Raw genomic sequence first — 114,105 nt, 5'->3', positions numbered from 1 at the left:
AGCAGCTGCCCGGAGTCGAGGACCCCGGGCAGTTGCAGGGTGAGGTCGTCCGGGGCGGTGACGACGGACATCAGGCGGCGTCGAGCGGCTTGCGCACGTACACGACGACGCTCTTGCCGATGACCGGGTTGAGCAGGCGCTCGGCCACCCGGGTCACCCTGGGGGCCTGGAACATGTCCCAGACGAGCAGCTCGTGGTAGGCCTTGGCGAGCGGGTGGTCGTTGTTGTCGGTGCCGACCGCGCACTTGATCCACCAGTAGGGGGCGTGCAGGGCGTGCGCGTGGTGGTGCGGGCCGATCTGGAAGCCGGTGGCCTTGAGCTTGGCCTCGAGTTCGGCGCGGGTGTAGATGCGGATGTGGCCGCCCTCGTTGGTGTGGTACTCCTCCGAGAGGGCCCAGCAGATGCGCTCGGGCAGGAAGCTGGGCACGGTCACCGCGGCGATGCCGCCGGGCCGCAGGACCCGGTACAGCTCCTTCATGGCGGCGGTGTCGTGGGGGATGTGCTCGAAGATCTCCGCCGCGATGACGCGGTCGAAGGAGGCGTTCTCGAAGGGCATGTCGAGGGCGTCGCCCTTGACGGTCTCGGCGGTGGCCGAGGCGGGGGCCTCGCCCTCCTCCTTCATGGCGGCGAACATGGTCTCGACCGTGGCCAGGTCCTCGACGTTCTGGTCGAAGGCGACGGTGTCGGCGCCGCGGCGGTAGACCTCGAAGGCGTGGCGGCCGCCGCCGCAGCCCAGGTCGAGCACGCGGTCGCCCGGGCCGACGGGGAACAGGGTGAAGTCGACGGTGATCAGTGGAGGCTCCCTCGTGTTCTGCGAAAAAGGTGTTCAGGCGCCGTTGGCCCGGGCGGGGGCGGGGCTGCTGTCGCCGTCGGCGGGGCGCGGGCCCGTGACGGACGCGATGGTGGACGCGTAGCGTCGGGCGGTCAGTTCGGCCACCGCGCGCCAGGTGAAGCGCTCCTGGACGCGGCGCCAGGCTGCGGCGCCCATGCGCTCGCGTTCGGCGTCGTCGTCGAGGAGGCGGGCGAGTTCGGCGGCCAGCAGGGCGGGGTCGCCGGGGGTGATGAGGCGGCCGGCGTCGCCGTCGGTGCCGACGACCTCGGGCAGGGCCCCGGCGCGGCTGGCGATGAGCGGGGTGGCGCAGGCCATGGCCTCCACCGCGGGCAGGGAGAAGCCTTCGTAGAAGGACGGGACGACGGCGACCTGGGCGGTGGCGATGAGTCGGGCCAGCGCTTCGTCGTCGATGCCGCTGACGAACTCGATCCGGTCGCGCAGGCCGAGTTCGTCGACCAGCCGGTCCGTGGGTCCGCCGGGGCGGGGTCTGCTGACGATGGTGAGGGTGACGTCGCGTCGGGTGGCGAGTTCGGCGGCGGCGTGCAGCAGGGTGGCGACGCCCTTGAGGGGGCTGTCGGCGCTGGCGGTGCAGACGATGCGGCCGGGTACGCGCGCGGTTCCGGGACGCGGGTGGAAGTAGCGGGTGTCGACGCCCAGGGGGGTGACCTCCATGGCCTCGGGGGCGACGCCGAACTCGCGGGTGATGTCGTCGGCGGAGGACCGGGAGGGCACCAGGATGGGGTCGAGGCGGCGGGCGACCCTGGCCTGCATCCTGACGAACCCGTACCAGCGGCGCTTGGAGAGTTTCTGCCACCCCCGCGCCTCGTCGATCTCGATGCGGCGGTCGACGCTGATGGGGTGGTGGATGGTGGTGACCAGGGGGATTCCGGCGGATTTGATGCCGAGCAGGCCCCAGCCGAGGGTCTGGTTGTCGTGGACGACGTCGAACTCGCCCAGGCGGCGGCGGAGTTCGCGGTTGGCGCGCAGGGAGAAGGTGAGGGGTTCGGGGAATCCGGCGGTCCACATGGTGGCGACCTCCAGGGCGTCGATCCAGTCGCGCCACTCGCGCAGCGGCGGGGCGACGAAGGGGTCGGCGTCGTTGTAGAGGTCGAGGGAGGGGATCTTCTCCAGGGTGACGCCGTCGTCGAGGACGGGGTAGGGCTGGCCGGAGAAGACGGTGACGTGGTGGCCCAGTGCGGCCAGTTCCCGGGAGAGGTGGCGGACGTACACGCCCTGGCCGCCGACGTGCTGCTTGCTCCGGTAGGAGAGCAGGGCGACGCGCAGGGGGCGGTCGGGGTGCGGTCCCGTGCTTTTGCCCGACTGGGTCAAGAGTCCACCTCTTCGTTGGGTCGCGGGGCCCGGCCGCCGCGGTGGCGGGGTGGTCGCCGCCGGGCGTCGCGCGCGGGTCGGACCGGTGGCGGGTACGGGCGTCCCATATGTTACTCGTCAGTTGTGTTCGGGTCGGCCTCCCGGGCCGGTTGCCAGAGATCCTATGCCGGGGCGTTAGGGCCGGTGACGGAGGCCCAGCGGGGCCGTTCCGGGGTGCCGGCGCGGGTGGTCAGGCCGCGCCGCTCGGTCAGGCGCAGGTGCGCGGCGGTCTCGGCGGCGGCCATGTGGCGGGAGCGGACGCTCATGTCGGCCCAGGGCCGGCGCCAGGTGAGTCCGCTGGAGACCTCCCACAGGGTGGCGGGGCCGGTGGTGCGGAGCAGGCGGAGGATCTCGGCGAGGCGGTCCTCGTGGTGGTCCGTGATCTCCGCGGTGCGGGTGTCGAGTCCGGTGAACCGGCGTTCGTGTGAGGGAAGGCACACCAGGGTGTCGGCGCCGGGGAGGTCGCGGACGGTCCGCTGGGAGGCGAGGAAGTCGCCCAGGGGGTCGCCGTCGGCGGCGGTGAGGGGGAACTGGCCGATGTGCGGGGTGATGCGGGGCAGGACGTGGTCGCCGGTGAAGAGGCGTCCTCCGTCGGCCAGGTGCAGGCACAGGTGGCCGGGCGTGTGGCCTGGGGTCCACACGGCGCGCAGGTCGCGGCCGGGCAGGTCGACGCGTTCTCCGTGGGCCAGGGGCAGGTCGGGGACGACCGGGGGAGTGGAGTAGCGGGGGCCGGCCAGGAGTTCGGCGATGTCGTCCTCGGGGAATCCGGCGGCGCGCATCTGGTGGGCGGGTTCGTGCCGGCTGGTGTGGTCGTCGCGGGCGAGGAGGCGCTCGGTGAGGGCGATGTCGGCGGGGTGCATGGCCAGCCAGGCGTCGGAGGCTTCGCGCAGTCGCCCGGTGAGGCCGGTGTGGTCGGGGTGGAAGTGGGTGAGGACGGCGCCGCGGACGTCCTCGACGCTGTGTCCGATGCGGGCCAGGCCCTTGACCAGGGCCTCCCAGGAGTCGTCGTGGTCCCAGCCGGTGTCGATGAGGACGGGGCCTTCGGGGCCGGTCAGGGCGTAGACGTAGGTGAAGACGAGGGGGTTGCCGGGGATGGGCACCGGCAGGCTCCACACGCCGTCTCCGAGGTCCTCGACGGGGGGTGTCTCGGGCATGGGCGGCCTCTCACTGGAAACAGAATCGGATTCGATTCTAGGGCGGGGGAGGTCGCCGGGCGCGGTCGGGCGGGTGTCCGGCGGAGGGGGTGCACCCAGGGTGACCGCGAGAGGCGGGGCAGCGGTCCGGAGCGAAATAGAACATATTCTATAAATCTTGTACCAGCGTTCCCAAAAGCCCTGGGGTCTTTCCGCAAGGCCGCTACCACGCCGGTCAATGAGGCGTGAATCATGGGAGGGAACCGCTGCGCGAACCGGAGGCGGTTGGATAACGTGTTCTCATAAGGTCGGTGCTCCAGGCGGGCTTCGGCCACACCTGGTAGCCCTCTCGGTGTCGCGGCGAGCGGTCGGCGCACGCAACCGATGACGAATGGGAGAGATCCTGTGGCGGTGCAGGCGCCGATCGGAGCCATGTCGCGAAGTCAGACCCAGCGCCGTAAGCGCATCGTGCAGACGGCGGCGGCCCTGGCCGTGCGGGGCGGCGTGGAGGCGATGCAGATGCGCTCGGTCGCCGAGCGGGCGGGGGTCGCCCTGGGCACCCTCTACCGCTACTTCCCCTCCAAGATGGACCTCGTCGTGGCCGTGGTCACCGAGGAGCTGGACCTGCTGGAGGGCGGCATCGTCCGCCGTCCGCCCACCGCCGACACCCCGGCCGGCCGGGCCGTGGACGTGCTGCTGCGGGCCACCCGGGGGCTGATGCGCGAGCCGGAGCTGGCCGACGCGCTGGTGCGCTCGCTCATCATGGCCGAGGTCAAGATCGAGCTGGACACCCGCATCACCGACCTGGTCTGGCGGGTGGCCACCGGCGCGCTGGAGGCAGGGTCGGCCGGGGCCGCCGGGGAGGACGAGATCGACCGGTCGGGTGTCGGGTACGTGCTGGCCGGGTCGCTGACCAGCGTGTGGATCTTCGAGCTGGTGGAGGTCCTCAAGGGCCGCCGCGACGTGGACGAGGTCGAGCGGCGGCTGCACGTCACCGCCGAGCGCCTCCTCACCGACTGCTAGCCGTGCTCCCCTGAACCCCCGCCGGGGGCGCCCCGGCCCGCGGGCGTCAGCCGCCGCCCAGGAGCAGCCCCAGCAGACCGCTGAGCAGACCGCCTCCGCGCTCGGACCCGCCGTTGTCGGGGTCCCCGCCGGGGGCGTCGTCGTCTCCGGGGACGGGCGAGGGCGGCAGCGGCGACCCCCCCTCGGAGGGCCGCTCGCGGGGCGGGTCGCCGGGGTCGGCCGGGGCGGTGGGCGCGGTGCCCGGTTCCCGGGGTTCGTCGCTCGCGGGGGCCTCGTCGTGCGGCTCCTCCCCGGCCTGCGGCGAGGCGGGGGCGGTGGGGACCGGGGACGCCGGGACGGTGGGCCCGGCCTCGGGCCGGGTGTCGGCGGCGGTGGAGGCGGTCTCGACCCCGGTGAGCGCCGATCCCGGGTGGTCGGATGCGTCGGGGCCGGTACCGATGACGGTCGCGGGGTCCTCCGCGGTGCCCGCCCAGCCCCACAGGGCCGCGGCCAGGACGGCGGTGGCCAGCCCGGCGAGTACGGGCAGCGCCCGGCGCGGGCTCCGGGGCGCGGCGTCCTCCTCTTCTTCGCCGGTGGCGCCCCCGGGTGCGGGCAGCGGTGCCCGGTGCTCCTCCCGGACGGGGTGGTCGGCGGTGCTCAGCCGGTCGCCGGGCAGGACCCGGGCGGGGCGCGGCGCCTGCGCGTCCTGCTCCTCCCGGTCCGGGGCGTCGGGGTCGGCGGCGTCCTCGGCGGCGCGGGAGCGGTGCAGGGGGTAGCCCTCGGAGGTGAGCGGGTGCATCTCCCCGGCGATGCGGCGGCGCTCCTCGTCCAGGCCGGGGTCGGTGCAGGTGGCCGCGACCCGGTCCCGCAGGCCGGGGGGCGGTCCCGGCGGGCGCAGCAGGGCCAGGGCGGTGGAGACCTCCTCCACCTTGGCGCGCCAGGCGGCCGGGGAGGGCGGGCCCTCGTCGGCGGGGATGCGTGCGCGGGCGCGGGCGGCGTGCTCGGGGTCGCGGGCCTCGGCCAGGCAGTCGGCGGCGCGGCGTATCGCGGAGCGGGCCAGCTCGGTGCACAGGTCGGGGTCCAGGCCCAGGACGCGGGCGATCGCCGAGGCGGGCAGGGCGTGGCGCAGGTGGAGCTCGACCAGTTCGCGGTGGCTGGCCGGGAGCCGGGAGAACATGCGGGCGACCGGCTCCTCGGCGGGCACGGTGGCCAGCCGGGTGTAGGGGCACGCCTGGGCGAAGCCGCGGCGGCGGGCCGCGGCCCGGACCAGGGCGTACAGCCAGGGTGCGCGCTCGGCAGGGTCGGCCGGGCGCCCGGTCAGGGTGCGTGCGGCGACCAGGCCGTCGTGTACGGCGTCCTCCGTCCCCGGGCCCCCGCCCAACAGGGACCAGGCGTACCGGTACAGCGCCGGTGCGAAGGCGTCGTAGAGCGCCTCGACCGTCTCCTGAGTCGGTTCGTCTCTTTCGTTGCCTCTGGTCACGATTCTCCCCCCACACCGCAGACGGTAGTGGGGGGAGCCGTGCCGCGCCGGGGAATCCGGGGACTGTGGCGTGAAGGTGAGGTTTCTGTTACCTCACCCCGGGCCGGGGACGGTCACTCGCCTCCGCGCGAGGGCGAGCCGATGGCGATCATGCGCTCGACGGAGCGGCGGGCCCGGTCCGCGGTGGCGGTGTCCACGGTGATCTCCGTGGTGCCGAAGCGCAGCGAGTTCAGCAGCTTGTCGGCGTCGATCATCTTCATGTAGTGGCACTCGGCGCGCGAGTTGACCGCCTCGAACTCGGTCGCGGGGTTGGCGTTGCGCAGCTGGTGCAGCATGCCTGTCTCGGTCGCGATGAGGACCTTCTTGGCGGTGGTCTTCTCGGCGGCGGTGAGCATCCCGCCGGTGGACAGGACCTTGACGCGGTCCTGCGGGACGGCGCCGCTGCCGACGAGGTACAGGGCGGAGGTGGCGCAGCCGCACTCGGGGTGCACGTAGACCTCGGCGTCGGGCTCGGACTCGACCCTCTGGCGCAGGGTGTGGCCGTCGATGCCGGCGTGGACGTGGCACTCGCCCATCCAGATGTGGATGTTCTCGCGGCCGGTGACGCGCTTGACGTGGGCGCCCAGGAACTGGTCCGGCAGGAACAGGATCTCCCGGTCCTCGGGGATGGACCGGATGACGTCGGCGGCGTTGGAGGAGGTGCAGCAGATGTCGGTCTCGGCCTTGACCGCGGCGGTGGTGTTGACGTAGGCGACGACGACCGCGCCGGGGTGCTCGGCCTTCCACTCGCGCACCTGCTCGGCGGTGATGGTGTCCGCCAGGGAGCAGCCCGCCTCGGGATCGGGCAGCAGGATCGTCTTCTCCGGGGCCAGGATCTTGGCGGTCTCGGCCATGAAGTGGACGCCGCAGAACACGATGGTGCTCGCGTCGACGGTGGCGGCCAGGCGGGACAGGGCCAGGGAGTCGCCGGTGTGGTGGGCCACGTCCTGGATTTCCGGGCGCTGGTAGTTGTGCGCGAGGATGACCGCATCGCGCTCCTGCGCCAGGCGGCGGACCTCGGTGGCCCATTCCTGCCTGGTCATGGTGTCCGCCGAGGCGGTGACCGGTGCCATGTCCGTACTACTTCCTTGAGGCTGTGGGCGGGCGTGGACGCCGCGCCGTGGCTGGTCGGTGCGGGGAGACAGGTTTTTGTCTGTCAGGCACAAACCTGATGCAGCTTAACATGTCGGGGAACGGAAGGGACAGGGTGGACATCCCGGAAACAAACGGACAGGCAGGAGGTGCCGTGGTCGAGGACACGGGCCTCTCGGCGCACGAGGCGCTCGCCGTCGTTCTCCAGATCCGCTCCGGGGAGCTGTGCGTCCTGCTGTGGCGCCGCGCGCTGCCGCCCTGCGAGGGGGAGTGGGCGCTGCCCGGCGGCAGGCTGCGGGCCGACGAGAGCCTGGGCGCCTCCATCCGCCGCCAGCTCGCCCAGAAGGTCGACGTGCGCGACCTGACGCACCTGGAGCAGCTGGAGACGCGCAGCGACCCCGACCGCCACCCCCAGCGGCGCACCCTGGCCACCGCCTACCTGGGCCTGGTCCCGGCCGACATCGACCCGGTGGTGCCCGACGACACCCGCTGGCACCCAGCGGGCGACCTGCCGCCGATGGCCTTCGACCACGCCTCGATCGTGCGGTCCGGGCGCCGGCGGCTGCGCGCCAAGCTCAGCTACACCAACGTGGGGTTCGCACTGGCGCCGCCGGAGTTCACCATGTCGGAGCTGTCGGGCTACTACCGGGCCGCGCTGGGACACGACGTGGCCGCCACCAACCTGCGCCGGGTGCTGCTGCGCCGGGGGCAGATCGAGGAGACCGGCCGCTCGGTGCCCTCGGGCCGCTCGGGCGGGCGGCCCGCCGCGCTCTTCCGGTTCCGGGCGCTGAGCCTGCAGATCACCGACGCCTTCGCGGTCCTGCGGCCGCCCGGGCAGGGGGCGGACGACAAGTAGACTCCCTGGACGTGGCTATTCGTACTGCTATTCGCACCGTGGTGTTCGACGTCGGCGAGACGCTGGTCGACGAGACGCGGATCTTCGCGCGCTGGGCGGACCGCTTCGCGATCCCGCACATGGCGTTCTTCGGCACCATCGGCGGTGTCCTGGCCTCGGGCGGAACCCTCACCGACGGGTTCCGCCTGATGGTGCCCGGCTTCGACCTGGCGGCCGAGAGCGAGCGCTGGCGGGCCCAGGACCCCGACGGAGAGCGCGAGCACTTCGGCGAGAAGGACCTGTACCCGGACGTGCGGCCCGCCTTCGAGGCCATGCGGCGGGGCGGCCTGTCGCTGGTCGTCGCCGGCAACCAGCCGCCCGAGGCCGGGCCGGCGCTGGAGGCGATGGGGCTGGGCGTGGACGGGATCGGGATCTCCGACCTGTGGGGCGTGAAGAAGCCGCAGCCGGAGTTCTTCGACCGGGTGCTGGACCTGGCCTCCCTCACCCGTCCCGGGATCACCGCCGGGGAGATCCTCTACGTGGGCGACCGGGTCGACAACGACGTCCTGCCCGCGCGGGCGGCGGGTATGGCCACGGCCCTGCTGCGCCGGGGGATCTACGGGTACCGGCACGCCGCCTCGCCCGAGGCGGCGCAGGCCGACCTCCTCGCCGACGACCTGCACGCCGTCGCGGAGTGGGCCCTGGCGCGGGCGTGAGGGCCGGGCCGACCGGCCTTCCCGCACCCCGATATCCCCCTGATCCGGTCGGAGAAGTAGGTTGAAGTCGATCCGGTCACGGTGCGGGTCCCTGTCGTTTGGCGGACTCGAACAGGGGTACCGTGCGAACGGTCCGCCCCCGGGTCCCCCTTCCGCCAGGGGCCGCATCCGTACCATCAGCCCCGCCCCGGACTGGAGACTCCGATGATCACCTTCGAGGGCGCCGCCAAGCACTACCCGGACGGCACCGTCGCCGTCGCCGACCTCGACCTCACCGTCGAGACCGGGCAGACCACGGTCTTCGTCGGCCCCTCCGGCAGCGGTAAGACCACGTCCCTGCGGATGATCAACCGCATGGTCGAGCCCACCCGGGGGACGGTGCGCATCGACGGCGTCGACATCCGCGACCGCGACCCCGCCCTGCTGCGCCGCGGCATCGGCTACGTGATCCAGCAGGCCGGGCTCTTCCCGCACCGCACCGTCCTGGACAACATCGCGACCGTGCCGCTGCTGCTGGGCACCCCCAGGAGGGCCGCCCGCGCCCGCGCCGCCGAGCTCATGGAGCTCGTCGGCCTCGACCCCGCCACGGGCCGCCGCTGGCCCCACCAGCTCTCCGGCGGGCAGCAGCAGCGCGTCGGGGTCGCCCGCGCCCTGGCCGCCGACCCGCCCGTCCTGCTCATGGACGAGCCCTTCAGCGCGGTCGACCCCGTGGTGCGCACCGGCCTGCAGGACGAGCTGCTGCGGCTGCAGCAGGAGCTGCGCAAGACCGTGGTGTTCGTCACCCACGACATCGACGAGGCCGTGCGCCTGGGCGACCGCATCGCGGTGTTCCGCCCCGGCGGCGAACTCGCCCAGTACGACAGCCCCGAGCGGCTGCTCACCGCCCCCGCCGACGGGTTCGTCGAAGAGTTCGTCGGCCACGACCGGGGAGTGCGCCGCCTCTCGTTCTTCCCCGCCCGGACCCTGTCCCTGCGCGACGACGTGGTGTGCGAGGACGACCTCAAGGTCGAGGACGTGCGGCACATCGCCGCCGAGCAGCCCTGGCTGCTGGTGGTCGACGCCGACCGGGCCCCCGTGGGCTGGATCTCCGACCGCTCCCTGGCCGACGTCCCCTCCGGCATCCGCCTGGGCGAGCTGGACACCGTCCCCTACGGGCACACCTTCACGGTCGAGACCGATTCCCTGCGCGCCGCGCTCGACTCCGCCGTGCTCTCGCCCGCCGGACGCGCGGTCGGGGTGGACGGCGACGGCCGGGTCCTGGGCGTGGTCACCCAGGAAGAGCTCGGCACCGCCCTGTGGTCGGTGACCGAATGAGCGCCCCCGCCGAGGCCCTGGAGTGGGTCCGGGGCGTGTGGGACTGGGCGGCGGCCAACTGGCACCACCCCGGCGAGCCCGACCGGGGCATCCGGCCCCGGCTGGTGGAGCACGTCCGCCTGTCGTACGCGTCCATCGCCATCGGGCTGGCCCTGGCGGTGCCGCTGGGCCTGGCCTGCGCGCGCTGGAAGGCGCTGTACCCGCCGCTGCTGACCGGCGTGAACGTGCTCTACGCCGTGCCCTCCATCGCCCTGTTCTTCCTCATCCTTCCCTACACCGGGTTCAGCGACTGGACGGCGATCGTGCCGCTGGCCCTGTACACGCTGGTGATCCTGCTGCCCAACGTGGTCGACGGGCTGAACCAGGTGCCCGACCACGTGCGCCAGGCGGCGGTGGCGATGGGCTTCGGTCCGCTGCGCCGCCTGGTCCGGGTGGAGACGCCGGTGGCGCTGCCCGTCATCATCGCCGGGCTGCGGGTGGCGTCGGTGGCCACCATCAGCATGGTTAGCGTCGCCTCCCTGGTGGGGCTGGGCGGCCTGGGGCGGCTCATCCTCAGCGACGGGTTCCGGCGCCAGTTCGACGCGCCCATCGTCGTGGGCATCGTGCTCGTGGTGCTGCTGGCCCTCGCCACCGACGCCCTGCTGGTGCTGGCCCAGCGGCTGCTCACCCCGTGGGCGCGCCGCGACAGGCCGCGCACCGGGTCCGTGCGCCGCCGCCTGGCCGCCGCGGGGCCCGGAGGGGCGCAGGCCCTGGAGACGACGGCGGCCGCGCCGCCGGGGAAGGGGTGACCGTGGAGATCCTCGACGGCCTCATCGCCTGGTTCGCCGACCCCGCCCGCTGGAGCGGGCCCGCGGGCATCCCCGCCCGGCTCGGCGAGCACGTGTACTACTCGCTGCTGGCCCTGGTGCTGTCGGCGCTGGTCGCCGTGCCCGTGGGCCTGTTCACCGGTCACACGGGGGTGGGCGGGTTCCTGACTGCGAGCCTGGCCAACTTCGCCCGCGCGCTGCCCACCATCGGGGTGCTGTTCCTCATCGTGCTGGCCGCCGGGATCGGCTTGGTCCCGGTCATCGCCGCCCTGGTGGCCCTGGCCGTGCCGCCGATCCTGGTGAACACCCACGAGGGGGTGCGCTCGGTCGACCCCGGGCTGCGCGACGCCGCCACCGGCATGGGTATGCGCGGCCGCGAGGTGCTGCTGCGCCTGGAGCTGCCGGTGGCGCTGCCGCTCGTCCTCATCGGGCTGCGCACCGCGGCCGTGCAGGTCGTGGCGACGGCGACGATCGCGGCCTACGTCGGTGTCGGCGGCCTGGGCCGCTACATCGTCGACGGCCAGGCCCAGCAGAACCTGTCGATGATCCTGGGTGGATCCGTCCTGGTGGTGGCGCTGGCCGTGGCCACCACCCTTTTGTTCGCCGGGGCGCGGCGCCTGCTGGTCGCCCCCGGACTGCGCGCGCAGGCCGCGACCGCGCGGTGAGGGGCCCGCCGCAGGGGCGGGCCGAGAGAGAGAAGGTTTCCCAGATGAAGACACGGATCGCCCTCGCCGGGCTCCCCCTGGTGCTCCTGCTGAGCGCCTGCGGCGGCAGCGACCCCTTCGAGGAGGAGAACGGGGGAGGGGGTGCCGAGGGAGGCGGCTCCGGGGCCGTCGTGGTGGGATCGGCGGACTTCCCCGAGAGCGCCCTGCTCGCCGAGATCTACGGGCGCGCCCTGGCCGCCGAGGGGTACGAGGTGGAGTACCAGCTCAACATCGGCAGCCGGGAGGTGTACTACTCGCAGATCGAGTCCGGGCGCCTGTCGGTGTTCCCCGAGTACAACGGGGGCATCCTGGCCTACCTCGACAACCAGGCCCCGGTGGGCACGGCGGAGGAGACCAACGCCGCCATCACCGAGGCGCTGCCCGAGGGGCTGGAGATCCTGGAGTCGTCCGAGGCGGAGAACAAGGACTCCATCACGGTCACCCCGCAGACCGCCCAGGAGTACGACCTGGGGAGCATCGCCGACCTGGCGGGGGTCGCGGAGGACCTGGACCTGGGTGCCCCGCCGGAGTTCGAGACCCGCCCCCAGGGCGTGCCGGGCCTGGCCGACACCTACGGTGTGGAGTTCGGCGGGTTCCGGGCCCTGGACCCGGCGCTGATCCCGCAGGCGCTCCAGGACGGGGACGTGCAGGCCGCGAACCTGTTCACCACCGACCCGCAGATCGCGGCGCAGGGCTTCGTGGTCCTGGAGGACCCCGAGAACCTGTTCGGCGCCCAGAACATCACCCCGCTGATCAACTCCGAGCAGGTGGACGAGGACGCCCGCGCCGTGCTGAACGCGGTGTCGGCGGCGCTGACCACCGAGGAGCTGACGGCGCTCAACGAGCGCATCATCATCGCCAACGACGAGGCGGCCGACGTCGCCCAGGAGTGGCTCCAGGAGCAGGGGCTCGCCTAGGCCGTGTTCTTTCGGACCTCCGCTCCGCTGCGGTTCGCGTTCGGCGCCCCCGGAGGGCGGGAACCCTCGGCTCCACGGGAACGTCCCCGTTCCCCGGACACCCCTCCGGGCCTGCAGAACCCCGCCGGCGCCTCACACCCCCGCGGAGCAGGGAGGCACTCGAGAAACAGGCCCTGGGGCCCCGCGGGGCCGTGCCCGGACCGCGCGGTCCGGGCACGGCCCGGGCGGTCAGTCGACCGGCCGGTACCGCCCGGCCCGGCGCACGAGGGCCGCGCCCGCGCCCCGCACCCGGGGCAGGCCGACGACGTCGGCGAAGAACACGGTGTGGTCGCCCACCTCCACGCTCCGGCGCACCCGGCACTCGAACGCCGCGAGGGCCTCGTCCAGGACGATCGCCCCGGTGCGCTCCCCGCGGTGGTGGTCCTGCCCGGACACCAGCAGCCGGGCGCTGGGCCGCCCCTCGGCGGAGAAGCGGCCCGCCAGCACGGTCTGGCCGCCGCCGAGCACGCTGACCGCGAACGCGCCGGCCTCCCCGATCACCTCGGCCATGTAGCCCTCGGAGTCCACGCTCACCGAGACCACCGGCGGATCGGCGGACACCGACCCGAAGGCGCTCACCGTCGCCCCGACGTCGTCCCGGCCGTCGGCGACGGTCACCACCGTGACCCCGACCGGCAGCAGTCCCATCGCGTCCAGGTACGGGCCGGTCGCCACCAGGTCGCCCACCTCGTCATCCCCCCGCTCGCTCCTCGAAGCCGTCGCCCGATCATGCCGCACCCCGCCGTGTTCCGCGGCACGGGCGCCCGCGGGCGCGTTCCCGCGCCGTCCATCCCCGGAGCACACGGCCGCGCCGCCCGCCGTACCCGCTGCGGCGGCACCGCCGGCCCCGGGTCCCCGCGGCCTCCCGGCCCGGAGCGCCGCGTCCGTGCGTACCGGACCGGAGGGCCCGGCCGCGGAACACGGCCGGGTCCTCCGGTCAGCGGATGCGGCCGAGGTCGGGCATGGTGAGCGGACCCGCCTCCGGCAGGCCCAGGGCCGCCGCGACGCCGCGCAGCGGACCCCAGGCGTCCAGGGCGCTCTGCGGCTGGGAGGCGGCCGGGTCCTCGCTGGACTCGTGCGGGCGCAGCCGGTCCAGAGGGCTCTGGCGCGGGAACGGGCGCAGCGGCAGGGCACGGCCCCCCGCCTTCTCCCGGGCGATGCGCACCGCCGTCTCCAGCCCGCCCAGAGCGTCCACCAGGCCGCGCTCGTGTGCGTCGCGCCCGGTCCACACCCGGCCCCGGGCCACCTCGTGCACCTCTTCGCGGCTCATGCCGCGCGCGTCGGCGACCTTGCCGGTGAAGTCCTCGTAGACGCGGTCCAGCAGGGCGTTGACCCGCTCCCACTCGGAGTCGCTGAACGGCCGGTCGGTGTCGAACATCCCCGCGTGCTCGCCGACGGCCACCGCGTCGCTGGTGATCCCGTACCGCTCCAGCAGCGGTCCCAGCACCGGCTTGCCGACGATGACGCCGATGGACCCGGTCAGGGTGCCGGGCTGGGCCACGATGGCGTCCGAGCCCAGCGTCACGTAGTAGCCGCCCGACCCGGCGATGTCGCCCATCGTCGTCACCACCGGGATGCCCGCCTCGCGGGTCAGCTGCGACTCGCGGCGGATGGCGTCGGAGGCCGTGGGCGAGCCGCCCCGGCTGTCCACCCGGAACACCACCGCCTTGACGTGCGGATCCCGGCGGGCGGCCCGGAACGCGGCCGACACCGTGTCCGACCCCATGACCGTGCCGCCGCCCAGCGGGGAGCGGCGGGTGCGCCCCAGGCTGATCGTCCCGGTGGCGGTGATCAGCGCGATGTGGTCGGCGCCCCCGCCCATCCGCGGACGCGGCGCCGGGGTGCTGCGGCGGTGGTAGCGGGTGACGAAGCTCAGCCGCGGCTCGGCGCCGTCCCTCCCGCGCACCCGGGAGAGCAGGTCGGCGTAGATCTCGTCGCGGTAGGCCAGGCGGTCCACCAGGCCGCTGTCGACCGCCTCCGAGCCCACGAACGGCCCGCGGGAGACGAGGGCGCGCACCTCCTCGGCGGTCAGGGAGCGGGCCGCGGCCACGCCCTCGACCAGCTGGTCCCCCAGGGAGGCGGCGATCCGCTCGACGGCCTCGCGGTGGGCGTCGGTGAAGCCGGTCTCGGTGACCCCGTTGAGGGCGTTCTTGTACTCGTGCCGCCTGCCGACCTCGTAGCCCAGTCCCAGCTTGTCCAGGGCGCCCTTGACGAAGGTGCTCTTGATCTGCAGGCCGGTCAGTCCCAGCACCCCGGTGGGCGCCATGGCGATCTCGGAGAACGCGCAGGCCAGGTAGTAGGGGAGGTTGCCGTCGGCCGCCTCGCCGAAGGAGTCGGCCCAGGCCAGGGCGGGCTTGCCCGCCGCGCGGAAGTCGGCGACGCAGGCGCGCAGCTCCTGCACCTTGGCGAACCCCAGGGAGCGGGTGTCGACCCGGACCAGCAGCGCCGCCACCCCCGGGTCGCGGGCGCCGCGGCGGATCCCCTCCACCACGTCGAGGTAGTGCTGGCGCCGGCGGTTGACGAGCTGGCCGATCGGGTCTCCGGGGGCCTCGTCGGCGACCCCCTCCGTCAGGTCCAGCTCCAGCACCAGGGGCCCGTCGCGGCGGGGCCCGAACCGGTCGAGGGACAAGGGTTGCGTGATCTTCGCGAGGTCCACCATGGCCCCAGGGTAGTCGGCGGGGGACCGCCGGGCGGGGTCCCGCGGCGACCTGTGGACAAAGGGGGTGAAGGGCGACTCGTGCCCGTGCGGGCCGGGTTGTCGGGGGTGCCGCGACATGCCCTAAGGTCGACTGTGTTCTGACCAGCGGAACGCACGGCTTGAGAGGGACGAGGCGATGGCGGGCATCCACGGGCGAGGGGATCGGGCGCGTGTCGCGCGCGCCGCGGGGGCGGCGGCCGCCACCCTGCTGCTGCTGACGGCCTGTTCCGGGGGTTCCGGTGAGGAGGGCGGCGAGGACGCCGGCCTGGAGATGGGCGCCAGCGGCGTCGTCCCCGCCGTGGAGCCGCCCGGCCCCGAGGGGTTCTCCACGCAGACCATCGAGGGCATCCGGATCGACCTCCCCGAGGGCTGGCAGGTGCAGAACGAGGGCGGCAGCCTGTGCGCCAGCCCGCCCGGGCAGGCCGCCTGCGCCTACGGGTCGATCCGGCTCACCCCGCGGGCCGCGCAGAACAACCCCGACGACTGGCCCAAGAAGGGCGACGCCCATGCCAAGGACGACGGCTGGGCGGACGACACGAGCAGCTGCCGCAGCCTCAACACCGCGGCCTCCGGAGGCATCGGCGTCTCCGGGGCGGAGCTGAAGGTCTCCGACTTCACCACGCACGCCAACGACCTCAAGTCCCATCACTCCGTGTGGCAGGTGACCTGCGACAACGACGACACCTTCGAGGTGCGCATGTGGTTCCTGCCCATCAGCGACGTGCTGCTCTACGTGTGGTCGGCCGACTCCCAGTACAGCGCGGTCTACGACCAGGTCGCGGCGTCGATGAACACCGACGGTTACAGCAACTGATCCCGGGCCGGTACGCCGGTTCGGGTGTCCACCGGGTGTCCGGAGGCCGTAGGGTCGTAGTCGTCACCGCTTCGACGCGGTGACGGTGGTTTCAGGCGACGGCGTGAATCGGGGTGCATGCACTGGTGACCGGCATCGGAGCGGCGGGACAGTTGGTTCAGTACACGCTGGAGAACGGGATGCGTCTGGTGACCGCGCCCGCCTCCACGGGTCAGGTGGCCGCCGTGAACCTCTGGTACGGAGTCGGGTCCCGTCACGAGGTGCCCGGTCGCACCGGGTTCGCCCACCTCTTCGAGCACCTGATGTTCCAGGGCAGCGGCAACGTCGCCAAGGGCGAGCACTTCGAGGAGATCGAGCGCCTGGGCGGCGACATCAACGCCTCCACCTCGACCGACCGCACCAACTACTACGAGACGGTGCCCGCCCACGCCCTGGACCGCATCCTGTGGCTGGAGGCCGACCGGCTGGCCACCCTGCGCGACGGGATGACCCAGGAGGTGCTGGACAACCAGCGCGACGTGGTCAAGAACGAGCGCCGCCAGCGCTACGACAACCAGCCCTACGGGACCGCCCTGGAGCGCATCCTGCGCCTGGCCTACCCCGAGGGCCACCCGTACCACCACCCGACCATCGGCTCCATGGCCGACCTGGACGCGGCCGACCTGGACTACGTCAAGTCGTTCCACAAGGCCCACTACGGTCCGGACAACTGCGTCATCACCGTGGTCAGCGACCTGGACCCGGAGGACGTGCGGGCCCGGGTGGAGAAGTACTTCGGGGCCGTCCCGGCCCGGGAGGAGATCCCGGAGGCCCCCGACGCCGCGCTGACCGCCCCGCTCGGCGGCCCGCTCCGGGACGTGGTCGTGGAGACCGTCCCCGCCGCCGGGGTGTTCCTGTGCTACCGGGCGCCCTCCTACGGCGAGCGCGGGTTCGACGTCGCCCACCTGCTCTCGGCCGTGCTCGGCCAGGGCCAGGGCAGCCGCCTGTACCGGTCCCTGGTCGTGGACCGCCCCATCGCCGCCGACGACGGCGGTGCCGCCGCCGACGTCCTGCCGTTCCGCTACACCGACAGCCTGCTGCTGGTGAACATGCTCGCCCGCGAGAACGTGGACGGCGACACGCTGGAGGCGGAGATCCGCGCCGAGATCGCCAAGGCCGTGCAGGGCGTCTCCGAGGAGGAGCTGGACCGGGCGCGCGCCGTCCTGGAGCGCGACCACCTGCAGTCCATCTCCGGCCCGGCCGGGCTGGCCGACGCGATCAGCTCCTGCACCCAGCTGTTCGACGACCCCGAGCTGGCGCTGACCTGGCCGACCCGGTGGCAGGACATCACGGCCGAGGAGGTGCGGGCCGCCGCCGAGCGGCTGCTCGTCGACGAGAACATGCTCGTCGTCCGGTTCGACCCCGAGCCCGCGGCCGCCGCCGAGGCGCTGGAGGCCCAGGCGCAGGCCTCCGCCGCGGCCGCCGACGCCGCCGACGCCTGAGTCCCGCCGAGCCACCACAGAAAGAGTCGCTGAGCATGTCGCAGAACCGCCCGGACCTCGGTACTCCGGCGTCCTACACCTTTCCCCGGCCTGAGCGGATCACCGTCGGCGGCGGCACGGTCGTCGCGATCGACGTCCCCGGCCAGTACCTGGTCTCCGTACGCCTGGTGCACCCCTACGGCGGCGCGGTCGAGCCGCTCGACGCCATGGGCGTGGGGGCCCTGACCAGCGAGGTGCTGGAGGACGGTCCCGACGGGAACAGCTCGCTGGCGCCCGCCCTGGAGCGGCACGGCGCCGAGTGGGTGTCCCGTATCAACTGGGACGGGTTCATCACCGGCGTGGACGTCCCCGTGGGGCGCCTGGGCGAGGCCGTCCGGCTCTTCGCCGACGCGGTGCGCCGCCCCGCCCTGAACACCGACGACATCGTCCGCCGCCGCGAGCAGCTGCTGGAGCGCTTCTGGCTGGAGGCCGCCACCGCCAGCACCCTGGCCATGCGCAGCCTCGGCGGGCAGCTGTTCACCGGCCGCTACGCCACCCCGCTGGCCGGGGGGCCGGTCAGGCTCGCCGACATCGCCCCCGAGACCGTCGCGTCCTACCACGCCGACACCCTGGCCTCCGTCGCGGGCACCCTCGTGGTGGTCGGCGACCTGAGCGGGGTCGACCTGGTGGAACTGGGCAAGACCGTGTTCGGTGACACCGCGCCCGCGCCCGCGCGGGTGATCGACGCCCCCGCCCCGCCGCCCGGGGAGCTGCCCCGCGTGCTCATCGTGGACCGCCCCGGGTCGGTGCAGTCGGCCCTGGTCATCGCCCACCGGGCGCCCTCGCGCTCCCAGGTGGACCTGCCCCGCGCGGAGGGTATCGGCGAGGTGCTGGGCGGTATGTTCACCTCCCGGCTCAACCTGGAGCTGCGCGAGCGCCTGGGGTACACCTACGGGGCCGGGGCGCGGTTCGACCTGCGCCGCGACAGCGGGGTGTTCTTCATGTCCGCCCAGGTGGAGGCGGACACCACCGCGCACTCCATCACCTCCTCCCTGGAGCAGGTGGCGAAGCTGCGCGAGGGCGGGGTCACCGAGGAGGAGCTGGCCGCGGTGCGCGACTCCAACACGGTCGGCCTGCCGGTCACCTACTCCACCGCGCGCTCCATGGCCGGCGCCCTGGTGGACATGGTCGTCCACGACCTGCCCGACGACCACGTGGACACCGTCCGGGCCGGGTACGAGCGGCTCACCAAGAAGGACCTGGACTCGGCCGCGGTCGAGTACCTGCGCCCGGAGGAGGCCGTGGTGATCGTCGTCGGCGACGCCGAGCGGCTGCGCTCCCCGCTCGCCGACACCGGGGTCGGCCCGGTCGAGGTGCGCACCCCCGACGAACTCTGGGTGTGAAACCCGGGACGGATGTGAACCGATGCGCCGTCCGGCGCATCCCATCCGACGTGGGCCCCTCCTTCTCCGGAAACGGGTGAAGGGAGGGGCCCGGGGTGCATGTGTTCGCTTTCCCCGGACATAACGAAAGCGAACCTATGTGCCGGTGTTATGGCAACGCCCGGCAGGGCTCCCACGTCCTGCTGGTATAACGAGTGATCCGTGCACCTACGTGGTGACAGCGACCGCAATGCTCCGCAGGAGGCCACCATGGCCGGTGAATGGACCCGTGGATAACCGTGTCCTCCCTAGACGACCCCCACACGCAGCGCCCCGGGGCGGCGCCCGATTCCGTGCGCCCGGAGGAGGAGGCAGCCGTGGCCGCCTCCAAGCCTGAGGGACGCCTGCTGAAGGGCCGCTACCAACTGGTGTCGGAGATCGCCCGCGGGGGCGTGGGCACCGTCTGGCGCGCCGTGGACCTGGTGATCGACCGCGAGGTCGCGGTCAAGGAACTGCGCCTGCCCGAGTCCCTGAGCAGGGCCGAGCGCGAGTCGCTGCTCCTGCGCACCACCCGTGAGGCCCGTGTGGCCGGGCGGCTGAGCCACCCCAGCCTCATCACGGTGCTCGACGTGGTCGACGAGGACGGCCGCCCGTGGATCGTCATGGAGCTGCTGGAGGCCTCCACCCTGGAGGAGGTCATCGAGGTCGGCGGACCGCTGCCCTACCAGCGGGTGGCCGAGATCGGGCTGCAGCTCATCGACGCCCTGAAGGTCGCCCACAACGAGGGCATCGTGCACCGCGACGTCAAGCCCGGCAACGTGATGATCACCAGCGGCGGCCGCGTGGTGCTCACCGACTTCGGCCTGGCGGCGTGGAACGGCGAGTCGGCGCTCAGCGAGTCCGGCCGCATCGTGGGCTCCCCGGCGTACCTGTCGCCGGAGCGGGCCAAGGCGGGCCCGGTGGGACCGGAGTCGGACCTGTGGTCGCTGGGCGCCACCCTGTACGCGGCGGTGGAGGGGCACACGCCCTACGACCGCAAGGGCTACATCAAGATCCTGCGCCAGGAGCCGCTGGAGGAGCCCGCGACGGCGGAGCGGGCGGGCCCGCTGGCGCCGGCGCTGGCCGGGCTGCTCAAGGTGGAGCCGGGCGAGCGGCTGACCGCGGACAACGCCGCGAAGATGCTGCGCATCGCGGCGCTGGCGCCGTGGAGCGGCGAGGACGGCGGGAGCCGGGAGGCGCCCGGGGAGGCCGACGGGGCCCCGGCGGGCGAGGAGCCCGCGGAGGCCGCGGTCCCCGAGCCGCGCGAGTCCGCGCGCGAGCACTTCAAGGCGGGCGGCCGGGTGCTGGCCGAGAACATCAGCGACCGGCTGCGCAACAGCCCGGAGGCGATGGGCGCGTTCGTGGCCTCGCTGCGCGAGTCCACCGACACCCTGGGGCTCACCAACCCGGGGCGGCACGCCGGGAAGGCCGGGGCGGGTGCGCCCGCGCGGGTCGCCGCGGTCGCGCTGGGGGTGCTGGTGCTGCTGGCCATCGTGCTGTGGGCCCTGCTGGGCCGCTGACGGGCCGGGGTCGCGTGCCGGGACCGGGCGGTGCGGCCGCAGGCCCCGGGGCAGGGGAGCCCGGCGCGCGCGGCGAGGCGGGCGAGTAGGGCCGGCGGGACTCGAACCCGCACTGTACAGCACCTAAAGCTGGCGTCTCCTGCCAATTGGACTACGGCCCCCCGGGGTGTACCCGTGGGCACAACTGTACCGGGATCGGGAGGGGGACCGGCCGCCGGACCGCGGGGTCCCGCGTCCCGGCGGTCCGGCGGCCGGGACGCGGGTCACACGCCCAGTTCGCGCTTGATGCGGTCGACGTGGCCGGTGGCCTTCACGTTGTAGAAGGCCTTGACGACCCTGCCGTCGGTACCGACGATCACCGTGGACCGGATGACGCCCTGGACGACGCGGCCGTAGTTCTTCTTCTCCCCGAAGGCGCCGTAGGCCCGCAGGGTCTCCTTGCCGGGGTCGCCGACGAGGGTGAAGGTCAGGCCCTCCTTGTCGCGGAACCTCGCCAGCTTGTCGGTGGTGTCGGGGGACACGCCGATGACGGTGAAGCCCGCGGAGTCGAACTCGCGGAGGTTGTCGCGGAAGTCGCAGGCCTCGGTGGTGCAGCCCGGGGTCATCGCGGCCGGGTAGAAGTAGAGCACGACGCTCTTGTCGGTCCGGGCCAGGACCTCGCTCAGCGTCACGGGCTTGCCGTCGGCGTCCTCCAGGGTGAAGTCGGGCGCCTGGTCGCCGGGCTCCAGTCGGATCGGGTCGCTCACGTGGGATTCCTCTCTGCCGCCGGGCGCCGGTCGGCCCCGGCCGTTCTCGCCGTCCACACTAACGACCCGGTGGCGGCGGGGTGGAGGTGTCTCGTGGTTCGGTTGCGATTCCGGTTCGGTTCGTCCGCTCCGGGATCGGGCGGTGGTTCGATCACCTATTGTTGACGCACTTCACGATTGGTCGGTTGGGAGTCTCGGCACCGATGTCTGCATTCACGCTCGACGAGGTCAGGGACCGTACGCTCAAGGAGCGCGATTCCTGGTGGACGGTGTACCTCGTGGACCCGGTCGCGGTCCGCCTGGTGCGCCAGGTCGCCAACCGGACGTCGGTCACCCCCAACCAGCTGACGGTGCTGGCGCTCTTCCTGGGCCTGGGGGCGGCGGTGTGCTTCGCCCTGGGCTACCGGCAGTTCCTGCTGCTGGGCGCGGCGCTGTACTTCCTGTCGTTCCTGGTGGACTGCATGGACGGCAAGCTGGCCCGGCTGACCGGCACCGAGACGGTGTTCGGCGCCTGGGTGGACTACGTCTCCGACCGGTTCCGGGTGCTGGTGTGCGTGGTGGCCCTGATGGGCGGCCAGTACGTGGTGGCCGAGGAGGTCGACCCGGGCGCGGAACCGGTGTGGTTCGTGTGGCTGGCCCTGGCCGTGGTGTTCCTGGACATGCTGCGCTACCTCAACGCCCTGCAGGTGTACAAGGTGCGCCGGGAGATGCGCTCGCACCTGGCGGCGGCGCTGGAGCGGGCCAGGGCGACCCTGTCGATGCTGGGCCCGGAGGAGGACGACACCTCGGCGGCGACCGGGGCGGGCGGCCGCACCATGAGCGACGGCGGCGAGCAGGCGGTTCTCAGGCACGGGATCTCGGTGCTGGAGGGGATCCTGCGCACCCAGACCGAGCGGGAGAACCGCAACCGGCGCACGGCGGGCAAACAGCCCGACCTGACCCTGCCCAAGGTGGACCTGCACCAGGAGTTCCGCACGCGCTTCCCCTGGTACCAGCGGTTCTGGTCGGCGCTCAACGCGCGCCGGGTGCGCACCCACCTGGTGGGCGGCATCGAGTTCCAGATGGCGGTGTTCGTGGTCGCCCCGGTGGTGGCCGCGCTGGCGGGCGCCCCGTCCGCTATCGGCTGGATCACCGCGGTCGCGGGTGTTTTGCTCCTCGCGTTCGAGATCGCCATCATCTATAAACTGTGGTTGTCCACGCGGGACTTCTTCCGTGTGGTCGACGGAATCGACAGCGCGCTGAGATTCTCCGGTCCGTCCGACGGCGCGGAGGGCGGAGCCGGAGGGGGCCGGGATCCCGGCTCGGACTCGGGGTCCCGGACGACTCTGCGCTAATGAGAGAGGCGGCCCAGATGGCGGCAGGCGACACCGAACCGCGCCGGACCCCGGCCGAGATCGAGGCCGAGATCAACCGCGAACAGCGGCGACTCGCCGAGACCATCGACGAGTTGGTGGTCTCGGCCCGTCCCGCGAACATCGCGCGGCGCCAGGTCGCGAAGGCCAAGGAGACGGGCGGCCGGATCCTGGACGAGGCCCGCGCGCTCGTCGTCGGCGGCGGGGCGGTGCGGGTGGAGAGCCACCTGGTCGAGCCGGAGGAGGGGAGCATCCTCCTGAGGGGCGACGACGAGGTCGTGACGACGTACCAGTCGCGCGGGCAGCTGCCCCCCGAGGCCGTGATCCTCGCGGTGGGCGTCGGCGCGGTGATCGCGGTCGGCGTGGCGGCGCTGATCATGCGGCGCCGGCGCGGGTAGCGCGGAAAAGACGGCCCGAGGGGCCCGTGTCCGTCGGGACGCGGGCCCCTCGGCGTCGCCGCGGGTGCTACAGGAAGGTCCGCCCCTCGCCGCGGTAGGTGGGAACGGCGCGCACGTACTCACCGGTGTCGGAGTCGATGAGGTGCAGGGTGTCGAAGCGCTCGCACAGCTCACCGGCCTTGGTGTGGCGCATCCACACCCGGTCGCCGATCTCCAGGGTGTCGGCGGCGGCGCCCAGCAGCGGGGTCTGGACCTCGCCCGCGCCCTCGTTGGCGCTGTAGGACAGCCCGGCCGGCAGGTGGGGGACGGGCAGGCGCAGGGTGTCGGCGGGCCCGGACGCGAGGTAGCCGCCGCCCAGGGCGGTGACCGCGCCCCGGGCGGGGCGGCGTACGACGGGCAGCGCGAACAGGGCGGCCGGGCGGCCCCGGAAGGACCGGTAGTAGTCGAACAGGTGCGGGTGGTACAGGCCCGACCCGGCGCCCAGTTCGGTCACGGCCCTCTCCCGGCCGGTGGTGTGCAGGCTGCCGGTGCCGCCGCCGTTGACGAACCGGATCGGGGCGACCTCGCGGACGGCGCGGACGATGGCGGCGCGGCGCCTGGCGAGTTCGACGGCGGAGCGGTGCTGGACGGCGCGCAGGACGCGGCCGTAGAGGGGGCGGCCGGGCGGGGCGTCGCCGACTCCGGCGATCTGGGCCTCGTAGGCCATGATCCCGTCGAGGCGGAGCTCGGGGCGGCGCAGGACGGCGCGGGCCAGGGCCGCGGCCTGGGCGGGGGTGCGCACGGGGGAGCGGAGGCTGCCGATGCGGACCCGCGGGCCCAGCGGCTGCCAGCTGGTGTCGATGTCCAGGCAGACCCGGACGGGGGGAGCGTCGGCGGGCCGGGTGCCGTCGCGTTCGGCGGCGGCCACCGCCCGGGAGATGAGGTCCAGGTGGGCGGTGTCGTCGACCATGAGGGTGACGGCGCCCAGGGCCGCAGGGTCGGCGGCCAGGCGGCCCAGGGCCGCGGTGTCGGCGGTGGGGTAGGCGACCAGGATGTCGCGGCCGACGGGGCCGCCGGGGTCGCCCTGGGCGAGCCAGAGCGCTTCGGGCAGGGTGAACGCCATGACGCCCTCGTAGCCGGGGGTCTCCAGCACGGTGTGCAGCAGTGCGCGGCAGCGCACGGACTTGCTGGCGACCCGGATGGGCCTGCCGTGCGCGCGGCGGGTGAGGGCGGCCGCGTTGGCACGGAAGGCGGCCAGGTCGACCACGGCGAAGGGGGCCTGGAGTTCGCGCGTCGCGGCCTCGTACTTCTCACGCAGGCTTGTCATGCCTCCGAGGATGCCAGAACATGAATCCTTTTCATATTCCCTGGGCGCAAATCAGACGATCCGTCCGGACCGCTCGCCCGGACCGGACCGTCCTCCCGCGCGGCGCGTGTGAGCCGTGGCCCTCTTCGGCCGCCGCCCCCCGGCGGGGTCTCCCGGTGGATATCCTGGGACGTCACGGCCGTACGGCCGGTCCGACCCCAGAAACGGTTTTCTCCCATGAGCGAGCGCGAGTACATCCTGACGCTGTCGTGCCCCGACAGCCGCGGCATCGTCGCGGCGGTGGCCAATCTGCTGTCCGACCACGGCTGCAACATCACCGAGAGCCAGCAGTACGGCGACCACTACACCGGCCGGTTCTTCCTGCGGATGCAGTTCGTGGCCGAGGCCGGCGAGCACGGGGTCGTCGGCGAGGACGTGCTGCGCGGCGCCTTCGCGGCGCTGGCCGGGGACTTCGGCGGCGCCGGCGCCGCCTCCGTGGAGTGGACGCTCAGCCCGCGCGACGTGCGCCCCCGCATGATCGTGATGGTGTCCAAGTTCGGCCACTGCCTCAACGACCTGCTCTACCGGCACCGCAGCGGCCTGCTGGACATCGACATCGCCGCGGTCGTCTCCAACCACCCCGACCTGGAGTTCCTGGCCGACTCCTACGGGGTGGACTTCCACCACCTGCCGGTGACCCCGCAGACCAAGGGCGAGCAGGAGGCCAGGCTGCTGGAGCTGGTCGGCTCCTACGACGTGGACCTGGTGGTGCTGGCCCGGTACATGCAGGTGCTGTCCGAGAAGCTGTGCACCAAGATGTCGGGCCGGATCATCAACATCCACCACTCGTTCCTGCCGAGCTTCAAGGGCGCCCGGCCCTACCACCAGGCGCACGCGCGCGGGGTCAAGCTCATCGGCGCCACCGCCCACTACGTCACCGCGGACCTGGACGAGGGCCCGATCATCGAGCAGGAGGCGGCCCGGGTCGACCACACCCACAGCCCCGAGAAGCTCACCGAGATCGGCCGCGACCTGGAGTCGGTCGCGCTGGCCCGCGCCGTCAACTGGCACGCCCAGCGGCGGGTCCTCCTCAACGGGGACAAGACCGTCGTCTTCGGGTGAGCCGACCCGTACCTGTTTTCGGACGTTCCAGGGGCGCCTTCGGGCGCCCCTTCGTTTTCAGCCCGCGAGGGGGTTCCCGAACGGGTTTTGGGGCAGGGATGGGGATGCCGTTACCTGTTCTGTCCTGCAAAACCTTACTCCAAGTACCTTGTTGACTACGCACAGTGCGTATATGGTGTGATCCAGTTCGAAACCCGTTCGGTCCCTCGGGGGAAGCGGGTCGCGGGTTTCGGTCCGAAACCCCGGGGCGGGAGTCCCGGGCGAAGGGGCGTGAACACATGGGTAAGCACTTCGACGACCTGGGCGGCAAGGCCAAGGAGGCCTACGGCAAGGCCGCCGGCGACCGGTCCACGGAGGCCGAGGGCAAGGTCGACCAGGCCAAGGCGGGCGCCAAGGACGCCGCCGACAAGGCGAAGGACAAGGCCGGGAAGGCCGTCGAGAACGCCGGCGAGAAGATCAAGGGCGTCTTCAAGCGCTGACGCCGCCGTCCACACGACCGGAGCCCGAACGGGCTCGCCTGCACACTGCGTAGGGGGACCAGTGTCGGATACCAGGACCGAGGCCAAGGTGCCGGGCGCCCGGATGGCGAACGGCCCGGGGGACGCCGAGGGCGGCCACACCCACATCGCCGACGGCGTCGTCGCCAAGATCGCGGGCATGGCCGCCCGTGAGATCGGCGGCGTGTACGCCATGGGCGGCGGGGCCGCCCGGGCCATGGGGGCCGTCAGGGACGTCGTCACCGGCGGCGGGGACAAGGGATCGGTGGCGCGCGGCGTCGCGGTGGAGGTCGGGGAGCGGCAGGCCGCCGTCGACATCGACCTCGTCGTCGAGTACGGCGCCGCCATCCAGGACATCGCCACGGCCGTGCGCCGCAACGTCACCAACTCCATCGTGAAGATGACCGGCCTCGAGGTCACCGAGATCAACATCAGGGTGGACGACATCCACCTGCCCGATGAGGACGACGGTGACAGCGGTGACGGCGGGGACGCCCCGCCCAGGGTCCAGTAGCCGTGGCCGGCGTCGACGAGCCGGGGGAGACCGCCCGGCGGATGGCACGGGCGGCCCTGCGGTCCCCGCACGTGGTCGAACTGTCCGCTGGGGCCTTCGGGACGCTGTCCACCCCCGTGCCGGGCGGCCGCGTACGGGGGGTGGCGGTGCGTGCGGACACCGCCGAGGTCGGCGTCGTGGTCCACTTCGGGCGACCGCTGCCGGAGATCGCGGGCGAGCTCCGCAGGGAACTCGCCCCGCTCTCCGGCGGCCGCGCCGTCCACATCTGCGTGGAGGACGTGGTCGCCGGCGCGACGGGCACCCGGGCCCGGCCGTGAACGAGATCAGCGCTGGACAGAAGGGGGAGGCCATGTGGCCCATAGTCGGACTGTCCTACGGGACGGTACTGGGGTTGGCGGGAGCGTTCGGCGGCTTCGCGGCCTTCGCGCTCGTACTGGTCCTGGGCCTGGCCGGATTCGTCGCGGGCCGGGCCATGGAGGGCGACATCGACCTGAGCGAGATGTTCTCGCGGCGTTCGGCCTGAGGGGCGCGGCCGTGGCGGGAACGCGTACACACGAGGTCCCCCGGCAGCGGGGGGAGACCGCTGACCGGGGGCGGCACGTCCGCTCCGGGCAGCGGCCCGACCCCGGCGGGCGCACGGACATCGGGACCGGGGTCATCGAGAAGACCGCCGCCCGGGCCGCGGGCGAGGTCGCCGGGGCGCGGCCGGCGGCCCGGGGGCGGGCGGTCCGCGCCCGGGTCAGCGGGGACGTCGTCCTGCTGCGCCTGCGGGTCTGCGTGGACTACCCGGAGCCCCTGCGCCGGACCGCCGCTCTCATCCGCTCCCGGGTCCGGGAACGGGTCGAGCACGCCACCGGCAAACAGGTGCACCACATCGACATCGAGATCGCCGAAACGGTGCGCTGACCGCACCGTTCCACCGCTCCGCGACGGCGGGCCGGGGTGGCCCGTCCTCCCCGGCCCGGTCGGGGGCCGCCGTGCTAGGAGTACTGATGACCACCGTGGAAGAGGTGCTCGGCCGTCCCGACCAGGGGGTCGACCGGGAGGCCAGGAGAGTGGCCGTCCACACGTTCCGCCCCCGCCGGTCATGGCCCGCGGTGCTCACCGGGTTCGTGGTCCTCATCGTCGCGGTCATCGCCGCGGCCGAGGTCATCGCCGCGCTGGCGGGCAGCCCGCTGGGCCTGTTCCCCGTGGGCGGCGCGACGGAGTACGCGCAGACCACCACCTGGTCGCAGCCGTCCGTGCAGATCGCCTCCGGGCTGCTGGCCCTGATCGGGCTCGTCCTGATCGCGGCGGCGCTCGCGCCGGGGCGCGGGCACTGGACGGCGCTGCGCACCGACGACCCGGCACTGGTCGTGGGCATGACCCGCAGCGCGCTGCGCCGCGCGGTGGCCGCCGCCGCCCAGGACGTCAGCGGCGTCGACCACGTCGGGGTGCACGTGCGCGGCAGCCGCATCCGGGTGCAGGTGCGCACGGGGATGCGCGATGCGCCGGAACTCCCGGCGGAGGTGACCGCCGCCGTGGAGCGGCGGCTGGAGGAGCTGGCTCCGCTGCGCAGTCTGCGGATCGCCACCCATGTCCGCTACGGGGAAGGGTGACCATGGCACGGGACAGGGCGCGCAGGTCGGCCCGGGGCAACCGGCAGGGACTGCTGCTGGTGGGGGTCCTGCTGGTGGCGGCCGGCGCAGCGGCGCTCGCGGCCGGGCAGGGGGTGTTCGGATCTCGCCTGGCGGGGGAGGTCCTGCTCAACGACGGGGTCCGCGGCGTCCTGGCCGCCCCCTGGGTGCCGTACGCGGTGGTGGCGGTGGCGTTCGCCGCCGCGTTCCTGGCACTGCGCTGGCTGCTGGTGCAGGGGCTCAACGACACGGTGGGGCGCCTGGTGCTGGACCGCGACCCCCGGGGGCGGGTGGAGATCTCCGAGAGCGTCGCGCGCGGCGCCCTGGAGCAGGAGGTCGCCGACTACCCGGGGGTGCGCCGGGCGCGGGCCCGCCTCACGGAGTCGGCCGAGGAGCCGCACCTGCGGCTGGCACTGACCCTGGACGACGACGCCGACGTCACCGGGGTGTGGCAGCGGGTGCGGTCCGAGGCGCTGGCCAACCTGCGCCGCTCACTGGAGCTGGAGAGCGTTCCGGCGGTGGTGCGCATGTCGATGACCGCCCCGGCCAAGAACCCCCGCCGCAGCCTCGCCTGACCGCCCGGCCCCGCGCCCCGCCCTCCCGGGGGCGGGGCGTTCCGCGTCCCACCGGCCCCCGATCCGGCCCTCGGAGGTTTCTGTACATACCTCGAGGCGTTCCATGGGCATGCTGACGGCATGACGACTCCGCCCTTCACCGAAGCCCGGAACAGGCTCCGAACTCCTCGATGACGCCGAACGCACTCACGAACGGGTGGTCATCACCCGCCACGGACGTGAGAGTGCCGTCCTGATCTCCACTGATGACCTGGAAGCCCTGGAGGAGACGCTCGATGTACCGGCCTCCCCCGAGATCATGGGCCGATCGGCCGGATCCCGCGCCGACGTCGAATCCGGTCATGTGCTGGAAGCCGAAGACCCGGCCGCGCTGATGTCCGAGCAAAGGCGTGATACGTGACCGGCTCCCACCGGCCGAGGATCACCGGGACGGCCGCGCGAGCGCTCACCGTCCGGCTGCCGGAGAAGATCGCCCACGCCGTCCACGAGTTCATCAGTGGCCCCCTCCTGGAGAACCCGCACCGCCTGGGGAGGCGACTGCTGCATCCGCCCTTCGAGGGCACATGGTGGGCCCGCCGGGGGCCCACCATGTGCTGTACGTCATCGGCGACGGACAGGAGACGGTGACGGTCACCGCCATCGGGCACCGGGCGGACGCCTACCGGTCGCGTTGAGGGGCGCGGGGTCAGCGGGGGCCGGTGCGGCGGTGGCGGACCCGGCCGTCGCGCAGGACGGCGCGCACGGTGCGCTCCGGGTCGGCGAGCACCGAGATGTCGGCCAGCGGGTCCCCGTCGACCACGACGAGGTCGGCGCGGGCGCCCTCGCGCAGTGTGCCGACGGTCCCCTCCAGGCCGAGCAGGCGGGCGGCGTTCACGGTGGCCGCGCGCAGCACGTCCGCGGCGGGCTGCACCCGGCCGCGGATGGCGAACTCCTCGCTCTGCCGGTCCTGCATGCCGCCGAGCAGGTCGCTGCCGAAGACCAGGTTCACCCCGGCCTCGTGGGCCATGCGCAGGGAGTCCAGGCCGCGGGTGAGCACCGTGTCGACCTTCTCCCGGCTCTCGGGGGGCAGGCCCTCCTGCGCGCCCCGGCGGGACAGCTCCTGGTAGGTGACCAGGGTCGGCACCAGGAAGGCGTCGTACCTCAGGAACAGCTCGATGCTGCCCTCGTCGATGAGGTTGCCGTGCTCGATGCAGCGCACGCCCAGCCGCAGACCTCGGTCGACCGCGCGCGCGGTGTAGGCGTGGCCCGTGACGTAGCGGTTGGCCGCCTCGGCCTCCTCGACCACGGCGCGGATCTCGTCCTCGGAGGACTGGGTGGAGTCGATGCGGTCGGTGGGCGAGGCGACGCCGCCGGACAGCATGATCTTGAGGTGGTGGGCCCCGGTGCGCAGCTGCTCGCGGGCGGCCCGGCGGAACTCGGTGGGGCCGTCGCAGACGATGCCCGCCCCCGGGCAGCAGGCGTGGGTGTCGTTGCCCTGGCGGCCCGGCCCGCGGAAGTCGCCGTGGCCGCCGGTCTGGGAGAGCGCCTTGCCTCCGAACATGAGCCGCGGGCCGTTGACGAGGCCCTCGTCGACGGCGCGGGCCAGGCCCCAGTCGCCGCCGGCGACGTCGCGGACGGTGGTGAAGCCGCGGCGGAGCATGTCCTCCAGGGAGCGGGCGGCGTAGGCGGCGACGTAGGAGGGGGAGTGGTCCATGGCCGCGCCCAGGTCGGCGCTGAACGCGGTCGGGTGGACGTGGGCGTCGATGAGCCCGGGCATGAGGGTGGCCCCGCCCAGGCCGACGACCTCGACCGCGTCGCCGACCCCGGGGGCCGGACCGCCGCCCCTGCGCGCGATACGGCCGTCCTCGACCAGGAGCCAGCCGGGGGTGCGGGTCCCGGTCTCGGGGTCGAGCAGGCCGGCGTCGGTGAACAGGGTCGTCGGGCGGGACGGGCGCGTCATGGATACCTCCGGTGCGGCGGTCGGCGTGTGACCCACGCCGTATATGCAATATATGTTGCAGCAAGTGCCGGGGTGCATCCGGGTGGTGGTATCGCTTGGGGGAGCGGTGCGCCCCCGGGGGGCCCGGCGGGCCGGACGGAGGGGTGATGGCGGACTGGATCGAGGCCGCGCTGGGGGAGGGCCGGTTCGGCCGGGCCGCCGAGCGCGTGGTCCGGGTGCTGCGCGACGAGCCCAGGTTCGCCTCCTACGCCAGCACGGCGGAGGTGGCCGAGCGGGCCGGGGTGAACGTCGCGACGGTGGTGCGGGCCGCACAGGCTCTCGGGTTCTCCGGCTGGCCGGCCCTGCGGGTGGAGCTGCGCTCCCGCTACCTGGCCTCGCTCACCGCGGGCGAGGTCCTGGCCGAGCACGCCGGATCCGACGCCGATCCCGTGCAGGCGGCGTTCCGGGCGGACCGGGAGGGCCTGCGCGCACTGGAGGCCACGCTCGAACCCGGCCGCGTCCGAGCGCTGGCGGCGGCCGTGCACCGCGCCCGCCGGACGGTGGTGGTGGGCTCGGGCACGTTCGCGGCGCCGGGGCTGCAACTCGCGCACGCCGCCGGGATCATGGGGTACGACGTGGAGCGCTTCGAGGTCGGCGGGACCGCGCTGGTCGCCGCGCTCGCCCGGATGGGCGCCGGGGACCTGTTCCTGGCCTGCGACCTGTGGCGGCTGCCGAGGGCCCTGGGGTCGGCGGCGCGGGTGGCGGCGGAGCGCTCCGTGCCGGTGGCGGTGATCACCGACCGCCGGGACTCGCCGCTGGCGCAGGACGCGGCGCACGTGCTGCTGGTGCCCAGCGAGGGGGTGGGGATGTTCCCGTCGCTGACCCCGGCGATGTCGGTGGTCCACGCGGTCCTGGCCGAGCTGGCGCGGATCGGGGGCGAGCAGGTGCTGCGCGCGGTGCGCGAGACCGAGCGCCTGTGGGAGGAGACGGAGCTGTTCTGAGTGTTCCGCGGACGGTCGACCTGCGAGGACGGGACCCGACTCTCCTTTCTGTGATCAGGGTCACGTTGAATGCAATAAGTGTTGCATTTCACGGGCTGGGCTGTTTTCATGGCCGGACCGCGCCGCCCCGGCGGCGCCCCTCCCCTCCATCCCGCCCCGCACCCCGCCGCGAAGGTGACCCATGCGAACCGCCCATCTCGTGATCCTCATCGTGTACCTCCTGGCCATGCTGGGGATCGCCCTGTACTTCCTGCGCTCGGGCAGGCTCCGCGGCGGCGACGACTTCCTGTTCGCGGGGCGCAGCCTGCCGCGCCCGGTCATGATCGCCACCATGCTCGTCACCTGGGTCGGCTCCGGGACCATCATCGGCGGCGCCAACTTCGCCTACACCTACGGGCCGACCGCCGGAATGGTGTTCTTCGCCGGGACCCCGCTGGGGATCCTGGTCCTGCTCCTGGCCGCGCGCCGGATCCGCAGGGCCTCCCGGCACACCATCCCCGAACTCCTGGAGGCGCGCTTCGGCATCGGCGTCCGCACCGTCGCCGCGGCGGTCACCACCCTCGCCTACCTGGGCCTGACCGCCTCCCAGTTCGTCGGCGGCGGCTACGTGGTCAGCCTGGTCACCCCGCTCGGCCCCACCCAGGGGACGGTCCTGATCGCGGTCGTCGTCACCGTGCTGACCATCACCGGCGGGCTGTTCTCCGTCGCCTACACCGACTTCTTCTCGGCCATCCTCATCGTGCTCGGCCTCTTCGTGTCGGTGCCGCTGGTGTTCGCCGCGATCGGCGGCCCGGGCGCCTACTGGGACGGGCTCCCCGAGCAGGCCGCCACGTCCGGCGGCGGGCTCACCGCCCTCCAGCTGCTCGGCTACTTCCTGCCCCTCTTCCTGCTGCTGCTCGCCGACCAGAACATGTACCAGCGGCTCGCCGCGGCCAGGAACGAGAAGGAGGCCCGCTCCTCGACGCTCGGCATGCTGGTGGGCAGCTTCTTCGTCTTCGTCCCGGTGGTGCTGCTCGCCACCGCGGCCGCGGTCCTGATGCCCGGCATCAACGGCGACATGGCGATCCTCAGCCTGGCCTCCGAAGGCCACCTGCCCACCGTCCTGGGCGGCACCATCCTGGCGGGCGCGGTCGCGTTCGTCATCACGACGGGCTCCTCGTACATGCTGTCGGGGGCCTCCAACGTGGCCTTCGACCTGTACGCCCGGTTCGCGGGCGGGCACGTGGACGAGCGCCGCAAGCTCCTGGTCCAGCGCCTGTCGGTCCTGGGCGTCGCGGTCCTGGGCGTCGCCCTGGGCCTGTTCTTCCCGACCGTGCTCGAGCTCCAGATGTACTCGTACACGATCTACGGGGCGGCGATCACGCCGGTCGTCCTGTCGGTGCTGTTCTGGAGGCGGGCGACCACCGCCGGCGCCGTCGCCGCCCTGGTGGCGGGCGCGGCCACCACCATCGGCTGGCAGCTCGCCGGGACGCCGGGCGGCCTCAACGGCGTCATCGTCGCGCTGCCCGCCGCACTGGTCGCGCTGGTCGCCGTCAGCCTCTGCACCCGGGCGCCCGAGTCCGTCGGCCCGGTCCCGGCCGACGCGTCCGCCTGACCGCTCCCCGGCCCGCCGTCAGCACTCGATGACGTTGACGGCGAGGCCGCCGCGGCTCGTCGCCACGGTGGCTCGGGGCCGAGGCGGCGGAGTGCGGGGAATAGGGCTGTGCGCAGCCGCGCGTGCCCACCGGCCGGACCGTCCCACGCCGCGTCCCTGCTGCACCTTCGCCTCCCGACCCCCGCGGCCTCATCGGCCGACCTGGCCCTCAGGCCGTGGCGGAATGGTCCGAAGAGGTCTTGGGCTCGGCGAAGAGCAGTTCGGCCAAGGAGGCGCGAAGCTCCCGTGTGGTCTCCAGGACCTCGGCCTGCAAGCGGATCCGGGCGTCCAGGAGCGCCAGTTTCTCGCCGATCTCCCGCTGGACCTCCAGAGGCGGAAGCCGCACGGGAAGAGACTCCATCATCTTCTGTGTGATCGAGGGGATGGTACTGCCGGAGGTGTGCGCGTCGATCCAGGCCCGGATCCTGGGCAGGGCGAGGTAGTGCACGAGGTAGTTCGGGTCGACCTCCGCTGAGGGACGAAGCCGCAGCAGTTGGCCGCCCAGCAGCCATCCCTGTTGCTCCTGCTCGACCAGTGCGAACCTGCCGAGCGTGCCGGTTCGTGCCGTCACGATGTCGTTCGCCGACAGGCGGTACCGGTCACCCAGTCGAGCGGCGTTCTCGTCGGGCACGCGAGCCAGGCCATGCTCGGAGACGCGCAGTTCGACGATGTTGAGAGGGCGGACCAGGGGCGTCCCCCGGTCGGAGAACCCCTGGGAAGAGGTGCCCCTCCCCGAAACCCCGGCCTGGATCCCGCAGACCTCTCCCAGGAGTCGTTCCACCCGGTCGCCGGTGCCCCCATCGTTCAGGGACGAGTCCATCGCTGTGTCTCCTCGATCAGGTGGCGGACGGGGGCGTCGGTGGCCGCCAGCCGCTCCTCCAGCAGGTGCAACCGACGGGTGAGGGCCTCGAACCTCTCCGGCTCCTCGTCCACCTCGACGGTCGGGGCGGGAGGGGGGACGTAGGAGGCGGGGAGCAGGGAGTGGTTCCGCTCGCGGATCTCGCCCAGGCCGACGGCGCGCCCCATACCCGAAGCGGGTCGGCCTCCGCGCCAGTTCAGCACGGTCGCGACGATGTCGTCGATTTCTCCGGCGGCGAGTTCGCGTTTGGTACGGGGCACCGTTCCCAGTCTCCGCGCGTCGACGAACAGGACCTCGGAGGGTTTGTCGGTCGGCCTTCCCAGAAGCCAGATGTCGACGGGGATGCCCGTACTCGAGAAGAGGCGGTCCGGCAGTGATACCACGGCCTCCACCACACCATCCTCGACCATGGCCGCCCGGATGGCCTGTTCCCGGGGATGGGAGGAGAACGCGGTGCCCGGCGGCATGACGACGGCGGCCCGTCCACCCGGCCGGAGCGTGGTCACGGCGGACTGCAGCCACACAAAGTTCGCGTTCGAAACGGGCGGCCTCCCGTAGGGGAAGCAGTGCGGGTCGCCGGTGGAATGCTCGACGTCCGCCCAGTGCAGATTGAACGGCGGGTTGACCAGGACGAGATCGGCCCGGGTGCGGTGCCGCAGGCCGTACCGGTTGGCGCCGGGCACGAGTTCGGCCTCGACACCGTGGACGCGCAGGCGCATGGTGGCCATGTCCGACAATTCGTCTGAGCCCGGGATTCCGCTGAGCAGGGGCCGGGCCGCTGGTCGGCCTCCGCGCAGCCGCCTCTCCACGGAGATGAGGAACTCGCCGGTCCGGCAGTAGGGGTCGTGCACATCGCGGAGGGGCATGCGCGGATCGAGCATCCGGACGGCGATCTCCACAACGGATTCAGGGGTTTGCCACACCGCTCCGGCTTTGCCCTGCGTGTCCGTCAGGAGAGTGAGCACCCGCTCGAAGGCTGTGATGGCCCGCTCCCTCCGGTCTCCGCCGGAGACCAGTGCCTCGACCTCTCCGAGGACCCGGGGCAGGACGTGCAACAGGTCCGTCGGATCCGGCAAGCCGCGCCTCTGCCCGGGAAACAGGGACATGAGGGAGGAGGCCACGCCGAAGTACGAGCGCTGCCGCAGGAGTTCCCGCCATTCCTGTTCACGCGACACGGAGATGTCGATGAGGTGGAGGAGGAACGTGAGATTGGTGTCGAGAGAGGCATGGCCGCGCAGGTGGTCCAGGATCCGCTGCAAGGACCGGTCCAGGGCCCGTCCTCCGTGGGTGGTGCTCTTCGTCCGCGCGCGTCCGGGAAGACGGGATGGACCCGGATCGGCCAGGGAGGCGCGTACCCGATCGGCGTAGGTCGTACCCGCCTCCTCACCCGGTCGGCGGGCGTCGGCGGGAATGGTGCGCTTTGACAACCAGGCAAGGATCTCGTCGAGGTCGAACAGGCCCGACCCGGTGTCCACCGGGTCGGGGAAATCCCTGCCGCGTTTGCGCCAGTTGGTGACCGCCGCCCGGCTGACTCGGGCGTGAGCGGCGATCTGCGCCTGAGAAACGGTTCTTCTCGCGGGTGTGTCCACATCCGTCTCCTTAGAAGCTGGGCGGCAGGTCGCCCCTGCACATCTGCTCCTTGACCATGAGCACCTCGGGCACCCTGTCCATGGGCTTGATCCCGGTTGCAGCCTCCGGGTTGATGTAGGACAGCACCCGATAGAGCTTGGCGTGATCCGCCTCCAGATGGCGGTGGTGGATCGGTTCGAAGTGCATGATGCGGTTGCGCAGCAGGCGCAGGGAGTAGAGCTGGTCCTGGAGGTCGCGGCGCGGGCCCCGGTAGCCGGGAAACGCGCGGTGGAGTGCGGGGACCCAAAGATCCCGGTCGTACCTGCGGGCGACCAGTGAGGTCCAGAAGCCGAGGGACAGTTCGGCGACGACGGCGTCCGGGGCGGTCGAACCGCGGAAGCGGGACTGCGCCTGGCGCACGAGGCGCTGCCCCTCATTGTCCAGCGGAGCCCTGTTCCACCAGTCCTCCTGCCGGAAGTGGGCACTCAGCCGGTTGTGGATGGAGTTGCGCAGGGACAGTTCGAACGTGTGCAAAGGCCCCAGGAAGGCAGCGGAGACCATGACGTTCCAGTTGTACAGGTTGACGGCCCTGGCCGGGTCGTCTCGGCTGTGCCGGAGGTAGGGCGCCAGACGCGGGGAGGAGTACGCGGAAGCCATCCACTCAGGGAAACCAGTGCTCACGACAACCTTCGATCTACCTCGGGTCGGGCCGCGGAGGGTAGGGGGCGACAGATCGGGTACCATGGGGGACGTACGCCCCGGGTTCGCCTCTGCATCGCATGCCACCCGGGGCACGGCTGTTTCCGGGGTGGGGGCACACGGACCCCTCGCGGTTCGCCGGAAACGGGACCGTGTACACCGCCCTTCAAGGAATGACGGTACACATCTCGACCACCGTGGTCAAGCGCATTGGAGTGCGCTAAGTGTTAACAACCAGGGGTCGGCGCTCGGTGACGTCGGGACGGGTCGATTCCTGGGACCGGGTACGCCGGGCGGTTCCCGGGTACAGGGCCTGGGACGTATTCACCGCTCGGCCGATCCCCGGCCGGAACCGGGGTCGGCTGTGAGGCTCCGCCTGGAGGGTGTCCGCCGTCGGCCAGGCTCACCGCGGTCCGAGAAGGCGCGGTGGGTTGCAGACCGAACGTCGTCAGCACGGCTGCCCCCTGTACTCAGGGCGTGTTCGGCGGATCGTTCCGGGTCGCGGCCGTCGGGCCGCCTCCCGCCGCGCCGACCGCGCTCGGACGGCCGAACCCGGGCCGGCCTGCGCTCGTCGCCTCGCGGGAGATCTCCTGACGACCGCTCCCGGCACCCGGCGCAGGCGCCGAGCCACACGAGAGCATCCGCCGAACAAGCCCTGGCCTCGGCCGCCCGGAGGCGTCTGTCACCCGGACATCGCGCACTCTCCCCACGGACCGCCGGACCGTCAGCACTCGATGACGTTGACGGCGAGGCCGCCGCGGCTCGTCTCCTTGTACTTGTCGTGCATGTCGCGGCCGGTGTCGCGCATGGTCTTGATGACCTTGTCCAGGGACACGAAGTGGCTGCCGTCGCCGTGCAGCGCGATGCGGGCGGCGCTGATGGCCTTGACCGACGCCAGGGCGTTGCGCTCGATGCAGGGGACCTGGACCAGGCCGCCGATCGGGTCGCAGGTCAGGCCCAGGTTGTGCTCCATGGCGATCTCCGCGGCGTTCTCCACCTGGGCCGGGGTGCCGCCCAGGACCTCGGCCAGCCCCGCGGCGGCCATGGACGAGGCCGAGCCGACCTCGCCCTGGCAGCCCACCTCTGCGCCGGAGATCGACGCGTTCTGCTTGAACAGGATGCCGATCGCGGCGGCGGTCAGCAGGAACCGGACCACGCCCTCCTCGCCCGCCCCCGGGCTGAAGTGCGTGTAGTAGTGCAGCACCGCCGGCACGATCCCCGCCGCACCGTTGGTCGGGGCGGTCACCACCCGCCCGCCGGCCGCGTTCTCCTCGTTGACCGCCAGCGCGTACAGGGTGATCCAGTCGCTGCCGCGCATGGGGTCCGGGTCGGCGGTGGTGGGGGCGAGCAGTCCCGACCCGTCGCAGTTGCCGCCGAGCTGGCGGTACAGCCGGTGGGCCCGGCGCGGCACCCGCAGCCCGCCGGGCAGGGTGCCCTCGGTGGTCACCCCGCGCCGCACGCACTGGCGCATCACCGACCAGATCTCCAGGAGTCCGTCGGTGATCTGCGCGTCGGTGCGGCCGAAGGCCCGCTCGTTGGCGCGCATGACGGCGCTGATCGACATGCCGGTCTCCGCGCACAGCGCCAGCAGTTCCTCGGCGGTGGAGAACGGGTGCGGCAGTACGGTGTCGTCGGCCTTGATGCGGTCGGCCCCGGCCGCCCGCTCGTCCACGACGAACCCGCCGCCCACGGAGTAGTACACCTTGGCGGCCAGCTCGGCGCCGGAGGCGTCCCGGGCGACGAACCGCATCCCGTTGGGGTGGTCGGGCAGGCTCTCCTTGCGGCGGAAGTCCACGTCCACGGCCGGGTCGAACCCCACCACGGGCCCGTCCGGGCCGCCCAGCGCCATCGAGCGCTCGGTGCGCACCCGCTCCACCAGGGCGGGCACGGCGTCCACGTCCACCCCCTCGGGGGTGTGGCCGAGCAGGCCGAGCACCACGGCGGTGTCGCTGCCGTGGCCCCTGCCGGTGAGGGCGAGCGACCCGTACAGCTCGGCGCGCACGTGCGCCACCCCGTCCAGCAGCCCGTCCTCCCGCAGCCGGGTGACGAACGTGCGCGCGGCCTTCATCGGCCCGACGGTGTGCGAGCTGGACGGTCCGATACCGATTTTGAACAGGTCGAAAACGCTGATGGCCAAAGGTCTGTCCTCCTCGTTGAGCACAGGGCCTCATGGAGCACGGTGCCGTGCCTGCCGGACGAACGCCGTGCGGGGCCGCGGCCCCGCACGGCGGGGCCCTACAGGTTGGGGTAGAGCGGGTACTTCTCGGTGAGCGCCCGGACCCGGGAGCTCAGCGACCGGGCGTCGAACTCGGGCTTGAGCGCCTCGGCGATGATGTCGGCGACCTCGGCGAAGTCCTCGTCGCCGAACCCGCGGGTGGCCAGCGCCGGGGTGCCGATCCGCAGGCCCGAGGTCACCATCGGCGGCCGCGGGTCGTTGGGCACCGCGTTGCGGTTGACCGTGATGCCGATGGAGTGCAGCCGGTCCTCGGCCTCCTGCCCGTTGAGCTCGGAGTCCACCAGGTCGACGAGCACCAGGTGCACGTCCGTCCCCCCGGAGGCGACCTTGACGCCGGCCTCGGCGGCGTCGGGGCGGGTCAGCCGCTCGGCGAGCAGCTTGGCGCCGGACACGGTGCGGCGCTGGCGGTCGGCGAACTCCTCGCCGGCCGCGACCTTGAGCGCCACGGCCTTGGCCGCGATCACGTGCTCCAGCGGACCGCCCTGCATGCCCGGGAACACCGCGGAGTTGATCTTCTTGGCCAGCTCGGCCCTGCTGAGGATCAGTCCGCCGCGCGGGCCGCCCAGGGTCTTGTGCGTGGTGGTGGTGACCACGTCGGCGAACGGCACCGGGTTGGGGTGCAGGCCCGCGGCGACCAGGCCGGCGAAGTGCGCCATGTCGACCATGAGCAGGGCGCCCACGGAGTCGGCGATCTCCCGGAACCGGGCGAAGTCCAGCTGACGCGGGTAGGCGGACCAGCCCGCGACGATCATCTTGGGCTGGTGCTCCTTGGCCAGGGCGGCGACCTCGTCGTAGTCGACGGTGCCGTCCTCGTCGCGCACGTGGTAGGCCACGGCGTTGAGGACCTTGCCGGAGTAGTTGATCCGCATGCCGTGGGTCAGGTGGCCGCCGTGGGCCAGGTCCAGGCCGAGGATGGTGTCGCCCGGCTTGAGCAGGGCGAAGTACACGGCCGTGTTGGCCTGGGCGCCCGAGTGCGGCTGCACGTTGGCGTGGTCGGCGCCGAACAGGGCCTTGGCCCGGTCGATGGCGAGCTGCTCGACCACGTCGACGTGCTCGCACCCGCCGTAGTAGCGGCGGCCGGGGTAGCCCTCGGCGTACTTGTTGGTCAGGACGGTGCCCTGGGCCTCGATGACGGCCTGCGGGGCGAAGTTCTCCGAGGCGATCATCTCGAGGGTGTCGCGCTGGCGGGCCAGCTCCGCGTCGATCGCGGCCGACACCTCCGGGTCGAGTTCGCTCAGGCTCTGGTCGAGCGTGTTGTCGGTGGCCATCGGGGGTCAGTCCTCGCCTTCGGTCAGCTTGGTGTACTCCTCCGCGGAGAGCAGCTCGCCGGGCTCCCCGGACAGGCGCACCTTGAACAGCCAGGCGCCGTAGGGGTCGGAGTTGATGGACTCGGGCTCCTGGTCGAGGTCCGCGTTGACCTCGACGACCTCGCCGTCGACGGGGGAGTAGATGTCGCTGACGGACTTGGTGGACTCCACCTCGCCGCATGTCTCGCCCGCGCTCACACCGGTCCCGGCGGCGGGGGCCTCGACGTAGACGATGTCGCCGAGGGACTCGGCGGCGAACGCCGTGATGCCGACCGTGGCGATCCCGTCCTCGATCGAGACCCACTCGTGTTCGGCGGTGTAACCCAGCTCCGTGGGAACGCTCACTTCAACTCTCCTTGGAGGTTCTCTTCATTCCTGCCGCGCCGCCGGGTGACGGCCGCCCGGCCCCGGCCTACGTCCGGTCGCGCCCCGGCCGTGCCGATCCCGGTAGGGGTTCAGCCGCGCGGGGCGCGTGGGGTCCCGTTGGTGCGGGACCCACGTTCTCAGGCCTGCCGCTTGTAGAACGGCAGCTCGACCACGTCGACGTCCTCGCCGCGTCCGCGCACGTCCACGGTGAACGTGCCGGTCGCGGTGTCGAGTTCGCCGTCCACGTAGGCCATGGCGATGGGGCGGCCCAGGGTGGGGGAGGGGGCGCCGCTGGTGATGGTGCCCACGACCGCGCCGTCGCGCAGGACGTCCTGGCCGCGGCGCAGCGGACGGCGTCCGCGCGCGGCGAGGCCGATGAGGCGGCGGGGGCGGGCGGTGCGGGAGGCCTCCTCCAGGGCGGCCCGGCCGACGAAGTCGCCCTCCTTGTCGAACTTGACCACACGGCCCAGTCCGGCGTCGAAGGGGGTGAGGTCGGTGCTCAGCTCCTGGCCGTACAGCGGCATGCCCGCCTCCAGGCGCAGGGTGTCGCGGGCGGCCAGCCCGGCGGGGACCAGCCCCCGGTCGGCGCCGGCGGAGAGGAGGGCCTCCCACACCTCGACGGCGCGCCCGGCGGGCCTGACGAAGATCTCGAAGCCGTCCTCGCCGGTGTAGCCGGTGCGGGCCAGCAGGGCGGGGACCCCGGCGACGGTGTGCTCGTAGCCCGCGTAGTAGCCGATGGAGTCGAGGTCGGCGTCGGTCAGCGGGGCCAGGATCTCCACGGCCCGGGGGCCCTGGATCGCGATGAGCGAGTACTCGGCGGACTCGTCGGAGACCTCGACGTCGAACCCGGCGGCGCGCTCGGCCAGGGCGGCGGAGACGACTTCGGCGTTGGCGGCGTTGGCCACGACGAGGTACTCCTCCTCGCCGAGCCGGTAGACGATGAGGTCGTCCAGGACGCCGCCGTCGGCGTCGGTGATCATCGTGTAGCGGGCCTTGCCGGGCTTGACCCGGGACAGGTGCCCGACCAGGGCGTGGTCCAGGGCCCGTCCGGCGTCGGGACCGGTGAGGCGGATCTCGCCCATGTGGGAGAGGTCGAAGAGGCCCGCGGCCTCGCGGACGGCCTTGTGCTCGGCGGTCTCGCTGCCGTAGCGGAGGGGCATGAGCCACCCGGCGAAGTCGACGAGCGAGGCTCCGGCCTTCTCGTGGACCGCGCGCAGGGCGGTGGGCCGCGGTGCGGACGCGGGCTCTGACATGGGCACTCCCGAGAGGATGGGCGTCGTGTCGTGCATAGGCGTTGCCATCCTCCCCCTCTGTCATCTGTGCCTGAGAGCTTCACCGCGCGCTCGGCGTGGCTTGCACCTTCGGCGAGGGACGGCGGTCCCTGCTTTCCAGAGTGGTCTCGCCCGTACGGTCCACTGTGCCTGAGAGGTTGTTTCGGGGAGGGATTGCTCCTTCGGCGGCCCGCGCCGGATGCGCGGGCACTCTCCCGTACGGGGTCAGCAACACGTTCACCCTAGCAGCGGCCCCGGGCGCCTCCCAAGGGCGGCACCGCCCGCGCGACGGGAGCGGGGAATCCCGGACGGAGGGGGCGCGCACGGGCTACCGTGTCCCCTGGACGGGTCGTGGCGGTTCGTGCACCGAGGGAGACCGAGTGCTGGTGGACACGCGGAGGATGAGACGGATCGGGTGCGCGTCGGTGGCTGGCGCGGCGGTGGCGGCGCTGCTCGGCTGCAGCGCGCCGCGGGAGGGGGCGGACCCGGCGCCGGGGGCGGACAACGCCGCCGCGGTGGGCGGGGACGTGGCCGCGGTGGAGCGGGCGGACCTGGCCGCGGTGTTCGCCCGGGCGGGGGCCTCGGGCACGTTCGTGCTCTACGACACACAGGACCGCACCTCGGTGATGGTGGACCCGGAGCGGGCGCGCGAGCGCGCCGTCCCGGGCGGCACCTTCGATCTGGTGACGGCACTGGTGGCGCTCCAGACGGGGACGGTGGACGACGCGGGCGCGGTGGTGGGCGCCGGGGAGGCGGCCCACCGGGGCGCGGTGGAGGAGGTGGGCCGGGAGCGGCTGGCCACGTGGGTGGACCGGTTCGACTACGGCGACCGCGACGTCGGTGCGGAGCCGGACGACTTCTGGGCGCGGGGGCCGCTGGGGATCTCCGCGGTGGAGCAGACGGCGTTCCTGGCCGGGCTGGCCCGCGGGGAGCTGCCGGTGGAGGCCGCCCACCAGGAGGCGCTGCACGCGGCCACCCTGGTGGAGGAGGCGGGCGGCCGGTCCCTGCACGCCCGGGAGGCCTGCGACGTCGACGCGGGGGCGCCGGGCTGGTGGGTCGGCTGGGTCACCGGTCCGGCGGGCACCCACACCTTCGCCCTGCGCCTGGAGGCCGGCGCGGGGGCACAGGACGGGGGAGGGTCTGGGCCGGAGGCGTCCGTTGAGGCCGGTGCGGGGGCACAGGACGGGGAAGGGTCTGCGCCGGAGGCGTCCGTTGAGGGTGGTGGCGGGCGACGGGTGGGCTGTGGAGACCTGGGCCGTGAGCTCCTGGCCGCCCTGGACGTCCTGCCCGAGGAGCCCGGCTCCCGTTAGGGGTCGCCGGGGGAGCGCAGCACCACGGGGACGGAGCCGATGCCGCACCCCGGGGGGTGCCACCACGGTCCGCGGCCCCGGACGGCGGCGCCCCGCTCCCGGCGGTCCGGGCGCGGGGCGTCGGCGGGGTTCTGCGGACTCCGGAGCGGGAGCCGGGCACGAACCGGGCGGAGGCCGGAAAGGTGGGCGCTAGGCGGTCTTGCGGCGCGACCGCACGGCCTCGGCCAGGGTGGACAGCACCTCGGCGGTGGTGTCCCAGCCCATGCACTTGTCGGTGATGGACTGGCCGTAGACCAGGTCCGCCGGGTCGCCCAGCTTCTGGGCGCCGGGGACGAGGAAGCTCTCCAGCATGACGCCGATGATGCCGTGCTGGCCCTCGGCGACCTGGGCGGCGATCTCGGCGGCCACACCCGGCTGGCGCTCGTGGTCCTTGCCGCTGTTGGCGTGGCTGGCGTCGATCATCAGGCGGCGCGGCAGACCCGCCCGGCCGATGACGTCCAGGGCGGCCTCCACCGAGGCGGCGCCGTGGTTGGGGCCGGTGCGGCCGCCGCGCAGGATGACGTGGCAGTCGGGGTTGCCGTCGGTGACGACGACCGAGCCCGCCCCGGCCGGGTCCACACCGAAGAAGGTGTGGGAGGCGGCGGCGGCGCCCACCGCGTCCACGGCCACCTGCACGTCGCCGTCGGTGCCGTTCTTGAAGCCCACCGGCGTGCTCAGGCCGCTGCTCAGCTGGCGGTGCACCTGGCTCTCGGTGGTGCGGGCGCCGATCGCGCCCCAGGACACGGCGTCGGCGATGTACTGGGGGGTGATCGGGTCGAGGAACTCGGTGCCCGCGGGCAGGCCCAGCGAGTTGATGTCCAGCAGGATCTCGCGGGCCAGGCGCAGGCCGCGCTGGACGTCGTAGGTGTCGTCGAGGTCCGGGTCGTTGATGAGGCCCTTCCACCCGACGGTGGTGCGCGGCTTCTCGAAGTACACGCGCATGACCACGCACAGCTCCTCGCTCAGCGAGGGCGTCAGCGCGGCCAGCCGGTGGGCGTAGTCCATGGCCGACTCGCGGTCGTGGACCGAGCAGGGGCCGACGACGACCAGCAGGCGGTCGTCCTCACCGTCCAGGACCCGCTTGACCTCGGCGCGGGAGCGCTCGACCAGGGCGGTGCGCTCGGACCCCAGGGGAAGCTCGGCGAGCAGGTCCCGGGGGGCGATGAGCGGCTTGTAGTCGACCACCCGTGTGTCGTTGGTGCTGGGCATGCTGCTGGTCCCCTGTCCTTGCTCTCGCGGTGCCGCCACTCTGCACACTAGCGCGGCCACGGGACCGGAACGCGGTCGGATCGGTATTTCGGACGAGGGTCACATGACGAGCGCCCTGAACACCGAATAATGGAGAAATGTTCATCTCACGGACCGAGACGAATTTCTCCGGCGGACCTTCCCTCAGGCGTCCCGGCCGTCCAGGTCCTCCTCCCAGAACTCGCCGGGGTGGCGCGAACCGTCCGTGACGGGACCGCGCTCGGCCTCCTCCCGGCGCAGCTGCACCCGGCGGATCTTGCCCGACACGGTCTTGGGAAGCTCGGCGAACTCCAGCCGGCGGACCCTCTTGTACGGGGAGAGGCGGGCACGGACGTGCTCCAGGATCGCCCGCGCCGCCTCGGCCGTGGGCGCCACGCCCGGGGCCGGGGTCACGAACGCCTTGGCGACCGCCAGCCGCAGCGGATCGGGGGAGGGGACCACCGCCGCCTCGGCCACGTATTCGTGTTCGATGAGGACGCTTTCGAGTTCGAATGGTGAGATGCGGTAATCCGACGCCTTGAACACATCGTCACCGCGGCCGATATAGGTAATGTGCCCGTCGGCCTCCCGGAAGGCCAGATCCCCGGTGTGGAACAGGCCCCGCCGGGTCGCCGAACGCGTCAGGTCCGGGTTGTCGGCGTACCCCTCCATGAGCCCCACGGGGTCCTCGGACAGGTCCACGCAGATCTCGCCGCTGTCGGCGGGCTCGCCGGTGGCCGGGTCCACCAGCACGATCCGGTAGCCCGGCATCTCGCGGCCCATCGACCCCGGGACGACGTCCTGCCCCGGGGAGTTGCCGACGAGCAGGGTGGTCTCGGTCTGGCCGAACCCGTCGCGCACGGTGAGGCCCCACGCCTCGCGCACGCGCCCCACCACCTCGGCGTTCAGCGGCTCCCCGGCGGCCAGGGCCTCGCGCAGGGGGACCCGCCACGAGGCCAGGTCGGTCTGCACCAGCATCCGCCACACCGTCGGCGGGGCGCAGAAGGTGTGGACGCCGCAGCGCACGATCTCGTCGAGCAGCCGCTCGGGGGAGAAGCGCTCCTGGCGCACCACCAGCACCGTCGCCTCGGCGTTCCAGGGGCCGAACACGCTGCTGTAGGCGTGCTTGCCCCAGCCTGGGACCGACACGTTGAGGTGCACGTCCCCGGGCCGGACACCCAGCCAGTACATGGTGGACAGGTGCCCCACCGGGTAGGAGCGCTGGGTGTGCACCACCAGTTTGGGCTTGGCGGTGGTGCCCGAGGTGAAGTAGACGAGCAGCGGGGCGTCGGGGCCGACCCGCTGCGGCGGGTGGAACTCCAGCCCCGCGTGCTCGGAGTCGGGGTAGCCGAGCCAGCCGTCCATGTACCCCACGCAGATCCGGGTCCAGTGCCCGCGCAGGCCCTCGAACTTCCCGGTGTCCACCGGGGAGCACACCACGTGCCTGATCTCGCCGCGCTCGAGCCGGTCCAGCAGGTCGCCCTCGGTGAGGTTGGTGGCGGTGGGCACCACCACGGCGCCGAGCTTGACGGCGGCCAGGGTGATCTCCCACAGCTCCACCTGGGGGCCGAGCATCACCAGGATGCGGTCGCCCGCGTGCACCCCCTGGGCGTGCAGCCAGTTGGCGACCTGGGAGGAGCGCTCGGACATGCGCCGGTAGGTGTGCTTCTCCTCCGTGCCGTCCTCGTCGACGATCCACAGCGCGGTGCGGTCCGGCCGCCTTTCGGCCACCTCGTCGAAGTGGTCCAGCGCCCAGTTGAACACCTCCGGCCGCGGCCAGGCGAACTCCCGGTGCGCCGCCTCGCGGTCCTCCCGCAGCCGCAGGAGCAGGTCGCGGGCCGCGCGGAACTCCGCGGCACCCTCGGCAGCCTCTTTGGACATCGCTTCGACCTTTCGGATCTCCGCCCGCCTCGGTCCGGGGCCGGGACGCCGCGGTTCCCACCGTTCTGCGGAGCCGCGTGCGGGTGGCATGGGTCCGGTCGAACGCCCCGGACGGTGCGGGGCGTCCTGGTCCCGAGTCCGCCCCGTACCCGGCGCCATCGGATCGTGTCCTGACGTCCAAGGATACGGGGTCGGGGTCCGGCCCACCCGGGAGCGCCACGGCGGGGCCGTCGGACGCGCCGCCGGGAGCCCGCCGCCGCGGGGCCGGTCCGCGGTCGCAGCGCAGCGGGGGCCCGCGGGCGCACGCCCTAGGATGGGGACCCATGGAGGAACTGCGCGGGTATCACGCCCTCTGGAGGGTCGACGACGAGACGGTCCGGATCCGCTTCGATGCCGGGCGCAAGGTGCCGACGCTGTTCAAGGCGCTGGGCGGGGCCGAGGTACCGCTGGCCGCGGTGCGCGAGGTGGACTTCCACCAGGGCGACCGCAGGCACGGATGGCGGCTGCGGCTGGACCTGGCCCCCGGTCTGGACCCCTACACCGCGCTGGGCGCGTCCGCCCGGGACGCGCTCACGCCGCTGGCCCTCACCGGCCCCCACGACACCGAGCTGGTCGCCGAGTACGTCGCCGACAAGATCCGGGACCTGGCCCGCTACGCCCGCGAGACCCTCACCGGGGGGCTCGACCGGGACGAGGTCGCCCGGGGCCTGGTCGCCCGCCCGCCGGTGCAGGCGCGCACCGCCGAGGGGTCGGTCTCCTTCGACGGCGAGAAGGTGCGCCTGCAGTGGGACGGGTGGCTGGCCAGCACCGCCAAGGAGAAGGAGAAGTCCCGCGAGTACCGGCTGTCGGAGATCGAGTCGGTGCACTGGCACCCCCAGGTCGACGTCACCGAGGGGTACCTGCGTGTCGTGCTGCGCGGGGTGACCCTGCCCGAGGCGACCTCCCTGGAGAACGACTTCTTCACCCTGGCCTCGCACGGCTCCAAGGGCGCGGAGGAGACCTTCCTCATGGCGGCCACCCTCAACGCGTACATCGGTGAGGCGTCCGCCCGGCCCGCGCTGGAGGGCGGCTCCGCCGGCGGGGCCGAGGAGGTCTTCGCCAAGATCCGCGAGCTGGGCCGCCTGCACGCGGAGGGCCTGCTCACCGACGAGGAGTTCGCCGCCAAGAAGGCCGAACTCCTGGGTCGCCTCTAGCCCGGCCGCGGCAGAGGCACCCACCGCCGGAGGGATCCCGGCCGCCCCCCGCACGGCCCGCCCCGGAGTCCCTTCCGGGGCACATGACGAACACCAGGAAAGGCCACTCTGTGCGCACGCTGTACCCGCCCATCGAACCGTACGACTCGGGCATGCTCGACGTCGGCGACGGACACCGCGTCTACTGGGAGCTGTGCGGCAACCCCGCGGGCAAGCCCGCGGTGTTCCTGCACGGCGGTCCCGGCGGCGGCTGCACGCCGGACCACCGGCGGCTGTTCGACCCGGAACGGTACCGGATCCTGCTGTTCGACCAGCGCAACTGCGGGCGCTCCACCCCGCACGCCGGGAGGATGGACACCGACCTGTCCACCAACACCACCTGGACGCTGGTGGAGGACATGGAGCGGCTGCGCGAGATGATCGGCGTCGAGGCCTGGCAGGTCTTCGGCGGATCGTGGGGCAGCTGCCTGGCCCTGGCCTACGCGCAGACCCACCCCGCCCGGGTCACCGAGCTGATCCTCCGCGGCATCTTCACGCTCCGCGAGGAGGAGCTGCGCTGGTTCTACCAGGAGGGGGCGTCGATGATGTTCCCCGACCTGTGGGAGTCCTACCTGGCGCCCATCCCGGAGGAGGAGCGCGACGACCTCATCGCCGCCTACGCCCGGCGGCTGGAGTCGCCCGACCCCGCGACGCGGGTGGAGGCGGCGCGGGCGTGGAGCGTCTGGGAGGGCTCCACGGTGACCCTGCTGCCGAACAGGGAGCTGCGGGAGCAGCACGCCGAGGACGAGTACGCGCTGGCGTTCTCCCGGATCGAGAACCACTTCTTCGTCAACAGGGGGTTCTTCACCCCGGGGCAGCTCATCGAGGGCGCCGAGCGGATCCGGCACATCCCCGGGGTGATCGTGCAGGGCCGCTACGACGTGTGCACCCCGGTGCGCACCGCCTACGACCTGCACCGGGCGTGGCCGGAGGCGGAGTTCCACGTCGTCGACGACGCCGGGCACGCGTTCAGCGAGCCCGGCATCCTCGACCGCCTCATCGAGGCGACGGACCGCTTCGCCGGGTGACGGGTCACCGGCCGTACCCGTAGCGGTCCCCGCAGGCGGTGACGGCGGGGGGCGGGGGCAGCAGCGCCTCCGCCCTCTCCCGGGACAGGTTCCAGGAGGCGAAGCCGTCCTCGCCGTGGCCGGTGTGATCGTCGGCCAGAACGCAGTCGCGGTCGGGTTCCTCCAGCCGCACCAGGGCGGGGACGGCGTCGGCGGACAGGTCCTTCAGGTACATGAGGTCCGCCCCGTTGAGCTCGGTGCCCAGGTGGCTCTCGGCGATGCGCAGGTCGGGGTTCGCGTAGGCGAACACGGCCAGGGACACCCCGGCGGTGGCGGCCACGACGCGGGGCAGCCACACCGCGGGCCGGCCCAGGGTGTCGAGCACGCCGGCGGCCAGGACCAGGGCGAACACCAGGGCGCTCCAGAAGATCCACGCCTCGGCGACGGTCCGCAGCCGGGTCAGGCCGAACACGTCGATGTACAGCTGGAGGCGGTACATCGCCGAGGCGAGGATGACCAGGGTGAGCACGCACAGCGCTCCCAGCAGGGCGTTGCGCAGGAGGCGGACGCCGCGCGGCCGGGAGGGCAGGATGCGCGCGGACAGGCCGATGACGCCCAGGACCAGGACGCTGACGGCCACGAGCTGGAAGAACCCCTGCCGGGCGTACTCGGCGTAGGTGACCCCGGCGACCCGCTGCACGTAGTCGTCGCCGCCGAACAGGGTGACGGCCTGCACCGCCAGGAACGCGGCGAACAGGGCGGTCAGCGCGCCCAGGGGGATGGTCCACGCCCACACCGGCAGTCCGGTCTCCCGTTCGGCCCGCGCAGCGGGGGCGGGGCTCCGGAGCCGCGCGGTGAGCACCGCCGACCCGGTGAACAGGGCGGTGACCAGCAGGAACACGACGCGGACGAGGCTCCCGAAGAACGAGGCGTCCTCGGTCAGCGGCCCCAGGAGGGCGCCCAGGTGGCGGGCGAAGACGGGGTCGGCGAACGCGAACAGCAGGCCGAAGACCAGCAGCAGGGCACCGGTGACCAGGGCGGTGAGCAGTACGGGCAGCACCAGCCGCCGGGTCCGGCCGCCGCGGAGGGGCTCCAGCAGGAAGCGCGGGGTGGAGAAGAGGTTGCGCACCAGCGCGAACGCGCCCGAGACCACTCCCACGGTGCCGGTGCGCGACCCGGGGCCGCGCACGGCGAAGGCCAGCGAGGCGGAGAGGAAGGCCCCGCCGAGGGTCCAGAAGAGCAGCCATCCGGCGTCCCGGAACAGGGCGGTGAGCAGCAGCGCCGCGGCGACCACCCCGAAGACCGCCGACCAGGTGTGGGAGTACCGGTCGGGTTCCCCGTCCTCCTCCACCGGGCTTCCGGCGGGGCGCCAGCCGCCGCCGGGCGCGGGTTCCCAGCCGTTCCACCCGGAGGGCGCAGGCCCGGCCGGCCGGTCGCGGGCCCCGGTGTCCGCGGGGCTCTGCGGATCCCCGCCCTCCGCCCCGGCTCCGGACGGGGTGCCGTCCGCGTTGTCCGCCTCGCCGCCGGGCCCGGCCTCGGCCTGTGCCGGGGGTCGCGGGTCCCCGTCCTCCGGGCCGGTCTCGGGCGGGGTGCCGTCCGCGGTGTCCGCTCCGCCGCTGGCCCCGGTGTCAGCGGGAGTCGGGTCCTTGTCCTCTGTTCCGGCCCCGGGCGGGGCGCCGCCCGCGGCGCCCGCCCCCGCTCCGGGACCGTCCTCGTCGTCGTCCTCGTCCGCCGGCACCTCCGGGATCGCCGGGCGGACGAGGAGGGCGACCAGGGCGGCCAGTCCGGCGAGGGCGCCGGTCAGGACCAGTCCCAGGCCCGGGCGGGCCAGGGCGGCGAACAGGGCGGAGAAGGCGCCCACGGCCAGGACCGCGATGAGCAGCCAGGCGGGGGCCGGGGGCAGCGGCGGTTTCGGCCGGTAGCTCGGCGGCAGGTACGGGGGGTACGGGGGCTGCTGCCCGTGCGGTGGGCGGTGCGGCTGCCGCGGAGGGGGCGGCGGGGGGTGCGGGGAGTCGGTAACGGCCATGGTGCACCTCGGTTCGGGCTCTGGGCGGGGGGTTCCCGCACACCGTGGGACTCCGTTCGCGGCCCGCCGGTTCGCCGGAGGACCGGCGTAGTGTGCGGTGTGGCACTTCCGTCCGCGCGAGGAGTCACACCATGCGAGTCGAGGTCGACCGCGACCTGTGCGAGAGCAACGCCCTGTGCACGGGCGCCGCCCCCGAGGTCTTCGAGGTGCGGGACGACGACTTCCTGTACCTGCTCACCCAGGAGCCGCCCGCCGAGCTCCACGACAGGGTCCGCAGGGCCGAGAAGCTTTGCCCCAGGCGGGCCGTCACCGTCACGGACTGACCGCCGCCAGGGCCTCCTCCCAGGTGGTGGGCCGCTCCAGCAGCCCCCGGTACCGCATGGTGCGCGGCGTGGAGCGCAGCCCGAGGACGCCCGTCAGCATGCCGCCCCGGCCGAGGAACGCCACGAATTTACGGTCCTCCACGGACCCGTGCACGATGGCGACCTCATCGGCCGGGGCACCCTGTCCCAGCAGCTGGACCTTCATTTTGTATTGGTCGGACCAGAAGTAGGGCACCGGGGTGAAGGGCTCCCGCGCCTCCGGCCCGGCGAGCAGGTTGTGCGCGGCCGCCGCGGCCTGCTCCCCGGCGTTGGTCCAGTGCTCCAGCCGGACGCGCCCGCCGTAGCGGGGGTGCGGCCAGTTCGCCAGGTCGCCGACCGCGTACACGCCGGGAGCGGAGGCCGCCGAGTACTCGTCGCAGCGCACCGACCCGTCGGGCATGAGGTCGAGCGACCCCCGGAGCCATTCGGTGTTGAGGTGCACGCCGACGCCCGCCACGACGAGGGGGGTCTCGACGGTCCGGCCGTCGGCGAGCCGTACGCGCTCGACGCGCCCGGCGCCCTCGTAGGCCTCCACGCCGACGCCCAGGCGCACGTCCACGCCGTTCTCGCGGTGCAGCTCGGTCAGCACCGACCCCACCCGCGGGTCGACCACCCGGGTCAGCGGGGTCGGGGCCGCCTCCACCAGGGTGACCTCGGCGCCCAGGGCGCGGGCGCTGGCCGCCACCTCCGCGCCGACGAACCCCGCGCCCACGACCACCAGCCGCCCGTGTTCGGCGATCGCGGCGCGCACGGCCTCGGCGTCCTCCAGGGTGCGCAGCACGTGCACCCCGGCCAGGCCGGTGTCCGGGCGGCGGGCCCGGGCGCCGGTGGCGACCACCAGGCCGTCGTAGGGAACACCGCCGTCGTCGAGCTCGACCGTGCGGGAGGCGGTGTCCAGGCCGACCGCCCGGGTGCCCGGACGGAAGTCCAGGTCCAGGGCGTCGATCTCGGCGTCCTCCAGCAGCCGCAGCGCCCGGTTGCCCGCCAGGGGGCCCTCGCCCAGGCCCATCCCGGTCAGGGCCTCCTTGGACAGCGGCGGCCGGGAGTAGGGCCGGTGCGGCTCCTCGCCGATGAGCGTGACACGCCCCTCGAAGCCGCGTTCGCGCAGGGCCGCCGCGGTGTGCAGCCCCGCCATCCCGGCGCCGACGATGACGATGTTTCGCACTGTGCCTCCGTTCAGAGCGGGCGGACCTCGCCGACCGGGGCGCCACCGCCGTAGACGTCCACCCGCAGCCGGTCCCCGACGGGGGTCACGTCCACGCCCAGGGTGTGCAGGGCGTCGAGTGCGACCAGCGTACGCGCCCGCTCCGCGGCGTCCCCGTCGCTGATCTTGACGGCGACGGCCTCCCCGGAGGGCGCGGACAGGACCAGCACCCCGTCGGCGCCGATCTTGGACACCAGGCCCGGCATGCGCGTCATCAGGTCGGTGTCCACCCGGCCGGTGCCGGACACGTACTCGGGGTGGGCGCTCATGGCGGACAGGACCGCGCGCTCGGGGGAGCCCTCGGGCGCGGTGCGCATCCGCCACAGCCCCCGGGCCAGGCCCGCCAGGGAGACGGCCAGCTGGGGCGCCCCGCACCCGTCGACCGCGGTGTGGGCGACCTCCTCGCCGCACAGGTCCTCCGTGGTCTCGCGGACGAGCACCTGGAGGGGGTGCCCCGGGTCGAGGTAGTCCTCGGTGCTCCACCCCCGGGCGACGCAGGCGGCGAGCATGCCCGCGTGCTTGCCCGAGCAGTTCATGAGGAGGCGCTCGGGCTCGCGCCCGGCCCGGACGAAGTCCCGCCGGGCCGCCGACCCGCCGGGGATGTCGGGCGGGCAGCGCAGTGCGTCGGGGGTGAGGCCGGCCTCGGCGAGGACGAGCCGGGCGCGCTCCTCGTGGATCGGCTCGCCGCCGTGGCTGCCCGCCGCGATCGCCAGGGAGGGCCCGTCCAGCGGGGCGCCGGCGCGCAGCATCGCCACGGCCTGGAACGGCTTGGCGGAGGAGCGGGGGAACATGGGCTGGTGCACCGGGCCGCGCGCGTGGGCGATGCGCCCGTCCGCGGCCAGCCCGACGACCGCCCCGTAGTGCACGCTCTCACGCATCCCGGAGCGGACCACCTCTGCCAGGGGCACGTACTCGGGCGGAGGGGTTCGGGTCATGCGGGTCTCCTCATCGTCGAGCGTGCGTGGAGTGTCCGCGGATGTGCGGACACGCGTCAGAACGTTACCCCGGGGTACTTTCTTCCGTTCCGGCAGGAGCCGGGGTGGGCCGGTCCGTCGGTGCCGGGGAGTAGGGTCATGGCGGTGGAACCAGCGGTTTTCGACGGGGGGACGGGCATGGGAACGCTGCGGATGGGGACGCTGACCCGGCGCAGGGGCGGCATCCGGGCGGCGGACCTGGAGTACGCGGTGCTCGACACCGAGACCACCGGACTGGACCCGCGTTCGGGTGCCCGCATCGTGGAGATCGCGGTGGTGCGGCTGCGCGGCGACGGCACCCTGCTGGAGGAGTTCACCACCCTGGTCGACCCGCGCACCGACGTGGCCGGCCGCGAGTTCCACGGCATCGGCGACGGCGACGTCATCGGCGCCCCGGCCGCTCACGAGGTGGTGCCGGAGCTGGTCCGGCTGCTCTCGGGCGCCGTGGTGGTGGGCCACAACCTCGACTTCGAGCAGCGCTTCCTGGCCTCGGAACTGATCCCCTCCGGCCTGCCCCAGGGGCTGCCGGGGCTGTGCACGCTGCGCGCCCTGCGCGCGCAGGTCAAGCTGGAGCGCTACTCGCTGCCCAAGGCGTCGCACGCGCTGAGCGGAACGTGGCCGACCGGCCAGCACACCGCCCTGGGCGACGCCCGCGCCTGCGCCCGGCTCCTGGTGGAGCTGATCGCCAACGCTCCGGGCGACCTGCGCTACCAGGGCGCGGAGCCCGGGCCGATCGCGGTCCCGCTGCACCGGCGGGTCCCCGTGCCCTCGGGCGCCCCGGCCGGGGGAGTGCGCTGGAAGCCGCGCACCTCGACGCCGCCGGACCTGTTCGCCCCGCGCCCGTGGCCGGAGGCGCGCTGGCGCCCCCTGGAGCTGGACCCGTTGCTGTGCGGCGGCGCGTTCGGTCCCACCGACCGGGCGATCGCCGAGATGGCGGCGCACCGGGACGCGCGGGCGCGCCGCAGGGTCGCGACGGCCGCCGCGGTGGCCGCGGGCCTGGCCGCCGGCGGACTGCTGGCCGGGCTGGGCCGCCGCCTGCGCCGTCCCTAGGCTGTGTTTTTTCGAACCTCCGCTCCGCTCCGGTTCGCGTTCGGCGCCCCCGGAAGGCGGGAGCCCTCGGCCCTACGGGAACGTCCTCGTTCCCCGGACGTCCCCTCCGGGCCTGCCGAACCCCGCCGGCGCCTCACACACCCCCCGCGGAACAGGACGGCACTCGAAAAACAGACCCCAGGGCTTGTCCGGCGGATGCTCTCGTGCGGCTCGGCGCCTGCGCCGGGTGCCGGGAGCGGTCGTCAGGCGACCTCCCGCGAGGCGACGAGCGCAGGCCGGCCCGGGTTCGGCCGTCCGAGCGCGGCCGGCGCGGCGGGAGGCGGCCCGACGGCCGCGACCCGGAACGATCCGCCGAACACGCCCTAGTGGCCGGACAGGGCGAGGAAGAACGCGATGATCATCGCGCTGCCGCCCAGGGTGGTGAGCAGGGCGCGGCCCTGCTCGGTGAGGCGGGCGGGGGCCAGGCGCAGCCGCGGTGCCGTCGCGGCGGCGGCCCGGGGCGCCGTCCGGGTGGCGGTTCCGCCGCGGGCGGGGGCGCGCCCGGGCCGGGGCGGGACGTAGCGGGGCACCTTGTTGAACATCGCGACCAGCACCGGTACGACACCGATCGCCAGCAGTACGAGCGACATGACGGGGGAGAACCTTCACGACTCGGGTCCGGGGCCATGATTCCTACCGGATCCGGAGTGCGGTTCTCGAGTCGGTATCGTCCGATCGCCGCACGGGCGCCCGTTACGGGCGGTCCGTTATCACTCGCCGCTCATGCGCCGTCGCCGAGGGTCTCATTCCTGTCACGGTTGAGGACGATGGTGTCCACGGTTTCGGTCGGGACCCCCAGGGCGCGCAGGACGAACCTGGTGACCAGGGCGTGCGTCTCCTCCGGGTCGATCTCCCCGCTCACCAGGGGGATGCGCTGTGACCCGACCATCGACAGGGTCAGCCGGGCCACGGCCTCGGCGGGCATCGCGTCGAACTCGCCGCCGGCGATGCCCTCCTCCAGGATCTCCGTGAGCAGGCTCTGCATCGGGGCGACGTGGGCGGCCAGCGCCTGGTAGGCCTGCGGCCCCAGGCTGGCGCCGAGCTCGGCCGCGGGCGGGTGCGGGTGCGCCACGATGCCTTCGAGCTGGAGGCGGACGAACGCCGACAGCCGCCGGGCCGCGGAGACCCCCGAGGGCAGCTCGCGCCGGTAGTTCTCCACGAAGCGGTTGTTCACCTCCTCGGTGAACGCCAGCAGCAGCGTGGGCTTGTCCGGGAAGTAGTTGTAGAGCGCGGTGCGGGTGATGCCCGCGGCGTTGGCGACGTCGGTCATGGAGACGCGGTCGATCCCCTGCGAGCGGATGAGCTCGTCGACAGCCTCCATGATGCGCTCCCGTGTGCGGGCACGGTGGGCGGCGATGGTGGGCGCCGTGATCTTGGGCATTCCCCTATGGTGGCACGCCGGGGCGGCCGGGCCGCACGGTTCGGCCTCCTCCGCGGCCCCGGGTCCGGACGGCCCCGGCCGCCCCCTCGCGGGCGGCCTCAGGGGGCGGCGGTGTGGAGCCGCCCCAGGTCGGCGAACACCTCCGTGTTGAGCCGGTAGGCCAGGCGGGTCTCGGCGATGAGCCGCTCCGCGGTGGCGTCGTCCATCTCCAGGGAGTCCAGGCGTGCGCGGTAGTCCGCGCGGAACCTCGGCAGGCTGCCCAGGCCGTCGAACACGTAGAAGGCGACCCCGGCCCCGTCGGTGAGCCCGTAGGCCCGGGCGGCGGTGCGGCGGATGAACTGGCCCCCGGACACGTCGCCCATGTACCGGGTGTAGTGGTGGGCGACGAAGCCCTCGGGCCGGTCGGCCGTCTGCTCGATGCGGGCGACGTAGGCGAGGGTGGCGGGGGTCGGCTCGACGCGCTCGCGCCAGTCGGCGCCGAGCAGGTGCTCCAGGTCCCGGACGAGGGCGGGCACCCGTTCCAGTTCGGGGCGGTGGAACCGGCCGGCGAGGCGGTCGCCGGCCAGCGAGCGGCCGACCTCCTCCAGCGCGACGTAGGCGAAGTAGTGCTGGGCGACCATCGCGGTGTACCCGGCCAGGGGCAGGGTGCCGGACATGAGGGCCCGGGTGAACCCGTGGTCCTCGGCGGCCTCGTGGCCGCTCCACGTGGCCGCCCTGAGCCGCTCGGAGAACGGCTCGGGGCCGGGGGCCGCGGTGGGGGCTTCGGCCGTGACGCTCATCCGCGCTCTCCGCCTTCCTCGATCGGTACCTTTGATGACATCATGTCATTTAGGTGATCCTCCCTTCAAGGGGATACGACGACCTGTCATAAAAAAGCCCGACGGCGTCGCCTAGCATGTGTCCGGCCTCACATTGGAGGGCGCCGCACCTGCGTGCACATGCCCCTGCACGCGCTCGCCGCCCGCCCGCCGCGGTCCCCGCGGAACGCCTTGGCCCCAGCGGGTTCGGGCCCGGGGTTCCCGTCCGGCGCCCCGGTTCCCGCCGGTGCCGTCGGATGTGTCTCTCACCCGCCTGCTGGTCAACAGGTCCTCGGGGCGTTTATCTTTTGGGGAGCCATGCGGTCCGAACCGCCCCGGGGTGTTCGTCTCGGGCCCAGGCGGCGCGACGGCGAGCGCCCGCGGACCGTCAGACCGAAGGCGATGAGTGGATACCAGGAGAACAGGGCACGATCCCGCGACGGTGATCGGCGCGGGGACGGCGCACGCCGTCCCCGGCGGCGGCGTGTCCGCTGACGGCGCTTCCGCCGACGGCCGCACCGCCCCGGGCGACGCCGTCCTGAACGAACGGGTGGAGGCTGCCGTCGAATCGGTTGACGTCCTGCTGATCGAAGACGACGCGGGCGACGCCTTCCTCGCCGAGGAACTGCTCGCCGAGACGGCGCTCACCACCCGCATCACCTGGGTCGCCACCCTCCAGGAGGCCCGCGGCCACCTCAAGGGCTTCCGGGGCTGCGTCCTGCTCGACCTCAACCTGCCCGACGGGCACGGCCTCGACCTGCTCCGCGAGGTGCTGCAGAGCGCCCCCTCGGCGGCCGTCGTCGTCCTCACCGGCCTGGACGACGAGCACGAAGGCGTCGCCGCCGTGGCGGCCGGAGCCCAGGACTACCTCGTCAAGGGCCAGGTGGACGGATCCCTGCTGGGCCGGAGCCTGCGCTACTCCCTGGAGCGCCGACGCGCCGACGAGAACGCCAACCAGCTGCGCGAGGCCCGCCTGCGCGCCCGCGAGAACATGCGCCTGGAGCGCGGCCTGCTGCCCCAGGTGCTCCTCCAGCGCTCGCCCCTCAGCCACCGCGCCTACTACCGGCCCGGGCGCAAGCGCGCCATCGTCGGCGGGGACTTCTACGACGCGGTCGAGAAGGACGGCACCACCCACATCATCATCGGCGACGTCAGCGGCCACGGTCCCGACGAGGCCGCGCTGGGCGTCAGCCTGCGCATCGCCTGGCGGACGCTCATCATGGCCGGGGTCGCCGAGTCCACGGTGCTGCCCAACCTGGAGGCCATCCTCGTCAGCGAGCGGGCCCAGGAGGAGATGTACGCGACCCTGTGCATGGCCAGCATGGACACCGGCGAAGACCGGGTCCGGCTGCGCGTGCTGGGGCACCCGCCGCCCATGATCGTCCGGGGCGCCTCCGTGGAGGAGACCCCGGTCACCCCCCAGCCCCCGCTCGGCGTCTTCCCGGTCGAGGACGCCGACGTCGACGAGGTCCGGCTGCCGACCGGCTCCAGCCTGCTCATGTACACCGACGGCCTGGTCGACGCCTACGACGGGGAGCCCCCCGCCCGCCTGGAGGTCGCGGGCCTGCGCCGGCTGGTCACCGGCATCCTGGAGCAGGGCGTCTCCCTGGCCCGGCTGCCCGAGCACGTGGTGGACGAGGCCGAGCACAGCAACGGGGGACCGCTCCAGGACGACGTGGCGATGCTCCTCATCAGCCACGGCGACCACGAGGAGAGCAACGGAGAACGGGAGTGACGCCTCCCGGGGAGGGGACGGCCATGGCGACCGGCACCGACGGAGCCGAGGCCCCCGCGGAGTCCGGCGCGCCCCCGACCCCCTCCGTCGGCGGTGTCCACTTCGTCAACGGCGACCGGGGCCGGCCCGCCGTCCCCCACGAGTCGTGGAGCCTGCGCCGCCGGGTGACCAGCCTGCTGACCGTGGTCGCGGTCGTCCTGGTCGTCGCCGTCTCGATCATCACCCTGGCCGCCTTCAGCGCCCGCGACTCCCTGGCCCTGCAGGTCGACGAGCTCACCCCGGCCGTCGGCTCCGTCGAGCAGACCCGCTCGGCGTACCTGACCCAGGACCACGCCCTGCGCGGCTACATCCTCACCGAGGAGCGCGAGTTCCTCCAGCCCTACATCGACGCCCGCCTCAAGATCACCGAGGAACGGGCGCTGCTGCGCGAACTCGCCGACGGCCGCCGCGAGGAGGACCCGGCCCTGGCGGCCAACATCGACTCCCTGCTGCGGGCGGGGGAGATCTGGACCGAGGAGTTCGCCGAGCCCACCCTGGAGCAGGTCGGCAACGGGCAGGAGCCGAGCCAGGACGATCTGCGCCGCGGCCGGGTCCTCTACCTGGAGCTCAGCCGTGCCAGCGAGGCCGCCCTGCACAACCTCCAGAACGAGATCGAGGAGGCCCGCAGCGGCCTGACCCTGGCCACCCAGCAGGTCGTCGCCCTGCTGGTGCTGGTCGGACTGGTCGTGGTGTTCCTGTCGGTGTTCCTGTGGGTGATGCTCCAGCAGTGGGTGCTGCGCCCCCTGGACGAGCTGGCCGGGCACATGCGCCAGGTGTCGGAGGGCTACTACGCCCACCGCATCTCCCTGCACGGCCCGCCCGAGATCGTCCGCCTGGGCCGGGACGTGGACGCCATGCGTGAGCGCATCGTCCAGGACCTGGACGAGGTCGCCTCCGCCCGGCGCAAGCTCCAGGAGCAGTCCGCCCTGCTGGAGCACCAGGCCGAGGAGCTGCGCCGCTCCAACCTGGAGCTGGAGCAGTTCGCCTACGTCGCCTCCCACGACCTCCAGGAGCCGCTGCGCAAGGTCGCCAGCTTCTGCCAGCTGCTCCAGCGCCGCTACCAGGGCCAGCTCGACGAGCGCGCCGACTCCTACATCGACTTCGCGGTCGAGGGCGCCAAGCGCATGCAGACCCTCATCAACGACCTGCTCGCCTTCTCCCGGGTCGGCCGTACCAAGAACTTCGCCGCGGTCGACCTCGACCGCGCCCTCGACGACGCCCTCCTCAGCCTGTCCACCCGCCTGGAGGAGACCGGCGCCGAGGTCACCTGGGACGAGCTGCCCACCGTCCAGGGCGACCGCACCCTGCTCACCCAGGTGTTCTTCAACCTGGTGGGCAACGCCGTCAAGTTCCGCGGCGAGGAGGACCCGCGCGTCCGCATCGGCGTCGAGCGCCGGGGCGACGAGTGGATCTTCTGCTGCCAGGACAACGGAATCGGGATCGAACCGCAGTACGCCGAGCGCATCTTCGTGATCTTCCAGCGGTTGCATACGAGGGAGAAGTACACGGGAACCGGTATCGGCCTGGCGATGTGCAAGAAGATCGTCGAGTTCCACGGCGGCCGGATCTGGCTGGACACCTCGCACGGGCCGGAAACCTCCGGTGAGGGGGAGGCTCCCCGTACCGGAACGCGCATATGCTGGTCTCTGCCCGTCGACCCCGGGCAGGAGGAGACCGCGGACGCGGACGGCGCGACCGCCGTCCGGGAAGCGCTCTCCGACGACGGGGTTCAGGAGGCCGAGACCGCCCCCGCGGGACCGGCACCGACGGCCGCACGATGGTCCACGGGCCGGGACGGAGCGGAGGCGGACGCACCCGAGGGGGAGGCCCCCGGGTCGGCCTCCACCGCGCCCGCGTCCGATGGCGGTACGGTTCCCCCCGACGGCGGGGCGGACCCTGACAGGGGTTCTGAGGCTTGAGCGAGGTCATGTTGGTGCATCCGATCGAGGTGCTGCTGGTCGAGGACGACCCGGGCGACGTCCTCATGACCAAGGAGGCGTTCGAGGAACACAAGCTGGGCAACCGCCTGCACGTGGTCTCCGACGGCGTCGAGGCCCTGCGCTTCCTGCGCCGGGAGGGCGAGTACGCCGAGGCCCCGCGGCCGCACCTGATCCTGCTCGACCTCAACCTGCCCCGGAAGGACGGCCGGGAGGTCCTCCAGGAGGTCAAGAACGACGACGAGCTCGCGCACATCCCCGTCGTCGTGCTCACCACCTCTGAGGCGGAGGAGGACGTACTGCGCAGCTACCGCCTCCACGCCAACGCATACGTGCCCAAACCGGTGGACTTCGACCAGTTCATCAAGGTCGTCCGGCAGATCGACGACTTCTTCGTCACCGTGGTCCGCCTGCCCAAGGGCTGACCGGCGTTACCGGACCGCGGCGAACGCGCCCGCCGCGAAGCGGGTGGCCGCGCCGGTTTTTCGTTACGGTAAGGGGTATGAGCTTGCCGGAACCTCGCGACCCCGACGGCCCCTACCGAGTCGGCGTGGTGTGCCTGGGCAACATCTGCCGCTCGCCGATGGCCGCCAAGGTGCTGGCGGCCGACCTGGAACGGGCCGGGCTGGGCGACCTCGTGGAGGTGGAGAGCGCCGGTACCGGTGACTGGCACGTGGGCGGGGCGATGGACCCCCGGGCCTCGGCCACCCTGCGTGTGCACGGGTACCTCACCGACCACACCGCCCGGCAGTTCGACCCGGCCGACCTGTCCCGCCTCGACCTGCTGCTGGTCATGGACCTGGACAACCTCGACGACCTGCGCCGCATCATCGACCGGTACGGGGCCGGGCACGGTTTCGACCCCGCCCGGCTGCGGCTGTTCCGCTCCTTCGCCCCGGGGGTGGGCCCCAACCCCGAGGTGCCCGACCCCTACTACGGGGGCGACGACGGGTTCACCGCCGTCCTCAACATGGTGGAGGCCGCGGCCAAGGGCCTGACCGGGGAACTCACCGCACTGCTCAAGCAACGCTAGCGGGAGGCCGGGTGGAGGAGGGAGCGGTGTGCGCTGCGGACGGCGGTGAGGGGCGGCGGCGGGACCCGGTCAAGGGGACCCTGGCCGAGCGGCTGACCGCGCTGCTGGGCCTGCGGGTGCGCCGGGCCCTGCCGGCCCAGCGCAGCCACGACTGGGACATCTCCTACGCGGAGGCCGAGGACGGCACCCGCTTCTTCGTCAAGTCGCTGCCGCGCAACACCGGACCCAGCGCCGTGCTCACCTCCGAGGCCCGCGGCCTTGAGTGGCTGGGCCACGCGTTCGGCTCCCCGGCGCTGGAGCCGGTCGCCTGGGACGAGCGGATCCTGGTGCTGCCGTGGGTGGAGGAGCGCGATCCCTCGCCGGACGCCGCCGAGCGCCTGGGCCGCCGGCTGGCCGCGCTGCACCTGACCGGCGCGGACCACTTCGGCGCCGCCTGGCCCGGCTACATCGGCCCGCTGCCCGTGGACAACACGCCCGCCCGGAGCTGGCCGGTCTTCTACGCCGAGCAGCGGCTGCGCCCCTGCCTGCGCCGGGCCGTCGACCAGGGCGGGCTCACCCCCGTCGACGGGCGGGCCGTGGAGAAGGTGGTGGACCGGGTCGCCGAACTGGCGGGGGATCCCGAGCCGCCCGCCCGCGTCCACGGCGACCTGTGGAGCGGCAACGTGCTCTGGCGCGGCCGGGACGCGGTACTCGTCGACCCGGCCGCCCACGGCGGGCACCGGGAGGGCGACCTGGCCATGCTCACCCTGTTCGGCCTGCCGCACCTGGAGCGGGTGCGCGACGCCTACAACGAGGTGGCACCGCTGGCGGAGGGCTGGCGGTCCCGGGTGGCCCTGCACCAGCTGTACCCGCTGCTGGTCCACGTGTGCCTGTTCGGCGCGGCCTACCGGACGACCGCCCTGGAAACGGCCCGCGCCGCCCTCAGAGGCTGAGGACGGCGCGGAGCCGCCGTGTTCCGGCGAGGGCACCCGCGGGGGCCCGGGGCGGACACCGCTCAGCCCTTGACGCTGCCCGCCAGGAGGCCGCGGACGAAGTGGCGCTGGAGGAGGAAGAACACCGTCAGCGGCACGATCATCGAGACGAACGCGCCCGCCGTCAGGCGGTGCCAGGCCTCGCCGCGGGTACCCGCCAGTTCGGCCAGCCGCACGGTGAGCGGGGCCGTGGCGGTGTCGCCCCCGGTGAAGATCAGCGCCACCAGCAGGTCGTTCCACACCCACAGGAACTGGAAGATGCCCAGCGACACCAGGGCCGGGGTGATGAGCGGCAGCACGATCCGCATGAAGATGCGGCCGTGCCCGGCGCCGTCCACCCGGGCCGCCTCGAACAGGGTCCGGGGCAGCTGCGAGATGAAGTTGTGCAGCAGGAACACGCCCAGCGGCAGCCCGAAGATCGTGTGCGCCACCCACACGTTGGTGAACGCCATCGCCCCGGTCAGCTCCCAGGCGGGCAGCACCTGGACGCCGCCGACGGTGACCCCCTGGGAGAAGAAGCGCAGCAGCGGTACCAGCGCCATCTGCAGCGGCACGATCTGGAGCGCGAAGATCCCCAGGAAAACCCAGTCGCGCCCGCGGAAGTCGATCCACGCCAGCGCGTAGGCCGCCAGCGCGGCCAGGCCCAGCACGAACACCGTCGCGGGCAGCGTGATCACGAACGAGTTGACGAAGTGGCTGGCCAGCCGCCCGTCGCTGGCGGTGCCGAACAGCACGTCCCGGTAGTTGTCCAGGGTCACCTCGGGGGAGGCGAAGAACATCCACCAGCCGGTGGTGCGGATCTGGTCGGCGGGCCGGAACGAGGAGATGAACAGCCCCGCGGTGGGCAGCGTCCACAGCACTGCGATGACGAGCGCGGCCAGGCTCGCCGCCGACCCGCTCAGCCTGCGCCGCACCCGGGCGGCGGGCCCCGCGTCGCGGACGTCGGTGATGGTGGGGGTGGGGTTCACGACAGCTCCCTCGCCTTGCGGGTGCGGCGGATCTGCAAGACCACCAGCGGGATGACCAGGACGAACAGGAACACCGCGAGGGCCGACCCCTGGCCGGTCTGGCCCTGGGAGAACGCCTGGCTGTACATCTCGTTGGCGATCACGCTGGTGCCGTAGTTGCCGCCGGTCATCGTGCGGACGATGTCGAACACCTTCAGGGTCTGCACGGTGATGGTGATGAGGACGACCAGGACGGTCGGCCACACCGACGGCAGGGTGATGCTCCGGAACAGCTGGAGGGATCCGGCTCCGTCGATGCGCGCCGCCTCGACGATCTCGGACGGGATGGCCTTGATGGCGGCCGACAGCACGACCATCGCGAACCCGGCCTGCACCCAGATGAGCACCAGGATCAGCAGGAACGTGTTCAGCGGCTGTTCCAGCAGCCACAGCCGGGGCTCGCCGCCGAACCACACGACGATCTGGTTGAACAGGCCGTACTGCTCCTGGTCGGCGGGCCGGTAGGCGAACACGAACCGCCAGATGATGCTCGCGCCGACGAACGAGATCGCCATCGGCATGAACACCAGGGACTTGGCCACCGACTCGAACCGGGACCGGTCGACCAGCACCGCGTAGACCAGGCCGATCGCGGTGGACAGCACCGGCGCGAACACCACCCACAGCAGGGTGTTGCGCAGCACCAGCAGGATCTCCGGCCGCTGGAACATCCAGATGTAGTTGGCCAGGCCCACGAACTCGTCACCGGAGCGGTCGTGGAAGGAAAGGTAGGTGGTGCGCAGGACGGGGTAGATGAGGCCGCCCGCCAGGAGGAGCAGGGCGGGGGCGAGGAACAGGAACGCCTGCCACCGGTCGCGCCGGGTCCGGGGCACGTCGACGAGGACCAGCATCAGGCCGATGACGCCGAGGAAGGCGGCGATCCCGATGAGCATCCACACGATCTTGGGAAGCTCGTTCAGGAACGAGAACTCCATGGGTGGGCCCCTTGTGAGTACGAGAGGGGGGATGGAGGGGTGGAAGAGGAGAGGGGACGGCGGCGGGCCGCCGTCCCCTCTCCGGGGCCGCTACGGCCAGGAGGACTCGATGCTCTCCAGCACGTCCTCGGTGGAGGTGCCGGTCACCCAGTCGACCATGCCGTTCCAGAACACGTTGGTGCCGACGGAGGAGGGCATCGCGTCACTGCCGTCGAAGTGGAAGACGGTGTCCGGCGACAGCAGCACCTCGGCGGCGAACTTGGCGGCCGGGTCCTCGATCACGCTCGGGTCCATGTTCCGGTTGGCGGAGACCCAGGAGCCCTCGGAGGCGCGGCTCTCGGCGTACTCCGGGGTGGACAGGTACTCGTGGACCGCCGCGACCTCGGGCCGGTCCGCGAAGGGCACCGCGAACTCGCCGCCGCCCATGACCGGGACCTCGGCGCCCGCCTCCAGCGGCGGCAGGACGAAGCCGTACACGTCGCCGTCCTCGGCGACGGTGACGCCCTCCTCGAACTGCGCGGAGTAGAACGAGCCCATCAGGTACATGGCGCAGCCGCCGTCGAGCAGCGGCAGCCCGGCCTCCTGGAAGGAGGTGACGGCGATGCTCTCCACGTCGCCGAAGGTGCCGTTGACGTAGTCGGAGTTGCGGACGATGCCGCCGGCCAGCTCGAACGCCTCGGCGACCTGCGGGTCGTCGAAGGGGATCTCGTGGGAGACCCACTGGTTGTACACGTCGGTGCCGGCGGTGCGCAGCAGCGCGTTCTCGATCCAGTCGGTGCCGGGCCAGCCGGTGGCGTCACCGGACTCGAAGCCCACGCACCACGGCTTGGTGCCGGACTCGGCGATCTCGTCGCTGAGGGCGGTCATCTCGTCCCAGGTCTGCGGGACCTCGTAGCCGTTCTCGTTGAAGAACGTCGGCGAGTACCAGACCATCGACTTCATGTTGGCGCCGTAGGGGGTGCCGTACAGCTCTCCGTCGAAGGTGGCGTAGCCGCGCCAGTCGTCGCCCCAGCCCTCTTCGGCGTTGGCCTTGACGCCGTCGGCGACGGGCACGGCGTAGCCGTCCTCGACCACCCGCTGGAGCAGGCCGGGCTGGGGGATGAGGGCCAGGTCGGGGGCGTTGCCGCCCTCGAGGCGGATGGGCAGCTGGGCCTCGAACTCGCCGCTTCCCTCGTGCTGGATGTCGATGCCGGTGCACGCTTCGAAGTCGGCCCAGGAGCGGTCCATCCGCTCGGCCTCCTCGTCGCGGATGGAGGAGTAGATGCTGACGGTCCCCTCGACGTCCGCCCACGCCTCGAAGGGCGCGCAGTCGACGTCGCCGGCGTCTGCTCCGCCGCCTCCACCTCCTTCACCGCTGAGGTAGCCGCAGCCCGAGGCGAGGAGGACGACGCTCCCCGCCGCGGCGGCCAGGGCCAGGTGACGGCGGTTCCTGGGATCTGTACTCGGCATGGCTCTCCCTTGTGCGAGGGGACATGTGGCTCGGGGCACGCTGGAACACGATCGAAGCCGGAATGGCTGCAAATGTCTACAAAATTCGCAAATCCTTTCGTAACAATGGCGAAACACCCTGGTCACCACCCATGACCCGATGTCCCGACGAAGGCCCGGCACACCGCGCCCGAACGCTCCCGCGGGCGTGCCCCGGAGCCGTAGATTGGAGGCATGTCCAACGCACCGCAGGTTCCCGAGCACGACGGCCCCGAGCTGCACGTCGCCCTGATCGGCTACGGCAAGGGGGGTGAGGTCTTCCACGCCCCGGTCATCGAGGCGGTCCCAGGGCTGCGCCTGTCCGCCGTGGTGACCGGGAACCCCGAGCGCGCCCGCGCGGTCCGCGAGCGCCACCCGGACGCGACGGTGTACCCGGCCGTCGCCGACCTGTGGGCCGACGCCGGGCGTTACGAGATCGCCGTCGTCACCACGCCCAACGACACCCACGCGCCGCTGGCCCGGGCGGCCCTGGAGGCGGGCATGTCCGTGGTGGTGGACAAGCCCTTCGCGCTCACCGCCGTGCAGGGCCGCGAGCTCACCGACCTGGCCGAGAAGCTGGGCCGGGTGCTCACCGTGTACCAGAACCGCCGCTGGGACGCCGACTTCCTGACGCTGTGGAACCTGGTGGAGGAGGGCGCGCTGGGCCGGGTGCACCGGTTCGAGTCCCGGTTCGAGCGCTGGCGGCCCCAGGCCAGGGGCACCTGGCGCGAGAGCGGCACGGTGGAGAGCGGCGCCGGGCTGCTGTACGACCTGGGACCGCACCTGATCGACCAGGCGGTCAACCTGTTCGGCCCGGTCGCCTCGGTGTACGCCGAGGTGGAGTCGCTGCGCGAGGGGGTGCAGGCCGACGACGACGTCTTCCTGTCGCTGCGGCACTCCCGCGGCACCCGCTCCCAGCTGTGGATGAGCGCGCTCGCCGCCCAGGGCGGCCCGCGCTTCCGGGTTCTGGGGGACGCCGGCGCCTTCACCAGCCACGGCATGGACGGCCAGGAGGCGCGCCTGCTCGCGGGGGAGAGCCCGACCGCCGCGGACTGGGGCGTGCTGCCGGAGGCCGCTTGGGGGCTGCTGGGCGTGGACGGGGCCACCCGGCGGGTGCCCTCCGCCCGGGGCGCCTACACCGATTTCTACGCGGGGGTGCGCGACGCCGTGGGCGAGGGGGAGCCGCTGCCGGTGGACCCGCACGAGGTGATCCACGGACTGGAGATCATCGAGGCGGCCCGGCGCAGTGCCCGCACGGGCACCGTCGTCACCCTCCCCGGACGCTGACCGGAGCGGGGGCGGGCCCCGGCCCGCCCCCCGAGCGCGGTTCCCCCGCGCGTCGCTCACGGCCGGGGCCTTTCGTCCCCGCGCACGCCCGTACGGGCCTATGTTGGAGGGAGGTTACCCGAGCGTTTCGCCGAAGGAGACTGCCGTGGCCCAGGTCCTCGTGGTCGCAGACGACCTCACCGGCGCCAATGCGACCGGGGCCCGGTTCGCGCGCACCGGGATGCGGGTGGCCACCGTGACCCCCGAACACGTCAGCCGGGTCGCCGGGGACTACGACGTCGTCGTCGCCAACCTCGACAGCCGGCACGTGCCGGCCGAGCAGGCCGTGGACCTGGTGGCCGACGTGGTGGAGGCGGTCTGGCCGGTGGGGCTGGTGGTCAAGCGCACCGACTCCACCCTGCGCGGCAACGTCGGGGCCGAACTGGAGGCCGCCTACCGGGAGGTGCGCGGGAGGGTGCCCGCCGGGACCCGGGTACGGGTGCTGTTCACCCCGGCCTTCCCGGCCACCGGGCGCACCACCGAGGACGGCGTCCAGCTGCTCCACGGGGTCCCGCTCCAGGACACCGAGCTGGCCCACGACCCCCTGCACCCGATGACCACCGGCGCGGTCGCCGACATCGTCGCCGCCCAGTCGGGGCTGGCCGTGCGCCACGTGCCGGTCCGCCGGGTCACCCAGAGCATGCTCACCGCCGAACTGCTGGCGGGGGACGAGCCCGTGGTGCTGTGCGACGCCGCCACGGAGCAGCACCTCACCGACATCGCCGAGGCCGCCGCGGCGGCCCACCACGAGGACGGGACGGTGTGGGTGTCGGTGGATCCGGGGCCGACGGGGGCGCTGCTGGCCTACGCCCTGCGGCTGCGCGGCCAGGCCGGGTCCCGCGGGCCGCTGCTGGGGGTCGTCGCGAGCACCACGGACCTGACCCGGCGCCAGCTGGCCACGGTGGCCCGCACCGGCGCGGTCCGCTTCGTGGACCTGGACGCCGTCGCCTTCACCGATCCGGAGAGCGACCACGCCGACGAGGTCGCCGCGGAGCTCGCGGAGAAGCTCGTCTCGGCCGGGTTCCCCGACCTGTGCGTGCTGCGGGTGGTCACCACCTCCGAGCGGGTGCGCGACCTGCCCGGCCGGATCCGCGCCGAGCTCCCGGGCCGCATCGCCCGGCTGGTCGCCGACACCGTCCACGAGATCGCCGACGGCACCGGTGCCCACGCCCTGCCCAGCGGCCTGTACCTGACCGGCGGCGACCTGGTCTCGGGCCTGTTCGACGAGCTGGACGTGCACGCCTTCGACGTCGGCGGAGAGGTCGTGCCGCTGGCCGTGCACGGGCACATCAGCGGCGGTCCGCTCGACGGGACGCCGGTGGTGGCCAAGGGCGGACTGGTCGGCGACGACATCACCCTCGTGGAATGCCTGGCCAAACTGCGCCGCGCCGTCCAGGCCAGGCTGCACCAGGTGCACTCGGAGGTCTCCGAGCACGTCGTCCCCACACTCATCCGCGACCCGGCCTGACACCCGGCGCCCGGCTCTCCCGCCGGACGCCGGGCACGCGCCCGGTGCTCAGGGCTTGCGGGCGACGCCGCCGTACTGGGCGACCTCCTTGGCGGTGCCCACCTCGGTCCTCTCGGGGCGCCAGAACGGGACGGAGACCACGCCGGGCTCCAGCAGCTCCAGGCCCTCGAAGAAGGCGCCGATCTCCTCCGGGGTGCGCAGGTGGATGGGCTGGGCCGCGTTCTCGTTCCAGGCCCGGGCCGCCTCCACGATCTGCGGGCTGGTGTCGGTGCTGTCGCACAGGGCGAGGAAGCTGCCCGAGGGCAGGGCGTCCACGTAGGCGCGGGCCACGGCGTAGGTCCGCTCGTCGGCGGGGAAGTGCCCGAGCGTGCCCATGATGACCAGACCGATCGGCTGCGTGAAGTCCAGGTGCTCACGGGCCTGGGCCAGCAGCGCCTCCGGGTCGAGCAGGTCGGCGTCGATGTAGTCGGTGGTGCCCTCGGGGGTGCTGGTCAGCAGGGCGCGGGCGTGCGCGAGTACCAGGGGGTCGTTGTCGACGTAGACGATCCTGGACTCGGGGGCGAGCGCCTGGGCGACCTCGTGGGTGTTGTTGGCGGTGGGAAGGCCGGTGCCGATGTCCAGGAACTGCCGGATGCCCTCCTCCCGGACCAGGTGGGTGACCGAGCGGACGATGAACCGGCGGTCGGCGCGCATGAGCTCGACGATCTCGGGGAAGGCCTGCTCGACCTGCTCTCCCAGGGCGCGGTCCACCGGATAGTGGTCCTTGCCTCCCAGCCAGTAGTTCATCACTCGCGCGGAGTGGGGGACGGTCGTGTCCAGGGGGGTACGCGGGGTGTGCGTCATGGGCGCCTTCCGGCTCGGCGGACGATCCAGGGATCATCGGACATTCTCCTCGTTCGCCGATCCTCTTCGCAAACGAGAACCCCCTGTGCGCAGGGGTCCTCGGCCCGGGCCGACACGGCGCGGGCCCCCGGGGACCCCCCGGGGGCCCGCGGTGGGAGGCTCACCCCGCCAGGGCGACGCCCAGGTGGTTCGCGGCCAGTTTCTCGATCCGGTCGGCCAGCAGTTCGGGGAACTCCAGCGGTCCCATGTGCCCGGCGCCGGGGACCTCCACGACCTCCGTGCAGTCCCGGACCAGGGAGGCGACGTGGCGGGCGTGCCAGGGCGGGGTCATCCGGTCCTCGGCGCCCGCCACGACCACGGTCGGCGCGCTGATCGCGCGGACCGTCGCGTCCAGGTCCAGGCGGTTCATCATGTCGCCCCACCGGCCGCGCGCGACCGGGTTGCAGGCGTGCACCATGCGCGCGCACAGCCGCACCATCCGCGGGTCCGCGCCCGGGCTCATCGCGACGAACTTCAGCGCGGCTTCGGTCACCGGGTTGCGCGGCCCCAGCGGCAGCGGGGCGCTCAACGTCAGAGCGGCCGCCGCCGCCCGCCCCAGGGCCCTGGGCAGCGGGATCGCGGTGGCCCTCTTCGTCAGCTGCGTGCACCCGGTGTTGGTGAGCAGTACCGCCGCGGCCTTCTCACGGAAGACCTCGCGGTCACCGGCGGCCATGACCGTCATCCCGCCCATGCTGTGCCCCGCCACCACGGCGCGTCCGCCTTCGGGGACCGTCGCCGCCAGCACCGCGCACAGGTCGTCGGCCAGCTTGTCCTGCCCGTACCCCGCCGGGGTGAGGGGCACCGGGGTCCGGCCGTGGCCGCGCTGGTCGTACAGCACCACCCGCAGGTTCTCGTCGAGCAGCCGGACCACGGGCCCCCAGGACGCCAGCGACGTCGCCCAGCAGTGGGAGAGCACCACGGTCGGCCCGCTCACCGGCCCGCGCACCTCCACGTGCAGTTCCGTGCCGTCGTCGGAGACCACGCGCATCTCCCGGGCCGGGCCCAGGTGTCGGATCGCCATCGGGATACCTCTCGTTCGGGGGTTCAGTCGAGCAGGTCGCCGAGGTCGATCTGCGGGACCGGGTAGGGCGGGGTGCCCGAGCCGCTGACCGGGTGCCCGCCCCACAGGTTGGGCTCGGCCAGCGCCGCGACGCCCTCGTCGCCCGCCGGGGTTCGGATCAGGACCGTGCGCACCCCGCTCTCGTAGGCCGCGGTGACCTCGGGGGACGGCGACAGCCGCCCCGACCACCGGTAGTCGCCGGTCAGCGGGGAGAAGTGCCCGGCCACGTGGCACCGCACCGTGACCGGGTCGGCCGCGGGCTCGCCCCCGGGGCCGAGGGGGGTGAGGGTCACCTCGCCCCGGTACTCCTCTTCTTCGTCGTCGAAACCGCTCATGTCGTCCTCCTTCGCCGGAATCTCGGGGGCCGGGTTCAGGCGGCGGCGCGGGTCCGGCGGGCGCCGCGGTCGACCCGGAGGTCGTAGTTGTGCGGGTCGAACCAGCGGGTGCGCAGCGCGAAGTTCCAGGTGAAGGTGGGCCACAGGGTGGTGTTGCGGCCCTCCTCGTTGAGGTACCAGCTGTCGCAGCCGCCGGTCACCCAGACGGTGCCCTCCATGCTCCTGGCGACCATCTCGTTGTAGGAGCGCTGCGCCTGCGGGCTCACCTCCAGCCGGTCCAGGCCGTTCCTGCACAGGTACTTGAGAGCCTCGACCGTGTACCTGATCTGGGCCTCGATCATGAAGACCTGCGAGGTGTGCCCCAGCCCGGTGTTGGGGCCGGCCAGGATGAACGCGTTGGGGAACCCGGCGATCGTGGTGCCGCGGAACGCCTGCACGTTCGAGCCCCAGTGGTCGGCCAGGGAGCGGCCGTCGGAGTTGAAGATGCGGTGGGCGACGGGCGGGTCGGTCACGTGGAAGCCGGTGCCCAGGATGATCGTGTCGACCTCGTGCTCTGTCTCGCGGCCGGAGGCGTCCCGGGTGACGACCGAGTCCGGGCGGATCTCCGCGATGCCGTCGGTGACCACGTCGACGTTGGGCTGCGCCAGCGCCGGATAGTAGTCGTTGGACATCAGGATGCGCTTGCACCCGGCGCGGAAGTCCGGGGTGACCTTGGCGCGCAGCTCGGGGTCCTTGATACCGCGGGCGATGTTGGCCCGCCCCAGCCGCTCCACGACCGACAGCAGCTTCGGGTTCTTGGCGAAGCCGAAGATGTAGGTCTCCCGCCCCCAGTAGATGCTCTTGCGGGCGATCTGCTGGGTGAGGGGGAGGTTCCGGTACAGCCAGCTCTCGACCCGGGTGATGTCGCGGTCGTGGCGGAACATCACCCAGGGGGCGGTGCGCTGGAACAGCGACAGGCGGCCGACCTCGGGCTGGATCCGCGGCACGAACTGGATGGCGGAGGCGCCGGTGCCGATCACGGCGACCCGGCGGCCGGTGAGGTCGTGGTCGTGGTCCCAGTCCGCGGAGTGGAACATCCGCCCCTCGAACGTGTCGATCCCCTTGATGTCGGGGAGGGCGGGGTCGGCGAGGGGCCCGGCGCCGCTGACCAGGAACTGGGCGGTGACCGTGCCCCGCGAGGTCTCGATCCGCCAGCGGTTGTCCGCGGGCTCCCAGTGTGCGGAGAGCACCTCGTGGCCGTACCGCACGTGCTTCGGGATGCCGTACTCCCCGGCGACCCGCTTCATGTAGGCGAAGATCTCGGGCTGGGGGGAGAAGGTCCGGCTCCACGTGGGGTTGAGCGCGAAGGAGAAGGAGTACAGGTGGGAGGGGACGTCGCAGGCCGCGCCCGGATAGGAGTTGTCGCGCCAGGTGCCGCCGACCTCGTCGGCCCGCTCCAGGATCACGAAGTCCCCGGGGTCCCGCAGCCCGGCCTGCTTGAGCCGGACGGCCATGCCGATCCCGGCGAAGCCGGACCCGATGATGGCCACCCGGAAGTGCGGTGGTGCGTCGGTCACTGTCGATCCCTTCGTGCGACCGGCCCGCGCGCGGGGTCCGCAGCGGGCCGGGTGGTGTGGTCCCCCCGGGGGCGTGGCGCGTACGCCCCCGGGGGAGTGCCGCCCCGGAGGGAGGTGGCGCGTTCCTCCCTCCGGGGAGCCGACTCCCGGGGGCGTGGCGCGTACGCCCCCGGGATGCCGGGTCCACCGCCGGAGGACGTGGCGCGTTTCGCCCTCCGGCGGTGGGGTCTGTGGCGGGGCGCCCGGTGCGGGCGCCCGCGGGGTCAGCGGCCCAGCAGGCCGGCCTTCCTCCAGAAGTAGCGGCCGAGCCCGGTGATGGCCCCGGCCGTGTCGAGCGTGCCGACGACCTTGCGGGCGGCCCAGGTCTTGGTGTCGGTCCAGTGCGGGTTGGCCTGCGCGGCGCGGTAGGCCTCGCGGGGGTCCAGCCCGACCTGCTCGTAGACCTTGGGGTTGATCAGGCGGGTCGCGGAGTAGTAGGTGACCAGGCCCAGCATGATCCGGCTGTAGGCCTTGTTGAGGGCGCCGCGGTTCACCCAGTCCCGCTGGAACTCCTCGCGGGCGTAGCGCATGTGCCGCGCCTCCTCGGTCACGTGGATGCGCGCGACCGAGCGGACCAGGGGCAGGATCTGCTCGTCCGGGATGGCCTCCCGCTGGAGCTGGTCCAGGACCTCCTCCACGAACAGGGCGCCGGCGAAGATCAGCGGACCGTGCGCGATGGCCTTGAAGACGCGGCCCAGGTGGTAGGCGACCGGGTCGAGGCGGTGGGTGTGCCAGCCCAGCTTCTCCACCATCTTCGCGAACATCACCGTGTGGCGGCACTCGTCGGCGATCTCGGTGTAGGCGTACTGGACGTGCAGCGTGGTGGGGTCGTTGCGGTAGGCGTGCCGGACCAGCATCTGCATGAGGATGGTCTCGAACCAGATGCCGATGGTCGCGACGCTGGCGACCTCCAGGCGGCTGAGCTCCTTGCGCTTCTCCTCGCTGAGGGAGTCCCACAGCGGGGTGCCGTAGATGGAGATGCGCTCGGGGCGGATGGCCCACATGTCGGGGTCGACGGGGGCGTCCCAGTCGATCTCGACGAGCGGGTCGAAGGAGGCCTTGGCCGAGCCGCGCAGGAGGCGCTTGGCGATGTCCTCCCGGTCGGTGATCTTGGGCTTGGCGGTGATCTCTGCGGTCATTCTCGTCCTCCTCAGGACGCCGTCGTCTGGGGTACGGGGCTGCCGTGGCGTGCGTGGAGTCCCCGGGCGATCTCCGCGTCCGCGAAGGCGCCCCCGGCGAGGAGCATGCCGATCCGGAGGGACACGATCTGCTCGGTCGTGCCGGGGAAGTACCGGAACAGGTGCAGTCCGGCGGTTCCGAGCGCGGTGGAGGCCACGTCGCGCGGCGCGTGCCCGGCCCCGGCGGCCCGGACCACGGCCATGACGGTGTCGCGTTCCGTCTCGGCGGGGACGAGCCCGTCGAGCGCCACGCCGGTGGCACGGGAGCTGTTGTGGATCGGGGTGTCCACGTAGCCGGGGTAGACGGTGGTGACCCCGATGTGGGTGCCGTACTCGGCGCGGAGGCAGTCCGCGTAGGCGGTGACGGCGCGCTTGGACACCGTGTAGGCGCCGGCGAACGGCAGCTGGAGCCCGGCGAGCAGGGAGGCGGTGATGATGACGCGCCCCCGGCTCCGCAGGAGGGCGGGCATCGCGGCGGCGGTGACCCGCCAGGTGCCCAGCAGGTTGACCTCCAGGGCCTGGTGGACGTGGACGTCCGGGGCCTGGCCGACGTCGACCGCCGGTCCGACGCCCGCGTAGTGGATGAGCAGGTCCAGGCGGCCGCCGAGCTGCTCGACCGCCTCGGCGACGCCCTGGCGCACCTGCTCGTCGTCGGTGATGTCGCAGCCGATGACGCCGGGGGCCGGTTTGCGGTCGATCCCGACGACGTTGACGCCGAGGTGCCGCAGGACGGCCGCCGTGGCGCTGCCGAAGGCCCCGGAAGCGCCGGTGACGACGGCGTTCAGGCCGGGCAGCCTGCGCAGGTGGCGCGGCAAGGGGGTCGTCATGTGATCTCCTCCACAGTCATTGCCGGAACGTTACAACGGGCATTGTCACAATGCAATGGGGTGAAGCAGGAAATTTACTCGCGGGTAAGTTCACTCCCGCCGTCGCGGGTGAATGCGGAGCGGGCGAGGTGGGAGGGGGTGTGCGGGACCCCGGGCGGGGGGCGCGGGGCCGGGTGGCGTGGCCGGAGTCCGCCCGGCGGGGGTGCCGGAGGTGTCCGGCGGATTTCGGGTGTCCCGGAAGTGGGTTTCCGGAAGTCCCTGCGTTAGTGAAGGAACGCGGTCCGTAACGGAACCCTGGTCCGAACGCCCGGAGGGTTGTTCCCCCGCGGGGGAGATGTGCGGGTTCTTGTGCTCCTGTCGCAAACATGACAACGTCTGTTGTCGTGGTCGAAAGCGTCCGCACCGGGAAGATACTGACAAGTAACGTTCAAGGGTGTCTCTAGGCTGGACCCATGGCCGAATACCGCATTGACGAACTCGCCCGGCTGGCCGATACGACGGTGCGCAACGTCCGGGTGTACCAGGACCGGGGGCTGCTCGCCCCGCCCCGCCGTGAGGGCCGCGTGGGCATCTACTCCGAGGCGCACCTGGCACGTCTGCGGCTGATCGGCCAGCTGCTCCGGCGCGGGTACACCTTCGCCAACATCGGCGAGATGTTCCAGGTCTGGGAGCGCGGCGGCGACCTCTCCGACATCCTCGGCTTCGAGTCGGCGATCGGGGACGCCTGGAGCGACGAGATCGCCGACTACCTCACCCTCGGCGACCTGCGCGAACTGTTCGGCAAGGGGGTCAACCCCAAGACGGTCAAGCGGGCTCTGGACCTGGGCGTGATCGAGCGCGACGGCCTGCGGTTCCGGGTCCCCAGCCCGCGCCTGCTGCACGCCGGCGTGGAACTGGTGCGCATGGGCATGACCGTGAACTCCGTGCTGGACATAGCCGAGAACCTGCGCGACAAGATCGGCCACGTCGCCGAGCACATGACGCGCCTGGTCGCCGACCACATCATCGCGGAGTACGCCCCCGGCACGGTGCTGCGCACCGAGGACCCGGCCGAGATCGCCGAGACCATCCGCAAGGTCCGCCCCCTCGCCCAGCAGGCCGTGGACGCGGTCCTGGCCCAGGAGATGGCCGCCCAGCTCACCAACGTCATGGGCGAGCACTTCGCCGACGCCATGGAACTCCTCAACCGCGAGCGCGACCGCGTCCCCGCACCGGCCCCCGCCCCCGACGCACGGGGCTGACCCCCGCGCCGGCCCCGGGCGGGACCCCCTCCAGCCGGGAGCCGCCGCGGACGCGCACCCCCGGGTCGGCCGGGACGCTCCGCAGGCGGCGGGCGCCCCGGGCGCCGGCCGAGGTGGCCGCGGCCGGGAGTCTCCCCGCCGCGCAGGCGCGCACCGGAGCCAGAGGGGGCGGACGGGCCCGACCGCGCTCCGCGCCCTGTGCCGCGCGGGCCGGAGGGGTCCCCCGGGGCCGGGCGACCCCGGGGGAGGTGCTCAGGCGCCGGCGCCCTCGGCCGACTTCTCCTCGGGGGCGGACTCGACGACCGTCAGCGGCAGCGGGGTGGTGTACCGCAGCTCGGCGAAGGCGCCTGCGGGCACCGCGGGGGAGTGCGGGAACACCGGACCCACCCGGCGGTAGGGCTCGCCCTGGGCCGGGCGGGAGTCCTCCTCCCCCTTGTTGGGCCACATCGACAGCGCGCGCTCGGCCTGCGCCGTGATCGTCAGCGACGGGTTCACACCCAGGTTCGCGGTGACCGCGGACCCGTCCACCACGTGCAGGTCCGGGTACCCGTACAGGCGGTGGTAGGGGTCGATGACACCGGTTCCGGGACCGTCGCCGATGGGACAGCCGCCCAGGAAGTGCGCGGTCATCGGGATGTTGAAGATGTCGCCGACGGTGCCGCCCGGGTAGCCGTCGATCCTCTCGGCCAGGCGCGTGGCCGCGTCCTGCCCCGCCGGGATCCAGGTGGGGTTGGGCTCACCGTGCCCCTGGCGGGAGGTGAGCTTCTTCCGGCCGCCGAACACCCCCTTCCGGACCGACGTGGTCAGCGAGTTGTCCAGCGACTGCATCACCAGGCCGATGATGGTCCGCTCCGACCAGCGGCGGTTGGAGAAGCTGCGGGCGAACACCACCGGGTGGCGGGCGGCCAGCCCCAGGAAGCGCATCCACCGGGGGACGCGGCCGCCGCCCGGCACCTGGATGGCGGTGAGCAGGCCCATCGCGTTGGAGCCCTTGCCGTAGCGGACCGGCTCGATGTGGGTGTTCTCGTCGGGGTGGATGGAGGAGGTGATGGCCACGCCGTGGGTCAGGTCCTCCTTCCACGGGACCCGGCGGCTCATCGCGCCGACCAGCGCCTCGGAGTTGGTGCGGGTGAGCGTGCCCAGCCGGTCCGAGAGCCGGGGCAGCAGGCCCGAGTCCTTCATCCGGTGCAGCAGGGTCTGGGTGTTGTAGGTCCCGGCCGCGACGACCACCTGGCGGGCGGTGAACGTGCGCGCGTTCTCCCTGCGCCGGGGCGCGTCGGTGCGGACGGTGTCGACGGCGTACCCGCCGTCGGCGAGGGGGCGGACGCGCTCCACCGTGGTCAGCGGATGCACCCGGGCGCCGCCGCGCTCGGCGAAGTACAGGTAGTTCTCGGTCAGGGTGTTCTTGGCTCCGTGCCGGCAGCCGGTCATGCACTCGCCGCACTCCAGGCAGGCCCTGCGCTCCGGCCCGGCCCCGCCGAAGTACGGGTCGCCGACGGACCCGCCGGGTGCGGCCCGGGGCCCGGTCCCGTCCTCGCCGTCGCCGAAGCAGACGCCGACGGGGGTCATCCGGAAGGTGTGGCCCACGCCGATCTCCTCGGCGACCGCCTTGAGGTGGCGGTCGGAGGCGGTGACGGTGGGGTTGGTGCGCACGCCCAGCATGCGCCGGGCCTGGTCGTAGAAGGGCGCCAGCTCCGACTTCCAGTCGGTGATGTGGCGCCACTGCGGGTCCTCGAAGAACGGGTCCAGCGGGTGGTACAGCGTGTTGGCGTAGTTGAGGGATCCGCCGCCGACCCCGGCTCCGGCCAGGATCATCACGTCGCGGAGCAGGTGGATCCGCTGGATGCCGTACAGCCCGGCCCGGGGCGCCCAGAGGAAGTTCTTCACGTCCCAGGACGAGGACGGCAGGGTTTCGGGTGTGAAGCGGCGCCCGGCTTCCAGGACGCCGACACGGTAGCCCTTCTCAGTGAGGCGGAGGGCACTGACCGATCCGCCGAAGCCGGAGCCGATGACCACGACGTCGTAGTCGAAGCGCTCGTCCTCGTTCGGTCGGGTCGTCTTTTCGGGGGTGGCGGGGGAGTCCGCGTTGCGCTCTCGGGGCACGTGCTGGTCTCGCTATCAGGTCGGTTGCGGTTGGCCCGTAGTGCGCCGGATACGAGTCCGCAACATTCTTTGCGCCATCTAGAAATGTGACAACAGCTATTGTAATGTTCGTCACTACCGCCGAGTAAGGTGTGTTCCATGTAACACGCGAGGCGTGCATCGGCGCAAGTTCCTCTCCCCCACGCCGCCCTCCCCGGGGCGGCGGATCACTGGAGGTTTCCATGCCCAAGGCTTCCGAGGAGACGCCCGAGGTGTCCCAGGATGCTCCTGAGCAGCACGAGGGCGCGCGCGGTACCCGCTGGCGGCGCTTCGCCCTCCTGGCGGTGCCCGGCTTCGCCGCGGCCGCGGTGCTCGGCGGTATGACCACGCAGGGCCTGCTCGCCGCCTCGTTCGCCGTCTCCGGCGACAGCTTCAAGATGTCCGCCGACAGCCTGGCCGGCAACGGCTTCACCCAGTACGGCGACGTCGCCACCTCGGTGGACGGGACCGGCCGCCCGGTCGGCCTGTCGGCGATCAACACCGCCGAACTCGAGAACCTCTGCATGTCCTCGCTCTGGGACCTGCCGATCGGCCAGGCCACCCTGGTCATCACCGCCGGCGAGGCCACCCCGGTCGAGGGCACCAACCTCGTCATCGACATCGAGCAGCTCCAGGGCAACGCCGAGTTCGGCGAGATCGAGATCGGCCGGGACGCCAGTACCCTCGACAAGGCCGAGGGCGGCCAGGGGCCCGCCGGCGGTTTCGGCCTCCAGGCCGACACCATCACGATCTCCGACATGGAACTGACCACGTGGGCGGTCACCTCCGGCTCCCTGCGCCTGTCCGGGCTGGGGCTGGCGATCAAGCCCGGCGACCACGAGTGCTTCTGATCCCATGACCCGTGCACTGACCCTCCTGCGCTCGGGATGGGGATGGTTCCGCGAATGGCGGCGCAGCCGTCCGTTCTGGGGCGGCGCCGTCCTCGTCGCGGCCGGAATCGAGCTGCTGGTCGCCCCGGCCGCGCAGACCCTCGTCCTTCCGATCGACCTCATCATCTACGCGGGCATCGCCGGCGTCTCCGGCACCCTCATCGCGGTGCTGATGATCGTGCTCGGTGTGCTGAGCTGGTTCCAGCCCGCCCAGCACACGTTCTTCGGGGTGGTCGGGGTCCTGCTGGCCCTGGTGACCTTCGTGACCTCCAACTTCGGCGGGTTCGTCATCGGCATGCTGCTCGGTATCGTCGGCGGGTCGCTCGTGTTCGCGTGGGGTCCCAGGGCCCGTCGGCGCCCGCGCGGGCGCCGACGGGCGGGGGCCTCCGGGGAGCCCGCCGGGGACGGCGGACCGGCCCCCGGCGCATCCGCCGACGAACTGCCGTCGGCCGACGGAGCCGAGGGCGGCACCCGCCCGCTGGCGGCCCTCGCCCTGCCCCTGGCGTCGGTGGTCGTCCTGGCCTCGGCCCCCGCACCCGCCCTGGGCTGGCCCTGGGACTGGCTGTTCCCCGGCGGCGGGGGCCAGGAGCAGCCGGCCGAGGACCCCTCCCCGTCACCCTCCCCCTCTCCCCCGCCGTCCCCGTCGCCCTCGCCCGGGGACCCCGGCGGCGACCCCGACGGCGGCGACCCCGCTCCCGGCGGGGACCGGGAACCCGACGGGGAGGAGGAGCAGGAGGAAGAGGAGGGCGCGGAGGGACCGGAGGCCGACCCGGCCGACTGCGAGTTCCGCACCGGCGACGGAGCACTGGCCCGGAGCGAGGACGAGTTCGTCGAGGCGGTCCTGGCCTGCCAGGCCGCGCAGGAGACCGACGAACTCCCCGAGGTCGCCGTGGACGAGGGCTACGACTGCTTCCGCGGCTCGGTCCGAACCTCCGGACTGACCGCCGACGTCCTCACTATGAGCGGCGCCCGCTACGACGGCGTTGTGGAGTGCCCGACCGCGGACGGCCCCCGGCGCTACCTCCGGCTCACCATGGACCGGGCCGAGGTGACCAACGGGGACCTGTGGTTCGAGGAGCACGGGACCAGGATGAGCCTGGGCCTGCCGTCCATGACCCTGGACGGCGACGTCACCATGCACGTCACCCGGATGAAGGTCAACATCTTCGGCATCCCCCTCCCGATCACCTTCACCCCGGACTTCCCGCCGCCGCTGCTGCTCCCGTACATGTTCGTCACCGAGGTCGACGTCGCCAGCCCCATGGCGGGCACCGACAGGATGAACATCACCGACCTGAACGGCCGCTACGGCGGCTGACCGGCGGGACACCGCGTCCCGGACACGACGGCGGGGGCGCCGCGCGACGCGCGGCGCCCCCTGGCCGTTCCCCGGTCGGGGTCAGCGGCCCTCGGTGATCAGCCGGCTCGGCCTGCCCACGTGCGACACGTAGAGGGCGTCGCGTGCCCGCGTGCAGGCGGTGAACAGCAGCGTCCGCTCCTGCTGGAAGGCGTGCTCCAGGGCCACCTGGTCGCCGTCGGCGGCCTCGATGGCGGCCTTGGGCGGCAGCAGGTGGTCGCTGACCCCCACCAGGGCCACGCAGCGGAACTCCTGCCCCTTGAGCCGGTGCAGCGTGCCCACGCGCACCGCTCCCGGGCCGCCGGACTCCTCCAGCGGAGCGGTCGGCACGCCGCGTGCCGCCAACTCCTTGGCGATCCCGCGCACCACCCAGTGGTTGCGCCCGGCCACCGCGATCTCGGCCGGGTCGACCCCGGCCTCCAGCCACACCCGCACCCAGTCGCCCAGGGCGGCGAGCTCCTCGGCCCGGTCCGCGCAGCCGCGCACCACCGGGGCCGGCCCGCGCAGCAGCGAGCGGTACCCGGCCAGGGTGTCGGCGTCGTCGTCCATGCCCAGCGCCGCCCGGCGCCCCAGGATCGGCATGCTCCAGTCCAGGATCTCCTGGGTGACCCGGTAGCTCACCCGGAGCCGGTGGCCGCGCCCGCGCACGTTGATGCCGAGCGAGGCCAGCGACACCCGGTTGTCGGACACCCGCTGGTGCGGGTCGCCGACGATGAACAGGTCGTCGGGGCCCTCGGGCACGGCGGCGCGCACCATCCGCCACTGGGCCGGGTGCAGGTCCTGCGCCTCGTCGACCACCGCGTGCCGGAACAGCGGCCCGCCGCGGCCCAGCACGCGGGCGGCCTCCGCGGCCAGCTGCGGGTAGGACCACAGCCCCTCCACCCGCATGGCGCCAACGTAGCGCCGGACCGTCTCCCACACCTGGCGCCGGTGCTCGGGCGCCAGGTGCTGCACCCGGCCGCTGCGCTCGCAGCGGATGTACTCGGGCAGCAGCTCCAGCCCCTTGGCGAGGATGACCTGCTCCCACTCGTCGACCAGGAAGCGGCCGGAGAAGGGCAGCCCGTCGGCCAGCGCGACCGCGCGCCAGCGCCTGGCCAGGTCGTCCTTGCCGATGAGGCGCGGCGGGACGCCGTTGGCCTGCACCACGGAGCGGGCGAGGCCGTCGACGGTCGCCACCCGGACCCGGGCGCGCACCCCGGGGTCGGGCAGCAGCTGGTCCAGACGGTCGGAGAGGGACTGGGCCAGGGCCCGGTTGTAGGTGGTCAGCAGGACCGACTCGCGGTGGTCCCCGGGGTGCGCGGCGGCGTCGCGCTCGGCCAGACGGGCGGCCCGGTGCAGGGCGATGACGGTCTTGCCGGTGCCGGGGCCGCCGGTGATCTGCACGGCGCCGTTGTAGTGGGCCTCGGTGATCCTGTGCTGGTCCGGGTGGAGCGTGACCTGCCACTGCCGGAACGGCGCGCGCAGGGCGCCGGCGAGCTCGGGCGGTCCGCTGGGGCGCGGGTCGGCCGGGGCGCCGGGGCCGAGCGGGAGGATCTCCGGGGACGCCGGGAGCAGGCGGCGGGCGAAGCGGAGCGCCTCCTCGCGCGGCAGCACGGTGAGCAGGCGGTAGCGGGTGCGCGGGTGCTCGTCGGGCGTGTCGTCGGATCCGTCGCCGGGCTCGTCGTCGGCCGCGGCCGGGACGACGACGCCGGACCAGTCGGGGTCGATGCCCACGATCCGGACCCGCGGGTCGGCGGCGTCCGGGACGGACTCCAGGTCGGGCCGTTCCCCGGCCTGGTAGGCGCGCATCACGGCCAGGGTGCTGAGCTGGACGTCGGGCGTGAGGCGGGTGAAGTCGCTGAGGAAGGTCGGGGCGATCGCAAGGGCGGACACGTCGTGGGTCTCCTCCGGTCTTCGACCAGGTGGTGGCTCGGGGTGCGAGGCGTTCGGCGCGGGGCGGTCTCGGGGCGGAGGGGCCGGGCCGGCGCTCCCTCTCACTCATGAACATGCTCGCGGCGGAATTCCGGCAAACGCCGCTCCGAGGTCGATTCCCGTCAGGTTCCCGGCGTTTTTCGGAGTGTCCATCAGTACAGGTGGGAGGGGGTTCTACGAAGACATGTTCGAGTCGTCCGGAGGCTCCTCTCCGGCCTCGGGGGAGGGCTCCCGCTGACCTGGGCTTCTGTGGCGGCCGCTGATGTCCTCAAAGGTATTTATCGTCTGTCCGAAATTCGGTGACGCACGGCGATGATGCCTGATCCGAACGGGGAGGTTGGGAGTACGGGTGCGGGATGTGCCGATGGGGGCCGGTGGACCGAAAAGCCCGCAGGGAAACGGGCGTGAAGGCATGCCGGTTACGTATGGGACTTACGAGTACATTTCACGCAGTGGCCGGTTTCGGACACGCTCTGTGCAGAGCCGTCGCGGGCGCGAGATCGTGTAACGCACAGGGGAGACGACCGCGTGCCGGCTGTGCGGTCCGGGACTCTGCCGGGGTCCGTCCTACTCCGGCAGGGTCCTGACCGACCGGTGGCGCACGCCGCCGCTCCGGCGCCTGCGCGCCCGGGCCCCGCAGGCGGACGCCCTCCCCGGGCCCGGCGCCCGTGCTCTACCGTGGTGACCACCAGGACGACGGAAGGGAACGGTGCGGTCGTGGTCTCCGAGGACAGAGGTCGCCTGCGGGTCTCCGACGCCGAGCGCCACCAGGTGGCCGAGGTGCTCAGGGACGCCGCGGCCGAGGGGCGCATCAGCCTCGACGAACTCGACGAGCGGCTGGAGGCCGCTTTCCAGGCCAAGACCTACGCCGACCTGGAGCCCATCACCGCCGACCTGCCCGGCTCGCCCGGCGCCCCCACCGGCCCCATCCCCATGGTCGCCGACAACCGGCCGACCGACCGCGTCCACCCCGAGGACGTCATGATCATCCGCTCCGACGGCGCCAACGTCGTCCGCAAGGGCCGCTGGCAGGTGCCCCGCCGTATCGAGGTCCGCAACAAGTACGGGGCCACCCGGCTCGACTTCCGCGAGGCCGACATGCCCCACGACCGCATCGAGGTCCACCTGGAGGTCTCCTGGGGCGGCGCCGAGGTCGTCCTCCCCGAGCGGGCCACCGCCGAGGTCGACGTCGACACCTCCTGGATGGGCAGCCTGAAGGTCGACGCCGACGCGATCCCCAGGCCGCCCGCGCCGCACTTCGCCATCACCGGAACCTGCCACGGCGGCACCCTCCAGGTGGCGCACCGCCGCCCCTTCTCCTGGTCCGCGCTCTTCGGCGGCTGACCGTCCCGCCCCCCGGGACCGGGAGGACCCGCGTGCTGCGATCATGGGGTGCGCCCCGTGCCGGGGCGCCTGAACGGACGGGGGCAGCGGTGGCGGTGTGGATCGTGGCGGCCGGGGTGTGCGCGGCGGCGCTGAGCCCCTACCTCTGGTTGGCGGCGGCCTCCGCCGGGCGCCTGCGGACACCACGGACCGTCCCGCACCGGCCGGTCGCCGTCGTCCTGGGCGCGGCCGCCTGGGCCGAGGGCCCCTCGCCACTGCTCGCCCGCCGCCTGGACCTGGCCGTGCGCCTGTACCTCGACGGCCGGGTGGAGCGCGTCATCGTCTCGGGCGACAACCGCGAGGTGTCGCGCCGCGAGACCGACACCATGGCCGCCTACCTCGTCGCCCGCGGCGTGCCCGCGGACCGCATCGACGCGGACCCCCACGGCTACCGCACATGGGACACCTGCGTGCGGGTCCGCGACCTGTTCGGGGTCCGCGCGGCCACCATGGTCACCCAGTCCTTCCACCTGCCCAGGACCGTCGCCCTGGCCCGGGCGGCCGGGATCGACGCCGTGGGTGTGGGCGACCCCAGCATGGGCGCCCGCCGCCGCTCCACCGTCATCGGGTACGCGCGCGAGGCCGGGGCCGCGGTCAAGGCCCTGCGCGACGCCCTCCTGCGGCCCGCCCCCGCCCGGACCGGACCCTGACCGCCGCGATACTGGTGGCATGAACGCGACCCCGAACGACGCACACGACGACCCCGCGAGCGTGGACTGGGCGGCCCTCGCCCCCGAGGGCGGCGAACGCATCGCCTCCCTGCTGGCGGAGGTCACCCGGAGCGACACCGCCCTCTCCGAGCTGCACGACATCATCGGGTTCCCGGCCCCCGGCCACACGGCGGCCCCCCGGGCGGTGGACTTCCTCGTCGACGCGGCCTGCTCCGCGCAGACCCCCGCCACCGACCGCTGGCGCCCCCTGAGCCTGCTGCTGGAACTGGTCTCCGCGCACGCCGAGGACCTGTTCCCCGAGCCCCGCGACCTCGACCAGTGGCGCGACGAGGTGGCCTGGATCACCTCCACCGACACCGAGAAGGCCCTCGCGCAGTACCGGTCCTGGGTGGAGGAGGCCCCCGACGAGCAGCAGCGCCGCCGGATGGGCAACCGCCTCGCGGTGCTGGAGCTGCCCGGCGGCGCCGCCGTCCTCCAGGCCGAGCTCGACACCTTCGAGGCGATCCGCGCCCGCGTCCCCGACCTCCTGGAGCTCCTCAAGGGCCCGGGCAACCGCGGCGGCCTGGACCGGGCGGGCGAGTGGGTCTCCTACCTGCTGGCCTTCCTCACCCCCGACGCCGAGCGGATCGTCGCGGGCATCACCGGCGCCTCCGAGATACTGCTCGCCAAGGACCTGCGCCCCACCCGCCAGGCCCCCGCCAGCCTGCGCGACATGATGGACCAGGCCCTGGTCGGAGGATCCGAGCCGCTGCCCGCGGAGCTGTTCGCCCTCGGCGCGCTGGCCGGGCCGGACGACATCGACCTCACCGTCGCCCTCACCCACCAGATGGCCGGGGGCAACCTGTACAACTCCTTCGCCGCCTCGGTGGCGCTGGTGATGATCCACGGCCGCAACACCCCGCGCGAAGCGCTGCGCCGGATCGGCCGCGGTGGCGGTACCACCAGCGGCTACGAGGGCCTGTTCAACGAGTCGTGGCCGCACTGCGGCGAGCGCTCGCCCCAGGTCCTGGGCTTCCTGGCGCTGGGCCGGGCCGGGGACCGCGCCCGCCGGCTGCGCCTGGACATCCTGCCCGGGCTGATCAAGGGCGAGGAGGACTCCCGGGCCCTGGTCACCGCGGCGGGGCTGGAACTGGTCCTGGGGCCGCGAACCCAGGGCTTCACCGTCGAGGAGCACCTCAACGCCGACTACGACGAGGAGACCCTCAAGGTCCTGTGGGCGATCGCGGAGCTGCCCGCCCAGGCCTGGGAGGACTCCGGGTTCCGGGAGGTCCTGGCGGCCTGGGGGCTGCCGGAGGACGCCGAGGAGTTCCGCGCCTCCGTGGGCGTGGAGGCCGAGCCCGAGCCCGCCCCGGCTCCGGAGCCCGCCGCCCGCCCCGAGCAGGCCCAGGGCGGGTTCCTCGGCCGCCTGTTCGGCGGCGGCCGCTGACCCCGCCCGCCGGACCGCGTCACCCCCGTCCCCGGGGCCCGGTGCGGTGGAGTGCCTGCGCTCCGCCGCACCGGGCGGTCCCCCTTCCGGGCCGGGGCCGTGCCCGGGGAACAGGGCTCAACCGCGTTCGAGGGCGGTGCCGATCAGCCCCAGCGGAGGGGAGCCCAGGTCCAGCAGTGCCCCGTGGAACCGGCTGAGGGAGAACTCCGCGCCCCACTGCCCGCGCGCCCGCTCACGCAGCCGCAGGATCTCCAGCTTGCCCCACGTGTACCGGCCGTAGGTGGGGTCGAACGTGGCCCGCCGGGCCTCCGACAGCGCCGCCGGGCCCTGGAGCGGGGTGTCCTCGGAGAACAGTGCCGCCGCCTCCTCCACCGTCATGGCCCCGGTGTGCATGCCGATGGCCACCGACAGCCGTGTCACCCGGATGAGGGCCTCCACCCACACCCCGACCTCGTAGTGGTCGGCGGTCCACCCGCGCACGCCGGAGCGCTCGGCGGCGTAGGCCCCGAACCCCTCCTCCAGCATCATCTCCTCGGCGTAGTGCGCCCACCCCTCGGCGAACGCCATCGAGTGCAGCGCCCGCCGCACCGGGCCCGGCGCCCGCCGCAGCGCCCGCCCGTGCGAGAAGTGGCCGGGGGCCACCTCGTGCACGCTCACCGCGGGCAGCGTGGTGTCGCTGAACATCTCCAGCCATTCGGCGGTCTCCGCCTCGTCCCAGGCGTCGTCGGGCGGGGTGATGTAGTAGAACGACGGGGTGTCCGCCTCCCAGGGGCCGGACCAGGACATCATCGCCGTGGCCCAGCGGTGGGCGGGAGGGGACAGGTCCACCCGGCACTCGCCGTCGCCGTAGGGGACCAGGCCGCGCTCGGCGGTGAACTCCAGGGCCAGCTCCGTCCACCGGCGGGCGGCGTCGAGCACCCCCGCGCCGTCGGGGCCCCGCGCGGTCAGCTTCCGGACCGCCGCCATGGCCTCCTCGCCGGGGGCGATCCGGCCGACCGCCTCGGCCAGCCGCGCGCGCAGCCGGTCGCGCTCCTCCCGCGCCCGTCCGGCCAGCTCCTCCGGGTCGACCGCCAGGGCCTCCCCGGTCCCCATGAGGCGGGCCAGCCCCTCGGCGCCCAGGGACGCGTCCTCGGGCCCCTCCTCCGCGGCCCGCTCCACGTGGGCGACCAGGCGGGCGTGCGCGGCCAGCGCGGTCGCGCGCAGTTCGGCGGGTACGTCCCCGGGCAGCCCCTCGGCCAGCCCCCGGACGGCGCCGACCAGGGAGCGCGCCACCGGTGCGGGAACCCGGTCCAGGGCGGCGACCGCGTTGTCCACCCCGCGCGGCCACTGCGCCAGGTGGGCGTCGCGGGCGGCCCGCCGCTCGGCCCCGGGCGCGTAGTCCCGGTCGTAGTTGGAGACGTCGAGCTCGCCCAGGTGGTACAGCGGGTTGGAGCGGTGCAGCAGGGCCTCGCCCAGCGCGTACCGGGCGTCGGCCTCGAACGCGGCCAGGTGCGCCTCGTCGTGGGGGTCCTCCAGCGGGTCGCCGCCCAGCGCCGCCAGGGAGGCCGCGACGCCCTCGGGGGAGAGGTCGGCGATCCGGCCGTCGTACTCGTGCATGCCCGCGCCCTCGCGCATGGCCCCGGGCATGAGGTCGGCCAGGGCGCGCAGCCGTGCGGGGAGTTCCGGGTTCTCGGGGTGTGAAGACATGGGATGACCCTAGTGACGCCCGCCACCGAGCGCACACCGGTGACGGCCGACGCCCGCCGGGCGGAACCCGGGGGCGCCCCCGGTCGTCTCCCCGGGTGTGACGACCTCCGAAGAAGCCTCCGCGCAGACCTCCGACGGAACCGCCCCGGAGCGCCCCCGGCGCCGCCGCGGACGCCTGCTGCTCCTGCTGTCCGTGCTCGCCCTGGCGGCGGCGTTCGCCCCGTTCGCGTGGGTGGTCGCCGGCACCGCGGAGCACCGCCACGGCACCGCCGCCGAGGTGCCCGGGCGCCCGGTCGCCCTGGTCCTGGGCGCCGGGGTGCGCGAGGACGGCCTGCCCACCCGGCTGCTGGCCCGGCGGCTGGAGCTGGCCGCCGAGCTGTACTTCTCGGGCAGGGTCGAGGTGCTGCTGGTGACCGGCGACAACAGTGTGGAGCACTACAACGAGACCGACACCATGCGCGACCACCTCGTGGCCGCCGGGGTCCCGGCCGACCGGGTCGTGGGCGACTACGCGGGGTTCTCCACCTGGGAGTCGTGCGTGCGCGCCCGCGAGGTGTTCGGGGTGACCGAGGCGACCGTGGTCACCCAGGACTTCCACCTGCCCCGGGCGGTGCGCCTGTGCCGGGCGGCGGGGATCGACGCGGTCGGCGTCGCCGACGCGGCGGCGGGGGAGCGGGCCACGGCCACCGCGTACGGCTGGGCGCGTGAGGTCCCCGCCGCGGTGGCCGCCCTGGGCACCGTGCTCCTCCGGCCCGACCCCACCTTCCTGGGCCGCTACGAGACCGCCGTCGACGACGCCCTCGCCGCCGCCCGGGAGGACGGGAGGTAGCTCAGGCCAGGGCCGCCAGGGCGTCGCGGACCCTGCCCCGGGCGCCGTCCAGCGCGGTGCGGGCCTCGGCGGCGGAAACCCCGGCCAGCAGGGACACCAGCGCCGTCCGGGTGTCGCCGTCGGCGGCGGTCAGCGCCCGCGCACAGGACTCCTCGTCCGCCTGCGCGGCCTCGGCCAGGATCGTCACCACCCGGCCGCGCAGCTTCCCGTTGGAGGCGTCCACACCCACCATGAGGTTGGAGTAGGTGCGCCCCGTCCGGACCATCACGGCGGTGGAGAACGCGTTCAGCGCCAGCTTCTGGGCGGTTCCCGCCTTCATCCGGGTCGACCCGGCGATCACCTCGGCGCCGGTGTCCATGCCCACGTGCACGTCCACCCGGTCCGCCAGCGGGGCGCCGGGGTTGGCGCTGATGAGCACGGTGGCGGCGGACCGCTCCCGGGCCGCCTCCAGGGCGCCGCCCACGTACGGGGTGCGGCCGCTGGCGGCCAGCCCGACCGCCAGGGACCCGGGGGTGAGCTCCGACGCGTCGGCGCGCCCGGACTCCCAGTCGTCCTCGATGCCCTCCACGGCGCGGACCAGGGCGGCCCCGCCGCCCGCGTGGTGGGCCACCACCCACTCGGGGGGGATCCCGTAGGTGGGCGGCAGCTCGGCGGCGTCCTGGGCGGCGATGCGCCCGGAGGTGCCCGCGCCGAAGTAGTGGATGGCCGCACCGCTCTCCAGGGCGGCCACCCCCAGCTCGACGGCCCGGGCCAGGTCCGGCAGGGCCGCCTCCACCGCCGCGGGCACGGTGGCGTCCTCGGCGTTGATCCGCCGCAGGACGTCCAGGGCCGACAGCCGGTCGATGTCCAGGGTGCGGGGGTTGCGGGCCTCGGTGGGGGCGCGCACGATCACCGTCTCGTCCGGGGCCCGATCCCCGCCGTCATGCTCCACAGCGCTCTCCTGTTCGGTCCGCACCCGCTGCCCTTCCTTTCCCGACCGCTCCCCGGCCCGCCGCCGGGGGCGGTGCTCGCTTCGGTCCTGCCCGCCCGTCGCCCACCACCGCCCTCAACGGGCGGCCTGCGGCCGGCGGTCCTGCCCGCCCGTCGCCCACCACCGCCCTCAACGGGCGGCCTGCGGCCACGGGATCCTCCTGGAGGACGTCTCCTCGGGGCCTCCAGAACCCGGTCGGCGTCTCACGGTCGGTCGTCGTCGGTCCTGTCGTCGGGCCGGCCCCGGCGACGCTTGCGGTCGTCGTTGATGCGCAGCCCCCGCACCGCCTCGGCGGTGGTCTCCAGGGCCGCCCTGCTGTCGGCGTACCGGCTCTGCGCCAGCCCCACGAACAGGCAGTCCACCACGGTCAGCTGGGCCAGCCTGCTGGCGGTCGCCCCGGACCGGAAGGTGGTCTCCCTGGCCGCGGTGGTCAGCACGTGGTCGGCGAAGCCGATGGGGGAGCGCGGGAAGTTGGTGATCGCCACGGTCCGCGCACCCCGGCGTCCCGCCTCGGTCAGCGCCTGAACGGTGTCGATGGTGGCGCCGCTGTGCGAGATGCCGATGGCGACGTCGCGCTCGTCCAGCAGGGCCGCACTGGTGAGCATCACGTGCGCGTCCGACCAGGCGAACGAGGTGAGCCCGATCCGGTGCAGCTTCTGCTGGAGGTCGGCGCCGACGAAGGCGCTGGCCCCCACCCCGTACACGTCGATGCGCCGGGCGGCCGACATCGTGTCGATGACGGTGCGCAGCACGTCGACGTCCAGGGCCGCCCCGGTCTCCTCGACCGCGCGGGCGTCGGTGAAGGCGATCTTCTGTACCACCGTCACCAGGGTGTCGTCGGGGTTGATGTCGCCGTCGGGCTCGGGCGCCCCCGTGGTCCTGGCCCCGCGGGCCTGCCCGGCCTCGGTGGCCAGCGCCAGCCGCAGCTCCCGGTACCCGCTGAAGTCGATGGTCCGGCAGAAGCGGATGACGGTCGCCTCGGAGGTGGCGCAGTCCTTGGCGAGCTGCGTGATGGAGGAGGCCGCGGCCCGTTCGGGGTCGTCGATGATGCGCTGGGCGACCCGGCGCTCGGCCGGTGCCAGCGAGGGCAGCAGCGAACGGATGCGGAGCACGGTGGTGGGGACCTGTGGAATCCCCGATTCCACGCGGTCTTCCGTGGGCTTCGGAATGTGCGCCATGGAGGAAAGTTTCTTTCGGTCTTGGTGCAGAGTCAACGCGCGGAAGGGAAAAAGCGGGAGAATCCAGGATTCCAAGCGGTCGGCTCCGCGGCAAGTACCGAAGCCCGCGGACCTCGGGTTTCCCGTCCGAGGTGCGGGAAGGCGCCGGTGGCGCGGCCGGGGGAGGTGTGTCGGCGGACCCGGCGCATGGTCCGCGCACGGGGTCGCCGCGTGCTCGCGCGCCGGGCCCGGGGGGCCGCCGCGGCCGCGGGGAAGTACCGGTCGTTGCGGCCCGCCGGGACGAGTCTGGCCGCTGCCTCTTACGTTCGCCTTTCACCGGCGTGAACGGTGGCGGGGGCTTGTCATATCGCCCGAATTCGTTGACAACGGTGCTCTCGGGTCACATGAGTCGCTAGTGTCGACCCCATGACACAGAACAACGATTCCAACATGGACCCCGCCGGGGCCACCCAGCACTTCCAGCGCTTCGTCGACGAGAACCCCGAGCCCGAGGCTCCCGAGCGTCGCCCCGTCCTGCCGATCGTCCTCGCGGGCGTCGGTGTGGTCGCGGCCGTCGCGATCGTCGTCGCGCTGGTCCTGGCCTTCTCCTGACCCGCGCGGGCGACCGGACAAACGGTTCGCGACCACTCCGTGAGTCCTGCTAGAGTTAACGACGTCGCAGAGGGGTACGGCCCGCAGGGTCGGCACCGGAACGACAGGCGTCATTAGCTCAATTGGCAGAGCAGCTGACTCTTAATCAGCGGGTTCGGGGTTCGAGTCCCTGATGACGCACGGCGAACGGCCCCGGCAGAAGGTCCGACCTTCCACCGGGGTCGATCACGTCGCGTTCCTCCCGGTCGTCCGGGTGGCCCGGATCACGGGCCGAACGGCGCGGAGCCGCACGGCGGTTCCGGTAGCATCGATGAGGTCGCAGCGCGGCGCGGGTCGCGCGAAGACGGGCGTCATTAGCTCAATTGGCAGAGCAGCTGACTCTTAATCAGCGGGTTCGGGGTTCGAGTCCCTGATGACGCACACAGCGGGAAGGCCCCTGGTCACGGACCAGGGGCCTCTCTCATCCCCGGGGACGGCGAAATGTCGTGGTCCCGTGCTGTGCTGTACCGCGATCCCCTCTGCCCCGGGGAGGGCGGAACCGGATCCCTCTGTACCGGTTCCCCCACATTCAAGGTCATACCTCACAAATGGGTTGACGCTGGCCCCGACCTGGTGAAATGTTGTTCCGCCGCCGCTTCGGGTCGGCCCTTCCCCATCATTTCCGGAGTATCCCCATGTCCCTTTCCCCCGTCTTCCCCCGTGCTCTGGGCCTGTCCCTGCTGGCCGGCACCGCCGCGGTGGCCCTCACCGGCTGCGGCGCCGTGACCGGTCTGCTGGGCGCCGCGAGCGGCCAGGACGATGTCTTCCAGCTCGAGGTGGGCGACTGCTTCACCGAGGCCGAGATGGACGCCTCCTTCGAGGCCGAGGAGATCAGCCAGGTCCCGACGGTCGACTGCGCCGAGGAGCACGACTCGGAGGTCTACCACATCGAGGTGCTGCCGGAGGGCGACTACCCGGGCGCGGACTCCCTCAGCACCAGTGGCGAGGAGATCTGCGAGTCCAAGTTCGAGGAGTTCGTCGGCATCGCCTACATGGAGTCGGAACTCCTCTACACCTTCCTCCTGCCGATCGAGGAGGGCTGGACCCTGGCGGACGACCGCGAGATCGTCTGCATCGTCGTCACCAACGGCGAGATGGTCACCGGCTCCCTGGCCGGCGCCGCCCGCTAGCCCCCGCCCGGTCCGTCCGCAACGGGCGGACCGGGATTTTTCCGGTCAGACCGGGAACCGCGGCCGTCCCCCGCGCATCTGGATAGGTGTCGCCGGGTCCGTCGGCGGCACGTAACGAAGAACCCCTGTGGAGTCGCCATGTTGTCGGAAATGCGCCGTTCGCCGTACGGTCGCCTCGTGCTCGGCCCCCTGGTCGTCGGCGCCGCCCTGTCGCTGACGGCGTGCAGCCCCGAGATGCTGCTGCCTCCGGCGCTGCGCCCGGGTGCCGAGGTGACCCCGGCTCCCGAGGTCGAGACCCCCGAGGCGACCTCCGAGGAGACCCCCGTCGAGACCCCCGAGGTCCCGATCGACCCCGAGGACACCGACGTCTTCGACATCTTCCTCGGCGACTGCCTGACCGAGTTCGGCGAGGGCGAGGACGAGATCTCCTCGGTGCCCAAGATCGACTGCGCCGAGCCGCACGTCTACGAGGTCTACCACGTCGAGAACATCGAGGACTCGGGCGCCTACCCCGGCGAGACCTCCGTGTCGGACTCCGCCCAGGAGCTGTGCGAGGAGGCCTTCGAGCCCTTCGTCGGCGTCGACTACTACTCCTCCTCGCTGTACGTCCTGCCGCTCTTCCCGACCGCGGCCGGCTGGGAGGCGGGCGACCGCGAGGTGCTGTGCCTCATCTACGAGCCGGACGTCGACACGACCGGGACCCTGGCCGGCAGCAACCGGTAGGACACCCTCCCCCGCACGGCCCGCACCGCCCACCGGCGGCGCGGGCCGTTCCCGTGTCCGGGTCAGCCCAGGCCGGGCCGCCGCACCGGCGGCGGGTCCTCCCGCTCGGCCATGATCTCGGCGACGGCTCCGCCCGCCTCCCCGGACACCCGCGCGGGGGAGGGGGCGTCCTGCGGCCGGGGCAGCCCGGGGCAGGTCGCGTCCCCGGGGGCGGCGCCGTCCACCAGGTAGGCGTCCACGGCCGCCGTCACGCAGTCCAGCCCGGGGACGCCGTAGAACCCGTGGCCGCCCTCGTCGGTCACGGTCACGAGCGCGTTGCCGAGCCGGTCGGCCATGAGCGGGCCGCCCTCGTAGACGGTGTTGGCGTCGTACTCGGCCGCGATCACCAGCCCGGCGGCGTAGCCGTCGCGCTCCAGTTCCACCAGCGGCTCGGCCGGTCCCCGCGAGGCGAACGTGCAGGGCTGCGGGGAGTGCCAGATGGCCCCGATGCCGTACGGGTTGGACTCCCGCGCCTCCCGCATGTCCGCGTAGTAGTCCGACAGGCGCGAGGGCCACTCGGCCTCGCAGCTCACCGCCATCAGCAGGGAGTCGCTGGAGAGTTCCACCTCCGGGTCGGGGAACTCGGGGAGCTCGTACTCCGGGAAGGGCACGTCGTGCACGAAGAGCCACAGCTCGGCGGCGAGCAGGTCCCAGAGGCTCTGGTACCGGGAGGCCGAGCCGAAGTAGAAGTCGAAGTCGTCCGCGGTGAAGGGCACTCCCTCCGGCAGCCCGGGGACGTCGTACCTGGGCTCCTCCTCCAGCCGGGCGCGGGTCTCCTCGACGGTGGCCAGCACCTCCCCGGGGGTGGGCCCGAACCCGTACACGTCGTGGCGCTCGGCGATCCAGGCGGTGTACCGCTCCACGTTGGCCCGGTAGCCCTCGTTCTGCCGGGTGAAGACGCCCCGCCACATGCCGTCGGGGGTCACCGAGGAGTCCAGGACGCTGCGGTCCATCCGCTCGGGGAACAGGCTCCCGTACACCGCTCCCAGATAGGTCCCGTAGGACACGCCGTAGTACGAGGTCCTCTCCTCGCCCAGGGCGGCGCGGACCACGTCCATGTCGCGCGCAGTGTTCGCCGTGGTCATGTGCGGGATCAGGTCGCCGTGCGCGCTCTCGCAGGCACGCTGGACGGCGATGGCCTCCCGGGTGAGGGCCGAGAACCCGTCGTCGTCGGGACGCGGGGGCGGGAGGGGGAGGCCCCGGCCGCAGTCGAGGCGGGGCGTGGAGGCTCCGGCGCCGCGCGGGTCCATCCCGATGACGTCGTACACCTCGGTGACGCGCTGGTCGCCCAGCCCGTAGTCGAAGCCCAGGTCGGGCCGCGGGCTGATGGGCATGTAGCGGCCCGCTCCGCCGGGGCCGCCCGGGTTGGTCAGCAGGATGCCGCGCCGCCGCTCGGGGTCGGTGGCGCGGTGGCGGCTGATCGCGATGGACGCCCGCTCGCCGCCGGGGTCGGCGTAGTCGAGGGGCACCTCGACCCGGGCGCACTCCAGGCCCTCCAGGAGCCTTTCCCCGCAGGGCTCCCAGCGGACCTCCTGTTCGTGGAAGACGGCCAGGGGGTCGGCGGGCGCGGCGGAGGCCGGGGAGGCCGCCACGGGGGACAGGGCCAGGGCGCACACGAGTGCGCCCGCGGCGATCGGTAGGGGTGCTCTGTGCACAGGGGGTCCTTTGCTGCTCCGGCCCGGGCCGCGGGGCGGCGCCGGGGAGTCGTGCATCGGCCCGGTAACAGTACGTATCTCCGTTTCGCGGCGAACACCCACGAAAGTCATGGATCGGGCTGAGGGGCCGGATCCGGCCACGCGGATGAACGGAGATTCGTCCCTGTGTGTACTTTTAGTGACTTTTACTGTGCCGATCGCGTCGCGCGAAGGACGCCGTTTGGTCACGAAGGTGGTGTCCGCCACACTCCACGGGTTACCTTGGCGTTCTATTAGGAAACTTTCCTAATAGAACGGACCCCAGCACTCCACGCTCTTCCGCCCCTCCGACCCCTTTCTCCGACAGCCCCACCTCCCCGCTCGAAGGAGACCCGTGGCCACCGAAATCGCGGCCTCCCCTCCGCAGCCGGACGCCGGGACCACAGCGCCGACCCGGGACGGCGCCCCCCTCTCCGCGCCCCTGCGGATCTGGCGCCACTACGCCCTGGTCAAGGTCAGGAAAGCGATCGTCGTCGTCTTCGTCGTCGCCAACGTGACCTTCTTCCTCGGCCGCGCCATGCCAGGCGACCCCATCGACGTCATGGCCGGCCGCCTCACCCAGGGCGGCATGAGCCTGGAGGAGGCGCGGATCATCGCGGCCAACTCCCTGGCCTACGACCCCGACGCGCCCCTGTGGCGGCAGTGGTGGGACTTCGTCGTCGGCCTGTTCACCTTCGACATGGGCATGACCATCAACCGGCCCGGCTTCTCCGTCGCCGACTCCATCGCCGCCTACCTGCCCTGGACCCTGTTCAGCATCGGTATCGGCACCGTCATCGCCATCACCCTGGGCCTGTCGCTGGGCATGCTCATGGCCTACCGCCGCAACCGCCTCCTCGACCACGTCCTCAGCGTCGTTGCCTCGGTGCTGGGCGCGATCCCCAACTACCTCATCGCGATGCTCCTGGTCGTCGGCGGCGGCATGTACCTGAGCTGGTTCAACCCCATCGCGCTGCGCGGCACCCTCAGCCCCGGGGTCGAGCCCGGGTTCACCGCCGAGTTCGTCGGCGACGCGCTCTACCACGCCGGCCTGCCGATCTTCACCTACGTGCTGGCCGTCATCGGCACCTGGATGCTCATCATGAAGGCCTCCACCACCGAGGTCCTCAGCGAGGACTACGTGACGGTCGCCCGGGCCCGGGGCCTGCGCGACCGCCGCATCGCGGTGTCCTACGTCGGCCGCAACGCCATCCTGCCGCTGGTCGCCCAGATCGCCATCTGCTTCGGGACCCTCGTCGGCGGCGCGATCTTCGTCGAGCAGGTCCTGGTCTACAAGGGCGTCGGCGGCCTGCTGCTGGACGCGGTCAAGTACCGCGACTACCCGCTCCTGCAGGGACTCCTCGTCGTCCTCACCACCTGTGTGGTGGCCGCCAACCTCGTCGCCGACCTGCTCTACAGCAGGCTCGACCCGCGCATCCGGAAGTAGGAGACCATGGCAGTCAGCACCGTCGCCCCCGGCGGAGCCGGGGTCTGGGGCGCCATCTGGCACGGCATCACCCGCAGCACCAGCGGCTTCGTCGGGCTGTGCATCGTCGTGGGCGTCCTCCTCTTCGCCTTCGTCGGCCCCCTCCTCATCGACACCCACAACCCCACCGACGTCACCAAGATCTGGGGGCCGGCCACGTCCGAGCACTGGCTCGGCACCAACCACGAGGGCAAGGACACCTTCGTCCAGCTGGTCCTGGGCGGCCGCGAACCCATCTGGGTCGGTGTCGTCGCGGCGCTGATCACCGTCGCCATCGCCGTGGCCCTGGGCGGGATCGCCGGGTACGTGCGCGGCCGGGTCGACCACTTCCTGCTCCAGCTCACCGACATCACGATGACCATCCCGTTCATCGTCCTGATGCTGGTCGTGGCGTCCTTCTACCGCACCGCGTCGCCGATGGTCGTCGCCTTCATCATCGGCCTGGTCACCTGGCCCTACCTCATGCGCTCCATCCGGGCCCAGGTGCTCACCCTGCGCGAGCGCGAGTTCGTCGAGGCGGCCCGGCTCCAGGACCTGGGCACCGCGCGCATCCTCTTCGCCGAGGTGCTGCCCAACATGGCCGGCTACATCTTCATCAACTTCATCATCGCGATCACCAACGCGATCTACGCCGTCGTCGGCATGTACCTGCTGGGCCTGCTGCCCAGCACCGCGGCCAACTGGGGGCTGATGATCCAGCAGGCCTGGGACAACAACGCCTTCCTGGTCCCCAGCGCCGTGCCGTTCCTGGTCGCCCCGATGGTGATGATCATGCTCTTCCAGATCGGCCTGGTCACCATGACCCGGTCCCTGGAGCAGGCCCTCAACCCACGACTCCGGGACAGGTGAGCCACGTGACCGCTTCCCGTACCGCACCGGACCCCGACGGCGGGCCGCTGCTCTCCGTCCGCGGCGTCGACATCGGCTACCGCACCGGCCGCCGCACCCTGGTCACCGCCGTCCACAACGCCTCCTTCGACCTCTACCCGGGCCAGTCCATGGCCCTGGTGGGGGAGTCCGGCTGCGGCAAGACCACCCTGGGCCTGGGACTGCTGCGGCTGCTGCCGCGCACCGGCGTCGTCTCGGCCGGGGAGATCCTCTTCCGCCGCAAGGACGGGCGCACCGCCGACGTCCGCTCCCTGGGTAAGGAGGAGCTGCGCCGGTTCCGCTGGAACGAGGCCGCCATGGTCTTCCAGGGCGCGATGAACGCCTTCAACCCGGTGCTCAGGATCGGGGACCACTTCCTCGACACCTTCCGCGCCCACGAGACCGGGCGCCCCCGCCGCCGCACCGAGATCCGCGAGGAGTCCGCCGCCCTGCTGGAGACGGTCCGGCTGGACCCGGCCCGGGTCCTGGACGCCTTCCCCCACGAGCTCTCCGGCGGCATGCGCCAGCGCGTCCTCATCGCCCTGGCCCTGGCCCTGAAACCGCAGCTCCTCATCCTGGACGAGCCCACCACCGCCCTGGACCTGCTCACCCAGCGCGCCATCGTCGAGCGCCTGTCCGAGCTGCGCGAGGAGCTGCGCTTCTCGATGGTCTTCATCACCCACGACCTGGGCCTGGCCGCCGAGCTCGCGGACCGCGTCGGGACGATGTACGCGGGCCGCCTCATCGAGACCGGCACCACCCGCGACATCTTCTACCGGCCGCGCCACCCCTACACCGCGGCGCTCATCGACTCCGTGCCCCCGGTCAGCGGAGACCTGGTCGTCCCCGAGTCCCTGCCCGGCGGCCCGCCCGGGCTGACCTCCCTGCCCCCGGGCTGCGCCTTCGCCCCCCGGTGCAGGCACGCCGCCGACGTGTGCCGCGAGCGGCGCCCGGAACTGGAGGTCCTGCACACCCGCGGCGACGGGCTCAGCCACGCCGCCGCCTGCCTGCGTTCCCGTGAACTCGCCGCCGAGGGGGCCACCCGTGACTGACCGCTCCGCGCCCGCACCCGTCGCAGCCGCCGCCCCGGCCGCTCCCGGGCCCGACCCCGCCCCCGTGCTGAGCCTGCGCGGCGTGCACCAGGTCTTCCCGAGCCCGCGCGGCGACGTGCCCGCCGTCGCCGGAGTCGACCTGGAGGTGCGCCCGGGCAGGGCGCTGTGCCTGGTGGGGGAGTCGGGCTGCGGCAAGACCACCACCGCCCGGGTGGCCGCCGGACTGGCCGACCCCACCTCCGGGTCCGTGCTGTTCCGCGGCCGGGACATCGCCGCCATGGACAAGGAGGAGCGGTCCGCGTTCCGGCGTGCGGTCCAGTACATCCACCAGGACCCCTACGCCTCCCTCAACCCGGTCCGCACCGTCTACTCCACGGTCTCCGCCGGACTGCGCCGCCACCGCATGGTCGCCGACCACAGGGAGGCCCGCCGGGTCGCCGCCGAACTCCTGGAGCGGGTCGACCTCACCCCCGCCGGGGACTTCCTCGACAAGTACCCGCACCAGATGTCCGGCGGCCAGCGCCAGCGGGTCGCCATCGCCCGAGCCCTGGCGATGAACCCCGAGGTGATCATCGCCGACGAGTCCACCTCCATGCTCGACGTGTCCATCCGGGTCAGCCTGCTCAACACCCTGGGGCGGCTGCGCGACGAGCTGGGCGTCGGCTTCCTGTTCATCACCCACGACCTGGCGGTGGCCAAGTACTTCGCCTGGGACGGCGAGATCGCCGTCATGTACCTGGGCAAGGTCGTCGAGCACGGCCCCACCCCCCGGATCGTCAACGACCCCGCGCACCCCTACACCCGGGCGCTCATCTCCGCGGTCTGCGAGCCCGACCCCGACCTGGCCCGGACCAAGGAACGCGTCCGGCTGCGCAGCGCGGACATCCCCGACCTGACCGCGCTGCCCCCGGGGTGCGACTTCCACCCGCGCTGCCCCCTCCACACCCCGGGGACGTGCGACGCCCGGCGCCCCCCGCTGGTGCGCGGCCCCGACCGACTGCTCGCCTGCCACGTGGTCGGCCAGGGGTGAGCGGATGCTCCTCATCGGCCGTTTCGGCCTCCTCACCGGAGCCTTCCTCGCCCTGGCCGCCGGCCTCACGGCCCTGCTGAACCCCCCCGGCACAGCCGAGTTCGTGATCAGTGTCCTCACCGTCGTGATCGGCCTGACCGTGCTCTCCCTCGGACTGCTCGCCGTCCTCATCGAAAGGAAGCGCTAGGAATGACCACCACCCCCAGCCGCCCCTCCCTCCTCCAGGACCTCGACCGCAGACGGCTGCTCAAGGCCGTCGGCTTCGGCGCGGTCGGCGTCGCGGGCGCCGGCGTCCTGTCCGCCTGCGCCGGCGGCGACAACGCGGCCGACGCCGTCAAGGGGCAGTTCACCGGCGTCTTCGACTTCGATGTCGACGCCCAGACCCGCAACGTCGCCGTGGAGGACGGCGCGCTGCTCATGAACTCGGTCTACGCCGACCTCTTCCTGCCCTCGGGCGCGTTCTACAACTGGGAGACCCACGAGTGGGACTACCTGCTCGTGGAGAACGCCGCCTGGGAGGGCGACGACCTCATCGTGAGCCTGCGCCCCGGTCTGAAGTGGAGCGACGGCACCGACCTGAACGCCGACGACCTGCACCAGAACTACGCCATCCGCGTCCTGGAGGCCCCGTCCTGGTCCATCGGCTTCCCGCAGATCACCGAGCTGGAGAAGCTGGACGACCTGAGCGTCAGGGCCCGCTTCGACAACCCCTTCCCCGGCATCGAGATCCAGGTCGTCAAGCACCGCATCTTCTCCAAGTCCACCTACGGCGACTTCGGCGAGCGCGCCATCGCGATGGTCGCCGACGGGGTCCGCCAAGGGGACGACGAGCACGGCGAGTTCAACGCCGAGTTCATCGCGTTCGACCCGGGCGACATCATCTGCAGCGGCCCGTACAAGTTCGACCCGGCCCAGATCGCCGACGCGCGCATCACCCTGGTCCGCAACGAGGACGGGTACCAGGGCACCGAGGTCGGCTTCGACGAGGTCATCGTCCACAAGGGGGACAACCGGCAGGCGTCCCTGCTCATCCAGCAGGGCGAGGTCGACTACTCCACGCTGGCCACCTCCGCCGCCGACCAGCAGGCGTTCCAGAGCGTGGAGGGCCTGCGCTCGGTGGAGCACCCCGGGTACGACGGCTGCGGCCTGATGTTCAACTACCAGAAGAAGCCGGAGCTGAAGGACGTGCGCGTCCGCAAGGCGCTGGCCCACCTGCTGGACAGCGACCAGATCGGCCAGGTCGCGCGCGGCGACGCCTACAGCCGCGTCGACCACTACGCGGGCCTGGTCGACCTGCAGGCCGAGCAGATCTTCACCGCCGACGAGCTGGCGGAGTTCGAGACCTACGACCTGGACCACGACAGGGCGACCGAGCTGCTGGAGGAGGCGGGCTGGACCAAGGAGAACGGGATCTGGCTGCTGCCCGACGGCGAGGAGGCGAGCTTCGAGGTCATCGGCGTGGTCGGCTGGGGCGACTTCGAGCTCACCGCCACCCAGGTCGAGGAGGCCTGGAACGACTTCGGCATCAAGACCACCGCTTCCAACGTCCCCGCCGACAACCCGTGGGGCATCTGGGCCGCCGGTGACTTCGAGGTCGCCGTGCGCCACTGGGGCAACCCGGAGATCCCGTCCTACTGGGGCGCCTTCCAGATGAACTTCCTCGTGGAGAACGCCCGCACCGGGGACACCCCCGGCCAGGACTTCGACCTGAAGGTCGAGAGCCCCAGCCAGGGCGAGGTGGACCTGGAGGCCCTGGTCGAGGTCGCCAAGACCGCGCCGACCGAGGAGGAGCAGACCGAGGCCCTGCGGACGATGTCGATCGTCTTCAACGAGCTGCTGCCGCGCATCCCGATCTGGACCTACAAGTACCTGGCCCCCGCGCTGGAGGGGGTCCGCGTGGAGAAGTTCGACGACGACCACCCGGCGGCGCAGAACCAGATCTACATGGACAACCACATCATCCTGTCGCTGATCCAGGGCGATCTGCGTCCGGTCGAGTGACAGGGGCCCGGAGGCGGGAGTGACCTCCGGGACTCCCGGGGCGGACCCTGGCGGGTCCGCCCCGCTTTCGGTCGGAACCGAACACCAGGACCAAAGTCCTGACCTTGGTGGAGAAAGGGGCGAAAAGCCCGTCGGGGCGCATGTCCGGGGATAGTCTCCGAGAACGCCGGAGGCCCGTCTCCCCGGACCGGAACACCTCCACCGGTCCCGCGCCCCCGGTCCCCGGATGTGGAAGGGCTTCCCTGCCATGACCCAGCACACCAAGGACCTGTACGACCTCGGTGAGATGCCGCCGCCCGGGCATGTGCCCGCGCGCATGCACGCCATGACGATCCGGCCCGAACGCTACGGCGAGCCCCTCCGGGCCTTCGCCCGCGAGGTCGTCCCGGTGCCCCGGGTCGGGCCCGGCCGCGTCCTCGTCCTCACGATGGCCGCGGGCATCAACCACAACAACGTGTGGGCCTCCCTGGGCAGTCCGGCCGACGTCGTCGCGGCCCGCCGCAAGGCCGGCGAGGAGGAGGACTACCACGTCGGGGGCTCCGACGGCGCGGGCATCGTCTGGGCCGTGGGGCCGGGGGTGCGCGGGGTCGCGGTGGGCGACCACGTGATCCTCTCCCCCGGGGACTGGGACGAGAGCTCCGACGACATCCGCACCGGCCGGGACCCGGCCGCGTCGCGGAGCATGCGGGCCTGGGGCTACGAGTCCAACCACGGTTCCTTCGGCCAGTTCTGCCTGGTGCGCGACGTCCAGTGCCACCCCAGGCCCGAGGGGATGCCCTGGGAGGTCGCGGGGGGTTTCCTGGCGGCCGCGGCCACGGCCCACCGCCAGTTGTTCGGCTGGCACCCGCACACCGTCCGCCCCGGGGACCCGGTCCTGGTCTGGGGAGGCTCGGGGAGCCTGGGCTCCTTCGCGATCCAGCTGGTCCGCAACGCGGGCGGACGGGCGGTGGCCGTGGTCTCCAGCGAGGAGAGGGCACGGGTGTGCCGGGAGCTGGGGGCGGTCGGGACCATCCTGCGCACGGACTTCGACCACTGGGGGCGGATGCCGGACGAGGAGGACACCGCCGCCCACACCGCCTGGCTCGCCGGGGTGCGCGCCTTCGGCCGCCGGTTCTGGGAGGCCCTGGGGGAGCGGCGCAACCCCAGGATCGTCTTCGAGCACAGCGGTGCCGACACCCTGCCGACCTCGATGTACCTGTGCGACAACGAGGGCATGGTGGTCACCTGCGGCGCGACGTCGGGGTACCGCTCCGAGATCGACCTGCGCTTCCTGTGGATGCGCCTCAAGCGCCTGCAGGGCTCGCACTTCGCCACCACCGCGGACTGCCGGGCGGTGATCGGCCTGGTGCAGAACGGCCTGCTGGACCCCTGTGTGAGCTCGGTGGTGGGATTCGACGACATCGGGCGGGCCCACCAGGACATCTACGAGAACGTGCAGCCGTGGGGGAACCGCGTGGCACTGGTGAACGCCCCCCCGGTTGAGGCCGGGTGACGACGAGTTGCGCGTCCCATGAGAGCACTGACCGGAAAATGACTTTGGTCCTGACTAAGACAAATCATGTCAAAACCAAACAATATTTCCCCGTGCGGCCGGGTGTTCCGTTCCCGTCACCCCTGGTCACCGGTGATGTGCAGGTCGCTTTTTCGGTGCTTCTCCGATTCGTCTGCCAACCCGGCCCACCTTTGTTAGTCTGGCGAACCGAACGACGATTACCGGTGGAAGTGCAGGAATTGTGCGGGCCGTGGGTGCTCGTCTTCGGAACGGGCCCCCATCCCCGTCCCGTGCGAGTGGGGCCGGACCGCCCACCCGAGCCGAGGAGACGACACAGTGGCAGAGGCGCCGCCGCCGGCAGACGGCTCCGTTCCCCGCTCCCCTGCGGACGGGGCGAAGGCGTCGACGGAGGAGGAGCCCGCAGTCAGGCGTGAGGGGCGTTTCCGCAGGGCCATCTACCGCATGGTCCGCATCCAGGAAAGCCGCTCCATGGAGACCGAGCAAGGAAATCCCGTGCATCAGCCCGTGCATCCGCACTCGCAGGAACCCGGCCGCCCCGCGGCCCGGGACGGCGGTCGGCACACCGCCTCCCCCCTGGCCGGGGAGACGACGGCGGGCGGAGGCGAGAGCGCCCCCGCGGACGTCCCCTCGGTGGAACGGCCTGTCGGCCCCTTCTCCGGCTCCGCCGAGAACGGTTACCGGCCGACCCCCCGTACCGGCGTCCCCAACCCCTACACCACGGCCCGGCGCGTCGAGATCGACGACGTCGCACCCGATGCCACCCCCGTCGGCCAATGGCGCGGAGTCGGCCTCGACGAGCCCGAGCCGCGCACACCCGAAGTCATCGCTCCGACGGAGCACACCGCACCCGAGGAGGAGGCCCCGGTGCACCAGACCCCGCCCGCGTCCGAGGAACCGGCGCCACCCCCCGGCGGTGTGCCGGAGCCCCCCCACACGGAGCAATTCGAGGCGCCTGTGTCCCACATCCCGACATCCTCCACACCGGAGTCCCCGCTTCCCGAGCCCGCCCGCAGGGAGTCCTCCCGCGGTGACCGGCGGGGCCGGCTCCCGGAGGGCACCCCGTCCTACCGCGAGCAGCGGGCCGACGCCGAGTTCGCCGACGGCCGCGACCACCAGGAGGCCTGGCGCGGCCGGCGGGCCGAACCCGACCGGTACGAGGCCCCCGCCTACCGCAGGGCTCCCCACGACCCCGGGTACGCCGACCGCGGTCCGGCACCGGAGTACGGTCAGCGCGCCGACGGCCACCGCTACGACGTCCCGCGCCGCGACCCCGCCCCCCGGGACGGCCACTACCGGGACCCCTACCCGGTGCGCGACCCGCGCGCGGACCACCGCGACCCCTACGGGGCCGACCGCGGCCACCACGGCCCCTACGGCCCGGACCCCCGCGGCCCGGTGCCGGAGGACTACCGGACCCCGCCGCCCGCGCCCCCGCGGGCCGACTACCCCTACCAGCAGCCGCCGATGCCCTACCCGTACCCGGTGTACCCGGCGCCGGTGCCGCCGATGGCCTACCCCAACGTCTACCCGGCGCCCTTCCAGCCGCCCGGCTACGTGGTCCAGGGCCAGCCGGTGTTCTACCCCGGGCAGGGCAACCCCTACGGCCAGCCGGTCCAGCACGTCATCGTGTTCACCGCGGGCCAGGCCCCGCAGGTCGTCACCGCCGACTCGGTCGCCACCCTGTTCGCCGAGCAGACCTCGGCCACCGAGGTCCGTGAGGACGACAAGGCGCTGACCCGGGCCGAGCCGCAGGAGGAGGCGCCCGCCGCCGAGGAGGCCGCCGCGGAGGAGACGGCGCCAGAGGCCGCCGCCCCGGCCGTGGAGACCGAGCCCGCCCCGGCTCCCGAGCCGCCCGCCGCCGAGCCGGAGCCCGAGGCCGCCGCACCCGCGGCCGCGGCCGTCCCGGCGGTGCGCGAGGACGGCAAGGGCCTCCTCAACGAGGCACTGGCCGGCCTGGCCATGCGCGACCTCTCCCTCGTCGACGCCCTGCTGGAGATGGTCGAGGAGCTGGAGTCCGACGCGCAGGACCCCGACCTGCTCGACAAGCTCTTCCAGATCGACAACTTCGCGACCCGGATGCGGCGCAACGGGGAGAACTTCCTGGTGCTGACCGGACACGACGGCGGCGAGTCCGACGCCCACGACGAGATCGTGCCCCTGCTCGACGTGGCCCGCGCCGCGGTGTCGGAGATCAAGGACTACCCCCGCGTCAAGCTGGGCAAGCTCCCGCAGACCTCCATCACCGGTATGGCGGCCGACGACATCAGCCACCTGCTGGCCGAGCTCCTCGACAACGCCACCGCGAACTCCCCCGAGCACTCCCAGGTCGTCATCAGCGGCCAGACCCTGGACGACGAGGGCCTCATGATCGTCGTCGAGGACGAGGGCGTGGGCATCCCCGACAAGCAGCTGGCCGAACTCAACGAGCGGCTGTCCGGCGAGCCCGTCCTGGACGAGGAGGCCCCCCGGCACATGGGCCTCTACGTGGCCAGCCGCATCGCCAAGAAGCACGGACTGGCGGCCAGGCTCGAATCCCGCGCCTTCCGCGGTGTGAGCGCCTACGTGATCGTCCCCAAGGAGCTGCTGCGGGTGGCCACCCCGCGGACCCCGGGACAGAAGCGCACGTCCACCGTCCCGGCCTCCTCGGTCCCCGCCGTGGTACGCCAGGCGCCGGCGCCGCCGGCCGCCGCGCCGGCCAACGGCTCCTCCGCGAACGGAGCGGGCGCCCCGGGCAAGGGCACCTCCGCCGTCACCGCCGCCGGGCTCCCCCGGCGCAGCGCCACCCCGCACGGCTCCCCGCTGCGCATGATGCCGCGCCCCGAACCCGGAGCGCCCGCCCCGTCGCGCGAGGACACGCCCCCCAAGCTCTCCGGCGAGGCCCGGGCCGAACAGATCCGGGACGAGCTGGGAGACTTCCTCGAAGGCGAACGCGCCGCCCTTGAGGGTGAGGAACTCGACGGAACCACGGACGACACGGGCGGGAAGGCCGACGAATGAGCGGCCGCGCCCCCGGTGCGCGCACCCCCGTGCGCGCGCAGATCCCCCGAACCCCTAAGACACTCGGCCGAGGCAGGTAGAGCATGACTGAACCCGTGAACGACAGTGTTGAGAACTTCTCGTGGCTCATCGACCGGTTCGTGCGCGACGTGCGCGGTGTCGAGCACGCCGTCGTGGTCTCCTCCGACGGTCTCGTGCTCACCCACTCCAGCGACTTCCCCGAGGAGCACGCGGAGCAGCTCGCGGCCATCGCCAGCGGCCTGCACAGCCTGGCCGTCGGCGGGGCGAGCCTGTTCCAGCGCGGGGAGTGCGAGCAGCTGCTCGTACGCTTCAACCACGGGCACCTGTTCATCATGGCGATCAGCGACGGCTCCTGCATGGCGGTGCTCACCGCTCCCGGGACCGAGCTGAAGATCGTGGGCTTCCAGATGGCCAAGCTCGTCGAGAACGTCGCCCACGTGCTCACGCCGCAGCTGCGCTCGCAGCTGCGCGAAGTCATCCAGAACTGACGACGGTGACCCGTTACGGTTCGGCAGGAATGAGGTTGCCACGTCAATGAGCTTCCGCAGGCGAAGGAGTAACCGCGTTCGCCCGTTCACCTTCACCGGTGGGCGGACGCGGTCACGGCATCCGCTGATGGTGCAGACCCTGGTCTCGACGTCCGAGCCCGGGCAGGAGCCCCCCGGCACCCTCATGCCGGAGTCGATCAGTATTTACAAGCTGTGCCGGGAGACCCGGTCGCTGGCCGAGATCTCGGCCGAGTTGAACATCCCCCTGGGTGTCACCCAGGTCCTGGTCAGCGACCTGGCCGAACAGGACCTGGTGTACATCCACCCGACCATCACCGGCAGCAGTCCATCGGAAAACCAGGTTCTGGAGAGGGCTCTTCGTGGTCTCGAACGACTTTTCCAGTGACAAGCGGTCCAATCGCAAGAAGATGTCGAGCAAGATCGTCATCGCCGGCGGCTTCGGCGCCGGCAAGACGACTCTGGTGCGCTCGGTGTCGGAGATCCCGCCCGTCACCACCGAGGCGATCATGACCGAGGCGAGTATCGGTCACGACGACACCTCGATCACCCCCGACAAGACGACCACCACCGTCGCGATGGACTTCGGCCGCATCACCATCGACGACGAACTCGTCATGTACATGTTCGGCACACCGGGCCAGGCGCGGTTCTGGTTCATGTGGGACGATCTCGTCAGGGGCGCGGTGGGCGCCGTCGTCGTGGTCGACTGCCGTCGGCTGGCGGACTCCTTCGACGCCGTCGACTACTTCGAGACGAACAAGCGCATCCCCTACATCGTGGCGCTGAAGCGGTTCGAGGGGCAGCTGGACTACACGGCCGAACAGGTCCGCGAGGCCCTGGAGGTCAGCCCGGAGGTCCCCATCATCGACTTCGACGCCCGACAGCGGTTGTCCGGGGGAGAGGTCCTCAAGGCCCTCCTGCGGTACGCCCTGGAGCACAACCGCACCAGCGAGCCCGTCGCCTGACGGGTGGGGAGGCCGCCCTCCGCCAGGCTCCTCCCGGCCGTCCCGTAGATTCCCCAGGAAAGTAAGCGACACATGCGCAAGATCCTTATCGTCGGCGCGGGCCACGCCGGCCTGCACCTGGCCCACGGGCTCCTGACCCACGGCTACGACGTCACGGTGATCACGGGGCAGTCATCGCTGGAGATCCGGACCGGTCGGCCCTCGATCTCCCAGTTCACCTTCCCCACGGCCCTGGAGTACGAGCGCAAGTTCGACCTCGACTTCTGGAGCGCGCTCTCCCCGCAGATCCGCGAGCAGAAGCTGGCCGTCTTCCGGGAAGGCGAGCCCGTCACCGCCATCCGGGGCCGCTCCCACCCCGGGAACGGCTACTCGGTGGCGGTCGACCGCCGGGTGAAGATGGCCGACTGGCTGGAGTCCTTCGAGGACCGGGGCGGGAAGGTGGTCATCCACGGGGTCACCGTGACCGACCTCGACTACTTCTCCCGCATGTTCGACCTGATCATCGTCGCGGTCGGCCACGGTGAGCTGGGCCAGCTCTTCGACCACGACACCAGCCGGTTCAGCGGGACCCGCCCCCGGGCCCTGGCCCAGGCCTACGCCTACGACCTGTGGCCGCCCCACCCGGGGGAGTCGGAGAACATCGGCTGGTTCGGGGTGACGGAGGAGGCGGGCAACATCATGCTCACCCCGATCCTCACCCAGGAGGGCCCCGCCCACAACCTGCTGCTGGTGGACAAGAAGGGCGGCCCGATGGACGCCTGGCCGGACCGGCCGGGGCCGGAGGAGCAGCTGCGCCGGATGAAGGACCTGATGCGCAAGTACGCGCCGGAGTTCTTCGAGCGGTGCAAGGACGCGGTACTGGTGGACGGGCGCAGCACCATCGTCGAGGACCTGACCCCGCAGGTGCGCAACCCCGTGGGCCGGCTCCCCTCCGGCGGACTCGCCATCGGCATGGCCGATGTGGTGGTCACCATGGACCCGTTCGTGGGGCAGAGCTGGAACAACTCCACCCGGTGCGCCGAGGCCTACCTCGAGGGCATCATCGAGCACGGCGACAAGCCGTTCGATGAGGAGTTCATGGTCAGGATCTTCGACCGTTTCTGGGAATTCGGTCAGGACAATCAGGCCTGGGCGGAATTCGCGTCCACCATGGTCGAGCAGTCGCTGCCCGAGCACATCATGAACATGCTGGGTGCGGCGGTGCAGTACCAGGAGGTCGCCGACCGCTGGATCCAGGGATGGGACTCCCCGTCCGACTACAAGTCCTGGATGTTCGACCCCGAGGCGGCCCAGCGCTACATCGCCGAGGTGCAGGCGCGCAACGGCGGCTGAGCGGGACGGGGAAGAGCCCGGCGCCCCCTCGGGTGCCGGGCCTTTTCCCTTGCCCGAAATCCGGTTCCCTTTCTCCGGGCCTGTGTCCGTAAACCGCTGCGCTCCCATTAACTTCGCATGTTGGTGACCGGATGTCCCGTCCGAAAAGGTCTCTGCTGTTGTCAGCGGTTGCGAGCAAGCGTTAGTCTCCTTCAGGTTGGTTCCTGTTTGACCCTGAATGCCGTTTCATGGGGTGGTTGCCGTGAATCTCTGAGATTGTGGGTTCCGGAGTTACCCAATGTCCGAATCTCATCGCGTCCATATCGGCGTTCCCGTGCACCTGCACGGGCGGTGCCCCGGATCGCGAGAGTGCTCGGGCCAGGCAAGGGCAGTCGAAAAGGAAGGGCGACGATGCACGGCGGACCGACCGGAACCCCTGCCCCCGAAGACCGGGAGCCCATCGCCGTCGTCGGCATCTCGTGCCGGCTTCCGGGAGCGGGCACCCCCGAGGCCTTCTGGCGGCTGCTCGGCGAGGGGCGCGAGGCCATCGTCGCCCCGCCCGAACGCCTCGGCGGCGGCTCCGCCGAACGCGGCCCCCACTGGGGCGGCTACCTCCACGACGCCGAGTACTTCGACGCCGACTTCTTCGGGATCTCCCCGCGCGAGGCGCTGGCGATGGACCCCCAGCAGCGGCTCATGCTCGAACTGGGCCGCGAGGCGATCGAGAACTCCCGCACGGCCCCCGGCTCCCTGCGCGGCGGCCGCGTCGGGGTCTTCCTCGCCGCCATCGGCTCGGACTACGCACTCCTGCACGACCGGGGCGGTCCCGGGACGATCACCCACCACACCCTCACCGGCACCCACCGGGGCATGATCGCTAACCGCGTCTCCCACTTCCTGGGGGTGCGCGGCCCCAGCCTCACCGTGGACTCCGGCCAGTCCTCCGCACTGGTCGGCGTACACCTGGCGATGGAGAGCCTGCGCCGGGGCGAGAGCGAGATCGCCCTGGCAGGCGGCGTCAACCTCGTCCTCGTCCCCGAGAGCACCGAGCAGGTCGCCCGCTTCGGCGGACTGTCGCCCGACGCCCGGATCCGCCCCTTCGACGCCGGGGCCAACGGGTACGTCCGCGGCGAGGGCGGGGCCGTCGTCGTCCTCAAGCCGCTCGGCCGGGCCCTGGCCGACGGGGACCGGATCCACGCCGTCGTCCACGGCGGCGCCGTCAACCACGTCGGCGGCGACTCCTTCCTCACCAGGCCCACCGTCCGCGGCCAGGCCGACGTCATCCGCGCCGCCCACGCCGACGCGCGCCAGGACCCCGACCGGATCGGCTACGTCGAGCTCCACGGCACCGGCACCCCCACCGGCGACCCCGTGGAGGCCGCGGCCCTGGGCGAGGTCTTCGCGGCCGACCGGAGCGAGCCGCTGCGCGTCGGCTCGGCCAAGACCAACGTGGGCCACCTGGAGGGCGCCGCCGGGATCGTCGGCCTGGTCAAGACCGTGCTCGCCCTGGAGCACCGGCAGATCCCGCCGACCCTGAACTTCACCGGACCCGCGCCCGGCATCGACCTGGACGCCCTGGGCCTGGCGGTGCAGACCCGGCGCGAGCCCTGGCCCGCCCACGCGCCGCTGGCCGGGGTGTCCTCCTTCGGCATGGGCGGCACCAACTGCCACCTCGTGCTGGGGCCGGCACCCGCCGACCGCTCCACGGGGGAGGGGCCGGTCACCCGCACCCTGGACCCCGTGCCGTGGGTGCTGTCGGCGCGCTCGGAGGAGGCCCTGCGCGCCCAGGCCTCGGCCCTGCACGCACACGTGTCCACCCACCCCGGACCCAAGGCCCGCGACATCGGCTTCTCCCTGGCCACCACACGGGACGTGTTCGAGCACCGCGCGGTGGTGTTCGCCTCCGGCGACGGAGGCACCCGGGAACTGGAGTCGGTGCGCCCCGAGGGGATCGCCGCCGTCGGCGGCCCCGGGCCGGTCCTGGTCTTCCCCGGGCAGGGCGGGCAGTGGGTCGGCATGGGCCGCGACCTGCTGAACGCCGACGGCGTCCTGGCCGAGGCCTTCGCCGCCCGGGTCCGCGAGTGCGAACACGCCCTGGGCCCCTACGTCGACTGGTCCCTGTCCTCGGTGCTGCGCGGCGAACCGCAGGCGCCCCCGGTGACCGGGCCCCGGGCCCGGGCCGACGTGATCCAGCCGGTGCTGTGGGCCGTCATGGTCTCCCTCGCCAAGGTGTGGGAGGCGCTGGGGGTGCGCCCCGCCGCCGTCATCGGCCACTCCCAGGGCGAACTGGCCGCCGCGTGCGTCGCCGGGGCCCTGTCGGTGGAGGAGGCCGCCCGGGTCGTGGCCCTGCGCAGCCAGGCCCTCACCGGGCTCGCCGGCAGCGGAGGCATGGCCTCCCTGGGCATTCCGGTCGGGGAGGCCGAGGAGCTCGTCCGCACCCTGCCCGACCTGCACGTCGCGGTGGTCAACGGACCCGCCTCCGTGGTGGTGTCGGGTTCCCCCCGCGCCGTGCGCGACGCCGTCGAGCACTGCGTGGAACGCGGAGTGCACGCCGCCCTCGTCGACGTGGACTACGCCTCCCACTCCCCGCACGTGGAACGCATCCGGGACCGCGTCGCCGAGTACCTGGGCCGGGTGCGCTGGCGCCCCCCCGAGGTCCCCTTCTACTCCACCCTCACCGGCGCCGAGCTCGGCGGACTCCCCCTGGACGCCGACTACTGGTACGCGGGCCTGCGCAACCCCGTGCGGTTCTCCGACGCCGTCGACGCCCTGGTCGGCGACGGCCACCGGGTGTTCCTGGAGGTCGGCCCGCACCCGGTGCTCGCGCACGGCCTGCGCGGGTCGCTGGACCGGGCCGGGGTGTCCGGACACGTCCTCAAGACCCTGCGCCGGGGCGAGGGCGACCAGGCGCAGCTGCTGAACTCGGCCGCCCGCGCCTTCACCGCCGGGGTGGACGTCGACTGGCCGCGGCTCTTCGAGGGCACCGGGGCGCGCCGCACCGACCTGCCCTCCTACCCGTACCAGCGCCGCCGTTTCTGGCCCGGGAACGCCGTCGGCGCGCGCACCGGCGCGGCCGTCGACTGGTCGGCCGCCCCGGAGGAGGCGCGGCCCTCTCCCGAGCGCACCGCCTCGGTGCTGGAGCTGGTGTGCGAGAAGGCCGCCCGGGTGCTGTCCCGGGGGTCCCTGGCGCAGGGGGAGGAGCAGCGCGCCTTCCGCGACCTGGGATTCGACTCGATCATGATGCTGGAGCTGCGCGACGCCCTGGACCGGGCCACCGGCGTCCGCCTGGGCGACACCGTGCTGTTCGAGCAGCCCACCCCCGCCGCGCTGGCACGGTTCCTCGCCGGAGAGCTGGGCCGGGACGAGGTCACCGTGGGCGGGGGCACCGCCCCGGCCGCCGCGTCCCGGCCGGACCCGGAGCCGGTCCCCGACCCGCCGGCGGCCCCCGCCGCCGCGGCCGAGGACGACCCGATCGCCATCACCGCGATGGCCTGCCGGCTGCCCGGCGGGGTGACCTCCCCCGAGGAGCTGTGGCGCCTGGTGGAGGAGGGCGCGGACGCCACCGGCGACTTCCCCGACAACCGCTTCTGGGACACCGACGCGCTCTACCACCCCGAGCCCGGCACCCCCGGGCGCACCTACACCCGCCGGGGAGGCTTCCTCTACGACGCCGACCTGTTCGACGCGGACTTCTTCGGGATCTCCCGCCGGGAGGCCGACGCCATGGACCCCCAGCAGCGCCTGCTGCTGGAGACCTCCTGGGAGGCCGTCCACCGGGCCGGCCTCACCGCCGACGACCTGCGCGGATCCTCCGTGGGCGTGTTCGTCGGCGCGATGGCCTCCGACTACGGGCCCCGACTCGCCGACCCGGCCCGGGACGGCGACGGCGGGTACCGCCTCACCGGGTCCACCACCAGCGTCGCCTCGGGCCGCATCGCCTACGTGCTCGGCCTGCACGGGCCGGCGCTGACCGTCGACACCGCCTGCTCCTCCTCCCTGGTGGCGATCCACCAGGCCGCCGAGTCGCTGCGCCGCAACGAGTGCGCGATGGCGCTGGCCGGCGGTGTCACGGTGATGTCCACCCCGGGCATGTTCCTGGAGTTCTCCGCCCAGCGGGGGCTGTCCGCCGACGGCCGCTGCCGCGCGTTCGGCGCAGGCGCCGACGGTACCGCCTGGGCCGAGGGCGTGGGCGTGCTCGTCCTGGAGCGCCTCTCCTGCGCCCGACGCGCCGGACGCCCCGTGCTGGCCCTGGTCCGGGGCGGCGCGGTCAACTCCGACGGAGCCTCCAACGGGCTCACCGCACCCAACCCCGCCGCCCAGGAGCGGGTCCTGCGCCAGGCCCTGGCCAACGCCGGCCTCCGTCCGGGCGAGGTGGACGCGGTGGAGGCGCACGGCACCGGCACCCGCCTGGGCGACCCCATCGAGGCGGGGGCCCTCATCTCCGTCTACGGCGCCGACCGCGAAGAGCCGCTGCGCCTGGGGTCCCTCAAGTCCAACATCGGCCACGCCCAGGCCGCGGCCGGTGTGGCCGGGGTGATCAAGACCGTGCAGGCGCTGCGCCACGGCCGGCTGCCGCGCACCCTGTACGCCGAGGAGCCCACCCCGCGCGTGGAGTGGGAGGGGAGCGGCGTGCGTCTGCTCACCGAGAACGAGCCCTGGCCCGACACCGGCCGCCCCCGCCGCGCCGCCGTGTCCTCGTTCGGGATCAGCGGCACCAACGCCCACCTCATCCTGGAGGGCGTCGCCGACGAGGGCGCCCCGGTGCACCTGCCGGACCTGCCCTTCCGGCGGCGCCGCCACTGGGTGGAACCGGCCGCCGGACCCGCGCCGACGCCCCCGGACGCGTCCCCGCTGCTGGACGCGGGCCTGGAGCTGGTCGGCGGCGACACCGTGTTCACCGGCACCGTCGGCGTCGGCACCCAGGCCTGGACCGCCGACCACCGGCTGCTCGGCCGCACCCTGCTGCCCGGCACCGCCCTGGTGGAACTGGCCCTGCACGCCGGAGCCCGCACCGGATCCCCCCGGATCGCCGACCTCACCCTGGAGAGCCCGATCCTGCTCCCGCGCGGCGGCGGGGTGGACCTCCAGGTCACGGTCTCCGCCCCGGCCGCCGACGGCCACCGGGCCCTCGCCGTCCACGCCCGCGGTGCCGGAGGCGGGTGGGTCCGCCACGCCTCGGGGGCCCTCACCGCCGATCCCCCCGCGGGGGACCCCGGCGCACCGGAGCCGCGGATCCCCGCGGAGGTCCCGGCGGACTGGCCGGGCGAGGGCGTCGTGGACGCCGGGTTCGACGAGCGGGAGGCCTACACCGGGCTGCTGCGCCGCGGCTACGCCTACGGTCCCCTCTTCCGCGGCCTGCGCCGGGTGTGGCGCCGGGTCGACGGGGCGCTGCTCGCCGAGACCGCCCTGCCCGACGGGCCGCCGGCCGGCCCCTTCAGGGGTCCGCACCCCGCCCTGCTCGACGCCGCCCTGCACGCGGTGCTGCTCCACGGCTCCCACGGTGGAGCACCCCTGGTCCCGTTCGCGTGGAGCGGGGTGCGGGCGACCGGGCCGGAGAGGCCGGTCCGCGTGCTGCGCACCCTGCTGGAGCACGTCGACGGCGACCGCTACCGGCTCACCGCCGCCGACGGCGACGGGGCCCCGGTGCTGGCCGTGGACGAACTGGTCCTGCGCCCCGTCGACGTCGCAGCCCTGCCCTCCGAACCCGACGAGGAGCCCGACCTGTACCGGGTGCGCTGGCAGGAGGTCGAGGGCCCCGGCATGGACGGCGAGGTCCCCACGGACCTGCCGTCCCTGGACGGGCTGTCCGCCGACGGCCCGGTCCCCCGCGTCGTCTACGCCGAACTGCCCGCCCGCGCCGTCTACGCCGACCGGGAGTCCGTACCCGACGCCGTGCGCGACGGCCTGAACTCCGCCCTGGAATCGGTCCGCACCTGGCTGTCGGACGACCGCACCGCCGACTCCCGCCTGGTCCTGGTCACCTGGCGGTCGGTGGTCACCCACGCCGAGGACCGCCTCAGCGGGCTGGCCGCCTCCTCCGTCTGGGGCCTGCTGAGCTCGGCCCAGCGCGAGCACCCGGGGCGGCTCGTGATCGTGGACTCCGACGGGGCGGAGGACTCCCACCGGGTGCTGTCCCGCGTCGCCGACCTGGGCGAACCGCGTGTGGCGCTGCGGTCGGGCCGGGTCCTGGTGCCCCGCCTGGTGCCCGCCGCCGAGGAGGGCGCCCTCGTCCCGCCCGGGCCGCTGTGGCGGCTCGCCGCACCCTCCCCGGGTTCCCTGGACGCGCTCACCCCGCTGCCCGCCCCCGAGGCGGCCTCACCGCTGGGCGAGCACCAGGTCCGGATCGCCGTCCGCGCCGCCGGCGTCAACTTCCGCGACGTCGTGGTCACCCTCGGCATGATCCCCGACGACCACGGCATCGGCCTGGAGGGTGCCGGGACCGTTCTGGAGGTCGGGCCCGGGGTCACCGACCTGGCCCCCGGCGACCGGGTCGCCGGCATGTTCCGGTCGGCCTTCGGCCCCGTGGCCGTCGCCGACCGCAGGCGCATCTCCCGCATCCCCCGGGGGTGGACCTTCGAGGAGGCGGCCGCAGTCCCGATCGTCTTCCTCACCGCCTACCACGCCCTGGTGGACGTCGCCGCGGTCCGGCCGGGGGAGAGCGTCCTGATCCACGCCGCCGCGGGCGGGGTGGGCCTGGCCGCCGTGCAGCTCGCCCGCCACATGGGCGCCAGGGTGTTCGGCACCGCCAGCCCGCACAAGTGGAAGGTCGCCGCAGAGTACGGGGTCCCCGAGGAGCACCTGGCCTCCTCCCGCACCCTGGACTTCGAGACGTCCCTGCGGGCCGCCAACGGCGGCCGCGGCTTCGACGTCGTCCTCAACTCCCTGAGCGGGGAGTTCGTCGACGCCTCCCTGCGCCTGCTGCGCGCCCCCGGCGGCGGCGCCGGCGCGGGCGGCCGCTTCGTCGAGATGGGCCGCACGGACGTCCGCGAGGAGGCCGAGGTCGCCGCCGCCCACCCC

101 protein-coding genes, 3 tRNA genes and 1 riboswitch (2 of these 105 only partly in view) are annotated in these 114,105 nt (G+C 73.0%); of the genes, 62 read left to right on the top strand and 42 right to left on the bottom strand.

Going from position 1 to position 114,105, the window contains the following annotated elements; genetic code table 11:
• From ACSUPR_RS10065 to ACSUPR_RS10050, 4 genes are all read right to left on the bottom strand, one after another.
• Positions 1 to 71: the beginning of a prenyltransferase gene (locus tag ACSUPR_RS10065; protein ID WP_436890884.1), read on the bottom strand. Its footprint begins 988 nt before the window's first position; 71 of the gene's 1,059 nt are visible here — the first part of the coding sequence; the start codon lies at positions 69 to 71; its stop codon lies beyond the left edge, outside the window.
• Positions 71 to 736, bottom strand: a complete 666-nt coding sequence (locus ACSUPR_RS10060) for a class I SAM-dependent methyltransferase (protein ID WP_436891945.1) — start codon at positions 734 to 736, stop codon at positions 71 to 73. The genes ACSUPR_RS10065 and ACSUPR_RS10060 overlap by 1 nt, the downstream gene beginning before the upstream one ends.
• A 90-nt stretch (positions 737 to 826) precedes the next feature.
• A complete protein-coding gene (locus ACSUPR_RS10055) occupies positions 827 to 2,161 on the bottom strand; it encodes a glycosyltransferase family 4 protein (protein WP_436890883.1) in 1,335 nt (444 codons plus the stop codon).
• 161 nt (positions 2,162 to 2,322) lie between these two features.
• Positions 2,323 to 3,354 (bottom strand): MBL fold metallo-hydrolase, encoded by a 1,032-nt coding sequence (locus ACSUPR_RS10050; protein WP_436890882.1) that lies wholly within the window; start codon positions 3,352 to 3,354, stop codon positions 2,323 to 2,325.
• A gap of 384 nt (positions 3,355 to 3,738) precedes the next feature.
• On the opposite strand from ACSUPR_RS10050, the gene ACSUPR_RS10045 reads away from it, so the two are divergent.
• Positions 3,739 to 4,356, top strand: coding sequence for a TetR family transcriptional regulator (locus ACSUPR_RS10045; RefSeq protein ID WP_436890881.1), 618 nt, complete (start codon positions 3,739 to 3,741; stop codon positions 4,354 to 4,356).
• Between the two features lie 46 nt (positions 4,357 to 4,402).
• Here ACSUPR_RS10045 and ACSUPR_RS10040 read toward each other — a convergent pair whose 3' ends face one another.
• Positions 4,403 to 5,815 carry a sigma-70 family RNA polymerase sigma factor gene (locus ACSUPR_RS10040; protein ID WP_436890880.1) on the bottom strand — a complete coding sequence of 471 codons (1,413 nt, stop codon included), beginning with the start codon at positions 5,813 to 5,815 and terminating at the stop codon, positions 4,403 to 4,405.
• Between the two features lie 113 nt (positions 5,816 to 5,928).
• Complete coding sequence (gene nadA / locus ACSUPR_RS10035; RefSeq protein ID WP_436890879.1) at positions 5,929 to 6,927, bottom strand: quinolinate synthase NadA; 999 nt, start codon at positions 6,925 to 6,927, stop codon at positions 5,929 to 5,931.
• A gap of 134 nt (positions 6,928 to 7,061) precedes the next feature.
• On the opposite strand from nadA, the gene ACSUPR_RS10030 reads away from it, so the two are divergent.
• The 6 genes from ACSUPR_RS10030 to ACSUPR_RS10005 all read left to right on the top strand — a co-directional run bounded on the left by ACSUPR_RS10030 (position 7,062) and on the right by ACSUPR_RS10005 (position 12,238).
• Positions 7,062 to 7,802: an NUDIX hydrolase gene (locus ACSUPR_RS10030; protein WP_436890878.1), complete on the top strand. Its 741-nt coding sequence runs from the start codon at positions 7,062 to 7,064 to the stop codon at positions 7,800 to 7,802.
• Positions 7,803 to 7,840: 38 nt separating this feature from the next.
• Positions 7,841 to 8,497, top strand: a complete 657-nt coding sequence (locus ACSUPR_RS10025) for an HAD family hydrolase (protein ID WP_436891943.1) — start codon at positions 7,841 to 7,843, stop codon at positions 8,495 to 8,497.
• Between the two features lie 204 nt (positions 8,498 to 8,701).
• Positions 8,702 to 9,811, top strand: coding sequence for an ATP-binding cassette domain-containing protein (locus ACSUPR_RS10020; RefSeq protein ID WP_436890877.1), 1,110 nt, complete (start codon positions 8,702 to 8,704; stop codon positions 9,809 to 9,811).
• Complete coding sequence (locus ACSUPR_RS10015; protein WP_436890876.1) at positions 9,808 to 10,599, top strand: ABC transporter permease; 792 nt, start codon at positions 9,808 to 9,810, stop codon at positions 10,597 to 10,599. The genes ACSUPR_RS10020 and ACSUPR_RS10015 overlap by 4 nt, the downstream gene beginning before the upstream one ends.
• A 2-nt stretch (positions 10,600 to 10,601) precedes the next feature.
• On the top strand, positions 10,602 to 11,282 hold the full coding sequence (locus tag ACSUPR_RS10010) for an ABC transporter permease (RefSeq protein ID WP_436890875.1): 681 nt from the start codon (positions 10,602 to 10,604) through the stop codon (positions 11,280 to 11,282).
• Positions 11,283 to 11,326: 44 nt separating this feature from the next.
• Positions 11,327 to 12,238: an ABC transporter substrate-binding protein gene (locus ACSUPR_RS10005; RefSeq protein ID WP_436890874.1), complete on the top strand. Its 912-nt coding sequence runs from the start codon at positions 11,327 to 11,329 to the stop codon at positions 12,236 to 12,238.
• A gap of 228 nt (positions 12,239 to 12,466) precedes the next feature.
• Here ACSUPR_RS10005 and ACSUPR_RS10000 read toward each other — a convergent pair whose 3' ends face one another.
• Positions 12,467 to 12,925, bottom strand: a complete 459-nt coding sequence (locus ACSUPR_RS10000) for a flavin reductase family protein (RefSeq protein ID WP_436891942.1) — start codon at positions 12,923 to 12,925, stop codon at positions 12,467 to 12,469.
• A 289-nt stretch (positions 12,926 to 13,214) separates the two neighbouring features.
• Entirely contained in the window at positions 13,215 to 14,936 is a 1,722-nt protein-coding gene (gene sppA / locus ACSUPR_RS09995; RefSeq protein WP_436890873.1) for a signal peptide peptidase SppA, read from the bottom strand.
• 175 nt (positions 14,937 to 15,111) lie between these two features.
• Between sppA and ACSUPR_RS09990 the strand changes: the two genes are divergently transcribed.
• The 4 genes from ACSUPR_RS09990 to ACSUPR_RS09975 all read left to right on the top strand — a co-directional run bounded on the left by ACSUPR_RS09990 (position 15,112) and on the right by ACSUPR_RS09975 (position 20,190).
• The gene (locus tag ACSUPR_RS09990; RefSeq protein ID WP_436890872.1) at positions 15,112 to 15,789 is read left to right on the top strand and encodes a hypothetical protein; all 678 of its coding nucleotides are present in this window, start codon (positions 15,112 to 15,114) and stop codon (positions 15,787 to 15,789) included.
• Between the two features lie 125 nt (positions 15,790 to 15,914).
• Positions 15,915 to 17,270 carry a M16 family metallopeptidase gene (locus ACSUPR_RS09985; RefSeq protein WP_436890871.1) on the top strand — a complete coding sequence of 452 codons (1,356 nt, stop codon included), beginning with the start codon at positions 15,915 to 15,917 and terminating at the stop codon, positions 17,268 to 17,270.
• 35 nt (positions 17,271 to 17,305) lie between these two features.
• Positions 17,306 to 18,652, top strand: coding sequence for a M16 family metallopeptidase (locus tag ACSUPR_RS09980; RefSeq protein WP_436890870.1), 1,347 nt, complete (start codon positions 17,306 to 17,308; stop codon positions 18,650 to 18,652).
• 260 nt (positions 18,653 to 18,912) lie between these two features.
• Positions 18,913 to 20,190 (top strand): serine/threonine-protein kinase, encoded by a 1,278-nt coding sequence (locus ACSUPR_RS09975; RefSeq protein ID WP_436890869.1) that lies wholly within the window; start codon positions 18,913 to 18,915, stop codon positions 20,188 to 20,190.
• Between the two features lie 86 nt (positions 20,191 to 20,276).
• On the opposite strand, the gene ACSUPR_RS09970 is transcribed toward ACSUPR_RS09975, so the two are convergent.
• Positions 20,277 to 20,351 (bottom strand) — tRNA-Leu (locus tag ACSUPR_RS09970).
• Positions 20,352 to 20,453: 102 nt separating this feature from the next.
• Positions 20,454 to 20,936: a thioredoxin-dependent thiol peroxidase gene (bcp, locus tag ACSUPR_RS09965; protein WP_436890868.1), complete on the bottom strand. Its 483-nt coding sequence runs from the start codon at positions 20,934 to 20,936 to the stop codon at positions 20,454 to 20,456.
• A gap of 203 nt (positions 20,937 to 21,139) precedes the next feature.
• Here bcp and ACSUPR_RS09960 point away from each other — a divergent pair, with 203 nt between their 5' ends.
• Complete coding sequence (locus ACSUPR_RS09960) at positions 21,140 to 22,270, top strand: CDP-alcohol phosphatidyltransferase family protein (protein WP_436890867.1); 1,131 nt, start codon at positions 21,140 to 21,142, stop codon at positions 22,268 to 22,270.
• Positions 22,271 to 22,287: 17 nt separating this feature from the next.
• Positions 22,288 to 22,686 carry a DUF3618 domain-containing protein gene (locus ACSUPR_RS09955; RefSeq protein WP_436891941.1) on the top strand — a complete coding sequence of 133 codons (399 nt, stop codon included), beginning with the start codon at positions 22,288 to 22,290 and terminating at the stop codon, positions 22,684 to 22,686.
• 67 nt (positions 22,687 to 22,753) lie between these two features.
• Here ACSUPR_RS09955 and ACSUPR_RS09950 read toward each other — a convergent pair whose 3' ends face one another.
• Positions 22,754 to 23,992: an alanine racemase gene (locus tag ACSUPR_RS09950; protein WP_436890866.1), complete on the bottom strand. Its 1,239-nt coding sequence runs from the start codon at positions 23,990 to 23,992 to the stop codon at positions 22,754 to 22,756.
• Between the two features lie 216 nt (positions 23,993 to 24,208).
• On the opposite strand from ACSUPR_RS09950, the gene purU reads away from it, so the two are divergent.
• The 10 genes from purU (at position 24,209) to ACSUPR_RS09900 (ending at position 28,969) form a co-directional block, all read left to right on the top strand.
• Complete coding sequence (gene purU, locus ACSUPR_RS09945) at positions 24,209 to 25,093, top strand: formyltetrahydrofolate deformylase (RefSeq protein ID WP_436890865.1); 885 nt, start codon at positions 24,209 to 24,211, stop codon at positions 25,091 to 25,093.
• A gap of 278 nt (positions 25,094 to 25,371) precedes the next feature.
• Positions 25,372 to 25,572 (top strand): CsbD family protein, encoded by a 201-nt coding sequence (locus tag ACSUPR_RS09940; RefSeq protein ID WP_436890864.1) that lies wholly within the window; start codon positions 25,372 to 25,374, stop codon positions 25,570 to 25,572.
• A gap of 61 nt (positions 25,573 to 25,633) precedes the next feature.
• Positions 25,634 to 26,104: an Asp23/Gls24 family envelope stress response protein gene (locus ACSUPR_RS09935; RefSeq protein ID WP_436890863.1), complete on the top strand. Its 471-nt coding sequence runs from the start codon at positions 25,634 to 25,636 to the stop codon at positions 26,102 to 26,104.
• Positions 26,105 to 26,106: 2 nt separating this feature from the next.
• Positions 26,107 to 26,421, top strand: coding sequence for a hypothetical protein (locus ACSUPR_RS09930; RefSeq protein WP_436890862.1), 315 nt, complete (start codon positions 26,107 to 26,109; stop codon positions 26,419 to 26,421).
• A 32-nt stretch (positions 26,422 to 26,453) separates the two neighbouring features.
• On the top strand, positions 26,454 to 26,627 hold the full coding sequence (locus ACSUPR_RS09925; RefSeq protein ID WP_436890861.1) for a hypothetical protein: 174 nt from the start codon (positions 26,454 to 26,456) through the stop codon (positions 26,625 to 26,627).
• 11 nt (positions 26,628 to 26,638) lie between these two features.
• Positions 26,639 to 27,010, top strand: coding sequence for a hypothetical protein (locus ACSUPR_RS09920; RefSeq protein WP_436890860.1), 372 nt, complete (start codon positions 26,639 to 26,641; stop codon positions 27,008 to 27,010).
• An 86-nt stretch (positions 27,011 to 27,096) separates the two neighbouring features.
• Entirely contained in the window at positions 27,097 to 27,702 is a 606-nt protein-coding gene (locus tag ACSUPR_RS09915) for a DUF6286 domain-containing protein (protein ID WP_436890859.1), read from the top strand.
• A 2-nt stretch (positions 27,703 to 27,704) separates the two neighbouring features.
• A complete protein-coding gene (gene amaP / locus ACSUPR_RS09910) occupies positions 27,705 to 28,295 on the top strand; it encodes an alkaline shock response membrane anchor protein AmaP (protein WP_436890858.1) in 591 nt (196 codons plus the stop codon).
• 196 nt (positions 28,296 to 28,491) lie between these two features.
• Positions 28,492 to 28,695 (top strand): type II toxin-antitoxin system Phd/YefM family antitoxin, encoded by a 204-nt coding sequence (locus ACSUPR_RS09905; protein WP_436890857.1) that lies wholly within the window; start codon positions 28,492 to 28,494, stop codon positions 28,693 to 28,695.
• Positions 28,696 to 28,858: 163 nt separating this feature from the next.
• Positions 28,859 to 28,969 carry a type II toxin-antitoxin system RelE family toxin gene (locus tag ACSUPR_RS09900; RefSeq protein ID WP_436890856.1) on the top strand — a complete coding sequence of 37 codons (111 nt, stop codon included), beginning with the start codon at positions 28,859 to 28,861 and terminating at the stop codon, positions 28,967 to 28,969.
• Between the two features lie 11 nt (positions 28,970 to 28,980).
• Here ACSUPR_RS09900 and ACSUPR_RS09895 read toward each other — a convergent pair whose 3' ends face one another.
• Entirely contained in the window at positions 28,981 to 30,234 is a 1,254-nt protein-coding gene (locus ACSUPR_RS09895; protein ID WP_436890855.1) for an amidohydrolase family protein, read from the bottom strand.
• Positions 30,235 to 30,380: 146 nt separating this feature from the next.
• Between ACSUPR_RS09895 and ACSUPR_RS09890 the strand changes: the two genes are divergently transcribed.
• Positions 30,381 to 31,214: a MurR/RpiR family transcriptional regulator gene (locus tag ACSUPR_RS09890; RefSeq protein WP_436890854.1), complete on the top strand. Its 834-nt coding sequence runs from the start codon at positions 30,381 to 30,383 to the stop codon at positions 31,212 to 31,214.
• Between the two features lie 181 nt (positions 31,215 to 31,395).
• On the top strand, positions 31,396 to 32,808 hold the full coding sequence (locus ACSUPR_RS09885; protein ID WP_436890853.1) for a sodium:solute symporter family protein: 1,413 nt from the start codon (positions 31,396 to 31,398) through the stop codon (positions 32,806 to 32,808).
• 208 nt (positions 32,809 to 33,016) lie between these two features.
• Here the strand turns inward: ACSUPR_RS09885 and ACSUPR_RS09880 are convergent, their stop codons facing one another.
• From ACSUPR_RS09880 to gcvT, 7 genes are all read right to left on the bottom strand, one after another.
• On the bottom strand, positions 33,017 to 33,667 hold the full coding sequence (locus ACSUPR_RS09880) for a restriction endonuclease subunit S (RefSeq protein WP_436890852.1): 651 nt from the start codon (positions 33,665 to 33,667) through the stop codon (positions 33,017 to 33,019).
• A complete protein-coding gene (locus ACSUPR_RS09875) occupies positions 33,652 to 35,295 on the bottom strand; it encodes an N-6 DNA methylase (protein WP_436890851.1) in 1,644 nt (547 codons plus the stop codon). The genes ACSUPR_RS09880 and ACSUPR_RS09875 overlap by 16 nt, the downstream gene beginning before the upstream one ends.
• Positions 35,296 to 35,305: 10 nt before the next feature.
• Positions 35,306 to 35,932 (bottom strand): hypothetical protein, encoded by a 627-nt coding sequence (locus tag ACSUPR_RS09870; protein ID WP_436890850.1) that lies wholly within the window; start codon positions 35,930 to 35,932, stop codon positions 35,306 to 35,308.
• 766 nt (positions 35,933 to 36,698) lie between these two features.
• A complete protein-coding gene (locus ACSUPR_RS09865; RefSeq protein ID WP_436890849.1) occupies positions 36,699 to 38,111 on the bottom strand; it encodes an L-serine ammonia-lyase in 1,413 nt (470 codons plus the stop codon).
• 98 nt (positions 38,112 to 38,209) lie between these two features.
• Positions 38,210 to 39,478, bottom strand: a complete 1,269-nt coding sequence (gene glyA / locus ACSUPR_RS09860; RefSeq protein ID WP_436890848.1) for a serine hydroxymethyltransferase — start codon at positions 39,476 to 39,478, stop codon at positions 38,210 to 38,212.
• A gap of 6 nt (positions 39,479 to 39,484) precedes the next feature.
• Entirely contained in the window at positions 39,485 to 39,862 is a 378-nt protein-coding gene (gcvH, locus tag ACSUPR_RS09855; protein WP_436890847.1) for a glycine cleavage system protein GcvH, read from the bottom strand.
• Between the two features lie 158 nt (positions 39,863 to 40,020).
• Entirely contained in the window at positions 40,021 to 41,136 is a 1,116-nt protein-coding gene (gcvT, locus tag ACSUPR_RS09850) for a glycine cleavage system aminomethyltransferase GcvT (protein WP_436890846.1), read from the bottom strand.
• Between the two features lie 145 nt (positions 41,137 to 41,281).
• A riboswitch (glycine riboswitch) is annotated at positions 41,282 to 41,382 on the bottom strand.
• A 173-nt stretch (positions 41,383 to 41,555) separates the two neighbouring features.
• Here gcvT and ACSUPR_RS09845 point away from each other — a divergent pair.
• Entirely contained in the window at positions 41,556 to 42,464 is a 909-nt protein-coding gene (locus tag ACSUPR_RS09845) for a penicillin binding protein transpeptidase domain-containing protein (RefSeq protein ID WP_436890845.1), read from the top strand.
• A 189-nt stretch (positions 42,465 to 42,653) separates the two neighbouring features.
• Here the strand turns inward: ACSUPR_RS09845 and ACSUPR_RS09840 are convergent, their stop codons facing one another.
• Positions 42,654 to 43,712, bottom strand: a complete 1,059-nt coding sequence (locus ACSUPR_RS09840; RefSeq protein WP_436890844.1) for a 3-deoxy-7-phosphoheptulonate synthase — start codon at positions 43,710 to 43,712, stop codon at positions 42,654 to 42,656.
• Between the two features lie 183 nt (positions 43,713 to 43,895).
• Entirely contained in the window at positions 43,896 to 45,611 is a 1,716-nt protein-coding gene (locus tag ACSUPR_RS09835; RefSeq protein WP_436890843.1) for an AMP-binding protein, read from the bottom strand.
• Between the two features lie 323 nt (positions 45,612 to 45,934).
• Here ACSUPR_RS09835 and ACSUPR_RS09830 point away from each other — a divergent pair, with 323 nt between their 5' ends.
• Both ACSUPR_RS09830 and pip read left to right on the top strand, forming a co-directional pair.
• Positions 45,935 to 46,804, top strand: coding sequence for a DUF4429 domain-containing protein (locus ACSUPR_RS09830; protein WP_436890842.1), 870 nt, complete (start codon positions 45,935 to 45,937; stop codon positions 46,802 to 46,804).
• 110 nt (positions 46,805 to 46,914) lie between these two features.
• Complete coding sequence (pip, locus tag ACSUPR_RS09825) at positions 46,915 to 47,871, top strand: prolyl aminopeptidase (RefSeq protein WP_436890841.1); 957 nt, start codon at positions 46,915 to 46,917, stop codon at positions 47,869 to 47,871.
• Between the two features lie 4 nt (positions 47,872 to 47,875).
• Here the strand turns inward: pip and ACSUPR_RS09820 are convergent, their stop codons facing one another.
• Positions 47,876 to 49,876, bottom strand: coding sequence for a DUF4153 domain-containing protein (locus tag ACSUPR_RS09820; protein WP_436890840.1), 2,001 nt, complete (start codon positions 49,874 to 49,876; stop codon positions 47,876 to 47,878).
• Positions 49,877 to 50,007: 131 nt separating this feature from the next.
• Between ACSUPR_RS09820 and ACSUPR_RS09815 the strand changes: the two genes are divergently transcribed.
• Positions 50,008 to 50,199: a ferredoxin gene (locus tag ACSUPR_RS09815; RefSeq protein ID WP_436890839.1), complete on the top strand. Its 192-nt coding sequence runs from the start codon at positions 50,008 to 50,010 to the stop codon at positions 50,197 to 50,199.
• Here the strand turns inward: ACSUPR_RS09815 and ACSUPR_RS09810 are convergent.
• Positions 50,189 to 51,373 carry an NAD(P)/FAD-dependent oxidoreductase gene (locus tag ACSUPR_RS09810; RefSeq protein WP_436891940.1) on the bottom strand — a complete coding sequence of 395 codons (1,185 nt, stop codon included), beginning with the start codon at positions 51,371 to 51,373 and terminating at the stop codon, positions 50,189 to 50,191. The two genes, ACSUPR_RS09815 and ACSUPR_RS09810, sit on opposite strands and share 11 nt — an antisense overlap.
• 41 nt (positions 51,374 to 51,414) lie before the next feature.
• Positions 51,415 to 52,377 carry an asparaginase gene (locus ACSUPR_RS09805; protein ID WP_436890838.1) on the bottom strand — a complete coding sequence of 321 codons (963 nt, stop codon included), beginning with the start codon at positions 52,375 to 52,377 and terminating at the stop codon, positions 51,415 to 51,417.
• Between the two features lie 177 nt (positions 52,378 to 52,554).
• On the opposite strand from ACSUPR_RS09805, the gene ACSUPR_RS09800 reads away from it, so the two are divergent.
• Positions 52,555 to 53,466, top strand: coding sequence for a 3'-5' exonuclease (locus ACSUPR_RS09800; RefSeq protein ID WP_436891939.1), 912 nt, complete (start codon positions 52,555 to 52,557; stop codon positions 53,464 to 53,466).
• A 362-nt stretch (positions 53,467 to 53,828) separates the two neighbouring features.
• Here the strand turns inward: ACSUPR_RS09800 and ACSUPR_RS09795 are convergent, their stop codons facing one another.
• The 3 genes from ACSUPR_RS09795 to ACSUPR_RS09785 all read right to left on the bottom strand — a co-directional run bounded on the left by ACSUPR_RS09795 (position 53,829) and on the right by ACSUPR_RS09785 (position 55,665).
• Positions 53,829 to 54,095 (bottom strand): hypothetical protein, encoded by a 267-nt coding sequence (locus ACSUPR_RS09795; protein ID WP_436890837.1) that lies wholly within the window; start codon positions 54,093 to 54,095, stop codon positions 53,829 to 53,831.
• Between the two features lie 131 nt (positions 54,096 to 54,226).
• Positions 54,227 to 54,886 (bottom strand): TetR/AcrR family transcriptional regulator, encoded by a 660-nt coding sequence (locus ACSUPR_RS09790; RefSeq protein ID WP_436890836.1) that lies wholly within the window; start codon positions 54,884 to 54,886, stop codon positions 54,227 to 54,229.
• Between the two features lie 98 nt (positions 54,887 to 54,984).
• Positions 54,985 to 55,665: a heme oxygenase (biliverdin-producing) gene (locus ACSUPR_RS09785; protein WP_436890835.1), complete on the bottom strand. Its 681-nt coding sequence runs from the start codon at positions 55,663 to 55,665 to the stop codon at positions 54,985 to 54,987.
• Positions 55,666 to 56,167: 502 nt separating this feature from the next.
• On the opposite strand from ACSUPR_RS09785, the gene ACSUPR_RS09780 reads away from it, so the two are divergent.
• The 5 genes from ACSUPR_RS09780 (at position 56,168) to ACSUPR_RS09760 (ending at position 61,359) form a co-directional block, all read left to right on the top strand.
• Positions 56,168 to 57,418, top strand: coding sequence for a PP2C family protein-serine/threonine phosphatase (locus tag ACSUPR_RS09780; RefSeq protein ID WP_436891938.1), 1,251 nt, complete (start codon positions 56,168 to 56,170; stop codon positions 57,416 to 57,418).
• 23 nt (positions 57,419 to 57,441) lie between these two features.
• Positions 57,442 to 59,376, top strand: coding sequence for a sensor histidine kinase (locus ACSUPR_RS09775; RefSeq protein WP_436890834.1), 1,935 nt, complete (start codon positions 57,442 to 57,444; stop codon positions 59,374 to 59,376).
• A gap of 8 nt (positions 59,377 to 59,384) precedes the next feature.
• A complete protein-coding gene (locus ACSUPR_RS09770; protein WP_436891936.1) occupies positions 59,385 to 59,819 on the top strand; it encodes a response regulator in 435 nt (144 codons plus the stop codon).
• 77 nt (positions 59,820 to 59,896) lie between these two features.
• Positions 59,897 to 60,427 carry a low molecular weight protein-tyrosine-phosphatase gene (locus tag ACSUPR_RS09765; protein WP_436890833.1) on the top strand — a complete coding sequence of 177 codons (531 nt, stop codon included), beginning with the start codon at positions 59,897 to 59,899 and terminating at the stop codon, positions 60,425 to 60,427.
• A gap of 26 nt (positions 60,428 to 60,453) precedes the next feature.
• Complete coding sequence (locus ACSUPR_RS09760; RefSeq protein ID WP_436890832.1) at positions 60,454 to 61,359, top strand: fructosamine kinase family protein; 906 nt, start codon at positions 60,454 to 60,456, stop codon at positions 61,357 to 61,359.
• Positions 61,360 to 61,421: 62 nt separating this feature from the next.
• Here the strand turns inward: ACSUPR_RS09760 and ACSUPR_RS09755 are convergent, their stop codons facing one another.
• From ACSUPR_RS09755 to ACSUPR_RS09745, 3 genes are all read right to left on the bottom strand, one after another.
• Positions 61,422 to 62,366, bottom strand: coding sequence for a carbohydrate ABC transporter permease (locus tag ACSUPR_RS09755; protein ID WP_436890831.1), 945 nt, complete (start codon positions 62,364 to 62,366; stop codon positions 61,422 to 61,424).
• Positions 62,363 to 63,340: a carbohydrate ABC transporter permease gene (locus tag ACSUPR_RS09750; protein WP_436890830.1), complete on the bottom strand. Its 978-nt coding sequence runs from the start codon at positions 63,338 to 63,340 to the stop codon at positions 62,363 to 62,365. Before ACSUPR_RS09750 ends, ACSUPR_RS09755 begins: the two co-directional genes overlap by 4 nt.
• 90 nt (positions 63,341 to 63,430) lie before the next feature.
• Positions 63,431 to 64,789 carry an ABC transporter substrate-binding protein gene (locus tag ACSUPR_RS09745; RefSeq protein WP_436890829.1) on the bottom strand — a complete coding sequence of 453 codons (1,359 nt, stop codon included), beginning with the start codon at positions 64,787 to 64,789 and terminating at the stop codon, positions 63,431 to 63,433.
• 213 nt (positions 64,790 to 65,002) lie between these two features.
• Here ACSUPR_RS09745 and ACSUPR_RS09740 point away from each other — a divergent pair, with 213 nt between their 5' ends.
• Together ACSUPR_RS09740 and ACSUPR_RS09735 are read left to right on the top strand one after the other, a co-directional pair.
• Positions 65,003 to 66,094, top strand: a complete 1,092-nt coding sequence (locus ACSUPR_RS09740) for a Gfo/Idh/MocA family protein (protein ID WP_436890828.1) — start codon at positions 65,003 to 65,005, stop codon at positions 66,092 to 66,094.
• Between the two features lie 145 nt (positions 66,095 to 66,239).
• Positions 66,240 to 67,601, top strand: coding sequence for a four-carbon acid sugar kinase family protein (locus ACSUPR_RS09735; protein WP_436890827.1), 1,362 nt, complete (start codon positions 66,240 to 66,242; stop codon positions 67,599 to 67,601).
• Positions 67,602 to 67,649: 48 nt separating this feature from the next.
• Here the strand turns inward: ACSUPR_RS09735 and ACSUPR_RS09730 are convergent, their stop codons facing one another.
• The 6 genes from ACSUPR_RS09730 to ACSUPR_RS09705 all read right to left on the bottom strand — a co-directional run bounded on the left by ACSUPR_RS09730 (position 67,650) and on the right by ACSUPR_RS09705 (position 73,478).
• Positions 67,650 to 68,444 (bottom strand): SAM-dependent methyltransferase, encoded by a 795-nt coding sequence (locus tag ACSUPR_RS09730; protein WP_436890826.1) that lies wholly within the window; start codon positions 68,442 to 68,444, stop codon positions 67,650 to 67,652.
• A gap of 160 nt (positions 68,445 to 68,604) precedes the next feature.
• A complete protein-coding gene (locus tag ACSUPR_RS09725; RefSeq protein WP_436890825.1) occupies positions 68,605 to 69,504 on the bottom strand; it encodes an alpha/beta fold hydrolase in 900 nt (299 codons plus the stop codon).
• Positions 69,505 to 69,527: 23 nt separating this feature from the next.
• Complete coding sequence (locus ACSUPR_RS09720; protein ID WP_436890824.1) at positions 69,528 to 69,878, bottom strand: DUF4873 domain-containing protein; 351 nt, start codon at positions 69,876 to 69,878, stop codon at positions 69,528 to 69,530.
• A gap of 35 nt (positions 69,879 to 69,913) precedes the next feature.
• Positions 69,914 to 71,434, bottom strand: coding sequence for a flavin-containing monooxygenase (locus tag ACSUPR_RS09715; protein WP_436890823.1), 1,521 nt, complete (start codon positions 71,432 to 71,434; stop codon positions 69,914 to 69,916).
• A 263-nt stretch (positions 71,435 to 71,697) separates the two neighbouring features.
• Complete coding sequence (locus tag ACSUPR_RS09710; RefSeq protein ID WP_436890822.1) at positions 71,698 to 72,612, bottom strand: AurF N-oxygenase family protein; 915 nt, start codon at positions 72,610 to 72,612, stop codon at positions 71,698 to 71,700.
• 11 nt (positions 72,613 to 72,623) lie between these two features.
• Positions 72,624 to 73,478, bottom strand: coding sequence for an SDR family NAD(P)-dependent oxidoreductase (locus tag ACSUPR_RS09705; protein ID WP_436890821.1), 855 nt, complete (start codon positions 73,476 to 73,478; stop codon positions 72,624 to 72,626).
• 452 nt (positions 73,479 to 73,930) lie between these two features.
• Here ACSUPR_RS09705 and ACSUPR_RS09700 point away from each other — a divergent pair, with 452 nt between their 5' ends.
• Positions 73,931 to 74,719, top strand: coding sequence for a MerR family transcriptional regulator (locus ACSUPR_RS09700; protein ID WP_436890820.1), 789 nt, complete (start codon positions 73,931 to 73,933; stop codon positions 74,717 to 74,719).
• 252 nt (positions 74,720 to 74,971) lie between these two features.
• Here ACSUPR_RS09700 and ACSUPR_RS09695 read toward each other — a convergent pair whose 3' ends face one another.
• Positions 74,972 to 76,822, bottom strand: a complete 1,851-nt coding sequence (locus ACSUPR_RS09695; RefSeq protein ID WP_436890819.1) for a GMC oxidoreductase — start codon at positions 76,820 to 76,822, stop codon at positions 74,972 to 74,974.
• A gap of 221 nt (positions 76,823 to 77,043) precedes the next feature.
• Here ACSUPR_RS09695 and ACSUPR_RS09690 point away from each other — a divergent pair, with 221 nt between their 5' ends.
• Positions 77,044 to 77,691 (top strand): DUF6230 family protein, encoded by a 648-nt coding sequence (locus ACSUPR_RS09690; protein WP_436890818.1) that lies wholly within the window; start codon positions 77,044 to 77,046, stop codon positions 77,689 to 77,691.
• A 4-nt stretch (positions 77,692 to 77,695) separates the two neighbouring features.
• The gene (locus ACSUPR_RS09685) at positions 77,696 to 79,048 is read left to right on the top strand and encodes a DUF6114 domain-containing protein (protein ID WP_436890817.1); all 1,353 of its coding nucleotides are present in this window, start codon (positions 77,696 to 77,698) and stop codon (positions 79,046 to 79,048) included.
• An 81-nt stretch (positions 79,049 to 79,129) separates the two neighbouring features.
• Here the strand turns inward: ACSUPR_RS09685 and ACSUPR_RS09680 are convergent, their stop codons facing one another.
• Positions 79,130 to 80,959, bottom strand: coding sequence for a UvrD-helicase domain-containing protein (locus ACSUPR_RS09680; protein WP_436890816.1), 1,830 nt, complete (start codon positions 80,957 to 80,959; stop codon positions 79,130 to 79,132).
• A 756-nt stretch (positions 80,960 to 81,715) separates the two neighbouring features.
• Between ACSUPR_RS09680 and ACSUPR_RS09675 the strand changes: the two genes are divergently transcribed.
• From ACSUPR_RS09675 to ACSUPR_RS09665, 3 genes are all read left to right on the top strand, one after another.
• Entirely contained in the window at positions 81,716 to 82,342 is a 627-nt protein-coding gene (locus ACSUPR_RS09675; RefSeq protein ID WP_436890815.1) for a DUF1707 SHOCT-like domain-containing protein, read from the top strand.
• 89 nt (positions 82,343 to 82,431) lie between these two features.
• Positions 82,432 to 83,031, top strand: a complete 600-nt coding sequence (locus ACSUPR_RS09670) for a SanA/YdcF family protein (RefSeq protein ID WP_436890814.1) — start codon at positions 82,432 to 82,434, stop codon at positions 83,029 to 83,031.
• 19 nt (positions 83,032 to 83,050) lie between these two features.
• Positions 83,051 to 84,478: a hypothetical protein gene (locus ACSUPR_RS09665; protein WP_436890813.1), complete on the top strand. Its 1,428-nt coding sequence runs from the start codon at positions 83,051 to 83,053 to the stop codon at positions 84,476 to 84,478.
• Positions 84,479 to 84,595: 117 nt separating this feature from the next.
• On the opposite strand, the gene ACSUPR_RS09660 is transcribed toward ACSUPR_RS09665, so the two are convergent.
• Entirely contained in the window at positions 84,596 to 86,164 is a 1,569-nt protein-coding gene (locus tag ACSUPR_RS09660; protein WP_436890812.1) for a DUF885 family protein, read from the bottom strand.
• A 97-nt stretch (positions 86,165 to 86,261) separates the two neighbouring features.
• Here ACSUPR_RS09660 and ACSUPR_RS09655 point away from each other — a divergent pair, with 97 nt between their 5' ends.
• On the top strand, positions 86,262 to 86,993 hold the full coding sequence (locus ACSUPR_RS09655; protein WP_436890811.1) for a SanA/YdcF family protein: 732 nt from the start codon (positions 86,262 to 86,264) through the stop codon (positions 86,991 to 86,993).
• Position 86,994: 1 nt separating this feature from the next.
• Here ACSUPR_RS09655 and ACSUPR_RS09650 read toward each other — a convergent pair whose 3' ends face one another.
• Positions 86,995 to 87,948, bottom strand: a complete 954-nt coding sequence (locus ACSUPR_RS09650) for an N-acetylmuramic acid 6-phosphate etherase (RefSeq protein WP_436890810.1) — start codon at positions 87,946 to 87,948, stop codon at positions 86,995 to 86,997.
• 218 nt (positions 87,949 to 88,166) lie between these two features.
• On the bottom strand, positions 88,167 to 89,141 hold the full coding sequence (locus ACSUPR_RS09645; protein WP_436890809.1) for a MurR/RpiR family transcriptional regulator: 975 nt from the start codon (positions 89,139 to 89,141) through the stop codon (positions 88,167 to 88,169).
• A 405-nt stretch (positions 89,142 to 89,546) separates the two neighbouring features.
• Between ACSUPR_RS09645 and ACSUPR_RS09640 the strand changes: the two genes are divergently transcribed.
• From ACSUPR_RS09640 to ACSUPR_RS09620, 5 genes are all read left to right on the top strand, one after another.
• Positions 89,547 to 89,732, top strand: coding sequence for a hypothetical protein (locus ACSUPR_RS09640; RefSeq protein ID WP_436890808.1), 186 nt, complete (start codon positions 89,547 to 89,549; stop codon positions 89,730 to 89,732).
• A 107-nt stretch (positions 89,733 to 89,839) separates the two neighbouring features.
• Positions 89,840 to 89,912: transfer RNA gene (locus tag ACSUPR_RS09635), tRNA-Lys, on the top strand.
• Positions 89,913 to 90,079: 167 nt separating this feature from the next.
• Positions 90,080 to 90,152 (top strand) — tRNA-Lys (locus tag ACSUPR_RS09630).
• Positions 90,153 to 90,406: 254 nt separating this feature from the next.
• Entirely contained in the window at positions 90,407 to 90,901 is a 495-nt protein-coding gene (locus ACSUPR_RS09625) for a septum formation family protein (protein WP_436890807.1), read from the top strand.
• A gap of 177 nt (positions 90,902 to 91,078) precedes the next feature.
• Complete coding sequence (locus ACSUPR_RS09620) at positions 91,079 to 91,624, top strand: septum formation family protein (RefSeq protein ID WP_436890806.1); 546 nt, start codon at positions 91,079 to 91,081, stop codon at positions 91,622 to 91,624.
• A 62-nt stretch (positions 91,625 to 91,686) separates the two neighbouring features.
• Here ACSUPR_RS09620 and ACSUPR_RS09615 read toward each other — a convergent pair whose 3' ends face one another.
• Positions 91,687 to 93,318: an alpha/beta fold hydrolase gene (locus tag ACSUPR_RS09615; RefSeq protein WP_436890805.1), complete on the bottom strand. Its 1,632-nt coding sequence runs from the start codon at positions 93,316 to 93,318 to the stop codon at positions 91,687 to 91,689.
• A gap of 373 nt (positions 93,319 to 93,691) precedes the next feature.
• On the opposite strand from ACSUPR_RS09615, the gene ACSUPR_RS09610 reads away from it, so the two are divergent.
• From ACSUPR_RS09610 to ACSUPR_RS09550, 13 genes are all read left to right on the top strand, one after another.
• Entirely contained in the window at positions 93,692 to 94,783 is a 1,092-nt protein-coding gene (locus ACSUPR_RS09610; protein ID WP_436890804.1) for an ABC transporter permease, read from the top strand.
• A 6-nt stretch (positions 94,784 to 94,789) separates the two neighbouring features.
• On the top strand, positions 94,790 to 95,671 hold the full coding sequence (locus ACSUPR_RS09605; protein WP_436890803.1) for an ABC transporter permease: 882 nt from the start codon (positions 94,790 to 94,792) through the stop codon (positions 95,669 to 95,671).
• Entirely contained in the window at positions 95,668 to 96,741 is a 1,074-nt protein-coding gene (locus ACSUPR_RS09600) for an ABC transporter ATP-binding protein (protein WP_436890802.1), read from the top strand. Before ACSUPR_RS09605 ends, ACSUPR_RS09600 begins: the two co-directional genes overlap by 4 nt.
• On the top strand, positions 96,734 to 97,771 hold the full coding sequence (locus ACSUPR_RS09595) for an ABC transporter ATP-binding protein (RefSeq protein ID WP_436890801.1): 1,038 nt from the start codon (positions 96,734 to 96,736) through the stop codon (positions 97,769 to 97,771). Before ACSUPR_RS09600 ends, ACSUPR_RS09595 begins: the two co-directional genes overlap by 8 nt.
• A gap of 4 nt (positions 97,772 to 97,775) precedes the next feature.
• On the top strand, positions 97,776 to 97,958 hold the full coding sequence (locus ACSUPR_RS09590; RefSeq protein ID WP_436890800.1) for a hypothetical protein: 183 nt from the start codon (positions 97,776 to 97,778) through the stop codon (positions 97,956 to 97,958).
• A gap of 2 nt (positions 97,959 to 97,960) precedes the next feature.
• The gene (locus ACSUPR_RS09585) at positions 97,961 to 99,772 is read left to right on the top strand and encodes an ABC transporter substrate-binding protein (RefSeq protein ID WP_436890799.1); all 1,812 of its coding nucleotides are present in this window, start codon (positions 97,961 to 97,963) and stop codon (positions 99,770 to 99,772) included.
• A gap of 247 nt (positions 99,773 to 100,019) precedes the next feature.
• A complete protein-coding gene (gene ccrA / locus ACSUPR_RS09580; protein WP_436890798.1) occupies positions 100,020 to 101,264 on the top strand; it encodes a crotonyl-CoA carboxylase/reductase in 1,245 nt (414 codons plus the stop codon).
• A 513-nt stretch (positions 101,265 to 101,777) separates the two neighbouring features.
• Positions 101,778 to 104,282: an ATP-binding protein gene (locus ACSUPR_RS09575; protein WP_436890797.1), complete on the top strand. Its 2,505-nt coding sequence runs from the start codon at positions 101,778 to 101,780 to the stop codon at positions 104,280 to 104,282.
• An 83-nt stretch (positions 104,283 to 104,365) separates the two neighbouring features.
• A complete protein-coding gene (locus ACSUPR_RS09570) occupies positions 104,366 to 104,791 on the top strand; it encodes a roadblock/LC7 domain-containing protein (protein WP_073375556.1) in 426 nt (141 codons plus the stop codon).
• Positions 104,792 to 104,837: 46 nt separating this feature from the next.
• Positions 104,838 to 105,197, top strand: a complete 360-nt coding sequence (locus tag ACSUPR_RS09565; protein ID WP_073375558.1) for a DUF742 domain-containing protein — start codon at positions 104,838 to 104,840, stop codon at positions 105,195 to 105,197.
• Positions 105,198 to 105,219: 22 nt separating this feature from the next.
• Entirely contained in the window at positions 105,220 to 105,777 is a 558-nt protein-coding gene (locus tag ACSUPR_RS09560; protein WP_436890796.1) for a GTP-binding protein, read from the top strand.
• A 72-nt stretch (positions 105,778 to 105,849) separates the two neighbouring features.
• Entirely contained in the window at positions 105,850 to 107,109 is a 1,260-nt protein-coding gene (locus tag ACSUPR_RS09555; RefSeq protein ID WP_436890795.1) for a styrene monooxygenase/indole monooxygenase family protein, read from the top strand.
• A 390-nt stretch (positions 107,110 to 107,499) separates the two neighbouring features.
• Positions 107,500 to 114,105, top strand: partial view of an SDR family NAD(P)-dependent oxidoreductase gene (locus tag ACSUPR_RS09550; protein ID WP_436890794.1) — the 5' portion only. It continues 1,440 nt past the right edge of the window; only the first 6,606 of its 8,046 coding nucleotides appear in the window; it begins with the start codon at positions 107,500 to 107,502; its stop codon lies off the right edge, out of view.

It is taken from the genome of Nocardiopsis dassonvillei (assembly GCF_964273065.1).
GTDB classification, from domain to species: Bacteria; Actinomycetota; Actinomycetes; order Streptosporangiales; family Streptosporangiaceae; genus Nocardiopsis; species Nocardiopsis dassonvillei_B.
This window is presented reverse-complemented; position numbering and strand designations above follow the sequence as displayed.

Coding starts and splice junctions, on each gene's coding strand:
- ACSUPR_RS09790 (WP_436890836.1), bottom strand. CDS start 54,886: ATGCCCAAGATCACGGCGCCCACCATCGCCGCCCACCGTGCCCGCACA.
- ACSUPR_RS09815 (WP_436890839.1), top strand. CDS start 50,008: ATGCGAGTCGAGGTCGACCGCGACCTGTGCGAGAGCAACGCCCTGTGC.
- sppA (WP_436890873.1), bottom strand. CDS start 14,936: ATGGTGGACCTCGCGAAGATCACGCAACCCTTGTCCCTCGACCGGTTC.
- glyA (WP_436890848.1), bottom strand. CDS start 39,478: ATGGCCACCGACAACACGCTCGACCAGAGCCTGAGCGAACTCGACCCG.
- ACSUPR_RS09750 (WP_436890830.1), bottom strand. CDS start 63,340: ATGGAGTTCTCGTTCCTGAACGAGCTTCCCAAGATCGTGTGGATGCTC.
- ACSUPR_RS09830 (WP_436890842.1), top strand. CDS start 45,935: ATGGAGGAACTGCGCGGGTATCACGCCCTCTGGAGGGTCGACGACGAG.
- ACSUPR_RS09665 (WP_436890813.1), top strand. CDS start 83,051: ATGAACGCGACCCCGAACGACGCACACGACGACCCCGCGAGCGTGGAC.
- ACSUPR_RS09845 (WP_436890845.1), top strand. CDS start 41,556: ATGAGACGGATCGGGTGCGCGTCGGTGGCTGGCGCGGCGGTGGCGGCG.
- ACSUPR_RS09915 (WP_436890859.1), top strand. CDS start 27,097: ATGACCACCGTGGAAGAGGTGCTCGGCCGTCCCGACCAGGGGGTCGAC.
- ACSUPR_RS09975 (WP_436890869.1), top strand. CDS start 18,913: ATGGACCCGTGGATAACCGTGTCCTCCCTAGACGACCCCCACACGCAG.
- ACSUPR_RS09810 (WP_436891940.1), bottom strand. CDS start 51,373: ATGGCGGGGCTGCACACCGCGGCGGCCCTGCGCGAACGCGGCTTCGAG.
- ACSUPR_RS09895 (WP_436890855.1), bottom strand. CDS start 30,234: ATGACGCGCCCGTCCCGCCCGACGACCCTGTTCACCGACGCCGGCCTG.
- amaP (WP_436890858.1), top strand. CDS start 27,705: ATGGCACGGGACAGGGCGCGCAGGTCGGCCCGGGGCAACCGGCAGGGA.
- ACSUPR_RS09885 (WP_436890853.1), top strand. CDS start 31,396: ATGCGAACCGCCCATCTCGTGATCCTCATCGTGTACCTCCTGGCCATG.
- ACSUPR_RS09770 (WP_436891936.1), top strand. CDS start 59,385: ATGTTGGTGCATCCGATCGAGGTGCTGCTGGTCGAGGACGACCCGGGC.
- ACSUPR_RS09690 (WP_436890818.1), top strand. CDS start 77,044: ATGCCCAAGGCTTCCGAGGAGACGCCCGAGGTGTCCCAGGATGCTCCT.
- ACSUPR_RS09560 (WP_436890796.1), top strand. CDS start 105,220: ATGTCGAGCAAGATCGTCATCGCCGGCGGCTTCGGCGCCGGCAAGACG.
- ACSUPR_RS09740 (WP_436890828.1), top strand. CDS start 65,003: ATGTCCAACGCACCGCAGGTTCCCGAGCACGACGGCCCCGAGCTGCAC.
- ACSUPR_RS09990 (WP_436890872.1), top strand. CDS start 15,112: ATGGCGGGCATCCACGGGCGAGGGGATCGGGCGCGTGTCGCGCGCGCC.
- ACSUPR_RS09645 (WP_436890809.1), bottom strand. CDS start 89,141: ATGGCGCACATTCCGAAGCCCACGGAAGACCGCGTGGAATCGGGGATT.
- ACSUPR_RS09900 (WP_436890856.1), top strand. CDS start 28,859: ATGGTGGGCCCGCCGGGGGCCCACCATGTGCTGTACGTCATCGGCGAC.
- ACSUPR_RS09555 (WP_436890795.1), top strand. CDS start 105,850: ATGCGCAAGATCCTTATCGTCGGCGCGGGCCACGCCGGCCTGCACCTG.
- ACSUPR_RS09805 (WP_436890838.1), bottom strand. CDS start 52,377: ATGACCCGAACCCCTCCGCCCGAGTACGTGCCCCTGGCAGAGGTGGTC.
- ACSUPR_RS09960 (WP_436890867.1), top strand. CDS start 21,140: ATGTCTGCATTCACGCTCGACGAGGTCAGGGACCGTACGCTCAAGGAG.
- ACSUPR_RS09890 (WP_436890854.1), top strand. CDS start 30,381: ATGGCGGACTGGATCGAGGCCGCGCTGGGGGAGGGCCGGTTCGGCCGG.
- ACSUPR_RS09940 (WP_436890864.1), top strand. CDS start 25,372: ATGGGTAAGCACTTCGACGACCTGGGCGGCAAGGCCAAGGAGGCCTAC.
- ACSUPR_RS09585 (WP_436890799.1), top strand. CDS start 97,961: ATGACCACCACCCCCAGCCGCCCCTCCCTCCTCCAGGACCTCGACCGC.
- nadA (WP_436890879.1), bottom strand. CDS start 6,927: ATGGCACCGGTCACCGCCTCGGCGGACACCATGACCAGGCAGGAATGG.
- ACSUPR_RS09605 (WP_436890803.1), top strand. CDS start 94,790: ATGGCAGTCAGCACCGTCGCCCCCGGCGGAGCCGGGGTCTGGGGCGCC.
- ACSUPR_RS09705 (WP_436890821.1), bottom strand. CDS start 73,478: ATGACGACCCCCTTGCCGCGCCACCTGCGCAGGCTGCCCGGCCTGAAC.
- ACSUPR_RS09835 (WP_436890843.1), bottom strand. CDS start 45,611: ATGTCCAAAGAGGCTGCCGAGGGTGCCGCGGAGTTCCGCGCGGCCCGC.
- ACSUPR_RS09685 (WP_436890817.1), top strand. CDS start 77,696: ATGACCCGTGCACTGACCCTCCTGCGCTCGGGATGGGGATGGTTCCGC.
- ACSUPR_RS10020 (WP_436890877.1), top strand. CDS start 8,702: ATGATCACCTTCGAGGGCGCCGCCAAGCACTACCCGGACGGCACCGTC.
- ACSUPR_RS10000 (WP_436891942.1), bottom strand. CDS start 12,925: ATGGGACTGCTGCCGGTCGGGGTCACGGTGGTGACCGTCGCCGACGGC.
- ACSUPR_RS09955 (WP_436891941.1), top strand. CDS start 22,288: ATGGCGGCAGGCGACACCGAACCGCGCCGGACCCCGGCCGAGATCGAG.
- ACSUPR_RS09640 (WP_436890808.1), top strand. CDS start 89,547: ATGACACAGAACAACGATTCCAACATGGACCCCGCCGGGGCCACCCAG.
- purU (WP_436890865.1), top strand. CDS start 24,209: ATGAGCGAGCGCGAGTACATCCTGACGCTGTCGTGCCCCGACAGCCGC.
- gcvT (WP_436890846.1), bottom strand. CDS start 41,136: ATGTCAGAGCCCGCGTCCGCACCGCGGCCCACCGCCCTGCGCGCGGTC.
- ACSUPR_RS09725 (WP_436890825.1), bottom strand. CDS start 69,504: ATGGCGATCCGACACCTGGGCCCGGCCCGGGAGATGCGCGTGGTCTCC.
- ACSUPR_RS09820 (WP_436890840.1), bottom strand. CDS start 49,876: ATGGCCGTTACCGACTCCCCGCACCCCCCGCCGCCCCCTCCGCGGCAG.
- ACSUPR_RS09660 (WP_436890812.1), bottom strand. CDS start 86,164: ATGTCTTCACACCCCGAGAACCCGGAACTCCCCGCACGGCTGCGCGCC.
- ACSUPR_RS10050 (WP_436890882.1), bottom strand. CDS start 3,354: ATGCCCGAGACACCCCCCGTCGAGGACCTCGGAGACGGCGTGTGGAGC.
- ACSUPR_RS09570 (WP_073375556.1), top strand. CDS start 104,366: ATGACTGAACCCGTGAACGACAGTGTTGAGAACTTCTCGTGGCTCATC.
- ACSUPR_RS09775 (WP_436890834.1), top strand. CDS start 57,442: ATGGCGACCGGCACCGACGGAGCCGAGGCCCCCGCGGAGTCCGGCGCG.
- ACSUPR_RS09625 (WP_436890807.1), top strand. CDS start 90,407: ATGTCCCTTTCCCCCGTCTTCCCCCGTGCTCTGGGCCTGTCCCTGCTG.
- ACSUPR_RS09730 (WP_436890826.1), bottom strand. CDS start 68,444: ATGACGCACACCCCGCGTACCCCCCTGGACACGACCGTCCCCCACTCC.
- ACSUPR_RS10005 (WP_436890874.1), top strand. CDS start 11,327: ATGAAGACACGGATCGCCCTCGCCGGGCTCCCCCTGGTGCTCCTGCTG.
- ACSUPR_RS09700 (WP_436890820.1), top strand. CDS start 73,931: ATGGCCGAATACCGCATTGACGAACTCGCCCGGCTGGCCGATACGACG.
- ACSUPR_RS10015 (WP_436890876.1), top strand. CDS start 9,808: ATGAGCGCCCCCGCCGAGGCCCTGGAGTGGGTCCGGGGCGTGTGGGAC.
- ACSUPR_RS09765 (WP_436890833.1), top strand. CDS start 59,897: ATGAGCTTGCCGGAACCTCGCGACCCCGACGGCCCCTACCGAGTCGGC.
- ACSUPR_RS09745 (WP_436890829.1), bottom strand. CDS start 64,789: ATGCCGAGTACAGATCCCAGGAACCGCCGTCACCTGGCCCTGGCCGCC.
- ACSUPR_RS09720 (WP_436890824.1), bottom strand. CDS start 69,878: ATGAGCGGTTTCGACGACGAAGAAGAGGAGTACCGGGGCGAGGTGACC.
- ACSUPR_RS09785 (WP_436890835.1), bottom strand. CDS start 55,665: ATGAGCGTCACGGCCGAAGCCCCCACCGCGGCCCCCGGCCCCGAGCCG.
- ACSUPR_RS09880 (WP_436890852.1), bottom strand. CDS start 33,667: ATGGACTCGTCCCTGAACGATGGGGGCACCGGCGACCGGGTGGAACGA.
- ACSUPR_RS09980 (WP_436890870.1), top strand. CDS start 17,306: ATGTCGCAGAACCGCCCGGACCTCGGTACTCCGGCGTCCTACACCTTT.
- ACSUPR_RS09840 (WP_436890844.1), bottom strand. CDS start 43,712: ATGCCCAGCACCAACGACACACGGGTGGTCGACTACAAGCCGCTCATC.
- ACSUPR_RS09565 (WP_073375558.1), top strand. CDS start 104,838: ATGAGCTTCCGCAGGCGAAGGAGTAACCGCGTTCGCCCGTTCACCTTC.
- ACSUPR_RS09795 (WP_436890837.1), bottom strand. CDS start 54,095: ATGTCGCTCGTACTGCTGGCGATCGGTGTCGTACCGGTGCTGGTCGCG.
- ACSUPR_RS09590 (WP_436890800.1), top strand. CDS start 97,776: ATGCTCCTCATCGGCCGTTTCGGCCTCCTCACCGGAGCCTTCCTCGCC.
- ccrA (WP_436890798.1), top strand. CDS start 100,020: ATGACCCAGCACACCAAGGACCTGTACGACCTCGGTGAGATGCCGCCG.
- ACSUPR_RS09870 (WP_436890850.1), bottom strand. CDS start 35,932: ATGGCTTCCGCGTACTCCTCCCCGCGTCTGGCGCCCTACCTCCGGCAC.
- ACSUPR_RS09710 (WP_436890822.1), bottom strand. CDS start 72,612: ATGACCGCAGAGATCACCGCCAAGCCCAAGATCACCGACCGGGAGGAC.
- ACSUPR_RS09800 (WP_436891939.1), top strand. CDS start 52,555: ATGGGAACGCTGCGGATGGGGACGCTGACCCGGCGCAGGGGCGGCATC.
- ACSUPR_RS09925 (WP_436890861.1), top strand. CDS start 26,454: ATGTGGCCCATAGTCGGACTGTCCTACGGGACGGTACTGGGGTTGGCG.
- ACSUPR_RS09950 (WP_436890866.1), bottom strand. CDS start 23,992: ATGACAAGCCTGCGTGAGAAGTACGAGGCCGCGACGCGCGAACTCCAG.